The sequence below is a fragment of the Mesorhizobium sp. LSJC280B00 genome, from assembly GCF_000502835.1.
Lineage (GTDB): Bacteria > Pseudomonadota > Alphaproteobacteria > Rhizobiales > Rhizobiaceae > Mesorhizobium.
Window position 1 is genome coordinate 57,672 of sequence record NZ_AYVL01000006.1, and the last position, 112,247, is coordinate 169,918.

117 protein-coding genes and 3 pseudogenes (2 of these 120 cut by a window edge) are annotated in these 112,247 nt (G+C 62.9%); 72 read left to right on the plus strand and 48 right to left on the minus strand.

The features are described 5' to 3' along the window. The 7 genes from X773_RS50625 to X773_RS50655 all read left to right on the plus strand — a co-directional run. On the plus strand, positions 1-632 hold the final stretch of the coding sequence (locus X773_RS50625) for a trehalase family glycosidase (RefSeq protein WP_023676034.1). It extends 649 nt beyond the left edge of the window; the window shows 632 of its 1,281 coding nt (coding positions 650-1,281); the start codon falls outside the window, past its left edge; its stop codon occupies positions 630-632. Between the two features lie 192 nt (positions 633-824). Then, entirely contained in the window at positions 825-2,225 is a 1,401-nt protein-coding gene (locus X773_RS50630; RefSeq protein WP_023676035.1) for an SWIM zinc finger family protein, read from the plus strand. Between the two features lie 305 nt (positions 2,226-2,530). Beyond that, positions 2,531-3,655 carry a DUF5691 domain-containing protein gene (locus tag X773_RS50635; RefSeq protein WP_245274672.1) on the plus strand — a complete coding sequence of 375 codons (1,125 nt, stop codon included), beginning with the start codon at positions 2,531-2,533 and terminating at the stop codon, positions 3,653-3,655. A 20-nt stretch (positions 3,656-3,675) separates the two neighbouring features. After that, complete coding sequence (locus tag X773_RS50640; protein WP_023676037.1) at positions 3,676-4,755, plus strand: AAA family ATPase; 1,080 nt, start codon at positions 3,676-3,678, stop codon at positions 4,753-4,755. Between the two features lie 4 nt (positions 4,756-4,759). Continuing rightward, positions 4,760-7,018, plus strand: coding sequence for a DUF5682 family protein (locus tag X773_RS50645; protein WP_023676038.1), 2,259 nt, complete (start codon positions 4,760-4,762; stop codon positions 7,016-7,018). Further along, positions 7,011-8,267 carry a VWA domain-containing protein gene (locus X773_RS50650; protein ID WP_023676039.1) on the plus strand — a complete coding sequence of 419 codons (1,257 nt, stop codon included), beginning with the start codon at positions 7,011-7,013 and terminating at the stop codon, positions 8,265-8,267. Before X773_RS50645 ends, X773_RS50650 begins: the two co-directional genes overlap by 8 nt. Positions 8,268-8,580: 313 nt before the next feature. Further along, positions 8,581-9,927 carry an FAD-binding oxidoreductase gene (locus X773_RS50655; RefSeq protein ID WP_245274678.1) on the plus strand — a complete coding sequence of 449 codons (1,347 nt, stop codon included), beginning with the start codon at positions 8,581-8,583 and terminating at the stop codon, positions 9,925-9,927. Positions 9,928-9,962: 35 nt separating this feature from the next. On the opposite strand, the gene X773_RS50660 is transcribed toward X773_RS50655, so the two are convergent. From X773_RS50660 to X773_RS50670, 3 genes are all read right to left on the minus strand, one after another. After that, positions 9,963-10,892 carry a pseudouridine-5'-phosphate glycosidase gene (locus X773_RS50660; protein ID WP_023676041.1) on the minus strand — a complete coding sequence of 310 codons (930 nt, stop codon included), beginning with the start codon at positions 10,890-10,892 and terminating at the stop codon, positions 9,963-9,965. A 12-nt stretch (positions 10,893-10,904) separates the two neighbouring features. Further along, positions 10,905-12,014, minus strand: coding sequence for a carbohydrate kinase (locus tag X773_RS50665; RefSeq protein ID WP_023676042.1), 1,110 nt, complete (start codon positions 12,012-12,014; stop codon positions 10,905-10,907). Between the two features lie 242 nt (positions 12,015-12,256). Further along, the gene (locus X773_RS50670) at positions 12,257-13,105 is read right to left on the minus strand and encodes a MurR/RpiR family transcriptional regulator (protein ID WP_023676043.1); all 849 of its coding nucleotides are present in this window, start codon (positions 13,103-13,105) and stop codon (positions 12,257-12,259) included. A gap of 186 nt (positions 13,106-13,291) precedes the next feature. Between X773_RS50670 and murA the strand changes: the two genes are divergently transcribed. From murA to X773_RS50715, 9 genes are all read left to right on the plus strand, one after another. Further along, positions 13,292-14,548: a UDP-N-acetylglucosamine 1-carboxyvinyltransferase gene (gene murA, locus X773_RS50675; RefSeq protein ID WP_023676044.1), complete on the plus strand. Its 1,257-nt coding sequence runs from the start codon at positions 13,292-13,294 to the stop codon at positions 14,546-14,548. Beyond that, a complete protein-coding gene (locus X773_RS50680) occupies positions 14,545-15,435 on the plus strand; it encodes an N-acetylglucosamine kinase (protein ID WP_023676045.1) in 891 nt (296 codons plus the stop codon). Before murA ends, X773_RS50680 begins: the two co-directional genes overlap by 4 nt. A 185-nt stretch (positions 15,436-15,620) precedes the next feature. After that, positions 15,621-16,544 (plus strand): N-acetylmuramic acid 6-phosphate etherase, encoded by a 924-nt coding sequence (murQ, locus tag X773_RS50685; RefSeq protein WP_023676046.1) that lies wholly within the window; start codon positions 15,621-15,623, stop codon positions 16,542-16,544. A gap of 99 nt (positions 16,545-16,643) precedes the next feature. Then, positions 16,644-18,164 carry an ABC transporter substrate-binding protein gene (locus X773_RS50690; RefSeq protein ID WP_023676047.1) on the plus strand — a complete coding sequence of 507 codons (1,521 nt, stop codon included), beginning with the start codon at positions 16,644-16,646 and terminating at the stop codon, positions 18,162-18,164. Positions 18,165-18,198: 34 nt separating this feature from the next. Beyond that, on the plus strand, positions 18,199-19,158 hold the full coding sequence (locus tag X773_RS50695; RefSeq protein WP_023676048.1) for an ABC transporter permease: 960 nt from the start codon (positions 18,199-18,201) through the stop codon (positions 19,156-19,158). Next, positions 19,158-19,997 carry an ABC transporter permease gene (locus X773_RS50700; RefSeq protein ID WP_023676049.1) on the plus strand — a complete coding sequence of 280 codons (840 nt, stop codon included), beginning with the start codon at positions 19,158-19,160 and terminating at the stop codon, positions 19,995-19,997. The genes X773_RS50695 and X773_RS50700 overlap by 1 nt, the downstream gene beginning before the upstream one ends. Continuing rightward, on the plus strand, positions 19,994-21,742 hold the full coding sequence (locus X773_RS50705) for an ABC transporter ATP-binding protein (protein WP_023676050.1): 1,749 nt from the start codon (positions 19,994-19,996) through the stop codon (positions 21,740-21,742). The genes X773_RS50700 and X773_RS50705 overlap by 4 nt, the downstream gene beginning before the upstream one ends. A 69-nt stretch (positions 21,743-21,811) precedes the next feature. Then, positions 21,812-22,813 carry a serine hydrolase gene (locus tag X773_RS50710; RefSeq protein ID WP_023676051.1) on the plus strand — a complete coding sequence of 334 codons (1,002 nt, stop codon included), beginning with the start codon at positions 21,812-21,814 and terminating at the stop codon, positions 22,811-22,813. 5 nt (positions 22,814-22,818) lie between these two features. Further along, on the plus strand, positions 22,819-23,949 hold the full coding sequence (locus tag X773_RS50715) for an anhydro-N-acetylmuramic acid kinase (protein WP_031211590.1): 1,131 nt from the start codon (positions 22,819-22,821) through the stop codon (positions 23,947-23,949). Here X773_RS50715 and X773_RS50720 read toward each other — a convergent pair whose 3' ends face one another. Further along, positions 23,950-24,378, minus strand: coding sequence for a GNAT family N-acetyltransferase (locus X773_RS50720; protein ID WP_023676053.1), 429 nt, complete (start codon positions 24,376-24,378; stop codon positions 23,950-23,952). 49 nt (positions 24,379-24,427) lie between these two features. Continuing rightward, positions 24,428-25,609 carry an MFS transporter gene (locus X773_RS50725; protein ID WP_023676054.1) on the minus strand — a complete coding sequence of 394 codons (1,182 nt, stop codon included), beginning with the start codon at positions 25,607-25,609 and terminating at the stop codon, positions 24,428-24,430. A gap of 48 nt (positions 25,610-25,657) precedes the next feature. Between X773_RS50725 and X773_RS50730 the strand changes: the two genes are divergently transcribed. The 3 genes from X773_RS50730 to X773_RS50740 all read left to right on the plus strand — a co-directional run bounded on the left by X773_RS50730 (position 25,658) and on the right by X773_RS50740 (position 27,804). Next, positions 25,658-26,197 carry an Lrp/AsnC family transcriptional regulator gene (locus X773_RS50730; protein WP_023676055.1) on the plus strand — a complete coding sequence of 180 codons (540 nt, stop codon included), beginning with the start codon at positions 25,658-25,660 and terminating at the stop codon, positions 26,195-26,197. Positions 26,198-26,336: 139 nt separating this feature from the next. Then, positions 26,337-26,876, plus strand: coding sequence for a dihydrofolate reductase family protein (locus X773_RS50735; RefSeq protein ID WP_023676056.1), 540 nt, complete (start codon positions 26,337-26,339; stop codon positions 26,874-26,876). A gap of 10 nt (positions 26,877-26,886) precedes the next feature. After that, positions 26,887-27,804 carry a sigma-70 family RNA polymerase sigma factor gene (locus tag X773_RS50740; RefSeq protein ID WP_036238331.1) on the plus strand — a complete coding sequence of 306 codons (918 nt, stop codon included), beginning with the start codon at positions 26,887-26,889 and terminating at the stop codon, positions 27,802-27,804. Between the two features lie 75 nt (positions 27,805-27,879). Here X773_RS50740 and X773_RS50745 read toward each other — a convergent pair whose 3' ends face one another. From X773_RS50745 to X773_RS50770, 6 genes are read right to left on the minus strand one after another with little or no spacing between them, the layout of a single operon-like run. Then, positions 27,880-29,139, minus strand: a complete 1,260-nt coding sequence (locus tag X773_RS50745; RefSeq protein ID WP_023676058.1) for an ABC transporter substrate-binding protein — start codon at positions 29,137-29,139, stop codon at positions 27,880-27,882. A gap of 48 nt (positions 29,140-29,187) precedes the next feature. Next, complete coding sequence (locus X773_RS50750) at positions 29,188-29,616, minus strand: DUF4440 domain-containing protein (RefSeq protein WP_023676059.1); 429 nt, start codon at positions 29,614-29,616, stop codon at positions 29,188-29,190. A gap of 8 nt (positions 29,617-29,624) precedes the next feature. After that, positions 29,625-30,680 (minus strand): aldo/keto reductase, encoded by a 1,056-nt coding sequence (locus X773_RS50755; RefSeq protein ID WP_023676060.1) that lies wholly within the window; start codon positions 30,678-30,680, stop codon positions 29,625-29,627. Beyond that, positions 30,677-31,036 carry a TIGR04076 family protein gene (locus tag X773_RS50760; RefSeq protein WP_023676061.1) on the minus strand — a complete coding sequence of 120 codons (360 nt, stop codon included), beginning with the start codon at positions 31,034-31,036 and terminating at the stop codon, positions 30,677-30,679. The genes X773_RS50755 and X773_RS50760 overlap by 4 nt, the downstream gene beginning before the upstream one ends. Then, on the minus strand, positions 31,037-31,525 hold the full coding sequence (locus X773_RS50765) for a DUF3830 family protein (RefSeq protein ID WP_031211593.1): 489 nt from the start codon (positions 31,523-31,525) through the stop codon (positions 31,037-31,039). It abuts the gene before it with no gap. A 5-nt stretch (positions 31,526-31,530) separates the two neighbouring features. Beyond that, positions 31,531-32,259, minus strand: a complete 729-nt coding sequence (locus X773_RS50770) for a GntR family transcriptional regulator (protein ID WP_023676063.1) — start codon at positions 32,257-32,259, stop codon at positions 31,531-31,533. Between the two features lie 126 nt (positions 32,260-32,385). On the opposite strand from X773_RS50770, the gene X773_RS50775 reads away from it, so the two are divergent. The 6 genes from X773_RS50775 to X773_RS74385 all read left to right on the plus strand — a co-directional run bounded on the left by X773_RS50775 (position 32,386) and on the right by X773_RS74385 (position 37,362). After that, the gene (locus X773_RS50775) at positions 32,386-33,183 is read left to right on the plus strand and encodes an ABC transporter ATP-binding protein (protein ID WP_023676064.1); all 798 of its coding nucleotides are present in this window, start codon (positions 32,386-32,388) and stop codon (positions 33,181-33,183) included. Further along, on the plus strand, positions 33,180-33,929 hold the full coding sequence (locus tag X773_RS50780) for an ABC transporter ATP-binding protein (RefSeq protein ID WP_023676065.1): 750 nt from the start codon (positions 33,180-33,182) through the stop codon (positions 33,927-33,929). The genes X773_RS50775 and X773_RS50780 overlap by 4 nt, the downstream gene beginning before the upstream one ends. Beyond that, the gene (locus X773_RS50785) at positions 33,926-34,834 is read left to right on the plus strand and encodes a branched-chain amino acid ABC transporter permease (RefSeq protein ID WP_023676066.1); all 909 of its coding nucleotides are present in this window, start codon (positions 33,926-33,928) and stop codon (positions 34,832-34,834) included. The genes X773_RS50780 and X773_RS50785 overlap by 4 nt, the downstream gene beginning before the upstream one ends. After that, positions 34,831-35,808 (plus strand): branched-chain amino acid ABC transporter permease, encoded by a 978-nt coding sequence (locus tag X773_RS50790; protein WP_023676067.1) that lies wholly within the window; start codon positions 34,831-34,833, stop codon positions 35,806-35,808. Before X773_RS50785 ends, X773_RS50790 begins: the two co-directional genes overlap by 4 nt. Then, the gene (locus X773_RS50795) at positions 35,805-37,103 is read left to right on the plus strand and encodes an FAD-binding oxidoreductase (protein WP_023676068.1); all 1,299 of its coding nucleotides are present in this window, start codon (positions 35,805-35,807) and stop codon (positions 37,101-37,103) included. Before X773_RS50790 ends, X773_RS50795 begins: the two co-directional genes overlap by 4 nt. 112 nt (positions 37,104-37,215) lie before the next feature. After that, the gene (locus X773_RS74385; RefSeq protein WP_023676069.1) at positions 37,216-37,362 is read left to right on the plus strand and encodes a hypothetical protein; all 147 of its coding nucleotides are present in this window, start codon (positions 37,216-37,218) and stop codon (positions 37,360-37,362) included. A 51-nt stretch (positions 37,363-37,413) separates the two neighbouring features. Here X773_RS74385 and X773_RS50805 read toward each other — a convergent pair whose 3' ends face one another. The 6 genes from X773_RS50805 to X773_RS50830 form a co-directional block, all read right to left on the minus strand. Continuing rightward, positions 37,414-38,250 (minus strand): GNAT family N-acetyltransferase, encoded by an 837-nt coding sequence (locus X773_RS50805; RefSeq protein ID WP_023676070.1) that lies wholly within the window; start codon positions 38,248-38,250, stop codon positions 37,414-37,416. Between the two features lie 5 nt (positions 38,251-38,255). Then, positions 38,256-38,996 carry an aspartate/glutamate racemase family protein gene (locus X773_RS50810; RefSeq protein ID WP_023676071.1) on the minus strand — a complete coding sequence of 247 codons (741 nt, stop codon included), beginning with the start codon at positions 38,994-38,996 and terminating at the stop codon, positions 38,256-38,258. A 2-nt stretch (positions 38,997-38,998) separates the two neighbouring features. Continuing rightward, the gene (locus X773_RS50815) at positions 38,999-39,817 is read right to left on the minus strand and encodes an ABC transporter permease (RefSeq protein WP_023676072.1); all 819 of its coding nucleotides are present in this window, start codon (positions 39,815-39,817) and stop codon (positions 38,999-39,001) included. A gap of 4 nt (positions 39,818-39,821) precedes the next feature. Next, positions 39,822-40,733, minus strand: coding sequence for an ABC transporter permease (locus tag X773_RS50820; protein ID WP_023676073.1), 912 nt, complete (start codon positions 40,731-40,733; stop codon positions 39,822-39,824). 203 nt (positions 40,734-40,936) lie between these two features. Continuing rightward, positions 40,937-42,226, minus strand: coding sequence for a PotD/PotF family extracellular solute-binding protein (locus X773_RS50825; protein WP_023676074.1), 1,290 nt, complete (start codon positions 42,224-42,226; stop codon positions 40,937-40,939). A 36-nt stretch (positions 42,227-42,262) separates the two neighbouring features. After that, entirely contained in the window at positions 42,263-43,351 is a 1,089-nt protein-coding gene (locus tag X773_RS50830) for an ABC transporter ATP-binding protein (protein ID WP_023676075.1), read from the minus strand. A 258-nt stretch (positions 43,352-43,609) separates the two neighbouring features. Between X773_RS50830 and X773_RS50835 the strand changes: the two genes are divergently transcribed. After that, positions 43,610-44,323, plus strand: a complete 714-nt coding sequence (locus tag X773_RS50835; protein WP_023676076.1) for a GntR family transcriptional regulator — start codon at positions 43,610-43,612, stop codon at positions 44,321-44,323. Positions 44,324-44,330: 7 nt separating this feature from the next. Here X773_RS50835 and X773_RS50840 read toward each other — a convergent pair whose 3' ends face one another. Beyond that, positions 44,331-45,428, minus strand: coding sequence for a lactonase family protein (locus X773_RS50840; protein WP_023676077.1), 1,098 nt, complete (start codon positions 45,426-45,428; stop codon positions 44,331-44,333). Positions 45,429-45,617: 189 nt separating this feature from the next. Here X773_RS50840 and X773_RS50845 point away from each other — a divergent pair, with 189 nt between their 5' ends. The 8 genes from X773_RS50845 to X773_RS50880 are packed head-to-tail and all read left to right on the plus strand — an operon-like array spanning position 45,618 to position 53,153. Then, positions 45,618-46,169, plus strand: a complete 552-nt coding sequence (locus X773_RS50845) for a MaoC family dehydratase (RefSeq protein WP_023676078.1) — start codon at positions 45,618-45,620, stop codon at positions 46,167-46,169. Positions 46,170-46,172: 3 nt separating this feature from the next. Further along, positions 46,173-47,333: a CaiB/BaiF CoA-transferase family protein gene (locus tag X773_RS50850; protein ID WP_023676079.1), complete on the plus strand. Its 1,161-nt coding sequence runs from the start codon at positions 46,173-46,175 to the stop codon at positions 47,331-47,333. A 20-nt stretch (positions 47,334-47,353) separates the two neighbouring features. Beyond that, on the plus strand, positions 47,354-48,496 hold the full coding sequence (locus X773_RS50855; protein WP_198023551.1) for an ABC transporter substrate-binding protein: 1,143 nt from the start codon (positions 47,354-47,356) through the stop codon (positions 48,494-48,496). 20 nt (positions 48,497-48,516) lie between these two features. Continuing rightward, the gene (locus X773_RS50860; RefSeq protein WP_023676081.1) at positions 48,517-49,704 is read left to right on the plus strand and encodes an ABC transporter substrate-binding protein; all 1,188 of its coding nucleotides are present in this window, start codon (positions 48,517-48,519) and stop codon (positions 49,702-49,704) included. Between the two features lie 57 nt (positions 49,705-49,761). Further along, positions 49,762-50,499 (plus strand): ATP-binding cassette domain-containing protein, encoded by a 738-nt coding sequence (locus X773_RS50865; protein WP_023676082.1) that lies wholly within the window; start codon positions 49,762-49,764, stop codon positions 50,497-50,499. Beyond that, on the plus strand, positions 50,492-51,235 hold the full coding sequence (locus tag X773_RS50870) for an ATP-binding cassette domain-containing protein (RefSeq protein WP_023676083.1): 744 nt from the start codon (positions 50,492-50,494) through the stop codon (positions 51,233-51,235). Before X773_RS50865 ends, X773_RS50870 begins: the two co-directional genes overlap by 8 nt. Then, positions 51,232-52,182: an ABC transporter permease gene (locus tag X773_RS50875; protein WP_023676084.1), complete on the plus strand. Its 951-nt coding sequence runs from the start codon at positions 51,232-51,234 to the stop codon at positions 52,180-52,182. The genes X773_RS50870 and X773_RS50875 overlap by 4 nt, the downstream gene beginning before the upstream one ends. Before the next feature lie 5 nt (positions 52,183-52,187). Beyond that, complete coding sequence (locus X773_RS50880) at positions 52,188-53,153, plus strand: ABC transporter permease (protein WP_023676085.1); 966 nt, start codon at positions 52,188-52,190, stop codon at positions 53,151-53,153. A 65-nt stretch (positions 53,154-53,218) separates the two neighbouring features. Here X773_RS50880 and X773_RS50885 read toward each other — a convergent pair whose 3' ends face one another. Then, positions 53,219-54,055, minus strand: coding sequence for an amidohydrolase (locus X773_RS50885; RefSeq protein ID WP_023676086.1), 837 nt, complete (start codon positions 54,053-54,055; stop codon positions 53,219-53,221). A gap of 67 nt (positions 54,056-54,122) precedes the next feature. Beyond that, entirely contained in the window at positions 54,123-54,911 is a 789-nt protein-coding gene (locus tag X773_RS50890) for an IclR family transcriptional regulator (RefSeq protein WP_023676087.1), read from the minus strand. Positions 54,912-55,070: 159 nt separating this feature from the next. Here X773_RS50890 and X773_RS50895 point away from each other — a divergent pair, with 159 nt between their 5' ends. From X773_RS50895 to X773_RS50930, 8 genes are all read left to right on the plus strand, one after another. Beyond that, positions 55,071-56,387 carry a sugar ABC transporter substrate-binding protein gene (locus tag X773_RS50895; protein WP_023676088.1) on the plus strand — a complete coding sequence of 439 codons (1,317 nt, stop codon included), beginning with the start codon at positions 55,071-55,073 and terminating at the stop codon, positions 56,385-56,387. Between the two features lie 142 nt (positions 56,388-56,529). Then, the gene (locus X773_RS50900; RefSeq protein ID WP_023676089.1) at positions 56,530-57,426 is read left to right on the plus strand and encodes a sugar ABC transporter permease; all 897 of its coding nucleotides are present in this window, start codon (positions 56,530-56,532) and stop codon (positions 57,424-57,426) included. Positions 57,427-57,428: 2 nt separating this feature from the next. Then, a complete protein-coding gene (locus tag X773_RS50905; RefSeq protein ID WP_023676090.1) occupies positions 57,429-58,295 on the plus strand; it encodes a carbohydrate ABC transporter permease in 867 nt (288 codons plus the stop codon). Position 58,296: 1 nt separating this feature from the next. Next, entirely contained in the window at positions 58,297-59,394 is a 1,098-nt protein-coding gene (gene ugpC / locus X773_RS50910) for a sn-glycerol-3-phosphate ABC transporter ATP-binding protein UgpC (RefSeq protein WP_023676091.1), read from the plus strand. A 4-nt stretch (positions 59,395-59,398) separates the two neighbouring features. Then, positions 59,399-60,511: a mandelate racemase/muconate lactonizing enzyme family protein gene (locus X773_RS50915; protein ID WP_023676092.1), complete on the plus strand. Its 1,113-nt coding sequence runs from the start codon at positions 59,399-59,401 to the stop codon at positions 60,509-60,511. Between the two features lie 9 nt (positions 60,512-60,520). Next, positions 60,521-60,850, plus strand: a complete 330-nt coding sequence (locus X773_RS50920; protein WP_023676093.1) for an L-rhamnose mutarotase — start codon at positions 60,521-60,523, stop codon at positions 60,848-60,850. Continuing rightward, the gene (locus X773_RS50925) at positions 60,843-61,919 is read left to right on the plus strand and encodes a Gfo/Idh/MocA family oxidoreductase (protein ID WP_023676094.1); all 1,077 of its coding nucleotides are present in this window, start codon (positions 60,843-60,845) and stop codon (positions 61,917-61,919) included. Before X773_RS50920 ends, X773_RS50925 begins: the two co-directional genes overlap by 8 nt. Before the next feature lies 1 nt (position 61,920). After that, on the plus strand, positions 61,921-62,400 hold the full coding sequence (locus tag X773_RS50930; protein WP_023676095.1) for a MaoC/PaaZ C-terminal domain-containing protein: 480 nt from the start codon (positions 61,921-61,923) through the stop codon (positions 62,398-62,400). 214 nt (positions 62,401-62,614) lie between these two features. On the opposite strand, the gene X773_RS50935 is transcribed toward X773_RS50930, so the two are convergent. The 9 genes from X773_RS50935 to X773_RS50975 all read right to left on the minus strand — a co-directional run bounded on the left by X773_RS50935 (position 62,615) and on the right by X773_RS50975 (position 70,427). Continuing rightward, a complete protein-coding gene (locus X773_RS50935; RefSeq protein WP_023676096.1) occupies positions 62,615-63,571 on the minus strand; it encodes a C-terminal binding protein in 957 nt (318 codons plus the stop codon). Between the two features lie 12 nt (positions 63,572-63,583). Then, positions 63,584-64,342, minus strand: coding sequence for an aldolase/citrate lyase family protein (locus X773_RS50940; RefSeq protein WP_023676097.1), 759 nt, complete (start codon positions 64,340-64,342; stop codon positions 63,584-63,586). A gap of 42 nt (positions 64,343-64,384) precedes the next feature. Continuing rightward, positions 64,385-65,104, minus strand: coding sequence for a hypothetical protein (locus X773_RS50945; RefSeq protein WP_023676098.1), 720 nt, complete (start codon positions 65,102-65,104; stop codon positions 64,385-64,387). Positions 65,105-65,130: 26 nt separating this feature from the next. Next, complete coding sequence (locus tag X773_RS50950) at positions 65,131-66,441, minus strand: TRAP transporter large permease subunit (RefSeq protein WP_023676099.1); 1,311 nt, start codon at positions 66,439-66,441, stop codon at positions 65,131-65,133. 3 nt (positions 66,442-66,444) lie between these two features. Then, positions 66,445-66,957: a TRAP transporter small permease gene (locus X773_RS50955; RefSeq protein ID WP_023676100.1), complete on the minus strand. Its 513-nt coding sequence runs from the start codon at positions 66,955-66,957 to the stop codon at positions 66,445-66,447. A gap of 57 nt (positions 66,958-67,014) precedes the next feature. Further along, positions 67,015-67,992, minus strand: a complete 978-nt coding sequence (gene dctP / locus X773_RS50960; RefSeq protein WP_023676101.1) for a TRAP transporter substrate-binding protein DctP — start codon at positions 67,990-67,992, stop codon at positions 67,015-67,017. Between the two features lie 79 nt (positions 67,993-68,071). Continuing rightward, the gene (locus X773_RS50965) at positions 68,072-68,617 is read right to left on the minus strand and encodes a flavin reductase family protein (RefSeq protein ID WP_023676102.1); all 546 of its coding nucleotides are present in this window, start codon (positions 68,615-68,617) and stop codon (positions 68,072-68,074) included. After that, entirely contained in the window at positions 68,617-69,711 is a 1,095-nt protein-coding gene (locus tag X773_RS50970) for an LLM class flavin-dependent oxidoreductase (RefSeq protein ID WP_023676103.1), read from the minus strand. The genes X773_RS50965 and X773_RS50970 overlap by 1 nt, the downstream gene beginning before the upstream one ends. Next, positions 69,711-70,427 carry a GntR family transcriptional regulator gene (locus X773_RS50975; RefSeq protein ID WP_023676104.1) on the minus strand — a complete coding sequence of 239 codons (717 nt, stop codon included), beginning with the start codon at positions 70,425-70,427 and terminating at the stop codon, positions 69,711-69,713. The genes X773_RS50970 and X773_RS50975 overlap by 1 nt, the downstream gene beginning before the upstream one ends. A gap of 447 nt (positions 70,428-70,874) precedes the next feature. Here X773_RS50975 and X773_RS50980 point away from each other — a divergent pair, with 447 nt between their 5' ends. Beyond that, positions 70,875-71,135 carry a hypothetical protein gene (locus X773_RS50980; RefSeq protein WP_023676105.1) on the plus strand — a complete coding sequence of 87 codons (261 nt, stop codon included), beginning with the start codon at positions 70,875-70,877 and terminating at the stop codon, positions 71,133-71,135. 43 nt (positions 71,136-71,178) lie between these two features. Here the strand turns inward: X773_RS50980 and X773_RS50985 are convergent, their stop codons facing one another. From X773_RS50985 to X773_RS51005, 5 genes are all read right to left on the minus strand, one after another. Further along, on the minus strand, positions 71,179-71,397 hold the full coding sequence (locus X773_RS50985; protein ID WP_023676106.1) for a hypothetical protein: 219 nt from the start codon (positions 71,395-71,397) through the stop codon (positions 71,179-71,181). 3 nt (positions 71,398-71,400) lie between these two features. Continuing rightward, positions 71,401-71,580 (minus strand): hypothetical protein, encoded by a 180-nt coding sequence (locus X773_RS50990; protein ID WP_023676107.1) that lies wholly within the window; start codon positions 71,578-71,580, stop codon positions 71,401-71,403. Positions 71,581-71,707: 127 nt separating this feature from the next. Beyond that, a complete protein-coding gene (locus tag X773_RS50995) occupies positions 71,708-71,920 on the minus strand; it encodes a hypothetical protein (RefSeq protein ID WP_036238316.1) in 213 nt (70 codons plus the stop codon). Between the two features lie 93 nt (positions 71,921-72,013). Beyond that, the gene (locus X773_RS51000; RefSeq protein ID WP_023676109.1) at positions 72,014-72,451 is read right to left on the minus strand and encodes a GFA family protein; all 438 of its coding nucleotides are present in this window, start codon (positions 72,449-72,451) and stop codon (positions 72,014-72,016) included. Between the two features lie 34 nt (positions 72,452-72,485). Further along, positions 72,486-72,704 carry a hypothetical protein gene (locus X773_RS51005; RefSeq protein WP_023676110.1) on the minus strand — a complete coding sequence of 73 codons (219 nt, stop codon included), beginning with the start codon at positions 72,702-72,704 and terminating at the stop codon, positions 72,486-72,488. Positions 72,705-72,849: 145 nt separating this feature from the next. Between X773_RS51005 and X773_RS51010 the strand changes: the two genes are divergently transcribed. Beyond that, complete coding sequence (locus tag X773_RS51010; RefSeq protein ID WP_023676111.1) at positions 72,850-75,150, plus strand: FdhF/YdeP family oxidoreductase; 2,301 nt, start codon at positions 72,850-72,852, stop codon at positions 75,148-75,150. A 67-nt stretch (positions 75,151-75,217) separates the two neighbouring features. On the opposite strand, the gene X773_RS51015 is transcribed toward X773_RS51010, so the two are convergent. Both X773_RS51015 and X773_RS51020 read right to left on the minus strand, forming a co-directional pair. Next, the gene (locus X773_RS51015) at positions 75,218-75,559 is read right to left on the minus strand and encodes a response regulator (protein WP_245274673.1); all 342 of its coding nucleotides are present in this window, start codon (positions 75,557-75,559) and stop codon (positions 75,218-75,220) included. A gap of 14 nt (positions 75,560-75,573) precedes the next feature. After that, positions 75,574-77,355: a chemotaxis protein CheB gene (locus X773_RS51020; RefSeq protein ID WP_023676113.1), complete on the minus strand. Its 1,782-nt coding sequence runs from the start codon at positions 77,353-77,355 to the stop codon at positions 75,574-75,576. 251 nt (positions 77,356-77,606) lie between these two features. Here X773_RS51020 and X773_RS76320 point away from each other — a divergent pair, with 251 nt between their 5' ends. From X773_RS76320 to X773_RS0137625, 3 genes and pseudogenes are all read left to right on the plus strand, one after another. Then, positions 77,607-77,804, plus strand: coding sequence for a hypothetical protein (locus tag X773_RS76320; protein WP_156937318.1), 198 nt, complete (start codon positions 77,607-77,609; stop codon positions 77,802-77,804). 1 nt (position 77,805) lies between these two features. Continuing rightward, positions 77,806-78,402 (plus strand): response regulator, encoded by a 597-nt coding sequence (locus X773_RS0137620; protein ID WP_036238319.1) that lies wholly within the window; start codon positions 77,806-77,808, stop codon positions 78,400-78,402. 116 nt (positions 78,403-78,518) lie between these two features. Then, positions 78,519-79,226, plus strand: a pseudogene (locus X773_RS0137625) (IS66 family transposase); the annotation flags it as partial. Between the two features lie 117 nt (positions 79,227-79,343). On the opposite strand, the gene X773_RS51025 reads toward X773_RS0137625, so the two are convergent. The 3 genes from X773_RS51025 to X773_RS0137630 all read right to left on the minus strand — a co-directional run bounded on the left by X773_RS51025 (position 79,344) and on the right by X773_RS0137630 (position 82,131). Beyond that, on the minus strand, positions 79,344-80,177 hold the full coding sequence (locus X773_RS51025) for an SDR family NAD(P)-dependent oxidoreductase (RefSeq protein ID WP_023676115.1): 834 nt from the start codon (positions 80,175-80,177) through the stop codon (positions 79,344-79,346). A gap of 63 nt (positions 80,178-80,240) precedes the next feature. Next, the gene (locus X773_RS51030; RefSeq protein WP_023676116.1) at positions 80,241-80,963 is read right to left on the minus strand and encodes an SDR family oxidoreductase; all 723 of its coding nucleotides are present in this window, start codon (positions 80,961-80,963) and stop codon (positions 80,241-80,243) included. Positions 80,964-81,105: 142 nt separating this feature from the next. Next, positions 81,106-82,131 carry an aldo/keto reductase gene (locus X773_RS0137630; RefSeq protein ID WP_051406112.1) on the minus strand — a complete coding sequence of 342 codons (1,026 nt, stop codon included), beginning with the start codon at positions 82,129-82,131 and terminating at the stop codon, positions 81,106-81,108. A 328-nt stretch (positions 82,132-82,459) separates the two neighbouring features. Here X773_RS0137630 and X773_RS51035 point away from each other — a divergent pair, with 328 nt between their 5' ends. Further along, entirely contained in the window at positions 82,460-83,356 is an 897-nt protein-coding gene (locus X773_RS51035) for a LysR substrate-binding domain-containing protein (protein ID WP_023676118.1), read from the plus strand. A gap of 204 nt (positions 83,357-83,560) precedes the next feature. On the opposite strand, the pseudogene X773_RS51040 reads toward X773_RS51035, so the two are convergent. Next, positions 83,561-84,243: pseudogene (locus X773_RS51040) on the minus strand (IS630 family transposase); the annotation flags it as partial. Positions 84,244-84,601: 358 nt separating this feature from the next. On the opposite strand from X773_RS51040, the gene nadE reads away from it, so the two are divergent. Further along, the gene (gene nadE / locus X773_RS51050; protein ID WP_023676120.1) at positions 84,602-85,435 is read left to right on the plus strand and encodes an ammonia-dependent NAD(+) synthetase; all 834 of its coding nucleotides are present in this window, start codon (positions 84,602-84,604) and stop codon (positions 85,433-85,435) included. A 210-nt stretch (positions 85,436-85,645) separates the two neighbouring features. Here the strand turns inward: nadE and X773_RS78050 are convergent, their stop codons facing one another. Next, positions 85,646-85,858: a hypothetical protein gene (locus X773_RS78050; protein ID WP_245274674.1), complete on the minus strand. Its 213-nt coding sequence runs from the start codon at positions 85,856-85,858 to the stop codon at positions 85,646-85,648. A 150-nt stretch (positions 85,859-86,008) separates the two neighbouring features. Beyond that, the gene (locus X773_RS51060) at positions 86,009-86,281 is read right to left on the minus strand and encodes a hypothetical protein (RefSeq protein ID WP_023676123.1); all 273 of its coding nucleotides are present in this window, start codon (positions 86,279-86,281) and stop codon (positions 86,009-86,011) included. 256 nt (positions 86,282-86,537) lie between these two features. On the opposite strand from X773_RS51060, the gene X773_RS51065 reads away from it, so the two are divergent. From X773_RS51065 to X773_RS77325, 9 genes are read left to right on the plus strand one after another with little or no spacing between them, the layout of a single operon-like run. Then, the gene (locus X773_RS51065) at positions 86,538-87,644 is read left to right on the plus strand and encodes an NAD-dependent epimerase/dehydratase family protein (RefSeq protein ID WP_023676124.1); all 1,107 of its coding nucleotides are present in this window, start codon (positions 86,538-86,540) and stop codon (positions 87,642-87,644) included. Continuing rightward, positions 87,641-88,720: an NAD-dependent epimerase/dehydratase family protein gene (locus X773_RS51070; protein WP_023676125.1), complete on the plus strand. Its 1,080-nt coding sequence runs from the start codon at positions 87,641-87,643 to the stop codon at positions 88,718-88,720. Before X773_RS51065 ends, X773_RS51070 begins: the two co-directional genes overlap by 4 nt. Continuing rightward, complete coding sequence (locus tag X773_RS51075; protein WP_023676126.1) at positions 88,717-90,009, plus strand: TIGR04295 family B12-binding domain-containing radical SAM protein; 1,293 nt, start codon at positions 88,717-88,719, stop codon at positions 90,007-90,009. Before X773_RS51070 ends, X773_RS51075 begins: the two co-directional genes overlap by 4 nt. After that, positions 89,994-91,097, plus strand: coding sequence for a glycosyltransferase family 4 protein (locus X773_RS51080; protein WP_023676127.1), 1,104 nt, complete (start codon positions 89,994-89,996; stop codon positions 91,095-91,097). Before X773_RS51075 ends, X773_RS51080 begins: the two co-directional genes overlap by 16 nt. 2 nt (positions 91,098-91,099) lie before the next feature. Further along, positions 91,100-92,230, plus strand: a complete 1,131-nt coding sequence (locus X773_RS51085) for a glycosyltransferase (protein ID WP_023676128.1) — start codon at positions 91,100-91,102, stop codon at positions 92,228-92,230. Then, positions 92,227-93,321 (plus strand): glycosyltransferase, encoded by a 1,095-nt coding sequence (locus tag X773_RS51090; protein WP_023676129.1) that lies wholly within the window; start codon positions 92,227-92,229, stop codon positions 93,319-93,321. The genes X773_RS51085 and X773_RS51090 overlap by 4 nt, the downstream gene beginning before the upstream one ends. Continuing rightward, positions 93,318-94,427, plus strand: coding sequence for a glycosyltransferase (locus tag X773_RS51095; RefSeq protein ID WP_023676130.1), 1,110 nt, complete (start codon positions 93,318-93,320; stop codon positions 94,425-94,427). Before X773_RS51090 ends, X773_RS51095 begins: the two co-directional genes overlap by 4 nt. Before the next feature lie 23 nt (positions 94,428-94,450). After that, positions 94,451-95,497, plus strand: coding sequence for a UDP-glucuronic acid decarboxylase family protein (locus tag X773_RS51100; RefSeq protein WP_023676131.1), 1,047 nt, complete (start codon positions 94,451-94,453; stop codon positions 95,495-95,497). Between the two features lie 24 nt (positions 95,498-95,521). Then, a complete protein-coding gene (locus tag X773_RS77325) occupies positions 95,522-95,815 on the plus strand; it encodes a hypothetical protein (protein WP_031211608.1) in 294 nt (97 codons plus the stop codon). Here X773_RS77325 and X773_RS51105 read toward each other — a convergent pair. After that, the gene (locus X773_RS51105) at positions 95,752-97,584 is read right to left on the minus strand and encodes a hypothetical protein (protein ID WP_023676133.1); all 1,833 of its coding nucleotides are present in this window, start codon (positions 97,582-97,584) and stop codon (positions 95,752-95,754) included. The two genes, X773_RS77325 and X773_RS51105, sit on opposite strands and share 64 nt — an antisense overlap. 152 nt (positions 97,585-97,736) lie before the next feature. Here X773_RS51105 and X773_RS51110 point away from each other — a divergent pair, with 152 nt between their 5' ends. From X773_RS51110 to X773_RS78060, 10 genes and pseudogenes are all read left to right on the plus strand, one after another. Continuing rightward, a complete protein-coding gene (locus X773_RS51110) occupies positions 97,737-98,840 on the plus strand; it encodes a myo-inositol-1-phosphate synthase (protein WP_023676134.1) in 1,104 nt (367 codons plus the stop codon). Continuing rightward, positions 98,837-99,433: a histidine phosphatase family protein gene (locus tag X773_RS51115; protein ID WP_023676135.1), complete on the plus strand. Its 597-nt coding sequence runs from the start codon at positions 98,837-98,839 to the stop codon at positions 99,431-99,433. The genes X773_RS51110 and X773_RS51115 overlap by 4 nt, the downstream gene beginning before the upstream one ends. Positions 99,434-99,447: 14 nt before the next feature. Next, on the plus strand, positions 99,448-100,551 hold the full coding sequence (locus X773_RS51120; protein WP_023676136.1) for a glycosyltransferase: 1,104 nt from the start codon (positions 99,448-99,450) through the stop codon (positions 100,549-100,551). Then, the gene (locus X773_RS51125) at positions 100,551-101,351 is read left to right on the plus strand and encodes a nucleotidyltransferase family protein (protein WP_023676137.1); all 801 of its coding nucleotides are present in this window, start codon (positions 100,551-100,553) and stop codon (positions 101,349-101,351) included. The genes X773_RS51120 and X773_RS51125 overlap by 1 nt, the downstream gene beginning before the upstream one ends. Positions 101,352-101,353: 2 nt before the next feature. Continuing rightward, positions 101,354-102,115: a TIGR04290 family methyltransferase gene (locus X773_RS51130; RefSeq protein WP_023676138.1), complete on the plus strand. Its 762-nt coding sequence runs from the start codon at positions 101,354-101,356 to the stop codon at positions 102,113-102,115. Continuing rightward, a complete protein-coding gene (locus X773_RS51135) occupies positions 102,108-103,040 on the plus strand; it encodes a beta-xylosidase (protein WP_023676139.1) in 933 nt (310 codons plus the stop codon). Before X773_RS51130 ends, X773_RS51135 begins: the two co-directional genes overlap by 8 nt. A gap of 20 nt (positions 103,041-103,060) precedes the next feature. Further along, positions 103,061-104,125, plus strand: a complete 1,065-nt coding sequence (locus tag X773_RS51140; protein WP_023676140.1) for a glycosyltransferase family 4 protein — start codon at positions 103,061-103,063, stop codon at positions 104,123-104,125. A 7-nt stretch (positions 104,126-104,132) separates the two neighbouring features. Next, a complete protein-coding gene (locus tag X773_RS51145; RefSeq protein WP_031211613.1) occupies positions 104,133-105,122 on the plus strand; it encodes a GNAT family N-acetyltransferase in 990 nt (329 codons plus the stop codon). Between the two features lie 59 nt (positions 105,123-105,181). After that, positions 105,182-105,880: pseudogene (locus X773_RS78055) on the plus strand (class I SAM-dependent methyltransferase); the annotation flags it as partial. Positions 105,881-106,108: 228 nt separating this feature from the next. Further along, the gene (locus tag X773_RS78060; RefSeq protein ID WP_023676213.1) at positions 106,109-106,327 is read left to right on the plus strand and encodes a hypothetical protein; all 219 of its coding nucleotides are present in this window, start codon (positions 106,109-106,111) and stop codon (positions 106,325-106,327) included. A gap of 189 nt (positions 106,328-106,516) precedes the next feature. Here X773_RS78060 and X773_RS79000 read toward each other — a convergent pair whose 3' ends face one another. Together X773_RS79000 and X773_RS51155 are read right to left on the minus strand one after the other, a co-directional pair. After that, a complete protein-coding gene (locus X773_RS79000; RefSeq protein WP_280952093.1) occupies positions 106,517-106,645 on the minus strand; it encodes a hypothetical protein in 129 nt (42 codons plus the stop codon). 50 nt (positions 106,646-106,695) lie between these two features. Then, positions 106,696-107,259 carry a sigma-70 family RNA polymerase sigma factor gene (locus X773_RS51155; RefSeq protein WP_023676143.1) on the minus strand — a complete coding sequence of 188 codons (564 nt, stop codon included), beginning with the start codon at positions 107,257-107,259 and terminating at the stop codon, positions 106,696-106,698. A gap of 312 nt (positions 107,260-107,571) precedes the next feature. Between X773_RS51155 and X773_RS51160 the strand changes: the two genes are divergently transcribed. From X773_RS51160 to X773_RS51170, 3 genes are all read left to right on the plus strand, one after another. After that, positions 107,572-107,775, plus strand: a complete 204-nt coding sequence (locus X773_RS51160; RefSeq protein WP_023676144.1) for a hypothetical protein — start codon at positions 107,572-107,574, stop codon at positions 107,773-107,775. Between the two features lie 124 nt (positions 107,776-107,899). After that, positions 107,900-108,193 (plus strand): DUF982 domain-containing protein, encoded by a 294-nt coding sequence (locus tag X773_RS51165; RefSeq protein ID WP_023676145.1) that lies wholly within the window; start codon positions 107,900-107,902, stop codon positions 108,191-108,193. A gap of 70 nt (positions 108,194-108,263) precedes the next feature. Continuing rightward, positions 108,264-108,563: a DUF982 domain-containing protein gene (locus X773_RS51170; RefSeq protein ID WP_023676146.1), complete on the plus strand. Its 300-nt coding sequence runs from the start codon at positions 108,264-108,266 to the stop codon at positions 108,561-108,563. Between the two features lie 32 nt (positions 108,564-108,595). On the opposite strand, the gene X773_RS51175 is transcribed toward X773_RS51170, so the two are convergent. The 3 genes from X773_RS51175 to X773_RS51185 all read right to left on the minus strand — a co-directional run bounded on the left by X773_RS51175 (position 108,596) and on the right by X773_RS51185 (position 110,278). Further along, the gene (locus tag X773_RS51175) at positions 108,596-109,090 is read right to left on the minus strand and encodes a hypothetical protein (protein ID WP_023676147.1); all 495 of its coding nucleotides are present in this window, start codon (positions 109,088-109,090) and stop codon (positions 108,596-108,598) included. Positions 109,091-109,172: 82 nt separating this feature from the next. Then, a complete protein-coding gene (locus X773_RS51180; RefSeq protein WP_156937320.1) occupies positions 109,173-109,463 on the minus strand; it encodes a hypothetical protein in 291 nt (96 codons plus the stop codon). A 62-nt stretch (positions 109,464-109,525) separates the two neighbouring features. Beyond that, complete coding sequence (locus tag X773_RS51185) at positions 109,526-110,278, minus strand: SIR2 family protein (RefSeq protein WP_348625923.1); 753 nt, start codon at positions 110,276-110,278, stop codon at positions 109,526-109,528. Between the two features lie 409 nt (positions 110,279-110,687). On the opposite strand from X773_RS51185, the gene X773_RS51190 reads away from it, so the two are divergent. Further along, positions 110,688-112,247, plus strand: partial view of a methanol/ethanol family PQQ-dependent dehydrogenase gene (locus X773_RS51190; protein ID WP_156937325.1) — the 5' portion only. Its footprint extends 234 nt past the window's final position; only the first 1,560 of its 1,794 coding nucleotides appear in the window; its start codon is at positions 110,688-110,690; its stop codon lies off the right edge, out of view.

The window sequence follows — 112,247 nt, forward strand, 5'->3', positions numbered from 1 at the left end:
GCGGGCTTGGCTGGGATAATGCCCGGCTGCACGATGCCTCGCCATTCCAGGTCGTCGATCCCGGCTTCAACGCCATCCTGATCCGTTCCGCCGCCGACCTTGCCGATCTCGCCGAGGCACTTGGCGAAACCGAAATCGCAGAAGCCAATCGCGCCCGTGCCGAAAAGGGGCTTTCGGCAATGGAACGGCTGTGGAGCGACGCGCATGGCCAGTACATTTGTTTCGACCGAGTGGCCGGAAAGCATGTTGACAGCGCGTCGGTCGGCGGCATTCTGTCGGTATTTTCGGCCATCCCGGAAAGCCGGGCAGCGACCATCGCTGCAACGATCGAGCGCATCGCCGGCAAAGCGCGTTACATCGTCCCGTCGCACGATCCTGAGGATGGGCGCTTCGACCCAAAGCGCTACTGGCGCGGCCCGGTCTGGCTGGTGGTCAACTACATGATCGCCGACGGCCTTGCCGCCGCCGGCCACAGCCAAATCGCACAACGGATCACGCAATCCAGTCTCGAGCTGATCGCCGAGAGCGGTTTTGCCGAATATTACGATCCCCTCAGCGGCGAGCCGCTCGGCGGCAATCGCTTCACCTGGACCGCGGCAATGGTGATCGAGTTCCTGAAGGGCAGAGCCTGAACGCTTCCGCCTAGGCCGCCGGCTACCAAAGCCCGTTCTGTCTGCCGAATAACAGTCGACCCCATTTGCGTCTGAGGCATGTCCCGGCCCATCAAAACAGGGCCAAGGCATGCCAATCTTCACCATGCCAGAGCTATAGTAATTCTTCACAAACCGCTATCTATACTGCGTCGGGGCGGGGAGAAGCGCGGCTTGGAATTCGATCTGAAAACCATTGAGGCGCTTGCTCCCGATCAGGCGTCGCTGAGCGCCGCCTCCAAGCTCACCAAACGAACGAACTGGCCGCGGCTCGAAAAGCATGAGCAGCAGGCGCTCATCTGGGGCGAATGCCAGGGCTCCGGCTCCAATCCTTATCGAGTGGTGGTCGACACGGGTGATCACGGCTACAAATGCACCTGCCCTTCGCGCAAATTCCCATGCAAGCACACTCTGGCCCTGATGTGGATTGCCGCCACCGCGCCAGCCAGTTTTGCCGCTGCCAATACCACGCCGGAATGGGTGAATGACTGGCTTGGCCGACGCAGGAAGACAACGCCACAGCCGGCGCAACCGGTACCCGGTGCGGAAGCCAAGCGCATCGGCGAAGCCTCACAAGCCGACGAGAGCACCGCCATTGAAGACATCGCGGCGCTGGAGCGTCGCGAGGCGGCGCAGCGCAAGCGGGCGGAAAGCACACGAGAAGCAGTGTCGGCTGGGCTCGATGAGCTTGACCAGTGGATTGCCGACCAGTTACGGCTCGGTCTGTCCGGGTTTGTCGACGCCAGCAGCGACCGTTGCCGGCGGATTGCTGCGCGGCTGGTCGATATGAAGGCAGCCGCGCTCGCCGGCCGTATCGACGAGATTCCGTCGCGGCTGATGGCGCTGCGCAGCGAGGAACGGTCTGATGCGGCAATCCGCGAGCTCGGCAAGCTCGTGCTGCTGGCCAAGGCGTGGCGGTCGGAGCCCGACGACCCCGAGCTGAAGCGCCTCGTATCAACGTCGGAACCCCGCGAACAGGTTCTCAGCAGTCCGGATGCAAGACAGGTTGAAAGCCTCTGGGAAGTTCTCGGCGAGAAGATCGAGAGCCGCCGCGATGGTCTGGTCAGCCATTCGACCTGGCTGCTCGATTTGAAAAGCGCCACCCCGCAATTTGCCGTGCTGCTCGACTTTTTCCCGGCTTCGGCCGGGCGCCGGTCCAACGCTTTTGCACCAGGCGACCGTTTCAATGCCCGACTGGTGTTTTATCCATCACGCCTGCCGCTCCGCGCCCTCGTGGTGGAGCGCATGGGGGAGGTTGTGCCCGGCGCGTGGCCCGATTTTGCTTTTGGCACCGCGAAGGATCCGCTCGCCACGCATGCTTCCCATCAGGACGCCGCGCCCTGGATCGCCGATTGTCCCCTCATGCTGCCGCCCGGTGCTATCCTGCTCGACGATCGGGGCACGGCATGGTGGCAGGCGGAGGATGAACCGCAGGGGATCGCCTTGCCGATCGCCGGCGCGGTAGATCAAACCTTGCTCGGCCTCGACCTTGCAGCCACGGCAGCGCTCTGGAACGGCGCCCGGCTTGAGCTTCTGGCGGCGCAAAGCGAGTTCGGGAGGCTTGATCTGGCGTGAACGAAAGCGAGCAAACAGGCCTGGCGGCAATGCGCGATTGCTGGATCACCGGCGGTGCTACGTTCGATCTGGCTCCGGCCGGATGGAAGGCAATCGCCGGCGGTGCAAGTCCCGACGAACAGGAGCGCCGGCTCCTGGCAATCGCAGCACAAGCGCTCGACGTCGCGCTGCGGCCGGCCGCGCCGACGACACTCAAGCGTCGTCCGCCGCTGCCCAGACTTGCCCTGCCCATTCTGCCGGCACGATTTCGGCCGTTGTTGAGAGCCGCTCTGAAGCACGCCGCCGACGCGAGGCGAAAGGCACGCGTGGCGGCGCTCGTCGCCAGCCGCGGCTTTGTGCTCCATCCCATGGACTGGATGCCCTCGGATCAGAACAGCCCGGACGTCTACGCACCATGGGTAGACTGGCAAGCAAGCATGAACGGGGAAAGGCTTGCCCCACAAGAGAAACTGACTGCGGAAAACTGGGATGAGTTCTATCCCGCCGCGCGACGCTTGGTCCTTGCCGATATGCGCCGTACCGACCCGACATCGGCTCGAATGTTGATCGAAGCCAAGGCGTCGGGCGAACCGGCGGAAGTCAGGCTTGCGCTGGTCGAGCTTATGCGCTTCGGCCTGAGTGCCGAGGACGTGCCTTTCCTGAAAAGCCTTTCCGCCGACAGGTCCGGCAAGGTGCGCGAACTGGCTGGCCGGCTGCTGGCAAGATTAGGAGAGCACGTTCGCCCGAGCGACGGTGGACCGGACGATCCCGTAGCCGAACTCGCCGCCTTTATCACTGAAGGCAGATCGGGCTTCATCCGCCGCCGGACGATCTACACTCCAGCAAAACTAAAATCCCAAGTGCAGGAGCAACGCCGCGCCGAACTGTTCGAGATATGCAACCTCGTCGACGTTACCGAACGGTTCAACACTACGGAAGCCGAATTCATAGGAGGCTGGCAATTTGGTGCCGACAATAAAGCCGACATCCTGATCGCACGAATGGTCGCCGCCTCAGGGAGCGAAGCCGCCCTTACGCAGATGGCGGATACGCTTATCGCCGAAGGCGGCAAACCGGCGCTGTTCGTGCTTCACCTCATGCCGCGCCTGGACAGCCGCAGAAAGCGTGTCCTCATCAGGCTGATCCTCAAGGAGACAACTTATCTTGGCATGATCAACCTGGCGGAAGGCATCGATGTCGACTGGCTGGAATGGGACGACCTGACGAATGGACAGGCGCTCGCCGCACTGCGTTCCGCCGCCGGCGGAAAAGACGACGCCGCGCGGCGGGGTCTCGACGATGTACTGGAGACGATCGGCTTCCTTGCCACCGCGACCACGGCAGCGAAATTGATCGACGACATGGTCGCGGCGGGCGTGCCGCCCGCGGCTCCTTCACTCGGGCTTCTACGTCTCAATGCATCACTGGCGGGGCCTGGAAGCAACACATGACCAATCCGGAGAACAGCAAAATGAACGCAGCCATCCGCCTCCCGGTCGAGCAGGCCTACGCTTCGGAATTGCAGGCGCTGGCGCGCGATGACGACCGGCAGAGGCCTGCCGGCTGGAGCCTGTCGCCACAGGCTGTGCTGACCTATTTGCTAGGCGGGAAGGCCGGTGACGGCACCTTGGTAACGCCAAAATATGTCGGTCGCCGCCGGTTGATGGAAACCGCGGTAGCGACGCTCGCCACCGACCGTGCACTCTTGCTGCTCGGCGTTCCCGGAACCGCCAAGTCCTGGGTGTCTGAACATCTTGCCGCCGCCATCATGGGCGACTCGACGCTGATCGTGCAGTGCACGGCCGGCACCGACGAGAACCAGATCCGCTATGGCTGGAACTATGCGCAGCTACTGGCAAAGGGCCCGAGCCAGGAAGCGTTGGTGCCGACGCCGCTCTACCGAGCCATGCAGAACGGCAAGCTCTGCCGGCTGGAGGAACTGACCCGCATGGGCTCAGACGTGCAGGACACGCTGATCACCGTGCTTTCCGAAAAGATGATGCCTATCCCGGAATTGAACACCTCGATCTACGCCCAGCGCGGCTTCAACATTATCGCCACGGCAAACAACCGCGACAAAGGTGTCAACGAGCTCTCCTCGGCGCTCAAGCGTCGCTTCAATGTCGTGGTGCTGCCATTGCCGGAAGACATGGCCGAAGAGGTGGCGATCGTCTCCAAACGGGTCGACGAGATGGCTGGCGGACTCGACCTGCCGGTGCCGAAAAATGTCGGCGAGGAGATCGCCCGTGTGCTGACCATTTTCCGCGAATTGCGCTCCGGCGCGACTGCCGACGGCAAGGTGACGCTGAAGACGCCTTCCGGCTCGCTGTCGACCGCAGAAGCGATCGCCACGATGGTTGGCGGGCTCAGCCAGGCGGCGTGGTTCGACAGTGGCAAGCTCGGCGCCGAAGGTCTCGCCGCCAGCCTTGTCGGCGCGATCGTGAAGGATCCGGTACAGGACAAGGTGGTGCTGGAGGAATATCTGGAAACCGTGCTCAAGAAGCGGGCCGACTATGCCGGCTATTACGCGGCGCTGAACGCAGCGATCTGACGCCATGGGCCACGGCGACATTGCCTATTTCGGGATACGCCATCACGGGCCGGGTTCCGCCGACAGCCTGGTGCAGGCACTGAAGGATTTGAACCCGGTCGCCGTGCTGATCGAGGGGCCGATCGACGCCTCTGAGCTTCTGCCCATGCTGGCCCGCCCCGAAATGCAGCCGCCTGTGGCGCTCCTTTGCTATCCGGAGGACGATCCGGCTTCGACAAGCTTCTGGCCTTTTGCCGAGTTCTCGCCCGAATACCAGGCGGCGCTTTGGGCTGTGGGCAATAAGGCGACGTTGCAGTTTATCGACCTGCCGTCATCGGCACGGTTCACCACTGCTGCGATCGGTGGCGCGGAGGACACCGATGCGACCGAAGCTACCCAAGCCCCCGAGGATGGTGACGCGGCTCCGCTTCCGCGTGATCCGATAGCCATGCTGGCACACGCCGCCGGTTATGAGGACGGCGAAAGCTGGTGGTCGGACATCATTGAACAGAACCCGGAACCCGGCCCCATATTTGCGGCCATCGCCGATGCGATGACGACACTGCGGAATGGTGAGGGTCCGATCGCGCAGTTCGAAGCCAAGCGCGAGGCGCATATGCGGCTCGAAATCGCCAAGGCGCGTAAGCAGTTCGACGGGCCGATCGCCGTCGTCTGCGGGGCATGGCATGTGCCGGCGCTGCAGGCCACCCACACTCAGAAAAACGATCAGGTCCTGATCAAGGGAATTGCCCGGCGCAAGAGCACAATGACATGGGCACCGTGGACGGGACCGCGCCTGGCGCGGGGATACGGCTATGGCGCGGGCGTCGTCGCACCGGGCTGGTGCAAGCATCTCTGGCGCACGCGCGGCCGGCGCGATGCGGCGACCCTGTGGCTTGCGACGATCGCCGCCGTGCTGCGGGCGAAGGGTCACCTGATCTCGACCGCTTCGTTGATCGAAGCGGAGCGGCTCGCCCGGACGCTAGCCGCGATTCGCGAACGACCGAAACCCGGATTTGAGGAATTGCGCGACGCCGCGATCGCCGCCCTCTTCAACGGCGAAGCGTTGCTGTGGGGGCTGGTCGAGGCCGAGCTGCTTCTGGGTTCGGACGTCGGCGAAATTCCGCCCGACACACCGCTGGCGCCACTGATCGAGGATCTGCAGCGTAGCCAAAAGGCGGCGCGCCTAAAACCCGAGGCGCTGGAGCGGGAACTGTCGGTCGACCTGCGAAGCGAGAGCGGGCTGTTTCGCTCGACATTGCTGCATCGGCTGCACGTGCTTGGTGTGCATTGGGGCAGACTGACCGATGCCGGTCGCAGCCGTGGCACCTTCCGCGAGCGGTGGACCCTAGCGTGGGAACCGGAATATGCCGTTCGTCTGGTCGAGAACCTGATCTACGGGCCGACCATCGAAAAGGCTGCCAATGGCCGCCTGATCCAGATGATCGAAACGGCGGCGACGCTCGATACGCTTGCGGCACTGGTCCAGAGCGCCATCACTGCAGGCCTGTCGGAAGCATCGACTGCCGGCCTCACGGCGTTGGAGGCACGCGCGGCGCGCAGCAGTGAATGCCTGGAGATCCTGGCGTCGGTGCCGCCGCTCGCCGACATTGTCCGCTACGGCGAGGCCCGCAAAACGCAAACGGACCGGCTGTCCGGCCTCATGGAGCGGCTGATCGTCGAAGGTGCGATCGCGCTTCCCTACGCTGCGCGCGATCTGGATGAGCAGGCCGCCGCGACACTGGTTGGTGCGATGCGCAAGGCCGATGAGGCGATCAGGCTGGTCGAACCCGGCCAAGACGTGCTGGACGGATGGCGCAACGGGCTGGCGGCCGTACTGGAGGCGTCACGGTCGACGGCGCTGCTGGCCGGGTGCGCCGCACACCTGCTGTATGAAGCTGGTCGCCTGTCCGCCGAAGCCGCTGCCGGGCTGCTCGGGCGACGCCTGTCACCGGGGACGCCTGTCACTGACGCGGCCGGGTTCTTCGAAGGCTTCTTCAGCACAGCCGGTCAACGGCTGATTTATGACGAGGGTCTGCGCGGTGCGGTCGATGGGTGGCTCAGATCCCTGGACGAAGATGCTTTCATCGCGCACCTGCCGTTGCTGCGCCGCGTCTTTTCCAATCTGGATCGCATGGAACGCCGCCGGCTGATCGAAGCGGTCCTCGGCCGCGCCGCGCGCTTGCCGGCTGGCCTGACGCCGACGCCGGATGGCGGCGAGGCATGGCGCCAGCACCTGGGGCTGCTTGGACCATTGCTCAACGGAGAAACCGGCAATGGATGACGAGGCCGAAATGAACGAACCCGGCCCGCTCACTGCCGATGGCGGAAGGGAGCGCCGCTGGCGACTGGCGATCGGCGCCGATGACGAAACGTCTGGGGCACTTTCCAGCGACGACAAACGGCTTTCGGCGGCACTCGACGCTCTCTACGGCGACGGCATTAGCGCCGCTTCTGCCGACCCACGCAAGCGGCGTGGCGGCCTTGGCCGGTCGGCGCCGCGCGTTGCACAATGGATGAGCGACATCCGCTCCTTCTTTCCGGCGCAGGTCGTCCAGATCGTCCAGAAGGACGCCTTCGAACGGCTGGACCTGAAGCAGATGCTGATGGAACCGGAATTCCTCAAGGCGATCGAGGCGGACGTCAATCTCGTCGCCGACCTGATTTCGCTGCGCTCGGTCATGCCGGCCAAGACCAAGGACATTGCCCGGACGATCATTGCCGATATCGTCGGCAAGCTGATGCAGAAGCTGGAGCAGAAGACCGCCGAGGCGATACGCGGCGCTCTCGATCGATCGAGACGCACCAACCGCCCGCGTGCACGCGATATCGACTGGCAGCGCACTATTTCGGCGAACCTTCGCCACTATCAACCCGAGCATAGGACCATCGTGCCGGAGAAACTGGTCGGCTTCATGCGCAAGCAGCGCCGGCTTGTCGATCTGGATGAGGTCGTTCTCTGCGTCGACCAGTCCGGCTCGATGGCAAGCTCGGTGGTCTACGCCTCGATCTTCGCGGCTGTGATGGCCTCGCTGCCGGTTGTGCGCACCAAGCTTGTCTGCTTCGATACGGTGATCGTCGACCTGACCGAAGAGCTCAGCGATCCCGTCGAGGTGCTGTTCGGCGTGCAGCTTGGCGGCGGCACCGACATCAATCAGGCGGTCGCCTATTGCGCCGACCGTATCGAACGGCCCACCAAGTCGCATCTGGTGCTGATCACCGATCTCTATGAAGGCGGTAATGGCCAGGAACTGCTGCGGCGACTGGCAGCGCTGGTTCGATCCGGCGTAAATGTCGTCGTGCTTCTGGCGCTGACCGATCAAGGCCGGCCCGGCTACGATCCAACAATGGCAGGCTCGGTAGCAGCCCTTGGTATTCCCGTCTTCGCCTGCACGCCGGATCTGTTTCCGGACATGATGGCTGCGGCCTTACGCCGCGACGATATCGGAGCATGGGCGGCAGGCGCCGACATCAAGGTGGTCCGCGCCGAAACGCAGGCGTCGAGCCACCCATCACCAACTGCCACAGTTTGACAAAACGCGGTCCGCGCCTATGGTCGACCTGTTACAGGAGCGGTGCATGGCGACAGCAACCGACTGCATTTTTGGCGGGTTTTCCGCATGTTTTCTTTCCAGCGAAATTCGCGTCAAGCCGCTCCTGCAATCCTCAGCGGTCTTCGCGTGCGTTGCATCGATATCTGCGCGCCAATAGCATCCGTGAGCGCCCTCTCCTCGCGAACNCCTCAGCGGTCTTCGCGTGCGTTGCATCGATATCTGCGCGCCAATAGCATCCGTGAGCGCCCTCTCCTCGCGAACCGCCGAACTTCTGTCGCGACTTGAGGGTCGGCTGGATCGGTCGGCGATCGTCTCGGCAGATGAGGCCGGGCCGCGTTACAGGGAAGACCCCGACGGCAAGACCGGTGCGCGGCCGGAGGTCGTGCTGCGACCGCGCACTGCCGGCGAGGTGTCGGACATACTGCGCCTGTGCAATGAGGCGGGGCAGAGGCTTGTGGTCCAGGGGGGCCGGACCGGGCTTGCCAGCGGCGCTCGCATCCAACCCGGCGAAGCTGTGCTGTCGCTGGAGCGCATGACTTCCGTTGAAGCTCTCGACCGCGAGGCGGCGACCATCATCGCCGAGGCCGGCGCGCCGCTGCAAGCGGTGCAGGAAGCCGCCGATGCGGCCGGCTTGCTGTTCGGCGTCGACATCGGAGCGCGCGGCACGGCCACCGTCGGTGGCAATGTCGCCACCAATGCCGGCGGCATCCGTGTGCTGCGCTACGGCATGTACCGGGCGCAGGTGCTTGGGCTGGAAGCGGTGCTTGCCGACGGCAGTATTCTGACCTCGCTCAAGGGTTTGGCGAAGGACAACTCCGGCTACGATCTCAGCCAATTGTTCATCGGCAGCGAAGGCACGCTCGGCGTGGTCACACGCGCATGCCTGCGGCTGCATCCGAAGCCGGCCACCGAGATCAACGCCTTCTGCGCGCTTGCTTCGCTCGACGCGGCGATCACGTTGCTTGCGCTGCTCAGGCGGAAGCTCGGGCCCTTGCTGTCGGCCTATGAGGTGAATTTCGCACCGCTCTATGGCGCCATGATCGCCGGCATGGAGGCGCCGGCGCCGCTGCCCGCCGGCTCGCCCGTCTATGTGCTTGCCGAGATACAGGGCAGCGAGCCCGACCGCGACGGCGAACGTTTTGCCGCGGTGCTGATGCAGGCGGTTGAAGATGGCGTGATCGACGACGTGGTCGTCTCGCAATCGCCGCGCGAATTCCGGGCGCTCTGGGCGGTGCGAGAAGAGGCCAACCGTTTCCTGTTTTCGATGGCAGGCCTGATCGGCGTCGATATCAGCATCCCACTGGCGAGAATGGCGACTTTCCTGGGCGAAACAGAAGCCGCCATCAGGGCCGTCGACCCTGGCGCCGACATCTACGTCTTCGGCCATCTCGGCGATGGCAATCTGCATTATCAGGTCCGCACCGCGGATCCGGCGGCCGCATACGGCATCGTGTACCGCGGTGTTGCCACCGCCGGTGGTGGCGTTTCGGCCGAACATGGCATCGGCCTCGACAAGAAGGAATGGCTGCACCTTGTGCGCAGCGACGCCGAGATCGCGGCCATGCGCCGCCTGAAAGCAGCCTTCGACCCGAACAACATCCTCAATGCCGGGCGCATCTTCGACCTGGCGCCGGGCTGAAATCGAAGGCCGGTAGCGCTGGCCGGATACTGTCTCTATCTGGTCGCGCTCTTCAATTCCGCATGCGCAACCGCAATGCGGGCAGCAAGCGCGGCGTTGTTGCGGACCAGCGCGATGTTGGCCTTCAGGCTGCGGCCTTGCGAAAGCTCATTGATGCGTGCGAGCAGAAATGGCGTTAGTTCCTTGCGCCCGATGCCGCGCTTCTCGGCCTCAGCCACGGCCGCTGCGATCGTGCCGTCGATGAACGCCGGATCGAGCGCGTCCGCTTCGGGGATAGGGTTGGCGACGAGAATGCCGGTGCCGGATTCCATCTCGTCATGCAGCAGCATGGCTCGCGCGATCTCGTCGGGCGTGTCGAGGCGATGATCGGCCTTGAGCCCGCTGGAGCGGGTGTAGAAAGCCGGAAAATCATCGCTCCCATAGGCGATCACCGGCACGCGCTGAGTTTCCAGATATTCCAGCGTCTTCGCAATATCGAGGATCGACTTAACTCCGGCGCAGACGACGGTCGTGCCGGTTTGGCCGAGTTCGGTCAGGTCGGCGGAGATATCGAAAGTGGCTTCGGCGCCGCGATGCACGCCGCCGACACCGCCGGTCGCAAAAATGCCGATCCCGGCTAAAGCGGCGATCCGCATCGTCGCCGAGACGGTGGTTCCGGCCGAGCCGCCGCGCACCATGATGGCGGCGAGATCGCGCCCGGAAGCCTTGACCACGCCCTTTGCCGCTGCCAGCTCTTCCAGTTCACGGTCGTCGAGGCCAACCTTGATCTTGCCGGCGACCACTGCGATCGTGGCGGGCACGGCGCCGTTTTCACGCACTACGGTCTCGACACCACGGGCAGTTTCCAGATTGGCCGGATATGGCATGCCGTGGGTGATAATCGTCGATTCCAATGCCACCACCGCGCGGCCTTCATCAAGCGCAGCAGCGACTTCATCGTTCAGGTGGACAAGGAAAGGTTTCATATCATCTCGCTTTCAGGCAGGAATGCGGTACATGCCGGCGGCAAGGAAGCGCGGCGACAGATCGGGATGGACGCTGGATTCGCTCTCGGTGGTCAGTGTGGCAAGCAGTGCGCCGGTGCGCACGGCATGAGCGACCGGCTCACCCGAAAGCACCTTGTACAGAGTGCCGGCGATCATCGCGTCACCGGCGCCGGTGATGTCGACGGGCTGGGCCGGGACGGAGTGCATGTTCGTCACACCGCTCTCGGTCGCAACGGCAAATCCATGCGCGCCTACGGTCACGATCACCTCTCCGGCGCCGGCCGCGCGCAGCGCTGCCGCTGCTTCCTCCGGCGTCAGCCGCTTGTCGGCATCCGTCATGCCGAGCATCATATTGGCCTCGTCATGATTGGTGAATAGAAGATCGATGCCCGTCAGGTCCTTCGGCAGGCGCGCTGATTTCGGCGACGAGACCGCGTCGACGGCGAGCTTGAAGCGCGCGGCCTGCTTGCGCGAGATCAGTGCTGCGAGGGTCGCAGCCGGCAGATTGCAGTCGATGAACACCCATGTCGCCGAAGCCAGATGCGGCCAGAAGCGGTCGAGATAGGACGACGAAAACAGATCGAAGATCTCCATGTCGGCAATGCCGAGCACGAGGTCGTTGTTGCGGTCGAGGATGGCCGCGTATTCCGCCGTCGGCCGTTCCGCGGTGGTGATGACCTGGCTGACATCGGCGCCGAGGTCGCGCAGATGCCGCACCATTGAGCGGCCGGTTTCATCGTCGCCGACGATCGAGACGAAGCTTATGTCGACGCCGAGGCGGGCAAGGTTTTCGGCGACGTTGCGGGCAACCCCGCCGAAGCTGCGATAGCCGTCGACCGGGTTCGACGTCTCGAAAATCAGATCCTTCTTGGCGTGGTATTTGCGGTCGAGCACCGCGCCGCCGACGCAGACCATGCGCTTGGACGTCGGCAAGACGTAACCACGGCCGAGAATGTATCCCTTGTTGACGAGTTGCACGATGTGAGCCGCGACCGTCGAGCGGGCGATGCCGAGCACCGTTGCTATGTCCTGCTGGCCGGCGAATGGGTTCGCCGCAATGAGGTCGAGAACCGCTTGTTCCTGTGCTCCAAGGTCGTCCATTGTCTCACCCGGCCGTCAAATTCGAGGCTGAACGCTTTCGCAACAACAGATGACATTGTCAACATTTGTTTCGACCGGCGGCATTTGACCAATCGGCGCTCCCGCGACTCTCTGCCAGCCGGACGAAGAAAGCGGGTGAGCACATTGAAGAAAGCTATTTCACCAAGGAGGACGAAAGTTGCTCTTGTCGGCGTGCAGCGCCAGGGAGGAACTGAGGCCTTAACGCGAGACGGCGAAGAGCGCTAAGCCTTCAGCACCGAGACGGCCAATTCGCTGTTGTGGACGTATTCGTTGGCGTCAGGCTGCTTCTGCACGAGCAGGATGAACAGCAGGTCGGTCAGCGTCAGTTGTGCATCACGCGCAGTTATCGATGACGAGCGCGCGCGCTCTTCATCGGCGATCGTGTGGAGGCGAATGTCGGCAACCCGGCTCAGCGGATTGTCGCGAAGTCCGGTGACGGCGATAACGGTGGTGCCACGTTTGCGGGCAAGTTCAGCTATCCGCAGGGTTTCGATGCTCGCCCCGGAATAGGAGAGCGCGAACAGCACGTCACCTCGTCCAAGCGTCGAGACATTGGCCATTTGCACATGGCTGTCGCTGTCGTGCAGCACGTTGCGGCCGAGCTTCATCAGCTTGTAGGAAAAATCGCGCGCCACCAGCGAGGATGCGCCGACGCCGGCCAAATGAATGCGGCACGCACCGTTCAACGCTTCGAGGGCCTTGCCGATTTCCTGCTCGGTGTTGGCCGCGACGGTCTGTTGCATCGACAAGAGCTTGCTGCCGATCAGCTTGCGCAAGATGACCAGATAGCTGTCGTCGACCTCGATCGAACCGTGGATCATGCCGGCCGGCACGTGCCATTCCTGCGACTTGGCCTCACTGACGGCGAGCTTAAGCTCCTGATAGCTGGAATAGCCGAGCTTCTGGCTGAACTTGACGACGCTCGACTGGCTCCGGCCGATCTCGGCGGCAAGCGCCGCCGTCGACAGGCGGAGCATCTGGTCGGGATTATCGACGATATACCGACCGATCTCGCGGTCGCCGGGCGCCATGACTTCGAGCTTGGCCTCGATCTTCTTCAGGACGGACATGCGTTCCTCCATTGCCTGTCATCGACAATGCCAAGCCAAGGAATAAATTATTCCGTCTCTGATTGACAGCCAAGAATGAACCATCAAATCTCGACTGGTGCGGTTGCGGCCCAGCCTTCGGGCATGTCGACGATTCGGACATGAAAGATCGTAGACACGCCGACAGCTCGGGATTAGGTCAGAGCCATGGACAAATTGCGGATCGTCGGCGGGCACAGGCTTGAGGGCGCGGTGACGATCTCCGGCGCCAAGAACGCGGCCTTGCCGCAAATAGCGGCGGCGTTGCTCAGCCCCTATCCGCTGCAGCTGACCAACCTGCCTGAGGTGACGGATGTCGACAACATGCTTGGCGTCGTCGGCCTTCATGGGGCCGAAGTCACCAGATCGGCGCATGCCGCCACAATCGATACCAGTGCTGCCGCTTCCAGGGAGACAAGCTACGATACCGTCAGGCGCATGCGCGCGACGGTGCTGGTTCTCGGTCCACTGCTTGCCCGCTTCGGCCATGCCCGGGTCTCGCTGCCTGGCGGCTGCGCGATCGGCGCACGGCCGGTCGACATGCATGTCGCCGCACTTGCCGCACTTGGCGCCGATATCGCGATCGAAAACGGACTGATCGTCGCGTCTGCGCCGGGCAGACTGAAAGGCGCGCGCATCATTTTGAGCTCGCCATCGGTCGGCGCGACCGAAACGGCGATGATGGCGGCGACGACGGCAAACGGCGAGACCGAGATCCTCAACGCGGCCCGCGAGCCGGAGGTGGCCGATCTTGCCGCCTGCCTGAACGCCATGGGCGCGCGGATCGAGGGCGCCGGCACGCACCGCATCCTGATCGGGGGCAGCACAGACTGGCGCGCCGCCACGCACGACATCATCCCGGACCGGATAGAGGCCGGCACCTATGCCGTCGCAGCGGCCATCACCGGCGGTCAGCTCGAGCTGACCCACGCGCGGCTCGAGCACATGGCATCCGTCGTCCAGCTGCTCGAAGCAGCCGGTGTGAAAATATGGCCGGGCGACCGCGGGCTGATCGTATCGAGAGACGGGCCGCTCAAGGCGGTCGACGTGACGACGGAGCCCTATCCGGGCTTTCCGACCGATCTCCAGGCGCAGTTCATGGCGTTGATGTGCTGTGCCGAGGGCGCTTCGCTGTTGCGCGAGACGATCTTCGAGAACCGCTTCATGCATGTGCCTGAACTGATGCGGCTCGGCGCCAATATCAAGCTGCAAGGCACCATGGCGCTGGTGCGCGGAGGCGAGAAGCTGAAGGGCGCGCAAGTGATGGCGACCGACTTGCGCGCCTCCGTCTCGCTGGTGCTGGCAGCGCTGGTGTCGGAGGGCGAGACGACGATCAATCGCGTCTATCATCTCGACCGCGGGTACGAGCAGTTGGACCGCAAGCTCCGGCTGTGCGGCGCCCAGATCGAACGAATAAGGCAATGAGTGCCGGTGGGGCGTCTCCGCATTATTTCCTGGGCGTCGATGGCGGCGGAACCGGCTGCCGGGCGCGTATCGAAGACGAAGCAGGAACCGTGCTCGGGCAAGGCCTGTCGGGCCCGGCGACAACGCGACTCGGTATAGAGGTGGCCTGGGCCTCGATTGCCAAAGCCTTTGGCGCGGCGATCGAAGAGGCAGGGTTCGCGGCGGCGGAAATCGCCAGGATCCGCGCGGGTATCGGTGTTGCCGGCATCGGCCGTAAGGGTGCGCTCGAGGCGTTTCATGCCATCGAACAACCCTTTGCGAGCATCGACTTCGTCAGCGACGGCGTCGCGGCTTGCCTTGGCGCGCATTCCGGCCAGGACGGCGCCATCGTCATAGCCGGGACCGGTTCGATCGGGCTCGGCTTTGTCGAAGGGCGCGACCTGCGCGTCGGCGGCTACGGTTTTCCGATTTCCGACGAGGGCAGCGGCGCCGATCTCGGACTGAAGGCAGTGCAGTTCGCCTTGCGAGCCCATGACGGCCGGCATGAGCGGACGGCGCTGCTGGCCGAGGTGATGCAGCGCTTCAAGGACGATCCGTTCGAGGCGGTGGCCTGGATGGACCGCGCCAGCGCGACGGACTATGCCGCCATGGCGCCGATGGTGATCCGCCATGCCGACCAGGGCGATCCGGCCGGTCGGCGGATCGTGCAAGGCGCTGCCGAGCAGATCGACACCTTCGTGCGGGTGCTGTTCGAAAAAGGCGCGCCGCGGATTACGTTGCTCGGTGGGTTGTCCAGCCCGCTTGAGCCATGGCTCGCTCCCGACGTCCGCCGACGGCTGAAGCCGGCCGACGGCGATGCGGTTTCGGGAGCCATAATCCTGGCCAGACAATCCCTCTGCCGCCAGTGATGCCTTGCTCGGCAAGGAATATAATATTCCTACTTTCCGTTGACAGAGGGAATATCGAATTCTAAAAAGTTAACGAAACAGAACCGGCGCAGCCGGTACGGAGCCGACGGCCAGGTGCAGGCACTGGACGCCGCTTGCCGCGGGCATCACAGTCCTGCTCGCAGTCGCACTTGAAAGTAAGCGAAGTGGTCGAACAAGGGTTGATGTCGGAGCTGGAGCGGCTGATTTCCGAGGACCGGAACCCGAAAACCATGGACATCGATCTGTTGCCGACCCTCGAGGTGCTGCGCAAGATCAATGACGAGGACAAAGGCGTTGCGGCAGCCGTCGAGAAGGTCATCCCCGATATTGCTGCGGCCGTGGACCGGATCGTGAGCGCGTTCCAGAACGGTGCACGCCTTGTCTATATGGGGGCTGGCACCAGCGGCCGGCTCGGCGTCCTCGACGCCTCGGAATGTCCGCCGACCTTCGGCGTACCCGAGGACATGGTGGTGGGCCTGATCGCCGGCGGCGTCGACGCGCTGATGCACTCTGCGGAAGGCGCCGAGGACGATCCGAAACAGGGAATAAAGGCGCTGCAGGACATCAAGCTGACCGCTGGCGACGTGGTGGTCGGCATCGCTGTCAGCGGACGCACACCTTATGTCATCGGTGGCCTGACCTATGCCAAGGAAGTGGGAGCCACCACCGTGGCGTTGTCCTGCAATCCTCGATCGACCATTGCCGGCATTGCCGATATTGGCATCTCTCCGGTGGTTGGCCCGGAGGTCCTCACCGGCTCGACCCGGCTGAAATCGGGAACCGCGCAAAAGCTGGTGCTCAATATGCTGTCTACCGCCAGCATGATCCGCATCGGCAAGAGCTATCAGAACCTGATGGTTGACCTCAATCCAAGCAACAAGAAGCTTGTCGCAAGGGCGGTTAGGATCGTGATGCAGACGACCGGCTGCGCGGCACAGCAGGCACGACAGGCACTCGACCAGACCGGCAATGATGTAAAACTGGCAATCCTGGTGACGATCACCGGCATGGGTGTCGAAGAAGCACGTAAGGCGCTTGCCAACGCGGGAGGTTTCCTGCGCAAGGCGATAGGCGAAAAGACGGTGTAAGACCGCATGGATACTGGGCCGATGTTCCGGGGCGTGTGTCCCTTTGAAGCGGTCCGGGGAACTGCAAGGCATCTGGTTTAACAATAATGGGAGACGACAATGGTACGGCACATTGGCAAGAAACTGCTTACCGGCATGACGCTCGCGGCAATGGTTGCCATCGCCGCGCTACCGGTGCAGGCGAGTGCGGCGACGCTGCATATGGCGTGGTCGCAGGACGCCACCGGGCTTGATCCGCACAAGCAGACCGCATTCTCCTCACTGCGGCTGCTGGAGCTGATCTACGAACCGCTGGTGCGGCTCGACGCAAACCTGCAAATCACGCCCGCGATTGCCGATTCATGGCAGTTCTCGCCGGACGGCAAGGAGCTGAGCTTCAGGCTCAATCCGAAAGCAAAATTCCAGAACGGCGCCGCCGTGACCTCGGCCGACGTCAAGGCATCGTTCGAGCGCATACTCGACGAGAAGACGGGTGCTGCGGCGCGCGCCAACTTTCTCTCGATCGCCAGCATCGACACGCCCGATCCCGCCAACGTCGTGTTCCACCTCTCGCAGCCGGACGTGCCGATCCTGACGGCGATGAGCGACGTCAACGCGGCGATCGTCCCGGCAAGCGAAATCGCGGCCGGCTCGATCGGCACGACAACGATCGGCTCGGGTCCGTTCAAGCTCGAAAAATGGGATCCGAATTCCAAGGAAGTGCTTGTCGCCAACAAGGACTGGGCAGGCGGCGCGACCGGCGTCGACGGCATCGATATCAGCGTGCTGCCGGACGAGACGGCGATTCTGGCGGCGATGCGCACCAAGCAGATCGATTTTGCCCTGCTCAACGATCCGCTTGTCGCCACGCTGGTGCCCAAGGAAGCCAGCCTGCAGTTGAACCGCGTGCCGGTGCTTGCCTATCACGTGCTGCAGCTCAATCCCTCCCGCAAGCCGATGACCGAACTCAAGGTGCGTCAGGCGATTTCCTGCGCCATCGACCGGCAGGAAGTGCTGGACACCGCCTCGCTCGGCGAAGGCAAGGTCACCGGCCCGCTGACCATCCCGGCACTGGCGACCGATCCGAAGCAGTTGTTCTGCTATAAGCGCGACATTGAGAGGGCCAAGCAGTTGATGGCCCAAGCCGGCTATGCCGACGGCTTTTCGGCGACCGTGATCGGCGCCACCGGCGAGCCGCCGACGGCAGCGGCGGAAGCCCAGGTCATCCAGTCGCAACTCGCAGAAATCGGCGTCAAGCTCGACATCAAGATGATGGAGCTCAACGTCTATGTCGACGCCTGGCTGAAGGGCGATTTCGACATGGCCGTCGCGCTGAACGGCGGCAGGGCCGATCCCTACACTATGTACAACCGCTACTGGACCAAGACGGGCAATCTGCAGAAGGTGGCGAACTATATCGACGACACGCTGGACAGTCTTATGCAGAAGGGCCGCACCGAGACCGACCCGGCAGCGCGCAAAGCGATCTTCGCCGACTTCGAGAAGCACATCACTGAGATGTCGCCCTGGATCTGGCTCTACACGTCCTACAGCTACACGGCCCAGCAGAAGAATATCGCAGGATTCGAACCGGTGCCGACAGGTTCGCTGTTCAGCCTCGCCAAGGTGACGATCCAGTAGCTGCTTTGATGCCGGACGAGAGGATATTCTTCGCGTGAACTATCTGATGCGGCGACTGGCGACCTTCCCTCTCGTCCTGCTTGGCGTGTCCATCGTGGTGTTCCTGGCGATCCGGATGGTTCCGGGCGATTCGATCACGGCAATGCTGGGGACCGAAGCCGGCCTGCTGACGCCGCAGCAGCGCGATGCGCTTGCAGCTTATTTCGGCATCGACCAGCCCTGGTTCATCCAATACTGGCGCTGGCTGCTTGGTCTTTTCCAAGGTAATCTCGGCATTTCGTCCACCTATGGCAGGCCGGTGCTCGACGTCATCCTCGAGCATTTCCCGCTAACGTTGGAACTCGCCCTGCTGTCGATGGTCATCGCCCTGCTTGTCGGCATGCCGGCGGGGATCTTTGCCGCCACCCATAACGAAAAGCTGTCCGACCTCGGCGTGCGCGTTGTCGCAATGATCGGGCAGTCGACGCCGAACTTCGTCCTTGCCCTGCTGATCATCTACACGCTGTCGGCGGGGTTTGGCGTTTTGCCGGCGATGGGCGAGTTTTCGCCGCTGTGGCAGGATCCGCTGCGCAATCTCGGCCAGCTGTTGCTTCCTGCGATCACGCTTGGATTTGCCTTCGCGGCTTCGGTGACCCGCATATCGCGTTCGGCGATGCTCGATGTGCTCAGCGACGACTATGTCAGGACGGCGCGCAGCAAGGGCGTTTCGGCGCGCGGCGTCATCTGGCGGCATGCTTTGCCCAACGCGCTCATCCCGGTCGTGACGCTGAGCGGCATAGAGTTCGGCTACCTCCTGGGCGGAGCTGTCATCGTCGAGCAGATCTATGCGCTGCCCGGTCTCGGCCGCATGGTGCTGGATGCCATCCTGCAGCGCGACTACGCGCTGGTGCAGGGAAGCGTGCTGTTCATCGCCTTCAACTTCATGATCGTCAATCTCCTCGTCGACCTCGCCTATGTCGCGCTCGACCCGCGTATCCGGCTAAGCGAGCACTGATGGCGACATTGCGGGCTATATTTGCGCATCCCAGCGGCCGCATCGGCGGTGCGATCGTTGCGCTTTATCTGCTGCTTGCCGTGCTTGGCATGCTGGGGCTGACGCCGCACAATCCGCTGACGCAGCACCGGGTCGAACGGCTGCATGCGCCTGATAGCACCTACTGGATGGGCACGGACCTATTCGGCCGCGATGTCGCAAGCCGGCTGATGACCGGGATCGGCCAGTCCTTCATCGTGGCCTTCTTTTCGGTCGCCGTCGCGACACTGGCCGGCACCGTGCTCGGGCTGGCGGCAGCCTGGTTCGGGCGCCGCTGGGACGGCCTAGTGATGCGCATCATGGACGTTGTGCTGGCGTTCCCGGCGATCCTGCTGGCGCTGCTGATCGTCGCGGTTGCGGGACCGGGAACCTCGACCAGCGTCATTGCCATCGCCATCGTCTACACACCGATCTTCACGCGCGTCGTACGAGGTCCGGCTCTGTCGCTCAAGGCGCGCGAGTTCGTCGACGCGGCCCGCACGTTCGGCAGCAGTGCGGGCTATATCGTAACACGGCATCTGCTGCTCAATCTGGTGGCGCCACTGACGGTTCAGGTGACGCTGGCGCTGGCCTGGGCACTGCTGACCGAAGCCGGCTTAAGCTTCCTCGGGCTCGGCACGCAGCCGCCCGCCGCGTCGCTCGGCCTGATGCTGAGCGACAGCCGCAATCTGATGGAGACAGCTCCCTGGCTGATGATCTTCCCGGGCGTGGCGATCATGATCGGCATCCTCGGTTTCAACCTGCTCGGCGATGCGTTGCGCGATGTCCTCGACCCGAAGATGCGGAGATCGATCGCATGATCTCGCTGCTGTCCGTCAGCGGATTGCGCGTCGGCTTCGGTCGCAACCCGCAAGCCAATGAGGTCGTGCGCGGCGTCAGCTTCGATCTCGCCGACGGCGAAACGCTGGCCATCGTCGGCGAAAGCGGTTCGGGCAAATCGGTTACGGCGCTGTCGATCAATCGCCTTGTCGATTATGGCGGCGGCCGCATCACCGGCGGGTCGATCAAGCTGAGGCGGGCCGACGGCAGCACCTTCGACCTGACAGCCGCAGCCGAGCCGCAATTGACGAAGATCCGCGGGGGCGAAATCGGCATGATCTTCCAGGAGCCGATGACCTCGCTCAATCCGGTGCTGACCATTGGCTGGCAGATCGAGGAATCATTTCGCCTGCATCGCGGCCTGACCGGCCGGCGAGCGACGGCGGCGGCCAAGGACGCGCTCGACCGCGTGCGTATTCCGGACGCAGCGAGGCGGTTGAAATATACGCCCAACCAGCTGTCGGGCGGCATGCTGCAGCGGGTGATGATCGCCATGGCGATTGCGTGCAACCCGCGCCTGCTCATTGCCGACGAGCCAACGACGGCGCTGGATGTTACGGTGCAGGCGCAGATCATGGCGCTGCTCGCCGAGTTGAAGCAGGAAACCGGGATGTCGATGATCTTCATCACCCACGACATCGGTCTGGTTGCAGGCATCGCCGACAAGGTGATGGTGATGCAAGGCGGAGAAGCTGTCGAGCAGGGCGCATTGAACCAGATATTGGACGATCCGCAGCATCCCTATACGCGGCATCTGCTGCATGCGGTGCCGCATTTCGCCGGCGGCGGTGCGACACGCAGGGACGCGCAACGCGAAAAGCAAAAAGCTGCCGAGCCGGCGCTGAAGGTCGATGGCCTCGTGGTGCGATTTCCGGTCAAGGGTGGTTTTCTCAGCCGTACCAGCGGTGCCGTCCATGCCGTGGACGGTGTGGATTTCGAGCTAATGCCGGGCGAGACATTGGCGGTCGTCGGCGAGAGCGGTTCCGGAAAGTCCACCACCGCCCGCGCGATTCTGGGGCTGGTGCGCTCGACGCGCGGCACAATCTCGGCCAGCGCGCGCAAGGCCGCCGCCGGGCAGAGCGCCCTTCCCGTGCAGATGGTGTTCCAGAATCCCTATGGCTCGCTCAATCCCAGACTCACCGTCGAAAACCTCCTCGCAGAGCCGGTGATCGCTACCGGCGGACGGATAACTGCTGAAACGCGGGCGAAAATGGCAGCGCTGCTGAAACGCGTCGGCCTGCCGGAAAACAGCCTGCAGCGCTATCCGCACGAATTCTCCGGCGGCCAGCGGCAACGCCTGTGCATCGCTCGCGCGCTGATGCTCAATCCTTCGGTTATCGTCCTCGACGAAGCGGTTTCGGCGCTCGATGTGTCGGTGCAGGCCAGGGTGTTGAAGCTTTTGATCGAGCTGCAGCGTGAATTCGGGCTGGCCTATCTGTTCATCTCGCATGACATGGCTGTCGTCGAGCGGATCGCCCATCGCATCGCGGTCATCTATGCCGGCCAGATTGTCGAGATCGGCGATGCCAGATCGGTGCTCTCGGAGCCGAAGCACTCCTATACCAAACAGCTTATCGCGGCCGTTCCTACTATAGACCGGCGGCATGAACGTTTCGAGCTGGACACGCGCCAGGTCCCCTCGCTCGTGCGTCCGCTGGGGTTTGAGCCGGGCCCGGCCAATTGGCAGCAATTCGGGCCGGATCATAGAGCACGGGTGGAAGTGTGATGATTGTCGCCCAAGGATATGAAAGGCCGGAGGGACAGCCCCATCGCTGCCTTCCAAACGGAGGCGTAGTTGATCGACCATGATCTCTTCTCCCGCGCATTCGCCCCGCTCGAAGCGGCCGTGACCGCATCGCGCATTCCGGGCGGCGTGCTCGGCATAGTTGACGGGGACGGCGAACGCATCGTCCGGGCAATCGGCTCAGCCCAAGTCGTGCCCAAGATACGGCCGATGCATGTCGGGACATGGTTCGACCTGGCATCCCTGACCAAAGTCATCTTCACCACGTCGCGTATCCTGGCGCTGGCGGAAGAAGGCGTCGTCGACCTCGACGCGCCGCTGATTTCCGTCCTGCCCGACCTTCGCCAATATGACGAAAAAGCCTGGGAACGGAACGTAACGTTTCGCCAGTGTCTCGGCCATCAGACACCGTTTCCCGCCGTCGCGCCAATCTACACCTATGGGCGTGACCCCGAGCTGCTGCGCGCGTTCATCCTGCAGCGCGAATGGCAGGCTGGCGAGCCGGTCTATTCCGATATCAACTTCATCCTGCTCGGCTTCGTCCTGGAACGCCTGTCTGGCAAGACCATTCGCGACATAGATCCCGGTCCGGGCTTCGCGTTCTCCGCCGAACCGGATCAAGCGGCGGCGACCGAAGACTGCACATGGCGCCATCGCGTGCTCTGCGGCGAAGTCCACGACGACAATTGCTCGGCCTTGCAAGGTGCCGGTCACGCCGGCCTGTTCGGAACGGCGGCTTCGGTCCTCGACTTTGCGCAAGGGCTGCTGGACGGGACCGGCGCGTCGCAGCGTTCGATCGCGCTGATGCGCACGCCCTTGTCGGCAACCCGCACCCATGGCTGGGAGCGACCCTACGAAGGCTGGTCCGGCGGCCGGTTATGCAGCCCCGAAACCATCGGGCATACCGGCTTTACCGGTGTCGGGCTGTGGGTCGACTTCGACAAAGGCAGAGCCTGGACCTTGCTCACCAACCGGATCCATCCGACACGTCATTTCAACAGCGGGATCGCAGCGCTTCGCCAAGCGGTCGGCGATCTCGTCAACGGAGCCTGACAACCATGAATCCGAAAAATGGCGAACCCATGTGGGCCGTCGGCCTGATGACCGGCACCGTGCTGGACGGCAATATCGATGTCGCGCTGATCAAGACCGACGGCGAACGGATTGACGACTTCGGCATCTACACGCTGGCCCCCTACCCGCAGTCGATCCGGACCTTGCTGGAAGAGACGCTGCGGCAGGCAAGGAGCTGGAATTTCACAGGGCCGGAACCGGCAATCTTCCACGAGGCAGAGGAAGCGCTGACGCGCGCCCAGTCCGCGGCGGTCAAGGATCTTGTCGAAAGCCACGGGCTGACGATGGCCGATATAGGGGTCGTCGGCTTCCACGGCCAGACCGTGCTGCACCGTGCCCCGCAAGTGGGCCGACTGGGCCAGACCCGCCAGCTTGGCGACGGCGAGCTGATGCATGCCATCCTTGGCACCAGGGTCGCCTATGACTTCCGCTCGGCCGACATGCGCGCCGGCGGCCAGGGCGCGCCGCTGTCGGCCGCCTATCACGCCGCGCTGCTGCGCGAAGCCGACGCCACCGGCGACACGGCGGTGCTCAATCTCGGCGGCGTCGCCAACATCACCTGGTGGGACGGCACGGACAATGTTGTTGCCTTCGACACCGGGCCCGCCAACGCACCGCTGAACGATTTCATCAAATCGAAGGGGCTCGGCGAAATGGACCGCGACGGCGCCCTTGCCCGCGCCGGCACGGTCGACGAGGCACGGCTGGCCAAGCTCCTGCAGCATCCGTATTTGACCAAACCCTATCCGAAATCGCTGGACCGTTTCGATTTCGGCGCCTCGATGGCGGACGGAATGAACGCCGAGGATGGCGCAGCCCTGCTGACGGCCTTCACCGCGGCCGCCGTCGGCAAGGCGCTCGATCTTCTGCCGCGCCGGCCGAAGCGGCTGGTGGTCAGCGGTGGCGGTCGACACAACCCAACGATCATGGCCATGCTTGCCAGCCGCGCTGGCGTCGAAGCGGTTCCGGCCGAGGCGCTTGGCTGGAAGGGCGATGCGGTGGAGGCGGAGTGTTTTGCGTTCCTGGCAGTGCGCGTGCTCAGAGGCTTGCCGATCAGCTTCCCCAGTACGACCGGCGTGCCCCAGCCGATGCGCGGCGGACGCCTTGCCAGCTAACTAAGCCAACAATTTCTTCTGCAGGAAGATACGGCTGCGGCCAATGGGGAAATCGGCAAGCACGCCGAAGGGCAAATAGCCCTGGCGCTCATAGGCCTTGGCGGCCTTGGGATTGAACGTGTCGATCCAGGCGCCGTGACAGTCGCGCGCGATCGCCTCCCTCTCGGCCGCTTCGAGCATCCTGCCAGCCATGCGGTGACCGCGCAGTTTTTCATCGACCCAGAGCCATTGCACATAGAGCCAGCCCCAGGCTGTATATCCCGAGATGCCGGCGACAATAGCGCCGTGCTCATCGCGCACGAACACGGCCAATGCCTTCCTGCAGGAGGCGCCGACATCACTGTCGTTGAACGCCGCAAGCCGCTCTCCGAGAAAAGCCAGCTCGTGCGGCAAGGGATCGGCGGTTGTCTCGAGCGTTGTATTGTCCATCCACCAAGCATCTATCGAAGGACGGGACCGAGAAGCAAGCCTTGCTGCGCTATAGCTTCGGCGAACGCCACGCCGCTGCCGCAGCAGCGATTAGCATGAGCAAAGCTGCAATCACCGCCGATGCTGCAAAACCGAACGTGGAATAGAGCGGTCCGAACGCCGTGGTGCCGACGAACACCGCAAGATAGGTCACCGCGCTGTTCAAACCCATGATCGTGCCGCGACGCGCAGGGTCGAGCGCCGACAGGCGCATCACCAGGACGTTCAGCCCGAAATGATTGGCAAGGCCCCAGACGGCTATCACCGCTATGGTCAGATGAAAACTACTGCTTGCCGCGGCAATCACGACATAGACGACCGCGACAAGCAGATAGGCAAATGGCATGACACGCCGCGCGCCCAGGCGGTCGATAACGCCGTCAAGAAGTGCCGCCGCACCAAATCCGGCGCCATAAGCGAGCGCGGCCAGCCCGTTGGCGCTGACCGGCCGTCCCAAGCCATTGTGAAGGTGATCGCCAAGATAGCCATAGACACCGTAGAACGCGGTCATGAATGCGGCGCAGGCAACCAGAAGCGGCACTATGCCAGGGACGCTCAAGGCGCCCAGCGGCGTCGGCGCCGGGCCGCTCTTCCTGACATCGCTCAGCGACGTCAGCGCCAGGCTTGCCAATGCGAGTGCTGCGAGCACCGCGACCGCCGCGAAAACGGCGCGCCAATGCACCAGGTCGGCAAGTACGGCCGACAGCGAAACCCCGGCGACCATGCTCAGCGTCCAGCCGGTCAGCACGACGCCTATGGTGCCGCTTTCGCGGCCGGGCGGTGCAATCGCGGCTGAGCTGGCGTAGATTGCCGGCATGGCGACACCTGCAGCGATGCCGGCGAGAAGCTGGGCCGCGACCAGCGCCGTCACCGTCGGCGCAGCAGCGCTGGCGACGAGCGCTATCGCCAGCAGCAGCAACGCTCCTTGCAGCATGCGGCGGGCACCAAGCCGGTCGATATAGCGCGCCAGGAACAAGGCGCTTGCCGACGTCCCGAGCCCGAACGCGGCCGACGCGATCATAACCGCCGGCACGCTTGTGCCGAAGGACGCGGCCACCGCCGGCGCGATCGGACCGAGCACCAGCGAGTTCGAGCCGATCACGGCAATGCACCCCGTCAGCAGGTAAGCGAGTGCCGGGATTGGCGGCTTGGGGGCCGCTGCGAATGTAGCGACTTGATCAGTGTTCGACATATGGCAATAATGGCCGTATTAAATTCTGCATCAATCGGGAATTTTAATATGGATGAAGAAACAGATGGCATTCCGCAGAACAGGCCTGCCGCCCGCGATATCGATGCAACCGACCGAAAAATATTAGGCGTTCTGGTCGACGACGCCACGATCAGCTATGCCGAGCTCGGCGACCGCGTCGGCCTTTCACCGCCGGCAGCCCATGAACGCGTCAAGCGCCTCCGGCGCAGCGGCACCATCCGCAACACCGCGGCCATCATCGACCCCAAGGCGGTGCGCAAGCCGCTGCTCGCCTTCGTCCATATCGATACCAAGGGGTGGGGAAAGACGCCGGAGCTGATGGCGATCTCCGAGCACCCCGAAGTCGAGGAGATCCATTCGGTGGCCGGCGACACATGCATGCTGATCAAGGTCCGCACCGAGGACACGCGGGCACTCGAAGGCCTGCTGTCGCGCCTCTACGAAACGCCTGGCGTCACCTCGACCCGAAGCTATGTGGTCCTGTCGACCTATCTCGAGCGGCCAGTGCAGCCCGGGATAACGACGGAATGGCCGACCCCCCGGCATATGGCCAAGCCGCTTTATTAGCTCAAACGATTCTCACGCGTATCCAAAGTCGAACCGGAAACGTCTTAGGCACTGCATCCTGTGGTCATCCGTCGGGCCGGTTCGTTTGCGCCGGTTCTTGGATCCGACGGGATGCCTGTTGCGCAACCGGAGACACGCGATGAGAAAATTAATCGTAGGCAGCTTCATTTCGCTGGACGGCGTCATCGAAGCACCAATGGAATGGGCGTCACCGTTCTTCGACGAAGAGATGAAGGAACACTCCTATGAAAAGGCCGGCGAGGCGGATTTTTTCCTGCTCGGCCGCGTCACCTACGAAATGTTTTCGGCGCGTTGGCCGCAGGTCAAAGGCAGCAAGTACATGGATCGCATGAACGGGCTGAAGAAGCTCGTCGCGTCGCGCAGCCTCAAGGAAGTGAGCTGGAACGCGTCGCTGATCGAAGGCGACATCGCTGCCGAAATTGCCAGGATCAAGCAGCAGGCCGGCGGCAACATTTTGAAGTACGGAGTGAGCAATCTCGACCAGACGCTGCTCGCCAACAGGCTTGTCGACGAGTATCAGCTCTCGATCGTGCCGACCCGCGTCGGACATGGCAAACGCGCTTTCCAGGATGTCGACCCGTCCCTGGTCAGACTGGAGCTTATAGATACCCACCGTTTCAAGAACGGCGTCATTACGTTGACCTATGTCCCGCTATGATCCGTATGCCATGAAGATGCAGCCAAGACTTGACCCGACCGGGCTTTTCGACGTCCGCTACGCCGGTTTTCTGGAGACAGTCGCGCATTTGCGTGGACGGCTGCACCGCTACTGTGCACGCATGACCGGTTCAACGCTCGACGCCGAAGACGTGATGCAAGAGGCGCTGTTCGAGGCCTATCGGAAGATCGAGAAGCTGGACGATGCGAGTGCTCTTCGCCCCTGGCTTTTTCGCATTGCACATAATCGCTGCATCGATTTTCTGCGAAGCCGGCAGGTGCGTCAGCATGCGGAGGCCAATTTCGCCGAAGACGAGATCATCCTGCCGGTCGAGCCGGCGGGCCAGGGCGCGGATCGCGCGATCGAACGGCTGGTGATCCACCTGCCGCCCAAAGAACGCGCCTGCGTCCTGCTCAAGGACGTCTTCGACTATTCGCTGGAAGAGATCGCCGACCTCGTCGGCTCGACCGTGGGCGGCGTCAAGGCTGCGTTGAGCCGTGGCCGTTCGAAATTGGCCGCCTTGTCAGGCGACCCAATCGTCCGTTCGGAGCCCCAACGCGATCCGGAATTCCTGGAATTGCTCAGCCGCTATGTCGAACTGTTCAACCGCCGCGATTGGGATGGGGTACGGGCGTTGACCAGCGCCGACGCACAATTGCGTGTCGCGGATTGCTTCAAGGGCAGGCTGTCGGAATCACCTTACTTCGTTGAATATGAAAGAGCCTCGACGACCTGGAAAATGGCGGTTGGCGAGATCGATGGCCAGGCGGTGCTGCTAGTGCTCCACCATGGCGAAAACGGTTGGAAGCCGGCCCATCCGGTTCGGATCGAAGCCGCCGGCGGGACCATAAATCGCATCGCCGATTACTATGCCTGCCCTTGGATCATGCCGGCGGCAGGTGCGGTGGTCGTTTCCAGGCCGGCCTAACCAGCGGCAGGACATGCAAGTGGCCGGCATCAACCTCATTGAAATGGGATCGACGCCGGACAAGACATAGGCGGCTTACTGAAGCTTCGCCTGCAGGGCGTTGACGTCATCCGTCGTCATTTCGCCGTCGGTCGTCACCTTGCCATCGACGATCTTCCAGAGGCGGAACGGGCCGGTGATGTCGCCGTATTTGTCGAAGGCGACCGGGCCGATGACGCCTTTGTAGCGGATCGGCTTGCCATCCTTGATCAGGCCGAGCGCCTTGGCGAACTCGTCCTTGCCGGCATAGATCGGCGTGCCGGCCGGGTCGACCGCCTTGTACATCGCGTCCTTGATCTTGGCCGGATCCTCGGAGCCGGCAATGGCGATGGCCAAGCCGACGATGGCGCCGGCATCATACGACCGGTCGGCCGCCGGGTTCGACGGTTCGATGCCCGAAAATTCCTTGTAGTTCTTGGTGAAATACTCGGTCGATGCGGTCGGACTGGTGCCGGAGGAAGTGCCGTACGCATCCTTCAGGTAATCCGCGCCAACGGATTCGATGAAGTCCGGGCTGTTCATGCCGTCATTGAGCAGGAATTTCTGGACACCGCCCTGCGAAATCCAGGTGCGGGCGATGGTTGCGCCGTCGACAGGCGTGCTGACGAGATAAAGCCCGTCGGGCTCGCCAGCCATCGCCGCCGTCACTTCCGAGGCATAGCTCGACTGCTTTTCATTGTAGGGCGTGTCGGAGACAATGGTGCCGCCGAGTGCCTTATAGGCGCGCGAAAATTCCGCCACCATGTTGACGCCGAAGTCGTTGTTGACGTGGATGACCGACAGCTTCTTGAAGCCTTTGTCGATGGCATATTTGGCGGCAGCGACGCCCTGCAGCGCATCAGATGTGATGGTGCGGAAGAAGATGCCGTTGGTCTTGCCGTCGCGCCCGAGCGCCGTCAGCGTCGGCGACGAGGAAGCAGGCGACACCTGGACTATCTTGGCCGGAGCGGTGACCGAGGTCAGGATCGGGATCGACACCGAGGAGATGATGCCGCCGATGATCACCGGCACCTTCTTGACCTGCACGAGCTGCGTCGCGGCGTCGACCGCAATGTTGCCCTGGCTCTGGCTGTCGCGCGTGTCGGTCGCGAGATCGCAGCCGCGGACGCCGCCCGCATCGTTGATGTCGCGGAAGGCCATCTCGACCGATTTGGCGCCGGCCTGGCCGTACTCGCCGGCCGGGCCTGTCAGTTCCATGACGAGGCCGACGGTGATCTTGCAATCGGCGGCTTGCGCTGCGCCGGCCGCTGTCAGCAGTGCGAGCGCGGTGGTGATCTGAAGTATGGTCTTTTTCATTGTTGTTCCCCTTTCGTTACACGACTCTCATTGATGTCTTGAGCCTGTTCAGCCTTCCGGCATCTGCAGCCAGGTTTCATGCAGATGTCGCCATTCGACGCCGTTGGGCGCCGATGAACTGGTGGTGAAAACGGCACTCGAGCGGCGGCGGCTATGTTTGCCGGCGCGCTGCTGCGCTTCGATGTAGCTGACGACGATCGTGTCGCCTTGTTGCCAGCCGGCCCGGATTTCCTCGATCGAGATGGTGAAATCGCCGTCACAAGTGGCGCGGCTTGCCCTGACATGGTCGAGCACCGCGTCACGATCGAGGACCTGGCCATCCGGCACAACCATGCAGAAGCCTTCGCCCATGACGCGTTCGAAGCGCCTGAAATCTGCATTGTCCGCACTCGCCGCATTGAACCAGTCGACGAAGAAGCGGTGGAGATCGACCACCTCGGCGCTGGCGCGGGAAAGCAAGGAGGGCTTTTCGTCCATGGCCGCGTTCATTTCCTGCCTGCATTCAAATTGTAATGCATGATCGAGCCGTGGCGGCCGTGACGGTCGCGTTCCAATGTGTAGACGTCGCCCAGCGGCCCACGGCTTTGCGCGATCACGGCAGCGATCCTCGCCCGGTCGTCGGCATCGAGCGCGACGTCCATGATTCTGGCATTGGCAAGGGCGTGCGCCTGGTTGCGGGCGCCGACGATGACGGCCGCCACTTGCGGCTGCTCCAGCACCCAGGCGCTGGCGATGGTGGCGATATCGACGCCGTGGCGGTCGGCGACGGCCTTCAGTGTGCGAAGCAACTCCTGGAAAAGCTCCCAGCCACCAAAGTCGTCAATGATCAGCTTGTATTTGACCAGCGATCGGTTTTCGAGCGGCGTCTGCGGCTCGGCAGCGCTAAGCCATTTTTCGCTGAGGAAGCCGCCCGCCACCGAACCGTAGCAGAGGAAACTGACGCCGTGCCGGCTGGCGAGCGCTGCAAGTCTGTTGGCTGGCCGCTGGTCGAGCACCGAGTATTGCAATTGCTGGCTGACCAGCGGCACACCGGCGGCCAGGATCTCGGCCAACCGCGGCGTGTCGAAGTTCGTGGTGCCGATGTTGCGCACCTTGCCTTCCCTGCGGATTTCGTTGAGCCAGCCCATCGCTTCGACGTAGCCGGGCAGCGCATAGTCCCACCAGTGGAACTGCACGAGATCGAGCCGCTCGGTCTTCAGCCGCCGCAGCGACTGCTCGACGATGCCTCTGATGTAGTCGCGGCTGATATTGGAAAGCCTTTCCAGGTCAGGCACCAGCTTGGTGTGCACCTTCATTTTGGTGGCAGCGTCGAGGCCACGCTCATTGGCAAGGCGCAGGCGCGCCGCGCCGATCAGCTCTTCGACACCGGTATAGATATCGGCGCAATCATAGGTCCTGATGCCGGCGTCGAAGGTGGCGATCAGGTCAGTTACCGCCTGTTGGCGGTCGATCGCGCCGTGCCCGCCGGCAAGCTGCCAGCCGCCGCGAATAACGCGCGAGATCGTGTAGCCGGGGCTGAGCTCGAAAGCCTTGGCGGTCATCTCCGGTCATTCTCCTTCGGCAGCGGCACCGCCGTCGTTTCGGCATGGCTGAACCGCCGCTTGCCGGTCCTGACGATCCGGAGCCGGCTGGCACAATTGGGATCCGGACAAGCGATCTCGGCGTCCGACGTCATCCAGTCGTTCCTGTGGGTCGGGCGCTGCTTTGCGGCCAGAAGCGGCAACACTGCCGCAATGGAATAGATCGAGAAACCTTGCCCCGCCGGCATCGACAGCATCTCGCCGTTCAACTCGAAATAGTCGCCGGGCTTGGCGCCGCAATAGATCGGCTTGCCCTCGGGGATAACCGCCTCGACGCGAAGGTCGAAGAGTTCGAAACTGTCGTCGGTCTCAGCCATTCAGATCTCCACCCGGGTGAAGGTGATGTCGCAGGCACCGTTGCGGCGGATCACGCCACAAGCGGCTGCGAATTTATCGCGATCCTCAGGCACCACCTGCGCGACGACGCTTCCGGCAAGCCAGCCGATCGGGAACAGCAGGCGTGCACCCGCTCCGTAGAACAGGCCGACGTCAAAGATGGCATTCGGGTTGCCGCCCCACATGCGCGGCGGCACGTAGGACAACACGATGTCGCCCGGCTGCGGCGTCAGCGTTGCGTTCTCCGCTGGCAAGGGCCTGGCATAGGTTTGGCCCTCAAGTTCGGCTGATGGAACCGGGCAGGAGATTTCCGGCCCCGTCCACATAGCATGGATGCCGGCAACGACGCGCGGCTGCTCGAGATACGCCAGCAGGAAGGCAGCGTTGTCGGGCGCCTTTTCAGGCAACAGCAGCGCGGTCACGGAAAGCATCGAGTGTGGCTCGGTGATGTTGATGCCAGGCACCGTCATGCCCTCTATCCTTCTTTGCTTGTGGATTGGAGCTTGTCGCGCAGAAAGGCGAAGGGCCGGCTGATGTCGGCCACCAGCGCCTCGCGCGCCGCTTGCGCATCCTGCCTGGAAAGCGCTGCGACGATGCTGCGGTGGTAGTGGGCCGTATCGACCTCGCCGGCGTCGGAGAAGGCGTAAATGGCAACGCGGATGCAAGGCCCGGATTGCAACCACAGGCTCTCGATCATCGGGATCAGCACGGCGGAACCGCAGCAACGGTAGATCTCGAAATGGAAGCTCTGGTTGAGCGTGGCCTCGCGGTCGATATCCTTCTTGTGCTTCAGCGCCCGCATCTCGTCCCACTCGCCGAGCATGGCTTCGACCGAAGCGATCTGGCGCGGGTTCATGCGCGTGGCGGCCAGGGCGATCGCTTCGCCCTCGATCAGGGAGCGGGCCCGCAAGAGGTCGTCGATGCGCTCCAGCGTGATCGGCGGCACGCGCACTGAGCGGTTGGGAAGCGCCTCCAGCGCCTTCTCGGTGATCAGCCGTCCGAGCGCCTCGCGCACCGGCATGGTGCTGGTGACCAGCGCGTCGGCGAGGCCGCGGATGGTCAGAACCTGGCTCGGCTCGAAAAGACCGCCGATCAAGGCGCGGCGCAGCTCCGAATAGACGCGATCCTGCACGGTCTCGCGGCCGACCGGCGTAAGCTGGGCTGCGATCATCTCATTGTTCTTTTCGATGGCGGCCTTCTGCATAGGCAATCCCGGTCTTGGCCGTTTTCGGCTTGCGGAAGAAATTAAAGCCGAATAGCGTGATCAAAGCAAGCGTGATCACAAATCAAATCATAGGCGACGAAGATCGCTTTTCGGCCAGAGGAATTGATGAGCGACACGACGGAACGGCAGGAGGAGATCCGTACGCCGGTCCTCACGGCCAGGAACGTCCTCAGACGCTTCGGCGGCCTGGTCGCGGTCAACAATGTCTCGTTCGACGTCCGGCCGGGCGAAATACTTGGCCTTATCGGCCCGAACGGCGCCGGCAAGACCACGATGTTCGACCTGCTCGCCGGCAGCATTCTGCCGACCAGCGGCGAAATCCTCCTCAACGGCGTATCGGTGTCGGGGGAAGCTGCCCATCGCCGCATTGGCCGCGGCCTTGGCCGCACGTTCCAGATCCCCCGGCCCTTGCCTAACCTGACGCTGATCGAAAACGTTATGCTGGCCGCGCAAGGGCAGGCCGGAGAAAAACTGCTCGCCAATTTCCTGACGCCCCGGCGGGTCGCTGCCGAAGAAAGGGCTGCCGAGACAAGAGCCGTCGAACTGCTCGAGCTCGTCACGATCGCTCACCTCGCGCGCGAACCTGCGCGCGTGCTTTCAGGCGGCCAGCGCAAGCTGCTCGAACTGGCCCGCGTGATGATGGCCGACCCGGCGATCATCCTGCTCGACGAGCCGGCGGCCGGGGTCAACGCAACCCTGCTCGAGATCATTATCGACCGCATCCGCGACATCAATGCGCGCGGCATCACCTTCCTGCTGATCGAGCACAATATCGACATGGTGACGCGGCTTTGCCACCGCGTGCTGGTCATGGCGAGCGGGCAGCTTCTGTGCGAAGGCACCCCGGAGGAGGTGGCGCGCGACCCGCGCGTCATCGAGGCCTACCTCGGAGGCACGGCATGAGCCAAAAGGTACTCGATGTCCGCGATCTCGAAGCCGGCTACGAGCCTGGCGTTCCGATCGTGCGCGGCGCTTCGATCACCGTCGACCAGGGCGAGATCGTCGTCGTTCTCGGTCCCAACGGCGCCGGCAAGTCGAGCCTTATCAAGGCCATCGCCGGCCTTGTCCCGATCACCGGCGGCACGGTGCTGCTGGACGGCAAGAATATCACGGCGTCGCCCGCTCACATCATGGTCCGCCTTGGCCTTGCCTTCGTGCCACAGACAGAGAACATCTTCCCGCTGATGTCGGTCGAGGACAATCTCAGGGTCGCCTGCGGCATCCTGAGGCCGCGCGAGGTCCCAGCCCGCATCGAGGAAATGTATGCGGCCTTTCCCGATCTTGCCCGTCAGCGCAGAACGGCCGCGGGCAATCTGTCGGGTGGACAGCGGCAGATGCTGGCCGTCGCCCGGGCGTTGATCGTCCATCCCAAGGTGCTGGTGCTCGACGAGCCGTCGGCCGGCCTGTCGCCGAAATTCGTGGCGATGGTGCTCGAGATGCTGGCCGGCATCCGAAAGTCCGGCGTCACCATTCTGCTGGTCGAACAGAACGCCAAGGCAGCGCTTGCCATTGGAGACCGCGCCTATGTGCTGGTCGAGGGCAAGGAGCGGCACCAGGGCGTCGCCTCCGAGCTCTGGAACGACCCGGTCGTCGCTGAACTCTATCTTGGCCAGCGCCGCCTCGACCTTGGACAAGGAAGCGCGGCATGAACCTGCAATTCGTCGTCGACGGACTGCTGGCAGGGTCGATGATCGGCCTCGGCGCCATCGGCGTGACACTCACCTATTCGATCCTGCGCTTCTCGAACTTCGCCCATGGCGACTTCATGGCCTGGGGCGCCTATGCGACGCTCGCCGTGGTTGGCGCCATTGGCGCGATTTTCGGCAAGATCGCGCCGATCGCGCCCCTCTCCTTCGGTTGGCCGCTGATCGTCGCGCTCATCATCGGCATGGCGGCCACCGGCCTGCTGGCGCTGGCGCTCGACATGGTGCTGTTCGCGCGGCTGCGGGCCAAGGGCCAGGCGATCATCGTGGTGATGGCGAGCTTCGGCGCCTCGATGGCGCTGAGAAGCCTGCTCGAATTCATCTTCACCTCGCGTCCGACCTATTTCAGCCGGGCGATCCAGATCGCCATGCCGATAGGTTTCGGCATCCGCATCACCCCGGACCAGATCGCGCTGCTGCTGCTGACCGCCGTGCTGGTGCTCGGCGTGCATCTCCTGATGACGCGGACCCAGACCGGCCGCTCGATGCAGGCATTGAGCCAGAACGCGGCACTTGCCCGCATCGTCGGCATCGACGTCGCCAGGGTGGTGCGCGTCACCTGGATCATCGGCGGCGCGCTGGCCTGCGTCGCCGGCGTCATGATCGGCATTCTCATCCAGATCCGCCCGTTCATGGGTTTCGAGATGCTGCTGCCGATGTTCGCGGCCGCCATCCTCGGCGGCATCGGCAGCGTGCCCGGCGCCGTTCTCGGCGGCCTGATCATCGGCATGGCCGAAGCGGCTGCCGTGCAATTGATCGGCGCCGAATGGCGGGCAGCCGTCTCGTTCATCATCCTGATGGCGGTGCTGTTCGTGCGGCCCATCGGCCTTTTCGGAGTGAGGGAACGCTGATGGATCTGCTCGGCTACGGCGCCTTCTTCCTGACCACCGCGCTGATCTTTTCGCTCATCACGCTCGGGCTCAATCTGCAATGGGGGCTGACCGGGCTTTTCAATGTCGGGGTCGCCGGCTTCGTTGCCATCGGCGCCTACACCTCGGCGCTGCTGACCACGCCCGACGATGCCGCGCGCCTGGGCGGCTTCGACCTGCCGATCCTTATCGGCTGGCTTGGCGCCATGCTGTTGGGCGGCGTCGCCGCCGCCATCACCGGCATTGCCACGCTACGTCTGAGATCGGACTATCTGGCGATCACTACTTTCGGCGTCGCCGTCGTCGTGCAACTGGTAGCGCTCAACGCCCAGAAGCTGACCGGCGGGCCGTTCGGCATCGGCTTCATTCCGCGTCCGTTCGGCGGTCTTGCCGAAACGCCTTTGCTGTTCAACCTTTCGAACCTTGCGATCGTCTCGGTGGTGACGCTGATCGTCTATCTCGCGCTGGAGCATCTGTCGCGCAGCCCGTGGGGGCGCGTGTTGAAGGCGCTTCGCGAGGATGAGCGGGCCGCCATATCCCTAGGCAAAAGCGCACGGTTCTACCGCGTTCAGGCCTTTGCCGTCGGTGGCGCCATCATGGCGCTTGCCGGTGCGCTGCAGGCGCATTTCACCGGCTTCATCGCCCCGGACAATTATTTGCCGGCGCTGACTTTCCAGGTCTGGGTGATGCTGATCGTCGGTGGCTCGGGCAGCAACATCGGCGCCGTCATCGGCAGCATCCTGGTCTGGGCGATATGGGCCGGATCGGGAGCCTTGACCAGTATGTTGTTCTCGCCCGAACAACAGGCCCGCGCCGCTTCGCTGCAGATCGTCGCCATCGGCGTGATGCTGTGCGTCATCCTTCTGGTCAGGCCGAACGGCCTGTTTGGCGACAGGCCGCGGCGCCCAAGGTTCGGCAAGCGTGCACGCGTGGCCCCGAGCGAGAGCGGCTCATGAACGCTGTGACCCGGCCGCACGGCGTTTCCCTTTGGCATGCCGTCAGCCGCAGTCGCCGCCACCGGCCCGCCCTCGAAGGCGCACTCGATGTCGATCTGGCAATTGTCGGCGGCGGGTTTTCAGGCCTTTCCACCGCGCTGCACAGTGCCGAGAAAGGCATCTCGGTTGCCGTCCTCGAGGCGGAAATCATCGCCTGGGGGGCAACCGGCAGGAATGCCGGCTTCGTCGTGCCGAATTTCGCGAAAAGAGACCCCGACGATATCATTGCCCAGCTCGGGCCCGAACGCGGCGAACGCCTTGTCGATTTCGCCGCCGGCAGCGCCGACCTCGTCTTCGACCTGATCAGGCGGCATGCCATCGAATGCGATGCCGTCCAGAGCGGCTGGATACAACCAGCCCATTCACCGGCCGCTTTGCAAAAGACCAGATCGCGCGCCGAACAATGGGCACCACGCGGAAGGCCGGCCGTTGCGCTGGATAGACAGGCGGTCGAAGAGCTGACCGGCGTTCGCGGTTATCTCGGCGGCTGGATCGACAGATCGGGTGGCGTCCTCAATCCGGTCGAATATGCGCGCGGATTGGCCGACGCGGCGGAAAAGGCCGGAGCGCGCATCTTCGAGCATACGCGTGTCGCGTCGATCGATCACATAGGCGATGGTTGGGCTTTGAAGACGGCCTCCGGTTCGGTACGCGCAGGAAAGGTGCTGGTCGCCACCAACGCCTATGGCGGAGCGCTGGATCGCACGTTGCAGCGAACCTATTTCCCGCTGAAAATCTTCCAGATCGCGACAGCGCCGCTGCCGCGCGAAATACGCACTCGCCTGCTTCCTGGCGGGCAAGGCGTCGGCGACACAAGACGCAATCTCTTCACCTTCCGCTTCGACGGCGAAAACAGGCTGATCACCGGCGGCATGCATGTTTTTGGCCCCGGTGCCGACACGCGGGTGCCGCGGGCGATCTGGCGGCGGCTGGCGAAGCATCTCGATCTCCCGGACATCCCGCCGCTTGAATACAGCTGGTCGGGGATGGCTGCCGTCGAGCCCGACTTCCTGCCGCACCTCGTCGATCTCGGCCCCGGCCTGATTGCGGGCTTTGCCTGCAATGGGCGCGGCATCGCCATGACGACTGCCATGGGCAAGGTGCTTGCCGACTGGGCGAGCGGAACAAAGCCTCAGGATTTGCCGCTGCCGTTTGGACCGCCGTCGCCGATCCCGCTCCACAGTCTGATGCGGCATGCGCCAAACATGCTGCTCCCCTGGAGCATGCTGCGCGACCGGCTGGATGGGGTAGGCTAGCTCGCCCTCGCTGCGCGCGTAGGATACCAAGGCTGATCGACGGCGCGTGTCCGTCCGCCGTCCTGATACCGAACCGCTAGACTCGCTCAAATCATGTTGTTAACGACAGCGGATGAAGCAGAACTATCTTTATCTCATCATCGGCGCTTTGGCCGTCGCCGTTATTGCGTTGGGGATTTACGTTTATCGCGAGGAGACTAGGCCGAAAGGCGTGGAACTTCGCATCGACGATTCCGGCATTTCAGTTCAGGAAAGATAGACCGCGTAGTCCTGTTGCCCGGCTTTGCACTGGAAGTCGGCTTGTACCGCCTCACCCCAACTCCAACGTCGTTATCGCAAAAACTCCGGACTGCTTGAGCTGCGGCGCCTTTCCCTTGTACATCCGAGCCGTCTCGAAGCCCGGTTGAAGGCCTGCGGACGACAGCAAGTCTGCAAATTGCCGGCTGGTTTCGGGAACGTCGAGATGGACGTTTCCGGGACCGGACATGTGCGCGAGCGCGGCGAAGAGATGGCTTGCCGCGTCCAGGCTGTCGGCAAAGAGCGGGCCGATCTTGCAGCCGTCCCGGCATTGGCGCGCGACGCCGTATCCCGCAATGGCGCCGTGCTTGAGGATGGCAAGCGCCATATGCGGCGGGCGCAGCCAGTGTTCCAGGAAGGATCGCCTCGGGCCGGGAAAGAAGCAGCGGTCATAGTCCAGTATGTCCGGCACGAGTTCCGGCCCTATGGCGCGAATGTCGTTGCCGACGGCTGCCGGGACATTCGGTGACCCCATGAACCGGATCGTCCGGTAGGCCGGTGCAAAACCCATGCTGCGGTAGTTGGCCTGCTGTTCGACGACACCGTCGAGGCCGATCGTGCGCTTGCCGAGCCGCGCCGTGCCGGCATCCCAAACGACCTTGCCATGGCCTTGGCCACGCCTGTCCGGCCGGCAGATGTAGAGGCCGATGAAGCCGAAACCGTCGCCATAGGCGACGGCCGAAATGCCGGCCGCCATCTCGCCATCGATAAAGGCGCCGATGAAGCCCTGCGGGTCGGCTGCCTGAAACAGCGCGGCATCGTTAAGGCCGGGATTCCAGCCTTCCGCCGCCGCCCAATCGACAAAGGTTTGCACTTCTTCACGTGCGAGCGTTCGGATCGTTCGGGGCATTGCGATCACTCGGCGGCGCCAGGCGCGAAGGATTTCAACGCGCCATGATAGGACTTTGCCAACGGGCTTGCATAGGCGCCGCGCTTGGATGTCGTCAGGCCAAGGGCGATCAATGCCTCGGCCTGTTTCACGGCAGCGCCCACGCCGTCGATGACCGGAAGCCCGAATTCCCGCTGCAGCGCCGCCGCCAGATCGGCCATGCCGGCACAGCCGAGCACGATCGCCTCGGCGCGATCCTCGTCGATGGCGCGCGCAATCTCGTTGCGCAGCCTGAGCAGTGCGTCGGACGCCGGATCTTCGAGGGCAAGAACCGGGATGTCGGCGGCGCGCACACGCGCGCGCCCTGCCATGCCATAGCGCTGCACCAACCCTTCGACCGGCACGCGCGAACGTCCGGTGGTGGTGACGACGGTGAAGCGCTGGGCGATGAACGAGGCCGTGCTGAGCGATGCCTCGCAAATGCCGATGACCGGAATGTTGGCCATGGCGCGCGCGGCATCGAGGCCGGTGTCGTCGAAACAGGCAATGATCGCGGCTTGCGCGCCCGAGCGTTCGCCGGCGGCGATCTCGACCAGCAGGCCGGGCACGGCAAGTGCTTCATCGTAATAGCCTTCGATCGATACAGGTCCCATCGACGAGGTGACGGCAACGATCTTCGTCGATTGAGCAGCGACCGATCGGGCGGCGACCGCGATAGTATCGGTCATGCTGGCGGTGGTGTTTGGATTGACGACGAGGATCTGCACTGTCAGGCACGCTCGCGGCGGCGGCCGACATAGACGATTGCGCCGAGCGTCAGCAGGATCACCAGGAAGGAAAACACGGTCGTCACGGTGCCCAGCGCATAGAGCACCGGCGTCGTGACATTCGTCGTCATGCCGTATATTTCGAGCGGCAACGTGTTGAACGTGCCCGAGGTCATCAGCGTGCGGGCGAACTCGTCATATGACAGAGTAAAACCGAACAGGCCGACGCCGATCAGGCTGGGCGCGATCATCGGCAGCACGACATGGGCAAAGGTCTGCCACGACGACGCTCCGAGATCGCGCGCGGCTTCCTCATAGGCTGGCGAGAACCGGTTGAAGACAGCAAACATAATCAGCACGCCGAAAGGCAAGGTCCAGGTCAGATGGGCGCCGAAAGCGGAGGTGTACCAGGCGGGGCGGAAGCCGATCTGCTGGAAGACGACGCCGATGCCGAGACTGATGATGATCGACGGCACGACCAGGCTGGCGACGGCCAGATAGAACAGTGCGGTTGCGCAGCGAAATTTCTGCCGGAAGGCCAGGCCGGCGAGCAGCGACACGGCGACAGTGACGACCATCACCATCAGGCCAAGGACGAGCGAGCGTTTGAAGCTGCCGCCGAAGTCGCCGACCGCCTGGCGCTCGAACAAATTGGCGAACCAGTGCAGCGACACGCCGTTCAGCGGAAATGTCAGACCGCCGTTCTCGCCCTGGAAAGAGAGGATCAGGATCGCCGAAAGCGGGCCGTAGAGGAACAACACGAAAAGACCGAAGAACGCCGCCAACACATAGAATTCGAGGGTGCGCTTGTCCTGGCTCATCGCCTCACAGCTCCTTGCGGATGTCGACGATGCGCAGGATGCCCGCGACCATCAGCAGCACCAGCACCAAGAGCACGACGGCGTTGGCGGCGGCTGCCGGATATTGCAGCAGCGACATCTGGTTCTTCATCATCAGCGCGACGGAGGCGCTCTGCCCGCCGGACATCACCTGCACCGTCGAGAAGTCGGCCATCACCAGGGTGACGACGAAAATGGTGCCGATCGCCATGCCGGGCTTGGCGAGCGGAATGACGACGTTCCACAGAACCTGCCAGCCGGAAGCGCCGGCGTCGCGCGCGGCTTCTATCAACGACTTGTCGATGCGCATCAGCGTATTGAAGATCGGCGTCACCATGAACAGCGTATAGAGATGCACCATGGCCAGCACCACGGCGAATTCGGAATAGAGCAGCCATTCGATCGGCTTCGGGATCAGCCCCATTTGCACCAGCGTCGAGTTGACCAGGCCATTGCGGCCAAGCACCGGAATCCACGAGATCATGCGGATGATGTTGGAGGTCAGGAACGGCACCGTGCAGACAAGGAACAGCACCATCTGCATGGCCGTGGTCCTGATATGGAAGGCAAGGAAATAGGCGACCCAGAAACCGATGAACAGCGTCAGCGCCCAGACGATGGCGGCGTATTTCAGCGTATTCAGGTAGGTTTTCCAGGTGACCCAGGAGCCGAGCGTGTCGGAATAATTGGTGGTCAGGAAATCCGGATACATCGCTGCGAAATCGTAATCCCAGAATGAGACCACGGCGATCATCAGAATTGGCAGCAGGAGGAACGCGCCGAGGATCAGGGCAAGTGGTGTTGCCTGGAGATAGGGGACGAGGGCGCCGATCGAGAGCCGGCGGCGTCTGGCGGGTTTGGCGGCGGCGGTGGCGGGGCGTTCGAGCGCGGCTGTCATGAACATCTCGGTATAAGTCAGCGATGCGGCGAAGCCGCCTTTCCTTCTCCCCCTTGTGGGAGAAGGTGGCCGAGCGAAGCTCGGTCGGATGAGGGGTGTTCCAGCTTGGCACCAACAGCGCTCCGGCCGGCACCCCTCAACCGTCTTGGCGCTGCGCGCCAATCCACCTTCTCCCACAAGGGGAGAAGGGGAAGACGTTGTACCTACGCAGCGATGAACTCGTTCCAGCGCTTCACCATGTAGCGGTCTTCGTCCATGACCGAGTTCCAGCAGGCGACCTTGCCCATGCGCTCTTCGAAAGAGCCGCCGTCACGCACGGCGCCAGCCTTTTCCATGACCTTGCCGTCCGGCGACAGGATATCGCCCTTTGCCGGCTTGCCTTCGATCCAGTAGCCCCACTCGTCCTCGGACATGAACTTCTTGGCCGACACCATGTTGGCCGAGTAATAGCCCTGGCGGTTGAGATAGCCGCCAACCCAGCCGGACGTGTACCAGTTGATGTATTCATAGGCGGCATCGAGTTCGGCGCCGGAGAGATGGGCTGCCAGGCCAAGCCCGCCACCCCAGGACCGGTAGCCTTCCTTGAGCGGCTGGAACCGGCACGCGATGCCCTTGGAGCGGACTGCGGCCACGGCCGGCGACCACATTGACTGGATCACCACTTCGCCTGAAGCCATCAGGTTGACGCTCTCGTCGAAGGATTTCCAGAAGGCGCGGAACTGGCCGGCTTGCTTGGCCTTGATCAGGAAGTCGATCGTCTTGTCGATCTCCTCCTTGGTCATGTTGCCCTTGTCGGCGTATTTGATGTTGCCGGTGGCTTCCATGATCATCGCCGCATCCATGATGCCGATCGACGGGATGTTGAGGATGGCGGTCTTGCCCTTGAAGGCCGGATCCATGATGTCGGCCCAGGTGGTGATATCGCGGCCGACGAGGTCGGGGCGGATGCCGAGCGTATCGGCATTGTAGATCGTCGGCACCATGGTGAACCAGTTGGTCGGCGCCTTGGCGAAGACCTTGCTGTCCTGCGCCTCGACGTAACCGACCGTGTGCGGCGCGGTGCCCTGGGCGATAACGCTGTCCGGCGCCAGCTTGCCGGTTTTGAACAGCGGCACCAGCTCGTCGTAATATTTCAGCTTGGTGACATCCATCGGCTGCAGGACGCCTGTCGGGAACACCTTCTTGCAGATCCAGTATTCGATGTCGGCGATGTCGTAGCTGTCGGGCTGCGTCACGGCGCGCTGTGCGGCGGCGTCGGAATCGGTTGCTGTCATCTCCAGCGTGATGCCGAGATCGGCCTTGCACTTGTCGGCGATGGCATTGAGGTTGGATACGCCGGTGCCGAACTGGCGCAGCGTGATGTTCGATTGCGCCCAGATGGTCGGAAAGCCAGATATGGCGCCGGAACCGGCGGCGAAACCGACGGCGGCGGCACCTGTCTTGAGCAGCGAACGTCGCGATATTCCAGTCTTCTTGTCGGTGGTGTTGGTCATGTTCAGTTCCCCTGTTTCGATTGGTTATGCTGGATTTCAGGAATCGAGACGACCAAGGACGATCGCGTCCTCGGCGTCCCAGGCGATCGGCACTGCGTCGCCGACGGCAACCGGGCTGGCGAAGAAGCTGGTGTCGTCGACGATCACCGTGAACTCCTCGATGCCGGCGCCATTGACCGAGAGCTTCACGGTCGAACCGCGGTACTCGACGTTTGCAATAATGCCGGTGAAGCCGAGCCCGGCTGCCGGCGGCTCGCCGATGCGCACGTGGTCGGTGCGAATGGCGATGTCGATGGGTTCCCCGGTCTCCCTGCCCTGCCCGCTGGCCGCGAGCGTGACGCCGCCGGGCACATCGAAAACGACCATGCCGTCGCGACTGCCGGCGACGCGCCCGGAGATGACATTGTGGTCGCCCATGAAACGAGCGACGAAGGCCGTGGCCGGCCGCTCGAACACCGTGCGAGGGTGCGCCGCCTGCTCGATACGGCCGTCGTTCATCACCACGATCAGGTCGGCCAGCGCCATCGCCTCTTCCTGGCTGTGGGTGACGTGGACGAAAGTGATGCCGAGCGACGTCTGCAGCTTCTTCAGTTCGGCTCGCATGCGGATCTTCAGGAAAGGATCGAGCGCCGAAAGCGGTTCGTCGAGCAACAGCGCCTCGGGATCGGTGATCAATGCGCGCGCAAGAGCAACGCGCTGCTGCTGCCCGCCGGAAAGCTGCGCCGGGCGGCGGCTGGCATAGGCCTCCATCTGCATCAGCTTCAGCATGTCGAGTGCCTTGACGCGGCGTTCCTCCTTGCCGACGCCTTTCATCTTCAGGCTGAAGGCGACATTGTCGATCAGGTCGAGATGCGGAAACAGTGCGTAGGACTGGAACATCATGGCAGTGCCGCGCCTGGCCGGCGGCAGGTCGGTGACCACTGTGTTGCCGAGACGCACGTCGCCACTCGATATGCTCTCGTGCCCGGCGATCATGCGCAGCGTCGAGGTCTTGCCACAGCCGGACGGACCGAGCAGGCAGCAATAGGTTCCCGCAGGGATTTTCAGGCTGATGCCTTCGACGGCAGTCGTCGCGCCATAGACTTTCGAAACGGACACAATGTCGATTTCGGCGGCTTTGGACATCCAGCTTCCCCTTTGGTCGGATTAGCCAAAGCATCATGCGTGCCAGTTGCGCGCCGCCGCACCAACCGACTGAATCCTCGAAGAAATCAGGGCCGCCTCTATTTAGCTGCCGATACGTCGCCCTTGTGCAATGCACAAATTATAGGCGATTGCCGCCGATCTTCGCAAAGATCGTATGCAATCTTTTTCATCTCTGTATTCACTTTGTCTCTCGTCCAAGCGATGCGATTCAGGGTAGAAGAACGCAGGACCACTGCCATGAACATTGCCGACCAGACCTTCCCTGCTATCGAGGCCGCCAACGAGGATCGCGCGCAGGCGATCCGCGACCAGTTGCGCGACGCGATCGTCGATCGCCGGCTGGCGCCGGGAACAAAGCTTTCCGAAGGCGAAGTCGGCACGCTGTTCGATGTCAGCCGCACCGTGGCGCGTGCGGCACTGCAGATGCTTTCCTTCGAGGGATTGGTGCGCACCGAGCGCAATCGCGGCGCCTTCGTCGCCAATCCGTCGCCGGAGGAAGCGCGGCAGGTTTTTGCTTCGCGCCGGCTCATCGAACCAGGCATCGCGATTGCCGCCGCCGGACGGATGACGCCGGCGCATGTCGCCGCGTTCAAGGCCCAGCTCGACGAAGAAGGCCGTTTCATCGCCGAACGCGGACCGAACGCAAGGCGATCGGAGATCAAGGCGTCGGGGGATTTTCACCTGCTTCTGGCGTCGGTCGCGGGAAACGTCATCCTGCAGCGCTTCATGGAGGAATTGGTCGCTCGTTCATCGCTGGTGATCGCACTCTATGGCCGCTCGGGCATCTCGAGCTGCGGCCACAACGAACACACGCAGATCCTCGAGGCGCTGGAAAATGGCAATGCCGAACGCGCCAGCGCGCTGATGCTGCACCACATCGACCATATCGAGGCCGACCTCGATCTGCGCGTCAGGAGCGGCCCGGCACTCAGGCAGGCGCTCGAGTTCTGAGATCGCGTCAACGCACGATCCTCACACACATCGGCGTGCCAATATCGATGGATCGGCCGGCGTCGGTCAGCCGGCCGGTTGCGACATCACGGGCGAAAATCGAGATGCGGTCGGCATTCTGGTTGGCCGAGAACAGATGGCCGCCCGAGGGCGTCAGTGCCAGATTGCGCGGCGTGGCGCCGCCGCAAGGCGTATAGCCGACAAGGGCAAGCCTGCCGGTTTGCTGGTCGATCGAAAACACCACGATGCTGTCATGGCCGCGGTTGGAGCCGTAGAGAAAGCGGCCGTCAGGCGAGATCTGGATGTCGGCGCAGTGATTGCCGTCGCGCGCCTCGGGCGGCACGGCCGGCTTGCTGTCGATCACCGGAAGCTTGCCTGATGCTTCGTCCAGCGCCAGCGAGACAACCGTCGAATCCAGCTCGTTCATGACGAACACGAAGCGACCGCCCGGATGCAGTGCGAGATGGCGCGGACCCGCGCCTGGCGCAAGCGCCGACTCGGCGAGCTTCGTCAGGCTGCCGTCTGAGCCGATGCGATAGGACACCAGCCGGTCGATGCCGAGGTCAGCGACGATCGCCATGCCGCCGGCAACCGTCTCGGTTACGCTATGGGCATGCGGCCGCTCCTGGCGGGCAGGATCTGGTCCGGTCCCGCTATGGGCAACGCTCGACAACGGCGCTGTCAGGCCGCCATTCTCACCCAACCCATAGACCACGACCGAGCGATCGGGGCCGCCCTCGCCCATGCCGTAATTGGCGACCAGCAGCTTCGTCCGGTCGCGCGTGATGGCGTTGTGCGCCGTGATGCTGCCCAGCGTCGGCTGCTTGTTGATGTAGGACGGCGTGGCGGTCTGCCTGTCGAAACGGTAGGCCGAGACCACCCCTTCGCGCCAGGTGAACACTTCTGAGTTGGCATAGATGTGGGAGCCGTCCGGCGTCACCGACAGGAAGGTGGGATTGTCGATGTCTCCCGTCTCGGCCAGTTTCTTCGTCCGCAGCGTCCCTTCGTCGAAACTGTAGACACCCAGCCCGATGCCGCGCGCGCCCTGAAAATACGGGGCGTCGCGATTGAGGCTGCCGACGAAAACCAGACAGGCATTCTGCATCACTTCCTCCCTTGTCCGCCGGCATTGGCCCCGACGGAGCAGGCAAAATTTCGCCTGTTCACGCTTGCAACACAACCCCATATGTGAAAATACTATTCACAAAAGAAGATTGACGGGAGGATCGATCATGCATTTCGCTGGTCTGCGGCGCGCCCTGATGGACGATTCCCGCTCCCAGAGGAAGTCGTCATGAGCGGTTTCGCGCCAACCGTGGGCGTGGCATCGACACACCCCGCCAACATGCCTAGGAATCACGCCGACCTTCCCGTCTGGAACGCGGAGAACTGGTTCTACGAAGACTGGCCGGTCGGCCAGAAGATCCGCTCGCTGCGCCGGACCATTGCCGAGGGCGACAGCCATCTCTTCAACACGCTGGTGCTCGACATCCATCCATACGTGCAGGACCAGATGTTCGCCGAGACGCAAGGCATTTTCGGCAAGCGGCTGGTGGCAGGGGCCTTCGTGTTCTCAGCCGGGCTCGGTCTCGTCGCCACCAATTGCATCAACGCCTTTTCGTATGGCTACGACAAATTGCGCTTCATCAAGCCGGTGTTCATAGGCGACACGATCTATTCGATCCGCTCCAACCTCGACAAGAAGCCAAAATACAAGGAAATGGGGCTGATCCGCGCCAGCTATGAAGTCTTCAAGGGTGAAGGCGAGCTCGTGCTTTATTGCGAGCACCTGCAGACGGTGAAGTACCGCAATCCGGCCGATTTCGCCGGCAAGACGGAGAAATAGGCAATGGCTGCCATTGCCGAACTGCCGCTGACCGGGCTCATCGTTGTCGATATGAGCCAGTTCTTGTCCGGGCCCTACTGCTCGCTCAGACTGCTCGACCTCGGCGCTCGCGTCATCAAGATCGAACGGCCGGATGGCGGCGACCTGTCGCGCCGGCTTTATCTCAGCGACACCGAGATCGGCGGCGATTCCACCATTTTCCATGCGATCAACCGCGCCAAGGAAAGCCTTTCCATCGACTTGAAGGACGAGGCCGACCTTGCGGCGCTGCGCGGCCTGCTGGCCAAGGCCGACGTGCTGATCCAGAATTTCAGGCCCGGCGTCATCGAACGCCTGGGCTTCGATTACGAGGCGGTGCGCAAGATCAATCCGCACCTGGTCTATGCCTCGATCAGCGGCTATGGCGACGAAGGCCCGTGGGTCAAGCGGCCCGGGCAGGATCTGCTGGCGCAGGCCCGCTCCGGCGTGATGTGGCTGAACGGCGACGAGGACCAAGGGCCGGTGCCCTTCGGCCTGGCGATCGCCGACATGCTGGCGGGTTCCGCCGCCGCGCAAGGCATCCTCGCCGCACTGGTGCGGCGCGGCGTGACCGGCAAGGGCAGCCATGTCGAGACCAGCCTGCTCGAAGCGCTGGTCGACTTCCAGTTCGAGGTGCTGACCACGCACCTCAATGACGGGCGCCGGCTGCCGCGGCGGTCGAGCTTCCGCAGCGCGCACGCCTATCTCTCGGCGCCCTACGGCGTCTATCCGGCCAAGGACGGCTATCTGGCGATCGCCATGACGCCGATCTCGAAACTCGCCGATCTCCTCGGGCTCGAGGAGCTTGCGCCCTATCGCGACCAGCCGTCGACCTGGTTCACCGCCCGCGACGAGATCAAGGCGATCATCGCGCAAAAGATCGCAACGAAGACGGTCGACGAATGGCTTGCCATTCTCGAGCCTGCCGACATCTGGTGCGCCAAGGTTTTGACCTGGCCGGAGATGATGGCCAGCGAAGGCTTCCAGGTCCTCGACATGCTGCAGACGGTGACGCGCGAGGATGACGTTTCGATCCTCACCACGCGCTCGCCGCTCAGGGTAGACGGCATCCGCGCGAAGGTCGAGCGGGCCGCGCCACGCATCGGCGAGCACAGCGCAAAAATCCGCGCGGAGTTCGGGCTGTGAGCGACGTCACGCTCAAAGGCATGACCTGGAGCCATCCGCGCGGCTATGACCCGATGGTCGCCTGTTCGAGACTGTGGAAGCAACAAACTGGCATCGCCGTTGAATGGGACAAGCGCTCGCTGCAGGATTTCGAATCCTTCCCGGTCGAGGAACTGGCCCGTGCCTACGACCTGATCGTCGTCGACCATCCGCATGTCGGCCAGATCACCGCCGAGAACTGCCTGACGCCGCTCGATGTCGCCGGCCGGGAAGGCGAGCGTGCAGCACTTGCGGCGGGCAGCGTCGGCCGGTCCTTTCCGAGCTACAACTGGCAAGGCCGGCAGTGGGCGTTTCCGATCGACGCGGCCAGCCAGGTGCAGGCATGGCGGCCCGACATGCTTTCGGCTGCGCCGGCGAGCTGGGCCGATGCCCTCGATCTGGCCCGGCAAGGCCACGTGCTGTTGCCGCTCAGGCCGCCGCATTCGCTGATGGTGTTCTACACGCTTGCCGGCAATCTCGGCCGACCCGCCGGTGAAGGCCCTGGCGACCATGTGGATCCGGCAGCGGGCAAGCAGGTCTTCGAGATGATGCGCGAGATCGCAGCCCTCGTCGACCCGGCCTGTCTTGGCATGGATCCGATCGCGGTTCTGGAGCAAATGGCCGGATCCGGCTCGCGGATCGCCTGCGCGCCGCTGATCTATGGCTATGTCTCCTATGCCATCGCCGGGTTTCGACCCAACCGCCTGGCTTTCGCGGATATTCCGGCCGCTGGCAATGCCGGCCCCAAAGGCTCGGCGCTCGGCGGCACCGGCATCGCCGTGTCGGCCTTCTCGAAGGCCGGACAGGAAGCAATCGACTTCGCCTACTGGATCGCCAGCGGTGACGTGCAGCGCGGCCCTTACGCCTCGGCCGGCGGCCAGCCCGGCCATGCGGCAGCCTGGGCGGATGCCGCCGTCAACGCCGCCGCCGGCAATTTCTACAAGGACACGCGGGCCACGCTCGAAGGTGCCTGGGTCAGGCCGCGGCACGACGGCTACATGGCGTTCCAGCAGGCGGCGTCCGATCGCATCAATCTCGGCCTGAGCGAAAGGCACAATGCCGCTCGCGTCGTTGCCGATCTCAATCGCCTGTTTCGGGAGAGCCTTTCGACGCAGGTGTCCGGCGTTGCCGGCGGAGGAGCCTGAACAACCGAACGGAGGAGAACATGAACAGCCTGATCCGCGGCCTTATGGCCGCAACCGCACTTGCATCGGTCACGACCATAGCCTGCGCTCAAGACGTTTCGGGCGTGATTGCTGGATTGCCGACCGAACTGAAGGCGCAATATGACGGCGCGCCGCAAAAGGTGCTGCCGTCGGCCTGGGATAATTTCACGCCGCCGCCAAAGCCATGGAAATGGTGCCACTCCGAGTCCTACCAGGGCAATCCGTGGCGCGTCACCGTCACCAAGGAGTTGAAGCGGCTGGTCGACGGCCTGATCGCCGACGGCACCGTGGCGAGCTTCGAGGTGTCGGATTCCAACAACGACGCCAGTCAGCAGATCAACCAGATCCGCGCCTTCATCGACAAGAAATGCTCGATCATCACCTCGATCCCCGGCTCGGCGACGGCGCTGGACGATGCCATCGATGCCGCAGCCAAAGCCGGCATCCCCTTCATCACGGCAGCTGGGTCGGTGACCAGCCCGAATGCGATCAATGTCGATTCCAACTATGCGCGCTGGGGCTATGACATGATGACGGCGATCGGCAAAGCAATGCCGGACGGCGGCAGCGTGCTTCTGGTCGAAGGCATTGCCGGTCACCCGATCGTCGTGCAGGAGCGCCAGGGTGCCGACAAGGCGCTGGCCGAAAATTCAAAGCTCAAGGTCTCGCGCAGCGTCAACGGCAATTGGACGGCCAACGTTACCAAGACGGCGGTGCTGCAGGCAATCGCCACCAATCCGGCGCCGATCGATGCAGTGTGGACGACGGGCAGCGAAAGCCGCGTCGTCGCCGAGGCCTTTGCCGAGGCCGGCCGCCCTGCCCCGCTGATCACCGGCTCGATCACCGGCGATGCGCTCGGCTACTGGAAGGCCAATCCCGACAAATACCGCTTCGAAGGCCATGCGGTTCTGCCGCACTGGACGGCCGAGACGCTGTTTCGTGTCGGGGCGCGCATGCTGGATGGGCAGAAGCCCAAGCTCAACACGCTGCTGATCCCGATTCCGCCGGTGCACAATGCCGACCTCGGCGCCTGGTACAAGGACTGCATGACGCCGGACGCCGTCTCGATCTTCCCGGTCCCGCCGAAGGATCCGATGCCGGAGGAATGGCTCGATGCCTATTTCGCCAATCCGGCACCGACCAAGGGCTGGGACTATTCGAAGGTGCCGGACGCCTGCGCCAAGTAGCATTTATGAGGGCCGGCTCCGCACCAGCGGTGCCGGCTTTCTACATCAGGATTGCTCATGCTGGAAGTCCAGGCCATCTCGAAACGCTACGGCGAAACGATTGCGCTGGCCAATGCCTCCATCGCATTCCGCGCCGGCACGATCCACACCATCCTGGGCGAGAACGGTTCGGGCAAGAGCACCCTGGTCAAGCTGCTGTCGGGGATCGTGCAGCAGGACAGCGGCGCGATCCTGCTCGACGGAGCGCCCTTTACCGGCCTCTCGCCGGCGGCGTTCCAGACCGCCGGGTTGGCCACCGTGTTCCAGGAAGTGCTGATCGCGCCTGACCGTTCGGTGACGGACAACATCCTGCTCGGCCTCGACGGCCTGCTGACGCGCACCGTGCCGCGCGCCGAGCGGCGGCAACGCGCGCAAGCGGTGCTGAAGCGCTTCGCGGTGACCGAGATCCCGCTCGACCAGTTGGCCGGGCAAGTGCCGCTTGCGGTTCAGCAATTGGTAGTGCTCGCCCGCGCCGTGGTGCGCAGCCCGCGCATTCTCATCCTTGACGAGGTTACAGCGGCGCTCGACTTTGCCGATCGCGAGGCGGTCTTTGCCATGATGCGCAAGCTTGCCTCCGAAGGCTGCCTGATCCTGTTCATCACCCATCGCATGGACGAGGTGATGTCGCTTTCGGACCGGATTTCCGTGCTGCGCGGCGGCAGCGTGGTGACGACTGAGGAACGCGGCACGTCCACCGCATCCGAACTTCTCAGAGCGATGGCGCCACGCACGGCGGCGGAGCTGGCGCATGGCTGATCGCGCCAGCCTTTCGGTGCGTGGCCTGGTGATCGCGCCGGGCGCAAGCCCCATGACGCAAACCATTGCGCCGGGCGAGATCGTCGGCCTTGCCGGCCTCGACGGCCACGGACAGGAGCGGTTCCTGAAAGTGCTGGCCGGCCTGGAACGCCCGGCCGGCGGCGAGGTGACCGTCGAGGCGCCAACCGGAGCGCGCGCGATCACCAATTTCCGCAAGGCGGTCGCCGGCGGCATCGCCTATTTGCCGCGCGACCGGCGCACCACCGGCATTTTTCCGACCCAATCGGTGCTCGACAATTTTGCCGTCTCGACGCTGTCGCGCGATATGCGTTTCGGCCTGCTCAGCTTCGCCGCGCGGCGGCAGCGCTATGAGAGCTACCGGGACAGACTGTCGATCATCGCGCCACGGCCGGACGCCCCGATCACCACGCTTTCCGGCGGCAACCAGCAGAAGGTGCTGCTGGCCCGCGCATTGGCGCTGGAACCGGCGATCCTGCTCCTCAATGATCCGACGCGCGGTGTCGACGTGGCGACGCGCCATGTCCTCTACGATGTGTTTCGTGGACTGGCGGCGGACGGCATGGCTCTGGTCATCCTGTCGAGCGAGATCGAGGAGATCCTGCTGCTTTGCCATCGCGTGCTGGTATTTCGCGAACAGCAGGTCGCGGCCGAAATCACCGGAGACGCGATGAAAAGCGATACGGTGATCGCCGCCATGTTCGGACGCGCCGCATGAGCGGGTTGCGGCGCATGGCGGCGCGATGGCGCGGCGCTGGCTTTGCGGCAGTGCTGCTGGCCATCCTGATCGCGGTCAATCTGCTGCTCAATCCGGCGCGCTTCCATCCTGCCGCCTGGGGCGCGCTGATCGGGCTCGCCGCGCCGCTGATCGGCGCAGCGGTCGCCTCGGCTCCGGTGATCCTCGCCGGGCGCGGCGGCATCGACATTTCCGTCGGGCCGCTGATGGGCTTCGTCAATGCGATGGTGATCCAGGTGCTGTTTCTCAGGCTTGGCATGTCTTCGCCGCTGTTCATCGTGCCGGCGGCGCTTCTGATCGGCGCGATCGTCGGCGCCGCCAACGGCTTTCTGGCGACCATCGTCCGCATCCAGCCGATCGTCGCAACGCTCGGCACCTATCTGATCCTCACCGGCATGACGCTGACCATCCTGCCGGCGCCGATCGGGCCGGCGCCGGGCTGGCTGAAGGCAATGGCCGGACCCTGGTCGGCGCTGCCGCTGGCGCTGATCTTCCTGTTCTGGTGGCTGGTGCGGCAGACGCCTTATTACGACCAGCTGATGGCGGTGGGCAGCGACGATCGCGCCGCCTACACGGCCGGCGTTCCAGTCACCAAAGTCCGTTTCATCGCCTATGTCATGACCGGCATACTTGCCGCCTGTGCCGGCCTGATGCTGACCGCGCTGATCGGTTCGGCCGACCCTAATATCGGGCCAAGCTACACGCTGATCGCGATTGCCGCGGTGGCGCTCGGCGGCGTCAGCCTTGCCGGCGGGCGCGGCGGGCTCGCCGGGGCCGCGATCGGCGCTGTCGACATCTTCCTGCTGCAGAGCGTGCTGACCGCCTTCAACGTCTCCACCTATGTGCTGCAGATCGCCTATGGCGCGATCCTGGTTGTGGCCGTGATCATGACGGCGCTGCAGGAGCGGCTATCAGGGCGGAAAGGCTGAGAAGCATGAGCCGGAACTGGTTCCAATCCACCAATGCCCGCGTCGCCGGTGCCTTTGCCGTCGCTGTCGCCTTGCATGTCCTTGGCACCTTGCTCATCCCGGGCTACTCCCAGCCCTTCGCCATCCGGGCGCTGCTGGTGATCGCCTCGCTGCTGGCGGTGGCATCGATCGGCCAGACCCTCGTCGTCATTCTCGGCGGTATCGATCTGTCGATCCCCTTCATCATCGGCTTTGCCAATGTCGTTGCCGCACAGCTCTACGGCGACGGCTGGAATTTTGTTTTTGTCTGCGCGGCCGTCGTCGCGCTCGCCATACTGATCGGGGCGCTGAACGGCCTGATCTCGCGCGGGCTCGACATCCACCCGCTGATCGTCACGCTCGGCACCGGCATGATCGTGCAAGGTGCCGTCCTGTTGTGGACCGGTGGCTTTCCGTCCGGATCGGCGCCTGCAGCGGTTTCCGCCTTCGTTTCGATCGGCGGTTCGGTCGGACCGCTGCCGGTGCCGGGGCTGGTGCCATGCGTCGCGGTGCTGACCTTGCTGGTGGCGCTGGTGCTGGCGCGCACGCCCTACGGCCGCCGCCTCTATGCCCTCGGCAGCAATCCAGGTGCTGCGCCGCTGGCGCTGATCGATCCGGTCCGCATGTGGACCGTGACCTATGCCGCGAGCGCCTTCTTCGCCGCCGCGGCCGGCGTGCTGCTGCTCGGCTTCACCGGTTCGGCCTATGGCGATGTCGGCCAGCCCTATCTGTTCCAGACGATCGCAGCCGTGGTGGTCGGCGGCGCCGCCCTTGTCGGCGGCCGCGGCAGCTATTTCGGCACCATTGCCGGCGTCCTGGTGCTGACGGAAATCAACACGCTGCTGATCGGGCTCGGCTTCCGGCCCTCGACCGTGCAGGCGGCACTTGGCCTGGTCATCGTGCTCCTGGTTTCGCTCTACGGTCGCGAGCGGCACGTGTCGGCGACGATCTGAGGCCACCTATTCGTTTGAGCCGCATTTGTGCGACGCCAAGGGATTCCACTTGGCTGCAAAATGCTCTACAAACTCCACAGCCGCTTGGCGTTGCCGGACAGCAGTTGTTGCCGTTCATCGGCGCTGGTGCCGGCAAGCAGCGCGTGCGTTGCCGCAATCCAGGTCGCAAGCCCGCCGCCGAGCGTGCAGACCGGCCAGTCGCTGCCCCAGACGACGCGGTCCCAGCCGAAGCATTCGATGGTGTGCTCGACATAGGGAAGCAGCGTTTCGACAGTCCAGGATCCGGCATCCGCATATGCGACCACACCGGAAATTTTGCCGACGACGTTCGGGCGCCGCGCGATTTCCGCCATGTGCTCGCGCCAAGGGTGCTCGGCACCCCCCTTGATGTCCGGCACGCCGCAATGGTCGAGCACGAACTGCATGTCCGGCGCCAGGTCGGCGAGTGCCGTCGCCTTGGGGATCTGGTGCGGCAGAACGACAAGGTCGAAGGTCAGGCCGCTGCCGCCTAGCCGCTTGATGTTTTCACGAAACAGCGCGCCCTCCGAAAGCTCGTCCGGCATGACGTGCAGCACGCGGCGAAAGCCCTTGACGAAAGGATCGGCGCGCTGGCGCTCGAGATAGGCGGCAAAGCCTGGCTCTTCCGGACGGCAGGAGGCAATCGCTCCCCTCAGCAAACTGCCCTTTTGCTGCGAGAGCGCTTTGACATGGCCGGTTTCGGCCTCGATGTCGGCTGGATCGACATCGACTTCCATGTGCAACGCGCCCTCGATGCCAGCCCGGCGCGCCTGGAGTGCATATTCGTCGTAGGAGAAATCGCGGTTGAGTGCCGGCACGCCGGCCAGCCAGGGATAGCGTAGCGCGGACTGGTCGATCAGGTGCAGATGGGTGTCGAAGATCATGGTGGCGCGCTCCTCCTTGGCGACTTCGAGATCATCTCACGGAGAAAATCTTCATTCAAATAAGAATTCATCGCGATTGCTTGACGGTCGACCCCGCCAGTTGCGACAGCTTTTCGGTCGCTGCCAGCAGCAGCTCTATCGTCCTGGTGATGTCGGGCGCCTTGGGTGCGTTGACCAGGGTTATGTAGGGGATCGACAGTGCGGCGATCGCCTTGCCGTCCGAGCCGAGAACGGGTGTCGACAGGTTGAACACGCCTGCCGTCTGCATCGACGCCATCATCTCGTAGCCGCGTTCCCGGATCTGGTCGAGGCGGGCGAAGAATTCCGGCGATTGCGGTGGCTTGTCGGTGCTGCGCAGATGTTCTGAGATCATCATCTGGCGCTCGTCCGGCGGGCGGAACGCCAGCAACACATGGCCGGAGCCGGTGTCGAACAGGCTGATATGCGAGCCGACGCGGATGGAGATGCCCCAGTAATCCGGCGCCTCCTGCTGTGCGATCACCACCGCGGAACCGCGGTCGAAGACGACGAGCTGATTTGCCTGCTGTGTGGTTTCGGCCAGTTCGCGCATCAGCGGCGTCGCATAGGAAACCAGCCGGCGCACCGGCGCGTGCAGCTGCGCCAGGCCAAACAGCTTGAGCGTCAGCGAATAACGGTCGCCATCCGGCCGCGTGACATAGCCGCGCCGCACCAGCCGGTCCAGCATGCGGTAGAACTCGTTCGGGCTGCGGTCGAGCTTCTTGGCGATTTCCGCCTGCGTCAGGCCGCCGTCGACGCCGGCCAGCAGCTCGAGAATGTCGAGCCCCTTGTCCAACGCCGGGGCTCGATAGCGGTCATCTTCCTCGTCCTCTGCCATTGGGCTTCTCCAGTGAATTTCACCTTTCATATACGCATAACGGCATTGCTTCCGGAAGAACTTTCGGCTTGACGATCCTATAAATGTTTTGTTTGTATATGAATGAAGCTGCCGATCCGCCCTCGCTATGGATCGACGCAGACTCTTGGGAGGATACCAATGACGAAACTGTTTTGCGGCCTGTCGGCCGGCGTAACGCTGCTCGCACTGGGTGCGAGTGCCCTTGCTGCCGACCTGCCCGGCAAATTCGACGGCGTCACCATCGACGCCAAGCTGATCGGCGGCCAGCAATATGAAGGGCTGTACGCACGCATCGGCGAATGGGAAAAACTGACCGGCGCCAAGGTCAACGTGATCTCGAAGAAAAACCACTTCGAGCTCGACAAGGAAATCAAGTCGGACATCGCCTCCGGCAGCATCAACTGGTGCGTTGGGTCGAACCATTCGTCCTTCGCGCCGCAATATCCTGATATCTACACCGACCTCAACAAGCTGCTGCCGAAGGAGGAGATCGACGCCTTCGTGCCGTCGACGATCAAGGCCTCGACGCTCGACGACAAGCTGGTGATGCTGCCGCGCGCGCAGTTCGACGTCTCGGCGCTCTACTACCAGAAGAGCCTCTACCAGGACGAAGCCAAGAAGGCCGCCTACAAGGCCAAGTACGGCAAGGAACTGACACCGCCCGACACCTGGGACGAGGTCGCCCAGCAGGCGGAATTCTTCGCCAGCCCGCCCGATTTCTACGGTACCCAGTTCGCCGGCAAGGAAGAGGCGATCAACGGCCGCTTTTACGAGATGCTCATCGCCGACGGCGGCGAATACCTCGACAAGGATGGCAAGCCGGCCTTCAACTCGGAAGCCGGCGTGCACGCGCTCGACTGGTTCGTCAATCTCTACAAGGCCAAGGCGGTGCCGGCCGGCACCACCAACTATCTGTGGGACGATCTCGGCCAGGGCTTTGCCTCGGGCACCGTCGCCATCAACCTCGACTGGCCGGGCTGGGCAGGCTTCTTCAACGATCCGAAGTCGTCGAAGGTCGCCGGCAATGTCGGCGTGAAGGTGGCGCCGAAGGGATCGGCAGGCATTCGCACCGGCTGGTCGGGGCACCACGGATTTTCGGTCACCGAAAACTGCGCCAGCAAGGAAGCCGCGGCGTCGCTGGTCTGGTTCCTGACCAATGAGGACAGCCAGAAGCTCGAGGCGACAAGCGGCCCACTGCCGACCCGCACGGCGGTGTGGGACTGGGACATCCAGCAGGCGGCCAACGATCCTTACAAGAAGGAAGTGCTGGCGGCTTTCCAGGAAGAGGCAAAGCACGCTTTTGCCGTGCCGCAGACACCTGAATGGATCGAAATCTCCAACGCCGTCTATCCCGAATTGCAGGCCGCCATCCTTGGCGACAAGACCTCCAAGCAGGCGCTGGACGACGCTGCCGCCAAGGCCACGCAAATCCTCGAGGACGCCGGCAAGCTTTGACCATTCTCCCAAGGGGGCGCCGCGCTCATCGAAGAGCGGCGTCCCCGAACTTTTTACGAACCATGCGCAACACGCTTTGTCTTGATCCCAGCTCGCCGATGGCGGCCTTCGGTGTCCGGGCACCAACCAGAACCGGATCGCCATGAAAGGCTGGAGACCTTCGCCGCCATTGCTGCTCCTGCTGCCGGCGGTGATCGTTCTGGCGGCGGTGGTGGTGGTGCCGCTGCTGCTTTCGCTCTATTCCAGCTTCACGCCGTTCCGGCTGACCAGGCCGGAGACGTTCTGGGTCTTCATCGGCGCGCGCAACTACGTCACCATCCTGACCAGCCGCGCTTTCTGGGTCGCCTTTGCCCGCACCGTGGTGCTGCTGACGGTGGCGCTCAACCTGGAAATGCTGATCGGGCTCGGGCTGGCCCTGCTGGTGGAGAAGGCATCGCGCGGCCAGCGGATCCTGCGCACCATCATGATGTTTCCGATGATGTTTTCGCCGATCCTCGTCGGCTTCCAGTTCAAATTCATGTTCAATGACAATATCGGCCTGGTGAACAATGCCCTGCAGGGGCTCGGCCTGACCGATCGCGCCATCCCGTGGCTGATCGACGGCAATCTCGCCTTCATCGCCATCCTGATCGCCGAGATCTGGTCGTCGACCTCGGTGTTCGCGATCCTGATCCTGGCCGGGCTGCTGGCGATGCCGCGCGAACCGGTCGAGGCGGCCCGCGTCGACGGCTGCACGCCGTGGCAGACATTCCGCTATGTCACCTGGCCGTTCATCATGCCGTTTGCCTTTATCGCCATGACCATCCGCTCACTCGACGTCGCGCGCGCCTATGACATCGTAAAGATCATGACCGACGGCGGCCCCGCCGGCCGCACCGAACTGGTCTGGACGCTGGTCGCCCGCACCGCCTACAGCGACGCCAGGATGGGAATGGCCAATGCCATGGCCTATTTCTCGATCCTGCTGTCGATCCTGTTCACCGTCTATTTCTACCGCAAGCTCGCCGCAGCGCGCACGCAGATCGCGGCGGAGTGGTGAGGATGGACCAGAACAGCCTGCATCGCGTCGGCAACAAAGCGCTCGGAATCGTTCACGGCATCGGACTGTTCCTGGCCATGCTGGTCATCTGCCTGCCCGGCATCTGGATCGTGCTGTCTTCGCTGCGGCCGACCGTCGAAATCATGGCCAAGCCGCCGGTGTGGATCCCGCAGCAACTCTCGCTCGACGCCTACGTCGCCATGTTCAGCGGCGTCGGCCAGGGCGGCATTCCGGTGCTCGATTACTTCCGCAATTCGCTGATCATCTCGGTGACCTCGACGGTGATCGCCATCGTCATCGGCATGGCCGGCGGCTACGCCTTTGCGCGCTACCGCTTTCGCGCCAAGTCGGCGATGTTCCTCGGCCTGATGCTGACGCGCACGGTGCCCGGCATCGCGCTGTCGCTGCCGCTGTTCTTTGTCTTTGCGCGGCTCGGCATCATCGACACGCATTTCGGGCTGATCCTGGTCTATGTCGCGCTCAACGTGCCGTTCACCGTCTGGCTGATCGACGGCTTTTTCCGCCAGGTGCCGAAAGATCTCGCCGAAGCCGCGCAGATCGACGGCTGCACGCGCTGGCAGGCCTTCTGGCAGGTCGAGTTTCCACTCGCCGGGCCCGGCATCGCCTCGGCCGGCATCTTTGCCTTCCTCACCTCCTGGAACGAGTTCGCGCTCGCCTCGCAGCTGACGCGCTCGATCAACTCCAAGACCCTGCCGGTCGGCCTGCTCGACTATACGGCCGAATTCACCATCGACTGGCGCGGCATGTGCGCGCTCGCCGTGGTCATGGTCATACCGGCGCTCACGCTTACCTTCATCGTCCAGAAACACCTCGTCGGCGGCCTCACTTCCGGCGCGGTGAAAGGCTGACATGGCAACCGTATCGCTCAAGAACCTCACCAAAAGCTACGGCCCGGTGGCGGTGGTGCACGGCATCGACCTCGAGGTCGCCGACCGCGAGTTCATCGCGCTGGTCGGGCCGTCCGGTTGCGGCAAGTCGACAACCCTGCGCATGATCGCCGGCCTCGAGGCGATCAGCGACGGGATCATCGAGATCGGCGGCCGCATGGTCAACGACCTGCCGCCGCGCTCGCGCAACATCTCGATGGTGTTCCAGTCCTATGCGCTCTATCCGCATATGACCGTGCGCGAAAACCTCGGCTTCTCGCTCAAGATAGCCGGCGCCGCGAAGGAAGAAATGGACCGTCGCGTCGCCGAAGCGTCCGGCATTCTCGGCCTCGACCAATTGCTCGACCGCCGGCCGTCGCAGCTGTCCGGCGGACAGCGCCAGCGCGTCGCCATGGGCCGCGCCATCGTGCGCGATCCCGACGTCTTCCTGTTCGACGAGCCGCTTTCCAATCTCGACGCCAAGCTTCGGACGCAGATGCGCACCGAGATCAAGAAACTGCATGCCAAGGTCCGGTCGACGGTGATCTACGTCACCCATGACCAGGTCGAAGCGATGACATTGGCGGACCGTATCGTCATCATGCGTGACGGTTTCATCGAGCAGGTCGGCACACCCGACGAGGTCTTCCGCCGGCCGCAGACACGCTTCGTCGCCGGCTTCATCGGCTCGCCGCCGATGAACCTGCATGAGGCGGTTGTCGACGACGGACAGTTGCTGTTCGCCAGCGGCGAGAGATTGCCTCTGCCCAGCCAGTTCAAGGCCAATGTCGGAACCGGCGACAAAGTCGTGTTCGGCCTCAGGCCCGACGACATCTATCCGACCGGGCATGGCATCAGCTCCGGCGAAGACGTCGACGTCCACCAGGTGGAGTTGCCGGTGACCGTCACCGAGCCGCTCGGCAACGAGACGCTGGTGTTCGCCGAATTCAACGGCAGCGACTGGGTATCGCGGATGCTCAATCCAAAGCCGCTGAAAGCCGGCGACCGGGTCAAGATGAGCCTGGACCTGTCGCAGGCCCATCTGTTTTCCGCCGAAACAGGCAGGACATTGCGAGGTTAAAATCATGGCAAAGATCGAGAAAATCGAACTGCGGATGGTCGACCTGGTGCCGAAGGTCAAGCGCACCGATGCCATCCAGAGTTTTGTCAGCCAGGAAACACCGATCGTCACCATCACCGACGCCGACGGCGCGGTCGGCACCGGCTACAGCTATACGATCGGCACGGGCGGCTCTTCGGTGATGCGGCTGCTGGCCGACCACCTTGCGCCGCGGCTGATCGGCCGCGATGCCGACATGATCGAGGCGATCTGGCACGAGCTGGAGTTCGCCACCCATGCCACGACGATCGGCGCGATCACGGCAATCGCGCTGGCGGCCATCGACACTGCCCTTTGGGACCTGCGGGCCAAGAAACAGAGGCTGCCGCTGTGGAAGCTGGCCGGCGGCGCCAAGGACCGCTGCCCGCTCTACACGACCGAAGGCGGTTGGCTGCATATCGAAACCGAGGCGCTGGTCGCGGATGCGCTGGCCGCCAAGGGCAAGGGCTTTCGCGGCTCGAAGGTCAAGATCGGCAAGCCGCACGGCTCCGAGGATCTTGTCCGGCTGACGGCGGTGCGCCGGGCGGTTGGAGACTCCTACGAAATCATGACCGACTGCAACCAGGGCTTCTCGGTCGACGAGGCAGTCCGCCGGGCCGAGCGCTTGCGTGAACTCGATCTCGCCTGGATCGAGGAACCGTTGCCGGCCGACGACATAGACGGCCATATCCGCCTGTCGAATGCGACGTCGACGCCGATCGCCGTCGGCGAGTCGCTCTACTCGATCCGGCATTTCCGCGAATATATGCAGAAGGGCGCGTGCTCGATCGTGCAGGTCGATGTCGGCCGCATCGGCGGCATCACGCCGTGGCTGAAGGTGGCGCATGCAGCCGAGGCGTTCGACATACCGGTCTGCCCGCATTTCCTGATGGAACTGCATGTCAGCCTGACATGCGCCGTTCAGAACGGCAGATATGTCGAGTATATTCCCCAGCTCGACCAGCTGACCGGCAAGAAAATGCGTATCGAGGACGGGCACGCATTGGCACCGGACGAACCCGGCATCGGCATCGACTGGGACTGGGATGCGATCAAGGCGAAGAGCATCGCGGAATTCACCATGGCGATAGAAAAATAGGAGGCGGACATGCAGCGAATGGGAATGGTGCTCGGCCTCAAGCCGGAGAAAGTCGCCGAGTATGTGCGGCTTCACGCTGCTGTGTGGCCGGACGTCCTCAAGATGATTTCCGCCTGCAACATCAAGAATTATTCGATTTATCTGAGGGAGCCGGAGCACCTTTTGTTCAGCACCTTCGAGTACCACGGCACCGACTATGCCGCCGACATGGCGAAGATGGCCGCCGATCCCACGACGCAGGAATGGTGGGCGCTCTGCATGCCGTGCCAGGAGCCGCTGCCGACCCGCAAGGAGGGCGAGTGGTGGGCGTCGATGGACGAAGTCTTCCATTATGACTGATGACATTTTCGATCCTGCCTCGCTCTCCCAGGCCTGGGCACAGCCGTCAAAGCCCAGGCCGATCGTGATCTTCGGCGCCGGCTCGATCGTCGGCGATGCGCATTTCCCGGCCTATGGGAAAGCCGGTTTCCCGGTTGCCGGGCTTTTCGACCCCGACCTGGCCAAGGCGGAAAGACTGGCGCAGAAATGGGGCGTCACCGCTTACCGGTCGGTCGAGGAAGCTGCGTCAATCAAGGACGCCGTCTTCGATCTGGCGACGCCGCCGGCCTATCATGCCGGGGTGCTCAGGGCGCTGCCCGATGGTGCGGTGGCGCTGATCCAGAAGCCGATGGGCAGCAATCTCATCGAGGCGACCGACATCCTCGAAATCTGCCGCTCCAAAGGCCTGAAGGCGGCGGTGAATTTCCAGCTGCGCTTCGCGCCGATGATGCTGGCGCTCAGGGATGCGATCGCCAAGGGCTGGCTCGGCGACGTGGTCGATTTCGACGCATGGCTGGCGCTGGCGACACCCTGGCAGCTCTGGGAATTCCTGTTGCAGGCGCCGCGCGTCGAGATCACCATGCATTCCATCCATTATCTCGACCTGATCCGGCAATTGCTCGGCGACCCCAAGGGGGTTCATGCCAAGACACTCGGCCACCCCGGCCATAAGGTTGCGCAAACGCGCACCAGCGCGATCCTCGACTATGGCGACACCGTGCGCTGTGCACTGTCGATCAATCACGATCACAAATTCGGTCGAAAACATCAGGCCTGCGAATTCCGCATCTGCGGCACCGAAGGCGCCGCTTACCTCAAACTGGGCGTCAACCTCGACTATCCGCGCGGCGAGCCGGACATTCTCGAAATCTACCCCAAAGGCGGCACGGACTGGGTTGCGGTTCCACTCGTCGGCGCATGGTTTCCGGACGCCTTTGCCGGCCGCATGGCCAATGTCCAGCGCTACGCGTCGGGCGAGGACGCCGAGCTTGTCAGTTCCGTCGAAGACGGCTGGAACACGATGGCGCTGGTCGAAGCCGCCTACCGATCGAGCGCGGCGCCGGCAACACCGATCGCGGCGAGGCCCTGACATGGAGCAGACTGTCTATTTCGAGGACTACCGGATCGGCTCGTCGCGCATGACCAGCGGGCGCACCATCACCGAGACCGATTTCGTCGTCCATGCCGGCCATACCGGCGATTTCTTTCCCCACCACATGGACGCCGAGTTCATGAAGACGACGCCGTTCGGCCAGCGCATCGCCCACGGCACGCTGGTGTTTTCGGTCGGCGTCGGGCTGACGGCCAGCGTCGTCAACCCGGTTGCCTTCTCCTATGGCTACGACCGGCTGCGCTTCATCAAGCCGGTGTTCATCGGCGATACGATCAGGACCCGCACCACCATCTCGGCTAGGGAAGACGACCCGAAGCGACCCGATTCAGGCCGGGTCGTCGAGCGCTGCGAGGTGATCAACCAGCATGGCGACGTGGTGCTGGTCGCCGATCACATCTACATCGTCGAGCGTCGCGACAAGCCGAGCAGAGCCTCGACGGATGGCGCTGAAACCTAAAGACAAAAAAACCGCCTTGCGGCGGGTCCTCGGTGCGAATCAGCACCATACGCAAATTAGTAGCATAGCTGCCGGCACAAAGCAAGAACAAAATGTGGCAAACCGGACAACCGCGACAGGTTGCGCTGCCCCTTATCGCCCTGCGAACGCCGACTTGCAGGACTTGGGTTCCGCGGAGCAGGCGGATAGAGGTGGTGCAGACATCGGGAATTGGTCATATCCGGTTGACCGGATATACCGGCTTGCCGCCGCGCAGGACCGATGCGACATCGGCAAACACCTTGTTGCGAACCTCCGCGTAAGACTGGGTCGAGTAGTGCGCCGCGTGTGGACTGACCAGGACGGTGTCCAGCGCCAGCAGCGGATTGTCGGGCGAAGGCGGCTCCCGCTCGAACGTGTCGATGCCGGCGCCTGCCAGATGGCTGCGCCGGATCGCGTCCGCCAATGCGACCTCGTCGACCAGGCCGCCGCGGGCCACGTTGATGAGTATCGCCCCTTCCTTCATCCGCGACAGGGCTTGCGCCGACATGATGTTTCTGGTCTCCGGTGTCGCTGGAACGTGCAGCGAGACGATATCGGCCCTGGCCAGCAGATCGTCGAAGCCGACCGGTTCGGCACCACTGGCCGCGATGCGCTCGGCCGGCATATGCGGGTCGTAGGCGATGATGTGGTAGCCGAAGACCCGCGCCCGCTCGGCAGTCAGCCGCCCGATCTGGCCGAAGCCGATCAGGCCGAGGATCTGCCTGTCGGGCCGCGTGATGCCGGCGCCGTCGGTCATTGCAGCCCAGCGGCCGGCGCGCACCGCGCTGTCGAACTGTTTCAGCCTGCGCGTCAAGGCCAGGATCAGGGCTATGGCGTGGGTGCTGACTTCAACCAGATTGGCGTCCGGCACGTAGGTTACCTGAACACCGGCACGGCTGGCGGCCTCGACGTCGATCGAATCGAGCCCTACGCCGAACCGCCCGATGACCTTGAGCCTCTTCAGTTCCGCCAAAACGCGAGCCGTGATCGGCTCCCGCAATACCATCAATGCGTCGGCGTCGCGGCAGTGTTCGATCAGGGCATCTTCCGTGAGCAGCGTCTTTTCGACAAACTCGGCGCTCAAGCCGTCGAGGTAGCGCAGCTGCTCTTCCTCGACTGACAACACGCCGTCGGTCTTGATGATCTTCATGGCAAACTCTTGCTATGAGGCGCTGCGCGCCGAGGCGACGCCGGCGGCAAGGCCGGCCCCGAGAAACATCGTATCGCTGGCCAGCATGTAGAAGCTGATGCCGTGCCGCGACCATTTGCCGACATCATCCGCCGAAGGGCGAAAGATGCCGACGGCCTTGCGCGCCGTGCGCGCCGCGGCCGCGATCCTCATAATCGCGGCATTGAGCTTGTCCTGGCCGGCCGGCCCCATCGCGTCGATCGAGACCGACAGGTCGCCGGGGCCAATGAAGACCACGTCGACGCCGTCGACCTGGACGATGTCGTCGATGTTGGCGAGCCCTTCGGCCGTCTCGACCTGGATGGCGACCGTCAGGACCTCGTTGGCCGATTTGAGGTAGTCCGGAATCCTGTAGCCATAACCGGCGGCGCGGCCCGGGCCGACACCGCGGGCGCCGACCGGCGGGTACCGGCAGGCCATGACCGCCATGCGCGCTTGCTCGGCCGTGGAGACGCGGGGTACCAGGACACCCGACGCGCCGGCGTCGAGCGCGGCCGCCATCCACTCCGGCGTGTGGCCGGGAACGCGCACCATCGCGGGAATCCTGTGGACATCGGCGGCGCGGATCAGATCCTCGAGCCGTTCGCGGCCGATCTGCGAATGCTCCCAGTCGATGCACAGGAAATCGACCCCGCTGGCGGCGGCCACTTCGACCGCCACAGGGTGCGGGATGGCACAGAAGGTACCGATGAGGCGATCGAGAGAGACACATTTCTTGCGAAAGTCGTACATGAAATCTCCAGAAATTTTCGGCGTCGGCGAAAACTGTTCGCGCTAGGTTGCGGTGGTCCGCGACAAAGGAGGCATGGCTTCCGTCGACATCGGGAAATGCCGGCTGCCGCCTGAAAACGGCGGGAAGGTCTTGTAGTCGGCGCGCATCTCCAGCCGCGCCGGCGATTGCAGCGCGTGCGTCAATGCCGCGGGACTGTCGAACATGACCCGATTGCGCTGCATATGGTCGACCCGCGGCCAGGGAAGCGAACCGCACCAATCCAGTCGCGACAGAACCTCGATGTGGCGAATACCGGGGAAGCCCCGCATCAATTGCGGATGATGCGTCACATAGTGGTAGAGCCAGGCATTCATGTCTTCGGCCGGCCCGGGATAGTGGACAAGATAGCTGCAGGGGAGCCCGGATGTCTTGACGCCAGCGTCGTCGACGGGAAACGGACGCACGCACATTGCCTGTTGCGTCGGCCTCGAACCGGCGATGCTCGACAGCATACCAGGTGCGGCAAGCGTCTGCAGATGGCCGGACGGCGCCAGCGCCGCCTCCATGTCCGCCAGTTCGTCGAAATAGAGCTGGAAGCCAAAGACCGGCGGTGGACCATCGTTGTTGAACATGTCCGTCGCCACTTCGGGTAGATAGATGTTTGCAAGCGCAAGGCCCGGCGTTGAAGCAATCACACGCCGCACGGCGTCAACATCTTCGCCGGCGATGGCCAAATTTGCCTCGCGGTCATCATGGAAGAAAGCAAGATAGGCAAAGCGCATGTGGACACCTGCTGGATCGAGTTCGACTAGATCAAATTCGGAAGAAAGAGAGCGATCTGCGGAAAGAGGACAATCAGCAGGATCAGCAGAAGCGTCAGCGCGATGTAAGGCGCCGCAGCCATGGCAACCGTCTTGAGCGATGTGCCTTTCGGCGCAACGCCGATCATGATGAACAGCAGCAGACCAAACGGCGGCGTGGTGAAGCCGACCTCGTAGGCGAGCAGCAGGATCAGCCCGAACCATACCGGCTCGTAGCCGAATTGCTGGGCGATCGGTAGGAAGATCGGCAGCGTGATCAGCATCATCGAGACCTGATCCATGAACATGCCGAGCAACAGGATGACGAGCACCATCATGAGCAGCATGGGATACGGTCCAAGATCGTAGCCGACGATGAACTGGATAAAGCCGTTGGAGGCGCCGGAGAAGGCGAATATCTGCGAGAACGTCGTCGAAGCCGAGATGATCAGGAAGGTCATGCCGGTGACCTTCATCGCATCGTCCAGCGACTTCCAGACAACCGACCAGCTGAACCGTCGGTAGACAAACAACAAGGCGAAGACGGCGGCACAGCCGAGTCCGGCCGATTCCGTCGGCGTCGCTATCCCAAGGATGATCGTGCCGACCACCATGAACACGATGACGCTCATCGGAATGATGTTGACGGCGACCGCCCTCACCTTCTCGGCCGCGGGAACGGCGGGTACCGGATAGTGCGGAGCGGCGTCCGGATCGATCTTCGTCTGCGCGAAGATCAGGGCCGCGTACATGACAACGAGCAGCAGTCCAGGCAGAGCCCCCGCTATGAGCAGCGCGCCGACGTCGATCTGGGCAAGCGAGCCGAGCAAGACGGCCAGCGAGGATGGCGGGATGATGACGGCAAGGCTTCCGGCGCCAAGCACCGGGCCGTAGGCCATATGAGGCTTGTAGCCTCGCTTCAGCATCTCGGGCACCATCAGCGAGCCCATCATGCCGGTATTGGCGAGGCTGGAACCTGACAGCGCGGAAAAGATCGTGCCGGCGGCGAGGACGACATAAGCGAGGCGTCCGCGCAGATTGCCGATGCACAGGTCGAGCGCGTAGATGACCTTCTCGCCGAGGCCGGAGCGGAAAAACAGGCTGCCCATGACGAGAAACATCGGCAGCGGAGCAAGCGCATAGGTCGAGACAGCGTCGGAGAAGTTGGCGACCATCTGCGTCACGCCGATCGAACCGCCGAAGAACAGGTACAGCCCGATCACATTGGTGACGAAGAACGCGAAGGCGACCGGCAGCCCAAGCCCCATCAACACTAGGATGGTGCCGACGAGCACGGCGAATGGAAACAGCCAGGCCACCGGTCAGAGCCCTTCCATTTCCAGCGGATCGAGCGTGTACAGCGTGTCACGGCCGAGCAGATATCTGAGCCATTCCAGCGCCGAGAGATAGAAGGCGAGCATGATGGGCAGAAAGACCAGCCATTTCGGCATATCGAAACTGCGCGTTTCGTATTCGCCGCCCGCCACAGCACTTGTCAGCGAAGACAGAGCGACGCTGCCAAGGTAGAGGCTGACGGCAATGCAGGCGAGATAGACCAGCTTTTCAAGCACCGCCCGTGCCCGCACCGGCAGCGCCTGGCGCAGGAACTCGACGAAGACATGGCCCTTGCTGTGGACCAGCCAGGGCATCGGCAGAAATGCCGCATAGAGCAGACCGTATTCCGTCGCCGATACTGCCCAGGCAAGCGGCCTCAGGCCCAGATTGCGGACGCACACATCAGCAACCACCGCGACGATGATGAGGCCAAGCACCACTTTTGCCGCCGCCGCCAACGCAAGGCTCAGCTTCCCAATCGCTGCAAACGATCTGTCCATTCCCGACGACCCTCATGTCCACCTTGATGAAGGGCGCACCAGCGCCCTCCGCTCGGGCTACTGGAAGAATTTCTTCAACTGATCGATGTTGGTAGGATCGCGTTTGGCCATTCTCGCCCAGCTCGCCTGCGTGGCAGCCGCCAGGAATTTGTCGCGGCCGGCGCCGGTCAAGCTGATCACCTTCTGCCCGCCGCCGATCATTGCCTGTGCCTGCTTTTCGGACTCGGCGAGATTGGCGTCATAGCTCACGCGCTCGTATTCGACGGCCGTGTCGGCAAGCAGCTTCTGCGCCTCGGGTGACAGCGTGTCCCATTTCGCCTTGTTGATCGAGATCAGCACATCGGTTTTGAAGAATTGCGGGTCGACACGGTATTTGGTGAATTTGTCCCAGCCGAACGACGCATAGCCAAACACGGTATACGCGTTGGCATTAACGACGCCGCGCTCGAGCGAGGTGTAGACATCCCCCGGCGCTTGGACGATGACCGTTGCGCCCAAGGATTCAAGGAAATCGCGGTAGAGCGGCGACGAGCGCATCTTCAGACTGCTCCACTCGATGCTGCCTTCATCGTTGAGCTTAGGTTCGTCGACGGTGAAGACGTTGAAGCCCGAACCCGCGTCGACATGCGCCAGCAGATGGGCATTGGCCTTCTTCTCGAAAATTCCGTTGATGAAATCCCAGCCGCCATTGTCGCGGACCTCCCACGGCGTCTTCGTCGATGCGGAGAAAACTTCGCCTTCGGGCACGAGCTCCAGGAACTGCCCTGCCGGTGTGTCGATCACGTCGATCAGGCCGCTCCTGAGCGCCGCGCCCTGCTGGATCGGCGGAATGACCTCCGGCCCGCCACGCACGTTGATCTGGACCACGCCCTTGCCCTTTTCGTTCACCTTCTGAACGAATTTCAAGAAGCTCTGGGCGTAGCCGTTCTGCGTCGGCGTAAAATGCACGGCGTTGAGGACGACCTCTTCGGCCGTGGCGCTACCCGCCAAGCCCGACATGAGTGCAGCCAGAACAAGGGATTTCCAAATGCGCATTGCCGTACTCCCTCTGATAGTTCGCCCATGATCGGGTCGATCTAAAATTGCAATCGCTGCGCCGCCGCGTGAACGGCGATTAGTTGGCATCATCTCCTACTGTCAGGAACCGCCCATGCGCGTAGAAGACCGGCGATCGGTCAGCGCGATCCAGCGCGACGCCTGAGACGATGCCGATAACGATCATGTGCGACGCCCGCACAATGATTTCGGCCACCCGGCATTCGAACATTGCCCGCGCGCCGACAAGCAAGGGCGCGCCGGTTTCGCCACGCACCCATGATCCGGACGAGAACCGCGCGGCGCCCTTGGCTTTGGTCATGCCGCCAAAGGCACGCACAACGTTCTCTTGGTCGCCGGCGGGAAGATTGACCGAAAACGGCAAGTCTTCGCGAATGGCCGAGGCAAAGGTGCTGCCGCGGTTGACGCAGGCCAGCAGCGACGGCGGCTCGGCGCTGAACGAGCAGAGAGCCGTCGCCGTGATGCCGCAAAAGCCGATCTCGTGATGTTCCGAGGCAAGGATGGCGACCGAGCCCGCCACCGCCCGCATCGCCTGCTTGAAGGCGCGCGGATTGATGGCGTCGTGCCCATCCACCCACGGGGTCGGAATGGCGGCCGCCGGCATCAATTGACTCGAAGCCCGGCCTGGCGCATCAGCGGCAGCACGCGGTCGCAGAAGAAGGGCAATTCGTAGGTGTAGTTGACGAATGTAAGGGCGGCGCCGGAATAGCCCTGGTCCATGATCTCAGTGAGATCGTCGACGATCTTTTCCGGCGTGCCGATGAGCGGGAACGTTCCGGCACCGCCGGCGAACCTTTGCCGATATTCGGTGAAAGCCTTCGCGTCGTGCGAGTTCGCGAATTCCTTCTTCTTGCGCATGTGCTCGTCGACCGCACCCTCGTCCGCGCATTCCAGCGCGTAATGCCGGTAGTAGTCCTCGGCTTCCTGCTGGGTCTCCCGGCAGACGACGTGACAGACCGTATAGACGCCGACTTCGCGTCCGACTTCGGCCGCTCGGTTGGTGATGTCGACCACATGCGCACGGCCGTCGGCGATTTCGGAAAAAGTCGAAAACAAATAGTCGCAGTGGCGCGCTGCATAGTTGCGCCCTGGCGCGCCGAAGGCGGCGTTCATGGTCACCGGTCGTGGCGCCTGCAGACTTGGTGGGCGGCTGACGACCCCCTTCAGATCATAGAACTCGCCGCCGAAATCGAACGGCTCCCTCGATTGATAGGCACGCACGATGATGTTGATCCATTCCTCGGCTTGATCGTAGGTTCGATCGCCGACCGTCTGCCCGAACATGGCGAACTCGTCGGGGTTCCAGCCGCAGACAATGTTCAAGCCGGCCCGCCCATTGGAGATGTGGTCGACCGTCGCCAGCGCTTTTGCAGCCTGCAGCGGATGAACCAGCGGCACATGCACCGTCATGAACAGGCCGATGTTTTCCGTGGCGACAGCAAGGCCCGCCGCCCAGGTGAAAGTCTCGAACGACCATTCCCGCACATGCGTCAAACCGCCGAAGCCGCGCCAGCGGGCGATCGGCAGCAGAAACTCGAGGCCGGCGCGATCGGCGATGCAGGCGGAGTTGAGGTTGTCTTCCCAGCGGGCATGCCAGCGCTCGAGAACGGTGGTCATTGCCAGGCCGCCATCGGCGTTCATGGAAAAGACGCCGAGCTTGAACCTGTTCGGCCCTTTCAGCGGGTGCTGCTTCCTGATCATGCTTTCCCCTGCCGCGACATGCCCTCACCTTCACCGTTGGAGTCTTGAAACGGTGGGCTAAGCTTCATGAAACGCTCCTCGGCGTTCTGAATGAAGCGGGTCATGCGGTCGTAAGCGGCGACGGCGTCGCGCTTGACGAATGCCTCATAGATTGCGCGCATGCCGGCAACGATAACGGCCTGCGTCGGCTGGTGCGACAGCGTCCTTAAGCGGACGACGAGCACGTGGTCGGCGAACCTTGCAATCGTTTGGGAAAGGCGCTCGTTCTCGACGGCGCCGAGCCAACAATTCCTGAATGCCGAATTGGCCTGGAAAAAGCGGTCGGCATCGCCGGCGGCGGCCGCAGCCTCGGCCTCCCGAAGCGCGGCTGCCAGGGTCTTGAGGCCAGCGGCGTCAAGTGTCCGTGCGGCGTGCGCGGCGGCCCGTGGCTCAAGCAGGCGGCGGACCTCGAAGATGTCGGCGACATCCGTCGCGGTAAGCGTGGGCAGGGTGAAGCCGCGTGTGGTGCCGACGAGATAGCCCTCATGCACCAACTGCATCAAGGCGTCGCGGACAGGCATTCTGGAAATGCCGAGCTGGGCGGCAATATCGACGTCGACGAGCTTCTGGCCAGGCGCCAATTCGCCATGCTGTATCGTCAGCCGGATTTGTTGATAGACCTGGGCACGCAGATTGCCATCGCCAACCCGTTTGAGCTCTATCGTTTCCGTCATCCACGCCTTCCCATGCGAAGATTTCGTATATCGTTTGAGGCTGTGTTCTCGCAGTCGTGCCGTTTGAAATGCAGCCACGTGTCGGCAGAAATCGACCTATCAGCCATGTTCCCGGCTCAAGTGGAGCATAGGCTGGATCACCTGGCAAGATGTTTTAAGTTTATAATGTATACTGTTTGAGTTCGCTGTCCGGAGGGCAATGGATCGCGCCATCCGTGCTGCCGCGCCGCGCGACGGCGGGGACAGCTAACGATCCGCGCGGTTCGGTAAAAAACGTACAGACGTTTTTCCGTGACACATCGAAGTTGACGGATTTAACTAAAATTACTTGCGATCTGCGCGCGCCGGCACGCCCACCCCGATCCCCTCGCCGGTACGCATTACTGGATCGCCCGCCGTATCGAAAGGTGCGGCGGGCTTTTCGTTTCGTTTGGCGGGGAGGCGCTTATGCGAGACTTGCCCAGGAATATCGACGCCGACGTCGTGATCGAAATCAGCAAGCTGCTCGACGACCGGGCGAAGTCCGTGCCGGTGCCGGTGCACAAGCTGGCGGCGATGATCCGGCTGGGCGTCGAGACCCGTCTGACCGATCACTCGATCGAGGAGCTGATCGTGGAAATGGCCGCGACGCGGGGGCTTCCGATGCTGTTCGACTTGCCGGTGGTCGACAACGTCGTGCCGTTTGCCTTGGCGCGCCGTTCCCGCTGACACTTCGCTCGAACCTCACCGATCGTCGCGTCGCCGCCCGATTTCACTTGTCCTGATGCGCGGGCCGAGTGTCGCCTTTCTTTTCGGGGTCGTGGGTATGGTGGCTGTCGCGTTCGCCGCCGCCGCCGGAGACTTTGCTGTGGCTGCGACGGTCGGAGTCGGCCGGCGGCTTTTCGACGCTCAGCGGCTTCTTGGCGTTTTCGTGCGCGGCGCCGGGACCGCCCTGGCGGATGCTGGCAGGAGTCTTCTTCGACGTGGACATGACCTAGCGATCCTGGACGTTGCCTTGATGGGTGGTGTTGACCTTCGTATTGCCTTGCTGGCCCTGCTTGTCGGGATCCGGAACGGCTGATTGCGGTCCCTGTTCGGCTGCTACCGATTTTTTGTCACCGGCGCCCTTTGGGCTCAGATTCTTCGGCGGCACAGGGGGAGGTTTTGTGCTCATGGCGTTTCTCCTTCCGCCACCCAAACAAGCGGCTCGGGAGAAAGGTTCCCGAGGGTCCGACATTAACGGTGATTGCCGCAACGAGCCGGGTCCACAGGCCGTGGCTTGGGGCCGGCGGGATCCAGGATTATTTCTTGATAATGTTTCCGTTGTTCAGATCGAAGGCCTGGGCACCGAACGCCTGCCTGAAGAAATCCTCCTGCAGATCGCCCCATTCGCCGAGATAGGCGCCGCAATTGCTGCAATGGATCGGCGTCGAATCCTTCGGATTGTCGGGAATCTCCATCAGGATCGTCCCGCACGCCTTGCAATCGAGCTTGTCATCCAAACGGCGGCCCATTGGCACATGATCGCGCGTTTTCAGCCGTGCGCCAATTGTCGTTTTCGTACGGGGCTGCGAACGGTACGTTTCCACCTGCAGGCGGGCAGTAGGCTATCGGTCTGCCGGATTTCCGAACGCCGGATCGCGCCGCCTCGAATACGTCCCCACCCGCGGCAGCTCGTCTGGAAAGTCGACCCAGGGAAGCCTCATGTCCCAATATGCGTGGGCCCGCGGCGGAAACCGTTCGGGATGATCGAGGAAGCCGATCGCCAGATAGAGTTCGTCGGGCAGGCCCTGGTCGACATAGCTGATCGATGTTCCACAATCCGCACAGAAGGACCGGAGCACGCCTGGGGTTTTCGAAAATATCTTCGGTGTGCCGGTGAGCAATGTGAATTCGGAAGGCCGATAACCGACCCACACCGACAGAGGGCTTCCTATCGCCTTGCGGCAGTCGTCATCGTGATCGGAGCAAATCCAGAAAGGCTCGCCGCGCATCTCCGCCGTTATGGCGCCGCAAAAACAGGAACCCGTTTCAGTTCGTGGCATTGCCTTGCTGCTGAATTTCATTGCTGGCCCTACGTCATTGCTGGCCTGGCATTTCGGTATTTTCCTTGGGGTTCTTCTTGATGCCGGCGGCAGGCGAGGTATCGGCCGGAGCATTGCCACCCTGGTTCTGTTCAGGGGCTCTTTTGAGCGGCGAAGTCTGCCAGCCCATATCGCCGTACAAAAAGCCTATGAGAAGGCCGACGATGATGATGGCCGAAATCACCATCGCAATTAATGCATTACGTCGCTCCATTTTGCGCGGCTCCTTTCTTCGAGCCGAACAAACGATGGCGGAAATGGTTCCGGTTAGACGGACGGCGTGACGGTACGGACCCAGCCCGGAACATTCAGCCTCACCGCGGGTTCGTATGAGCGCTCTTCCACAGGGAGTGGCTTGCATGAGACCCGCCGTAACCGATCGCATCGAAACCAAGAAATACGACCACCCGACAGGCGGCTGGGGATCGCTGAGATCCTTGGTCCGCAAGGCGCGAGGCGAAGGCCTGCTATTGTCCGGGATATGGAGCACGCTGCTCAAGCAGAACAAGGCCGACGGCTATATGTGCATGTCTTGCTCATGGGCAAAGCCAGCCCAGCCGAGGCCTTTCGAATTCTGTGAAAACGGCGCCAAGGCGACGATGTGGGACCAGACCAAGCTGCGCTGCGAACCCGCTTTCTTCGCCGAGCATTCGGTGACGGAACTGCTCGATTGGCCGGACCACGATCTGGAGAAACAGGGCAGGCTAACAGAGCCCATGCGCTACAGTGCCGCCACCGACCGTTACGAGCCGGTCTCCTGGGACGATGCGTTCCGCGACATAGCTGCCGAACTGCGGCGGCTCGATCCCAAATCGGTAGTGTTCTACACGTCTGGCCGGGCCTCGCTCGAAGCCTCGTTCATGTACCAGCTTTTTGCACGAATCTATGGGTCTTCGAACCTGCCCGATTCGTCCAACATGTGTCATGAATCGACCTCGGTCGGCTTGCCGGAATCGATCGGCTCGCCGGTCGGGACCGTGCAGCTCGAAGACTTTGCGAAATGCGACATGATGTTCTTCTTCGGGCACAACACCGGGGTGACGGCGCCGCGCCTGCTGCATCCGCTGCAGGAGGCACGTCAACGCAACGTGCCCGTCTTCACCTTCAATCCCTTGCCCGAGCGGGGACTGAAACGCTTCAAGAACCCGCAAAACCCTGTCGACATGCTGTCGCCCGGGCCTGGCACCAAAATGTCCAGCGACTTCTTCCAGGTTCGTTCCGGCGGCGACATTGCTGCGATAACGGGCATCGCCAAAGCGTTGCAGGCGCTCGACGATGCCGCCCGCGAAAGCGGCAGGACGCGTGTCCTCGACACGGCTTTCATCGCCGAGCACACGCATGGCTTCGCCGAGTTCGAAGCCTTCCTGCGCAAAACCCAGTGGAGCGATATCGTCGCGCGATCCGGCATTGCGCAGACCGACCTGGAACATGTCGCCGAGGTCTACAGCCATGCCAACGCGGTGATCGGCAATTACGGCATGGGCCTGACCCAGCATCGGCACGGCACCGAGAACGTCCAGATGCTGTGCAACCTTTTGATGCTGCGCGGCAATATCGGAAAAGCCGGCGCCGGCATTTCGCCGCTGCGCGGGCATTCCAATGTCCAGGGGCAGCGCACCGTCGGCATATCGGAAAAACCCGAGCTCGTCCCGCTCGACAAGTTCGCCGAATTCTATGCCTTTGAACCGCCGCGCGAGAAAGGTCGCGATACGGTCGAAACCTGCGAAGGCGTCATCGACGGATCGGTCAAGGGCTTCGTCGGACTGGGCGGCAATTTCGTGCGGGCCGTTCCGGAAACCGGCCTGGTCGAAAAGGCCTGGCGTGGGCTCGACCTGCATGTCGAGATCGCGACCAAACTCAACCGCAGCCACCTGATCGCCGGGCGGACAACCTATTTGCTGCCTTGCCTGTCACGGCTGGAAAGAGATCATCAGGCAAGCGGCGACCAAAGGGTGTCGGTAGAGGATTCCACCGCCTGTATCCACGGCTCGTTCGGATCGCGACCTCCGGCTTCGCCGCATCTGCTTTCCGAGCCCAGGATCGTTGCCGAGCTTGCCAAGGCGACAGTGCCGGGCAGAAGTTCGATCCCATGGGACGAGTGGGTTGGGGATTATTCCCGCATCCGCGACGAAATCGAGCGCTGCTACCCCCAACATTTCCGCGACTTCAACGAGCGTTTCCTGACGCCCGGCGGCTTCCATCGCGACATCAAGGCGAGCAAGCGGGTGTGGGAGACGCCGAACAAGAAGGCCAACTTCAAGCTGCCAAGTGGCCTTGAAACCGATCCCGACATCGATGTCGCCGGCCGTGATGTGCTGACACTGATCACGGTGCGCTCCAACGACCAGTTCAACACGACCGTCTACGGCTACAACGACCGGCTGCGCGGCATAAGCGGCACACGCATGGTGCTGTTGATGAACGAGAAGGATATCCAGCGCCTCGGTTTGAGCGCCGGACAGGAAGTCGATCTCGAAGCCAATGCGCAGGACGGTGTGGAGCGCCGCGTGCACGGGCTGCGCGTTACACCTTACTCGGTGCCGGAGGGAAATTGCGCCGGTTACTACCCCGAGCTCAACCCGCTGGTTCCTTTGTGGCACAGAGCCGAGAAGGCTCATGTTCCGGCGGTCAAATCGGTACCGGTGCGGATATTGCCATAGGCGTTCGTCGTTCGCGGCAGGCACGCACCACGCCGATGTGCCCTGGCGCGACTTTCAAATCGCGACCTCAGCCGGCTCGCGCGAGTTCATCCACGGCATTCAGGATCGCACTCTGGCTCGCCGGCTTCTGCACGATCCTGCAAGCGCGGAACCCGGCCGGAATTTCGCGTTCACCAAAGCCTGAGAGGAAGGCGAACGGAACACCACGCGTCCGCAACGCTTCCGCAATCGGATAGCTGGTTTCGTCGTTCAACTGGATATCCAGTAACGCCGCGTCGACGCCGCCTTCGCCAACGAGCCGGAGTGCCGCCGTCACCGACGAAACAGGTCCAACCACCTGATGGCCGGCTTTGCGCAGGTAAGCCGCCGCATCGTCGGCGATCAGCCATTCATCCTCGACGATCAGCACACGCACCTTTCCGGTCACGACGAGCCCTCGCGGGTCAGAGGAAATGCGATTTCCGCCTCCAAACCATTTGAGCGGAAACTTGTTTCAACTTTTCCGCCCAGCCTATAGCCGATTTCTCCGCGCAGAAGGGTAAGGCCGAAGCCGCTGTCGGTTGGCTCCTTGATGCGGGGGCCGCCCTTCTCGCGCCAGACGAGCTTGAAGGTTCCGTCGGCCACCGACCATTTGACAACTATCCGCCCGGCAGGCCTCGACAGTGCGCCATACTTGGCGGCATTCGTCGCCAGTTCGTGGATGGCCATGCCGAAGGAAAGCCCTTGTGCCGGCTTGAGATTTACCCTCTTGCCATCGAGCTCAAACCGTTCGGGGCCGAAGGGATCGAGTTCCTGACGCAGCAGTTCCTCGACGGAGGCTTCCGTCCAGCTCTCGCGCGAGAGCAGACTATAGGCTCGTGACATGGCATGCAGGCGCCCGATCAAGGCTTCGGCGAACTCCTCTTTCGATGCCGAGTTTTCACGGGTCCGGTTGGTGATGCTGGCCACGACCGCCAGCATGTTCTTGACGCGATGGTTCAGCTCGGAGATGAGCACCTGCTGACGCTCTTCCGCCTGCGCCAGCGTCGTCACGTCGATCAGGGTCACGACGACGCCCTGGATGCTGCCGCTCTTGTCCCGGTACGGGTTGATGCGAACCAGGTAGAACCGGCCCTTGTCGTCGCGCGCAAGGTGATGGTTCAGGATCTCTCCCGTCTCGAGCACTGCCTCGATGTGAGGCCTCAGCTCGGGATAGTCGAGCTGGCTTGAAAGGTCGGTCAGCGGCCGTCCGACATCGGATGGGCGCAGATTGAAGAAGGCCGATGCAGCGGGGGTAAAGGTCCGCACCACAAGGTTGCGGTCGAGGAATATGGTTGCGATCTCTGTGCTTTCGAACAGGTTTCTGAGATCGCTGTTGGCGCGGTCGAGCTCCTCAATCTTGCTGGTCAGCTCTGCGTTGATGGTGCTGAGCTCTTCGTTGAGCGACTGCTTCTCCTCCTTCGAGGCCTCAAGCTCCTCATTAGTCGACTGCGCCTCTTCATTGGCGGAGAACGTCTTCGTCTTATAGCTGGAAAAGTCGTGACCGGAATGGCCGCGCAGAGTGGGGTCGATTTCATCGGCGGCCCGATCCACGTCAGCTTTGTGCTCGCCACCCCCCTCGGCCAGCCCGTTCAGCACATTGAAGCCGCGGCCAAACGCCTGAAGCTTTGCGCCGATCTCCTCGGCGGGCGCTGCGATATCGATCAGGCCGCTCGAAATCGCGCTTTGCGGCATGTCCGGGTTGCGCGCGCCGGAACCGTTGGAGGCTTGGGCAATCGTCAACCCGCCATGTTCCTTGATCGCCCGGGCGCCCAGCGTGCCGTCCGAATCGCCCCCCGACAGGATGATGCCTACGGCGTACTCCCCTTGGTCCTCGGCCAGTGCACGGAAGAAGATGTCGATCGGTTTGCGCTCGCGGTTAAGCGTGTTCGGCCGGCGTAGCGAAAGCGCGCCCTTACGGATGGTGAGGACGACGTTTTGCGGCATCACATAGACTTGGTCGGGTTGGACCGCCATGCCCTCCTCGGCGACGATGACCGGCATTCCGGTGTAACGTGCGATAACGTCATGCAGCAGGCTTTCGCGTTCTGGGCTCAGATTAGTGACGACGACGAACGCCATGCCGGTGCCGCCGGTCAGTCCTTTGAACAGGCCCTCCATCGCGGGAATGCCGCCGGCCGATGCGCCGACGCCGACAATGGGAAATCTTCCGTTCTGGAATACCATGCCACGCCTCGGTAACAGCCGCGGCTGCGAAACCGCCAAATCGGACCTCAGACTAATGCATGTCGCGCAAAAGTGTGCAGCGGTTTTGCGATAACGAGATGAATAAAAACAACAGCCTAAAGCGCGTCGCATGAGGCCGGCAAAACGCGACGTGCTTTAGGACCGGACCGAGCCTCAGGCCAGTAAATCGTCCTCGAACGGAACAAAGCACCGCCGGTGGGCATTAACATCCGGTTTTCGAGGCGGTTCCAATGGCAAAACGACCACCTGAGATAAAGCCGGCAAAACAAATCTCGTTACGTTCGCCGGATCTGGCCAAGGTCCCGGTATCCGAAGAAATCCCGCCTCGTCTGCTCGCGCGCGCGGAACGGTTGCAAGAGGCCTTGTCCCGTCATTTTGTACAAGTCCGCGCCGACAGCCGTGACTCCCGCAGAAAGAAGGAACAATGAGGTGCGCGACCTGCAAGGCTTGCATATCCTGATCGTCGAGGACGAATGGATGCTGGCGGGCGATCTTGCACGTTATTTCAGCAAGATGGGCGCCGTCGTGCTTGGCCCCGTGGCGACAGTCGAACAGGCGTCGAAGCATACCGATGAGGCGGAAGCCGCAATCCTGGACGTCAATCTCAACGGAAGACGGGTATTCCCGATCGCGGACGAACTGATGCGCCGCGGCGTGCCGTTCGTGTTTTTCAGCGGCGACGAAGACATCGTTATTCCTGAGCGCCTTCGGTATGCCAGCAGCCTCAGAAAATCCTCGGACGGCCAGGCTGTTTTCGATGCTCTCTTCCCCTCCGAGCCCAAAGCATCAAGCGGAAATCTGGCGACCGAGCCGTCAGACGACGTATTTTCCCTGCTGCCTAAGCTCAGGCTCGCAGCGCGTCTGCTGCTGGGAGACGTTGACGCTTCCGACCGGCTGGTCGAGCGGACGCTCGAGCAGGCGATCGGCGAGATCGACAGGAGACGATCCGGTTCCTCCACCGAGGACTGGCTTAACGGCATCATGCGAAACATCGTCAAGGCACGCGGAGCAAACCTGCTGCACTGACCATGCCCGCCGGCAACTAGCATCTCTGCACATGGATTATGACTCTTTGGCGGTTGGCTTTGGATAGGCCTTGGCCAATTTGAGGCGCGCCTGTTCGGTCGAGAACATCCAGTTGCGGCGGTGCTCCGCCTGGTGTGGCCTTCACCTACGCTCGGGGCATTCATGCCGAGCGGATATTGCAGGGCTTCTCCGGCATCCTGCAGGTCGATGGCTATGCCGGATACAACAGACTGATCGCACCTGACCGTGTCGGCTCGGACATCCGGCTTGCCTATTGTTGGGCACACGCTCGCCGCAAGCTGGTGGAGATAACCCGCAACGGAGCAGCACCTATCGCCGAAGAGGGCGTCAAGCGGATCAGCGAACTGGGTCGGATCGAGGCCGAACTGCGTGGCCTTGATCCGGAGGCTCGCCTCGCCGGACGACAGGAACGATCAACGCCACTGGTCACCGACATGCAGACCTGGCTCGTCCATCACCGGGCCCGTGTCGCGACCAAGTCTCCACTCGGCGAGGCCTTGGCGTACATCGCCAAATATTGGGATGGTTTGAAGCTCTTCCTGACCGACGGCCGCATCGAGATCGACAACAACAGCGTCGAGCGAACCATCCGGCCGATAGCCCTCAATCGCAAGAATGCACTCTTTGCGGGGCACGACGCTGGAGCCGAGAACTGGGCCACCATCGCATCGCTCATCGAGACCAGCAAACTCAACGCTGTCGATCCGCAGGCCTACCTGATCAATACGCTCACCGCCATCGTCAACGGTCACAAGCAGAGCCGGATCGATGAGCTGCTGCCTTGGGCTTACAAGGGGAAGTAATGTGGCCCCGAAGACTACAGTCGGCCCAAAGCGGACTTCGGAAGGTACGCAGATAGAGGATCGGCGAATGCCCCAAAGCCCGCACGCAGGGTGTGGACTCAGGGCGTTCCAGCGTCCTCAGTCTATGGCGAGAGAACTCGACAGTTCTCGGTACGCTTCGATCTGCTGCTGCAAGAGAGCAATCTTCTGCTCCGCCACCTGGATAGCGTCAGAGCCAGCGAGGAAGCGCCGTGGCAGTTCGTCCTGCTCAGCGAGCGTGATTAGAGCGCGTGCCAGCTTAGCGGGGTCACCGCCCTGCTTGCCGTTCTGGGACTTCCAGAAGGCAATCTGTGCCGTGCGTCGCTCGTGATAATCTTCGATCGCGATTTCCGCGTAACTGGTGGACTCCTCCGTCAGAAGCTCCGTGCGGAAAAAGCCTGGGTTGACGATCATCGTCTCGATGCCGAACGGACCGACTTCAGTCTGCAGCGCTTCCATCCAGCCATCGAGGCCAAACTTCGAAGCAGAGTAGGCTGTGCAGAATTCAAAGCCCATCAGACCTGCCGTCGAGGAGATCGAGACGATCTGGCCGGAGCGCTGCTTGCGCATGACCGGAAGGAACGCCCGCGTCACGATCATCGGACCGTCAAGGCTCGTGCTTAGCTGCAACTGCATCTGCTTGGGAGACAGTTCCTCGAAATACCCGGCGTAGAAGCTGGCCGCGTTGTTGACCAGCACGTCGATCCGTCCGAACCGCTCAAGGGTCGCCTGCGCGGCGGCGTCGGCGTCAGCGGCCCTGGTGACATCGAGTTTCACGACAAGAAGGTCGTCGGAAGCACCTAGAGCGTTCGCCACCTTGTCTGGATTACGGCCAGTCGCGACCACCTTGTGGCCGGCTGCCAGGGCCGCCTTGGCAATGTCCAGGCCGAGGCCACGTCCTGCCCCGGTGATGAACCACACTTTGTTACTCATCTCATGTGTCCTTTCATGTTGTCAGCCCTTCACCGATCTTGCGGCGGGCTGTAAGACAGTTGTTCACATCGCCTGCACGGTCGGGCGGACCAGGATCTCGTTGAGGGACGTCCGCTTCGGCCGGCTGAGAGCAAAGGCTATGATTTCGGCGATGTCCTGAGCCGGAATTGCAACGTTGTCGCGGTAGTCCTGAGCAGACTTTTTGCTTTCCTCGTGGGTGATGTGGTCGGATAATTCTGTCGCCACCGCACCAGGCTCGATGACTATCACGCGGATGTCTGGCTGGAGTTCGACGCGAAGCGCCTCGGACCAGCCGTTGATCCCCCATTTGGTTGCCGAATAGGCAGCGAACCCGGCTGGAGCTACGCGACCTGCCACAGAAGAGATGTTCACCAGATCTCCCTTCTTGGCGCGGAGTTGGTCAAGGAAAACCTCAGTCACAGTCATGGCACCCAGGAGATTGGTTTCGACCATCTGCCGATGCTCGGATCGCTTGTCCGATCCAAACGGCGCTGTGAGCATCACGCCTGCGTTATTGACTAGAACATCGGCGCCGCCGAACTCCTGGACGCGCGCGGCGGCTCCAGCGATGGAGTCCCGGTCGGTCACGTCAGCCTGGATCGCGATAGCGCCTTCGCCGAGTTCGTCTGCGAGTGCCGCGACACGCTCGAGGCGCCGCCCTAGAAGGGCTACGCGATATCCTTCTGAAAGAAGCTCACGTGCCAGCGCCTCACCGATTCCGGAGGATGCACCAGTGATTACAGCGACCCGATTGTTGTTATTCATGGTAGTCTCCTTCGTTGTGCTCTCTGGCTGGCCCTACCGATCCGGAAAGACCGGAGCGAGGACCACAGAGGTGGCAGCGCCTCGGACAAGAAGCGCCGCAGGTACCCGGCTAGACTTCAGCCCGTCGGTTCTTGTGGGTTGGTCACCTGACCGGTGACATGCCGGTTCCGCCCTTGGAACTCGTTCCAAGTTTTGCGCCGGTATCGATCATCGCGAGCATTGGTGGGCTCAGACGCGCGCCCTGGACCGTGATCCGGGCAAAGCCGTCATCGATCTCCTTGACATCGGCCGCACTCAACTGGACCTGCAGCGCGTCCATGTTCTGGTCCATCTGGTCCTCCGTTATCGGGCCGGGAATGGGCACGATCCACGGCTTGCGGGCGAGCAACCAGGCAAGGGCGACCTGGCCGGGCGCAGCCTGACGACGTGCGCCTACGCGCTGTAGCAGTTCGACCACCGGCCAGTTGGCGCGGCGGGCTTCAGGCGTGAAGCGCGGCAGGTTGGCCCGTAGGTCGGCAGGGCCATGCACGAACATGGGGGTGACTGTACCGGTCAGGTATCCCATGCCGAGCGGGCTCCATGGCACGAACCCGATGCCAAGCTCCTCGCAGGTCGCCAGAACCTCCACCTCCGGATCGCGGGTCCAGACAGAGTATTCATTCTGCACCGCCGTGACTGGCTGCACTTTGTGGGCGCGGCGGATGGTCGCTTCGCCTGCAGCGGACAGGCCGAAGTGGCGGACCTTGCCTTCACGGATCAATTCCTGCACCGCTCCGGCCACGTCTTCGACGGGCACGGTCGGATCGACACGGTGTTGGTATTGAAGATCAATGTAGTCCGTCTTCAAGCGGCGGAGCTGTTGCTCGGTCACCCGCTTGATATTGTCAGGGCGGCTGTTGACGCCTGTGACCCGGCCTTCGGGCGTGATGTCGAAGCCGAACTTGGTCGCGATGATCACCTGGTCGCGGATCGGCGAAAGCGCTTCGCCAACAATATCCTCGCCCAGGAAGGGTCCATAGACTTCAGCGACGTCGAAAAAGGTCACGCCCCGGTCATGCGCCGCCCGGATGATCCGCACCGCCTCCTGCCTGTTCGTGGGCGGGCTGTACATCCCGGCAAAGTTTTGGCAGCCCATCCCCATGGCAGAGACTTCCAGCGAGCCGAGCATGCGACGCTGAAGGTTCGATGACCTTGCACCTGTGGCTGCGGCACCCGATGTTGCCGTTTGAGCTCTCGACTCGGAAAGAGGCAGCAGCGACGCTGCGGCGATGCCTAGCCCAGCGGCGAACAATTTACGGCGGCTTGGCATCTCGGGAGCGCCTGTTTCGAAATCGTCTGCATAGTTCTTCATGGTGCTGCACCTCCACTGGGTTTGATCAACCTCCGAAACACATCAGCGTTTGCGGCTGTGTCTTCGTGAGTGAGCGCAGAATACGATGGCCGTTCCTTTCAAAAAATGGCATTCGAGTTGATGCGACATTAACCAGAGGTTCATAATGGACAAGGATCAGCTTGATGGGCTTGTGGCGTTTGCGCTTGTCGCCGAGAAGCGGAACTTCACGGCGGCGGCAGAAGCACTCAGGGTTTCGCCACCTGCGATAAGCAAGATGATCAGACACCTCGAAACTCGCCTGGGCGTCACCCTGCTTACAAGAACGACACGAGCTACGAGCTTGACCGAAGCCGGGGAGAAATTCCTGCAACAGGCGGGACCGGCGCTGGATGCGATCCTTTCCGCTATGAAGGACGCGGGAAGCGCAGCGGACAAGCCTGCCGGTCGTCTGCGCTTGAATGTCCCGCAGACCGTCTATCCGAACTTCCTTAGGCCGCTGATCGCGACCTTTATCGAAAAGTACCCGGATGTGACGGTTGAGATCTTCTTCGAGAACGCGGCCACCAACATATTCGAGCGCGGGTTTGATGCAGGAATACGGGTGTCAGACATCCTTGCCAAAGATGTCGTGGCGCTCAAACTCTTCGGTCCCGTCCGATGGGTTGTGGCTGCTGCACCGGCCTACCTTGACAAGCATGGGCACCCTGAACATCCAAAAGACCTGTTGGCCCATCCTTGCATCTGCGCGGGAGCTGGCAATCGTGTGTACGATCGGTGGGAGTTCGAGAGCGACGGCAAGGAATTTGAGGTTCAGGTAAAGGGGCCGCTGATCCTCAATGATGTTCTGCTGGCGATCGATGCGGCCGTCGACGGCTTAGGGGTCGTTTACAGCCCTGAAGAAGCGATCAGCGACAAGTTGACGAGCGGCAAGCTCGAAGTCGTTCTGGACCACTTCACCGGGACAAGCTCGGGTGTGTACCTCTACTACCCGCAGCGGTCTCAAGTTCACCCCAAACTGCGGGCCTTCATCGAACATCTCAAAGGCCTGGAGAAGAGGTAGCGCGAGCTTCCTATTGGACGCAGCTTTCGCTTCCCACAGAACCGCTGTCAACGCGAAGAATATTGACGGCCTTCGTCACCTTGGTGCTGCGGATCGCAATCCAACAACGTCCGCTGTTGGCGCATTGTTGCCATCTCCGTCACAGCGGCAGTCTTCGAAACGGCACAACGGCGTCGTGGTCAAGGTGCGAGGCAAACAGCGCTTACGATGCGCGTCGAGGAAGACGAACAGGTTTGCGGTGCGGTTGCGTTTGTACTCGCAGTCGTAGCGCTCCAGCCTTCCCGGCGCGGCCGGGATTGGCTGACGCACCTCGCCGATGAGTTGGGTCGGGCTTTCGTCGAAGCACACCACCGGCCGCTTCGGGTCCGGTGCCTCGGCATGGAGGTCGAGCACATCCTCCATGCGCGCGACATACTCCGCGTCAACCTTTGGAATGCACCACATGTCCTTGCGCCACGGCTTGAGATCGTTCTCGGCTAGGCGCCGGCGCACCGTCTCGCGCGACAGCTGTTCGTGCTCGGTCGGCTTGACGAACGCATCGGCCAGCAGATCCAGTGTCCAACGGGCCCGACCCGGTGGCGGACTGGAGCAGGCGGTGGCTACCAGCAGGGCTTCTTCCTTGCCCGTCAGCTTGCGTTGCGCGCCTGCGCGTGGCTCTTCGCTGAGCGCCGCCTCCAGGCCCATCTCCACGAAGCGGCGCTTGGTGCGGTAGACAATGGAGCCGCCGACCGCCACCGTTGTGGCAACGGTCTCGTCACTGCGGCCGGCATCGGCAGCAAGCAGGATCTGCGCCCGCTTGAGCTTGCGCGCCGGATGCTCCGCCTGCCAGCATGGCTGTGAGTCCGTCGTTCGGGTTGGTCGAGATCGACGCGATAGCGTACATTCATCCGGAAGGCCTCCTTCGGTTGCGGAGGTTCCGGAAGAATCAGAAAATGAATCAATTAGTTGGCGGACGGCCGCCGGACCGACCCTGCTTCACCTAAAAGCAGGGCCAGTACCTCGCCTTCATCTGGACCTACGGCCTGCTCAACGGTCGCGCGCCGGCCGAACGCGACATGCAGCGCTTCTTCGGCGTCACCGCACCTTCCGTCCATCAGATGGTGCTCGCCCTTGAGCGCGCTGGATTGATCCGCAGGCAACCCAGCCTCGCGCACAGCATTGAACTGCTCGTCAAACCCGATATCCTACCCAGGCTACAACCCATCGAACCCGTCATTGCTGTGATATCAGGAGCACCCACTGCCAATGACCGAACAGGAAATGATTATCAACGCGTTGGGTGTCGCTCCCAGTGTTGACGTCGCGCTGGAGGCACGCCGGCGTATCGACTTTCTCGGCACGTATCTGCGTGCATCGGGGCTCAGCACCTATGTGCTGGGGATCAGCGGCGGGGTGGATTCACTTGCCGCGGCCCTTCTGGCTCAACGGGCCGTTGAGGAACTGCGAACGGCTGGATACGACGCCAAATTCCTGGCCGTTCGGCTCCCGTATGGCAACCAGGCCGACGAGAGCGACGCCCAGCGGGCTTTGGACACCATAGGGGCGGACGAAGTGCATCGGGTCGACATCAAGCCGGCTGCCGACGCAATGCTAGATTCGATCAAGCGGGCTGGTGTCGAGTTCGGCGACGCAGGCCGCGAGGATTTCTTGCTTGGCAACATCAAGGCGCGTCAGCGCATGATTGCCCAGTTCGCGCTCGCCGGCGCCAGCCGAGGACTGGTCATCGGCACCGACCATGCGGCCGAGGCACTGATGGGCTTCTTCACCAAGTTCGGCGACGGCGCCGCCGATATCCTTCCTCTTTCGGGGCTAAACAAACGCAGGGTGCGAGCCTTGGCCGCGCATCTGGGCGCTCCGCCCGAACTCGTCGACAAGATCCCGACCGCCGACCTGGAGAACCTTGTCCCGCTTCGTCCTGACGAAGATGCCCATGGCGTCACGTATGAACAGATCGACGATTTCCTCGAAGGCAAGGAAATCGACGAGGCCGCGCGGACGCGGATTCTTCATGTGCATTCCAGCACGGCACATAAGCGCGCGCTTCCGGTGACAGCGATTGCGCTAACACTCTCGCCATGACGGCATTGGCAATAGTTCCATGATACCGTTTCGTGGTCAGCACCTCGTGGAGATTGCTTCCGCCATGTTGGCAACCGCATCGATGAGCACTTTGACGGCATGAACAGCCGGACCCTCGATAACATTCCGCACTCGGGTTTGCTACCTTCGAGCGCCTGAGCAGGTTGGCCGATCCGACGTAGGCGGCGACGCCATCTGCAAGCACGATCCTCACGTGAAGGGGTTCTTGCGTGAGTCGCCGCCGCCATAGTCGATGATGCGCGTCGTCGCCTTTTCCAGGCGAAGTCTAGCCTCGGCGCACCCCGAGAGTTGGGAGGCATCCCTTATGACGAGGACGCGCTCGATCGCTTCCGTCGTCTCGAATAGTTCTGCGGCCAACGCGACATGCAGCGCTTCTTCAGCGTCACCGCGCCTTCCGTCCATCAGATGGTGCTCACCCTCGAGCGGGCCGGATTGATCCGCAGGCAACCGGGCCTCGGCGCAGCATTTGAACTGCTCGTCAAACCCGATATCCTACCCAGGCTACAACCCATCGAACCCGTCGAATCCTCTGTGCAGGGGTACTAGACGATGTTAGCCTTTCCGGCTGCGCTCGACGAACTTGTTGAAGCGGCTAGTCTTTCCGCCGCTGGTCTCATCCTGGTAGAGGAACGCCAGTTCGTTCTCATCGAAGATCCTGAAGAACTCGTCCCATTCGACGGGCTCGAACGTCTCTTCAGGCTCGCCGAAGTCGATGCGCAGTATGCCGCCCTCGCCCTTGGTGCGCACCACCGCCGGCCGCCCGTCGCGATCCTCGGCCCAACGGCGGATTTCGTCGTGATCGGTGGTCGTCTTCGATTCAGACATCGCAATCTCCCTTCGATTCCACCGCAGACCGCGAGACCCCGCGCTGCCGGTCTGCCTCCACACAACCAGCAGATGCATCGCTGCCCGGCATGTGCGCGCGGTTGGTCGAACATGGCTCCTAACACCAAGCAGCCTTCGATGTTCCCACGCCTGGTTGAACCTACCCCGGCGAGCCTCCTGAACTTTGTTGAAGCAAGGGAACAAACCTTTCGCCCGGAAGTTTGGGGCGGCAAAGCCATTCGTATGAGGAGTTGTCGTGAAACGTATACTGGTCACGGGAGGCTGCGGTTTTATCGGCCGCCACGTCGCCCAGGAACTCGTTGAACATGGCTATGGGGTTTCAATTCTCGATGCGCTGCTGGATCAGGTGCATGGCGGCGAGGCAATCAGCCTGCCGCCAGGCGCCAAGCTGATCAAAGGCGACGTTCGCGATCGCGACGCCGTCACAGAGGCGGTCGAAGATGTCGACGCGATCATTCACCTGGCGGCTGAAGTGGGCGTCGGCCAGTCCATGTACGAGATCGCCCGCTATGTCGGCGCCAACGACCTCGGCACCGCCACGTTGCTGGAAGTGCTGATCAAACGCCCGATCGAACGTATCGTCGTTGCTTCGTCGATGAGCGTCTATGGCGAGGGTCTCTATGCCACGCCGGACGGCCAGCGCATCGACAATGCAAGACGGCAGCCGGACGACATCCGCAGCGGCCAATGGAATCCCCTCTCGCCGGAAGGAGAAGTCCTGTTGCCGCTGCCGACCGACGAGCAGAAACCGGTCGACCTCGCCTCGATCTACGCGTTGACGAAATACGCCCAGGAACGAGCCGTGCTGATCTTCGGCGAAGCCTATGGCGTCGATGCGGTGGCGCTGCGCCTGTTCAATGTCTTCGGTGCCGGACAGGCACTCTCCAACCCGTATACCGGCGTGTTGGCGAACTTCGCCTCGCGCATCGCCAATGGCCAGCGGCCGCTGATTTTCGAAGACGGCGAACAGCAGCGCGACTTCGTTCATGTACGCGATGTCGCCCTCGCCTTCCGGCTGGCGCTGGAACAGCCGCAGGCGCGCAGCCACGTCATCAACATCGGAAGCGGCCGGGCCTACCCGGTCAGCGAGGTCGCCCGGCTGCTCGCCGAAGCGATGGGCGTGCCTGGCCGCCAGCCGGAAATCCTCGGCAAGGCACGCTCCGGCGATATCCGCAACTGCTTTGCCGACATCTCCAAGGCGCGCGAACTGCTCGGCTTCCAGCCGCAGCACCGGCTGGAGCATTCGCTCGGCGATTTCGTCGCCTGGGTGCGTAACACGGTCGCCATCGATCGCAGCGCCGAGATGAAGCGGGAACTCGAAGCGCGAGGGCTGGTATCATGAGACCGGATTCACGCAATTTTCGCGAAGCCCCCGTCGCCATTATCGGCGGCAGCGGCTTCATCGGCTCGAACCTCGCCGACAGCCTGTTGTCGGACGGCGAGCCGGTGCTGGTCATCGACAATCTGAGCCGTCCCGGCGTCGAACAGAACCTGGAATGGCTGACGCAAAAGCACGGCAACCGCCTCGCTGTCGAAATCGCCGATGTCCGTGACGCCGAGGCGCTCACGCCGTTGGTGGCAGGCTCGAGGGCGGTTTTCCACTTTGCCGCGCAGACCGCCGTCACCACGAGCCTGGTTCGGCCGGACGAGGATTTCGACATCAACCTGCGCGGGACGTTCAACGTCCTGGAAGCCGCTCGCCGCAGCGGCAAGCGCATCCCCGTCGTTTTCGCCAGCACCAACAAGGTCTATGGCCGCCTCGCCGACCTTGCTATGCGCGAAGAAGACGGCAGATACGCGCCTCGCGACGCGGGCGTCCGAGCGCACGGCGTCGACGAGACGCGCGGCCTCGATTTCTGCACGCCCTATGGCTGCTCCAAGGGCGCGGCGGACCAGTATGTCCTCGACTACGCCAAGTCATACGACCTGCCGACGGCGGTGCTGCGCATGAGCTGCATCTATGGACCGCGCCAGTTCGGGACGGAGGATCAGGGTTGGGTCGCCCATTTCCTGCTTAACGCGTTCTCCGACCGGCCGATCACCATCTACGGTGATGGCAAGCAGGTGCGCGACATCCTCCATGTTGCCGACGCGGTCGCGGCTTATCGCGCCGTGCTCGACCGCATCGAGGCGATCAAGGGCCAAGCATTCAATCTCGGCGGCGGACCGGAAAACGCCGTCAGCCTGCGCATGCTGCTGAAGGAGATTCGCGACATAACGAAACGGGACGTTCCGATTCGTTACGACCGCGAACGCACCGGCGACCAACCGTTCTTCGTCGCCGACACGCGCGCGATCGAGGCGGCGCTGGGGTGGAAAGCGCACGTCCCGTGGCAAAACGGCATCCGCGACCTCGCCGACTGGCTGCAGCGTCATCGCCTCGACCCGCATCCCGAACCGGCGAGGTACGTGGCATGAGGGTCGCTCTGGTCAATCCGTCCTGGACGTACCAGGACAGCATCTATTTCGGCTGCCGCCAGCCGCATCTGCCGCTCGAACTCGGCTATTCGAAAGCGCTGCTCGAAGCAGCCCGCCACGAGGTGCTGATGCTGGACGGGCAGATCCAGAAGCTCGACAACGCCGCGCTCGCCGATCGCGTCGCCGCATTCGAGCCTGACATGACCATCGTCAGCACCGCGCCGACCTACCTGTTCTGGCGCTGCGCACCGCCCGAGTTGCGCGTGCCGGCCGATTTCCTCAACCATCTTGCCGGGCGCGGCGGTCGCACCGTCGCCGTCGGGCCGCATGGCTCGGCGACGCCGACGCCGACTTTGCGCAAGCTTGGCGTCGACATCGTCGTGCGCGGCGAATGCGAGGAAGTGGTCGCGGAACTTGCCCGCCGCGACGACTGGAGTGCGGTGCCGTCCACCGCCCACTTCGAGGATGGAGAACTGGTCTCGAACGGCGGCGTGCATGCGAGCTCGTTCATCGATCACCCAGCGCTCGAATGGCCATCAGACTGGATTGCCGCCCATTCGCACCATCATCACCGCTTCGACGACGACCAGGTCGGCTTTGGAGCGGAGGTCGAGGCGTCGCGCGGCTGCCCGTATAATTGCAGTTTCTGCGCCAAGATCGATTTCCGCGATGCCTATCGCCGCCGGAACCACGAAGCAGTGATCGCCGAGATCGACCGGCTGATCGCACAGGGCGTCGGCTACATCTATTTCATCGACGAGATCTTCCTGCCGCAAAAGGCATTGCTGGAGGCGCTGGTCGATCGTGATGTGAAGTTCGGCGTGCAGACCCGTATCGACCTCTGGAAGCCGGAATTGCTGAAGCTGCTCGGTGCCGCCGGCTGCGTCTCGATCGAGGCGGGCCTCGAAAGCCTGACGGTGGAAGGCCGCGCCATGCTGGCAAAACGCTGCCGTTTGGGCACCGAGGAGCTGGCCGCGTTGCTGGTCGACGCAAGGCGCCACGTGCCGTTCGTGCAGGCCAATCTGATCGGCGTGGTCGAGGACGATCCCGCGCTCGTCGATTATTGGCGGAAGCACCTGATCGACAACGGCGTTTGGGCCAACGAACCGGTGCCGCTCTATCCTTATCCGAGTTCGCCGAGCTACCGCGAACTTTGGGGCGAGCCGGACGATCTCGCCTGGGAGCGCGCGCATGAACATTATCTCGCATCCTTCCGAACGTTCAGCGACATCCAGGAGAAGCGGCCGCGTCCGCTGGCCGAATTGGAGGCCACATGTTGCGGACACTGAGCCCGCGGCCGCGGCGTATCCTGATGACTGTCGATGCGGTTGGCGGCGTCTGGCGCTATGCGCTCGATCTGGCCAGGCAACTGGTCGCCGGCGGCGACAGCGTCGTGCTTGCCGGGCTTGGTCCGGAACCGTCCAGGCAGCAGGCCGAGGAGGCCCAGTCATTCGCAACGCTGACATGGCTCAACACGCCGCCCGACTGGATGACCCGCAACGAGCACGACCTCGACACATTGCAGCAGGAGCTGCACCCGCTCATACGTGACTACGCCGTCGAAATCGTCCATCTCAACGCGCCGACGCAGGCCGCGGGGCTCGACGTGCCCTGCCCCGTCGTGGCGGTGTCGCATTCCTGCGTGGTGACATGGTTCCACGCCGTCAAGGGACAGGCGGCGGACGGCGAATGGGCTTGGCAGAAGGACCGCAACCGGCGCGGTCTCGACAAAGCAGGAATGGTCGTTGCGCCCAGCCGCAGCCATGCCGACATGCTCGAAACCTGCTACGGGCCGATCGCGCGCCTGAGCGTCGTCGGCAACGGGGCGCGGCCCGGCGCGAAGAGCGAAAGACGGGAATCGGTCGTTTTCGCCGCCGCGCGCTGGTGGGACGAAGGAAAGAATGCGGCGGTGCTGGACCAGGCCGCCTCCCTGACGCAATGGCCGGTCTTCGTCGCCGGCTCGCAGCAAGGGCCGGACGGCCAGCATGTTGGCTTCAGTGGCGCCGTTCCCCTCGGGCCGGTGCCACATGAGGAAGTGCGCTCGCTGATGGCTCGGGCCGGTATCTTCGTATCGCCGTCGCTCTACGAACCGTTCGGCCTGGCCACGCTGGAAGCCGCAATGTCGGCAACGCCCTTGGTGCTCGCCGATATCGCGACCTACCGGGAACTGTGGGACGGCGCGGCCCTGTTCTACGACGTGCGCGATCCGGGCGATCTCGCCAGCTGCATCAATGGCCTTTGCAATGACGCGCAGCGCCGGCGAGAACTCGGTGAGGCGGCGGCGCGCCGAAGCCGCAGATTTTCACTGGCAAGGCAGGCGACCGCCATGCGCGGCGTCTACGACAAGGCGGCCCTGGCCACCATGGCGGATAATTGATTATGCGATTTTTATTCTACACCCATTCGATCGTTTCCGACTGGAACCACGGCAACGCACATTTCCTGCGCGGCATCATGCGCGAGCTGGTCGCGCGCGGGCACCAGGCGATCGCGCTGGAACCCGCCGACGGCTGGAGCCGGTCGAACCTGGTAGCCGAGAAAGGGTCCTTCGCGATCGAGCGATTCCGGAAGGATTTCCCCGAGTTGATGCCGGTGACCTACGATGCCGCTTTCGACCACGAAGCCTGGATATCCGATGCCGATGTGGTGATCGTGCATGAGTGGACCGAGCCGGACCTTGTTGCGCGGCTGGGCAAGGCGAAAGCAACTGGCGGCCGTTTCACGCTGCTGTTCCACGACACGCACCATCGCGCCATCTCGGCCACGCAAGCGATTTCTGCCTTGCAGCTTGAACATTACGACGGCGTGCTCGCCTTCGGCGAGGCGCTGCGGGAAAGCTATCTTCGCGCCGGATGGGGCAAGCGGGTCTTTACCTGGCACGAGGCAGCCGATGACCATCTGTTCGAGCCCCATCCTGAAATCGAGCGCTGCGCCGACCTGATCTGGATCGGCAATTGGGGCGACGACGAGCGCAGCGCCGAAATCAGGGAATTCCTGGTCGAGCCGGTGCGTGAGCTCGGATTGAGCGGCACTGTCCACGGCGTTCGCTATCCACGGCAAGCGCTCGCCGACCTTGCGGCCGCCGGCCTGCGCTACGAAGGTTGGATCGCCAACGCCGACGTGCCGAAGGCGTTTGCAGCAAACCGCATCACAGTGCACATCCCCAGGCGTCCATACCGCGAAAGCCTGCCCGGCATCCCGACCATCCGCATGTTCGAGGCGCTCGCCTGCGGCATCCCGCTCGTTTCGGCGCCGTGGTCCGATGTCGAACGCCTGTTCAGGCCCGGCGTAGATTTTCTGTTTGCAAACAACGGTTCCGAGATGCGGCGTCATCTTCGCGCCGTGCTGCACGACGCGGATCTCGCCGCTTCTCTGGCGACATCGGGCCTCGAGACCATCCGCTTGCGGCACACATGCCGGCACCGGGCGGATCAATTGTTCGGCGTGCTCGCCGAATGCGGGCGCCGCCAAGCCGCGGACACGATTCTTGCAACGGAGGCCGCCGAATGAAGATTGCATTTTACGGGTCAAGCCTGCTGTCGTCCTACTGGAACGGCGCGGCCACCTATTACCGCGGGCTGCTCAAGGCTCTGGCCAGGCTCGGCTATGACATCACCTTCTATGAGCCCGATGTCTACGATCGCCAGAAGAACCGCGACATCGAGGCGCCGGACTGGTGTGCCGTCGTCGTCTATGAGGCGACCCCACAGGCGCTGATGCAGGTGGCGGCGCGGGCGGCGGAGGCAGATATCGTCGTCAAGGCGAGCGGCGTCGGTTTCGCCGACGACGCGCTGTTGCGGGCGGTGCTCGATCACGCCCGTGCCGGTGCGCTCACCGTATTCTGGGATGTCGATGCGCCGGCGACGCTTGGCCAGTTGCGCGACGAGCCCGACCATCCGCTGCATCGCGCGCTGCAGGAAATCGACCTCGTGCTGACCTATGGCGGCGGCGACCCGGTGGTCTGGGCCTATCGGGCAATGGGGGCGGCCGAATGCGTGCCGATCTACAATGCGCTCGATCCGGAAACGCATCATCCGGTCGGCAAGGACATGCGCTTTGCCTGCGATCTCGCCTTTCTCGGCAACCGGCTGCCGGACCGCGAGGCGCGCGTCGAAGCCTTCTTCCTCGACCCGGCCGGCCGCTCCGCCGATCAGCGCTTCCTGCTCGGCGGATCGGGCTGGGGCGACAAGCAGATGCCCGCCAATGTCCGATGGCTCGGCCATGTCGGCACGCGCGACCACAATGCATTGAACGTCACGGCCAAGGCGGTGCTGAACATCAGCCGCGACAGCATGGCGGCCAATGGCTTTTCACCTGCGACGCGCGTTTTTGAGGCGGCGGGCGCCGGCGCATGCCTCATCACCGACGCCTGGCTCGGCGTGGACCTGTTCCTGAAACCCGGCGAGGAAATCCTGGTCGCGCGCGATGGCGAGGACGTCGCCGAGATCATGCAAAGCCTTAGTGCCGAACGGGCTAAGGCGATCGGGACATCGGCGCTTCGGCGCGTGCTTGGCGAACATACCTACACGACACGTGCCGTTTTAGCCGACGCCATCTTCAGGCGCCATTTCGAGCGTCCGACCGTGGAGGCGGCCGAATGACAAAGCCGCTCGACATCGTCTTTCTTGGCCTGTCGCTCTCCTCATCCTGGGGAAACGGCCACGCCACCACCTTTCGGGGGCTGCTTAAAGGTCTCCACGAACTCGGCCACCGCGTCACTTTTCTCGAACGCGACGTGCCGTGGTACGCAAGTCACCGGGATCTGCGCGATCCCGATTTCTGCGCCTTGCGCTACTATGAAACGATCGATGATCTTCGCCGCAATTTTGCGCGCTGTCTGCGCGATGCCGATATCGTGGTCGTCGGCTCCTTCGTTCCCGAAGGCCCTGAAATCATCGACGTCGTGGCATCGCTGTGCACGGGTCAGTTCTGCTTCTACGACATCGACACGCCGATCACGCTGGCAAAGCTTTCGACCGATGATTGCGAGTACATTGCCAGGCGGCAGGTCCCGTATTTCGACGTCTACTTCTCCTTCACCGGCGGGCCGACGCTTGCCCGTCTGACGGCGGAATTCGGCGCGAGGCGGGCCGAGCCGCTCTACTGCTCCGTCGACCCGGAACGGCATCACGGAACCGGTGATCCAATCCGCTGGGATCTCGGCTATCTCGGCACCTACAGCCCCGACCGCCAGGCGACGCTAGAGGCCCTGCTGTTCGAACCGGCGCGTCGCATGCCGGAGCGCCGCTTCGTCGTGGCAGGCTCGCAATATCCGCGCGAAATCGCCTGGCCGGACAATGTGGATCGCATCGAACACCTGCCGCCGGCAGATCACGCCGCCTTTTACAGCCGCCAACGCTACACGTTGAACGTCACGCGCAGTTCCATGATCGCGGCCGGATGGTCGCCCAGCGTGCGCCTCTTCGAGGCAGCCGCCTGCGGCACGGCGATCATCAGCGATAGCTGGGCCGGACTGGACAGCCTGTTTCCAGAGCGGACGATCCACACGGCGCGCAGGACCGAGGACGTAATCGGTATCCTGTCTGGGGAATCCGACGGCGCCCGGCTTGCCATGGCCAGGCAGGCGCGCGTGCTCATCCTCGCAGCTCACACAAGCATCGCAAGAGCCCGCGAATTCGTTTCGCTGCTGGCGCAGGCCAAATCGCCACGTTCTGTTCTCGATCTGGACGTCGAGAGCGCAGCATGACCCGCAGACGGGAGAAGATAGAGATGCAGCTATCAAGAAAGGCGCAACGGACCAAGACCGTGCTTGTCGCCGGCGGCGCAGGTTTCCTCGGTTCGCATCTTTGCGAGACAATGCTCCAGGCCGGCTGGCGCGTGATCTGCGTCGACAATTTCCTTACCGGCCGCATGGAGAACATAGCATCGATCGCCGATCGTCCGGATTTTCGGCTGATCAAGCAAGACATTTGCCGACCGTTGGAGCTTGGCGAACCGGTTGACCGCATCTTCAACATGGCGTGCGCGGCCTCGCCGCCGCGTTACCAGGCCGACCCGGTCCATACGACGCGGACTTGCGTCATCGGAACGCTCAATCTGCTGGAGCTCGCCGCCCGCAATGGCGCCCGGTTCCTGCAGGCGTCCACCAGCGAAATTTATGGCGATCCCGAACAGCATCCGCAGAAGGAAGACTATGTCGGCCACGTGAACTGCATCGGCCCCCGCGCCTGCTATGACGAAGGCAAGCGCACCGCCGAAACCTTGTGCTTCGATTATTTGAGAATGGGAAAAACCGATATCCGTGTAGCGCGCATCTTCAACACCTATGGTCCCAGGATGGATCCTGCGGATGGACGGATCGTTTCCAATCTGATCATGCAGGCACTCGAGAGACGGCCGCTGACGATATTCGGCGACGGGCTGCAGACCAGGTCGTTCTGCTACGTTTCCGATCTGGTCGACGGCTTGATCCGGTTGATGGAGGTCGATCCCAATCCGAGCCAGCCCGTCAATCTGGGCAATCCGGGGGAGTTCACCATCCTGCAACTGGCGAGCCTGGTGAGAGGCATGACCGCAACCAAATCGGGCTTGAAATTCCTGCCGCTGCCGCAAGACGATCCTCGTCGTCGGCAACCCGACATTTCCCGCGCAAGGAAGCTTCTCGGCTGGTCGCCAAAAGTGCCGCTCAGGCAGGGTTTGGTGCGCACAATCGGCTATTTTGCCGAGCTTGAGACGGCGCAGATGATCGACGGAAGACGTCGAATTGCCGCCACCGTGCGTTCTGCATCAGGCCGGCTGCAAAATCTGCCGGCCTGAAGGCGGGGAGCGTCTGGCCGCTGCTTGGTCACGACGGAAAGCGCCGTCGTCTCGGATTTGGTCACTTTTTCTCGTCGCGGGAACAACCCGTCCAGCTTCTGGTTCTGCCAAGGTACCGGCATGGAGACGATTGTGCATCCGAAGCGATCCGCCAAAGACATCGAACAAATGGCCGCAAAGGAGACGGCTGCCTTCCTGCGGCGCGCCTCCATCACCTATCTGGAATGTTGTGTGAGCCTGATGATGACGCATCTTCAGCGCGAGGAGGTAGCGGCCATCCTCGAAAAGGAAGCGGATATGCTTCGCCGGCTGGACTGATCCCGCTCGAGCGGCGGCAGGTCGCCTTGGCTTTCCAGGAAACGAAGCAGCGCGGCAGCGTAACGTCTTGCCGCGGCCGCCAGCCGGATCTGTTCCCGATCATCGCCCGATCGCTCAGCCATGCTCCACAAGCCAAGCTGGAAGGCGAGATAGCAGGGCTCGTAGTAGTGGACCAGATTGGCATCGACGGGACGAGACGTAGTCGCCTCGACAGCTTTGCACAGTGCCGCAGTCGCTGCGTCGGAGAGGCTGTACTCGACACGGGCGCCGGCAATGTCCCAGGCGATGTCCTGGCAGCCGATCAGATCGTGCGATCGGCAATGGTCGAGGGCGTCCGTCTTGACCAGCCTTCCACCGCGCGAAAGGATGAACTCCCACGGATGAAGCCGCCCGTCGATCTCGACCCGCTGCATGGTCTTGGGCGGAGCCTGTTTCGAGAACCAGGTCTGCAGCTCCGCCGCGCGGCTTTCGCCCAGCGCCTCACTTGTATTCCGCACGGCCATGTCGGCAAGCGCCTCCAGCGAGGCGCCCTGTTCGGAGGCGGGCAGATTGGCTGCGCGCCAGGACAGATAGCGCGCGAGATGAGCGACCATTTTTTCTTTCGAATGCCTTGCCCGGTCCAGCGTTGTACCGTCGATCCAGCGTTCAACGAGGAAGCCATGGCACAGCCCGGCGATGTCCGGGCCAAAGCCTGCGTCATTCAGCCTCCTGGCAGTCTCGGCCTTGTGCATTCCGATTTCACCGAGGCCGACGAATTTGACCGACCATTTTTCCCGGCCCGCAGAAGCAAGAAACTTTCGCCGCTCGAAGCCGCGGTGGACGGGGGGCCAATGATCCAGCGAGCCATAGTGCAAGCGACGCCACTCTCCGCCAGATATTTCGGTCAAGCTGACCGCTGTGCGGCCGATCGTCCTGGCCACCCAATCCCGCAACGTCGGGACAGCGGATCCAGCGGGGAAAGTCCGTTCGAAATCCGCGGTGTGTTTTTGGCAAACCGTCCATGCCTCCCGACTGTTCGTCGATGCCTCGGGGCCCGGGCCAGCCGAATGGCTTGGGAACAGATGGATGCGCCTGGGATCGATGCCCAGCCTTTGCAGCCATGCGACGACTGCGTGAAACGAGCTGCCGGACAGGCCGGGGCCCTCATCGACGACAGCGAAATGGGCCGATGGCCTTGTCCTCCAGCCGCCGATCAGTTCCGGATCGGCGGCAAGCCGCCTGCGAAACGGATGACCGGTCGGACGGACGCTGACGGGCGCCGGCGCGCCGATGGCTGCCGCCACCATCGCTGCCAATCCCAGGCCGATGCTGCGGATGCCGATTACGCATGTGTTCGCATCGAGACCCGACTGCCGTGCGGCGACGAAATAGCTCTCCGGATAGAGCGCGTAATGGGCGTAGCCCTCGGCCGTGCCGATGAGGATTTCGCCATCGCAATCGAGTTCGGCCAGCATTCGCGGCACTTCGGCATCGACCGGGCCGTCGATGGCGAATCCGGCCGCCCACGATCTGCCCACGTCCCGGGCCAAGCCGACCAGGAGATTTGCGCCCGCGATCCGCTGTCGGGAATTCCTGTCCATGCCGTTGGCCTCGAATTCAGCATCGGCAAGGCCCTGGACCAATTCCGAGATCTTGATGAACAGGCCGACCAGGGCTGCGTGCCGTCCGATCCCGCTTGGCATATCCGCAATGTGCCCGGCCGCTTCGCAGGCCGAGCCGCGAACATGTCGCGCGCTCTCAATTCGCTTGTGGTCGCCATAGACGATCATTGTCCCGTCCCGGTTGGCCTCACTGCACAACTCGGCGAGCGCTACTTTGATCCACCATCGGTTGCACGATTTTTGCAGCCGGCAAGGAACAATCAGCGAGGCAGGTGGTTTGGCACGAAGAACTTACCTTCAACAGCATAGGCAGCGGTTTCGTGGGATCGAAGAAAGTTCGGATCGGAATAGTCGGCGTCGGCAACTGCGCCTCCTCCCTTGTTCAGGGCATCACCTATTACCGTGACGCAAGAAGCAATGAGCCCATCCCCGGGCTGATGCATGCCGATCTTGGCGGCTACCATGTCAAGGACATCGAGGTGGTCTGCGCTTTCGATGTCGCCAAGGGCAAAGTCGGACGCGATGTGGCAGACGCGATCTACAGCGCGCCGAACAATACTTTCCGCTTTGCCGATGTGGCGGCTACCGGCGTTCGCGTCGAACGCGGGCCGACACTGGACGGCATCGGCAAATATCTGCGCGACGAGATCCAGGAGGCCGACGAACCCGTCGCCAACATCAGCAAGATCCTCGCCGAAAGCGGCGCCGAAATCCTGGTGTCCTATCTGCCTGTCGGTTCGGAGGAGGCAACGCGCTTTTATGCCGAGTGCGCGCTCGAGGCCGGCTGTGCCTTCGTCAACTGCATACCGGTCTTCATCGCCTCGCGGCCGGAGTGGCGCCGGCGCTTCGAGCAGCACGGCCTGCCGCTGATCGGCGACGACATCAAGAGCCAGGTCGGTGCGACGATCGTCCACCGGCTGCTCGCCAACCTGTTCCGCGAGCGCGGCGTGCGCATCGATCGCACCTACCAGCTCAATTTCGGCGGCAACACCGACTTCCTCAATATGCTGGAACGCGAGCGGCTGGAATCGAAGAAGATCTCAAAGACGCAATCCGTCACCAGCCAGATCGACGTTCCCCTGGAGCCCGGCAACATTCACGTCGGGCCGAGCGACCATGTCCCGTGGCTGACCGATCGCAAGTGGGCCTATATCCGGGTCGAAGGCACGACCTTCGGCGGTGTGCCGCTGAATGCCGAGCTCAAGCTGGAAGTGTGGGATTCGCCCAATTCGGCCGGCGTCGTCATCGATGCGGTGCGTTGCGCCAAGCTGGCGCTCGACCGCGGTATCGCGGGCGCGCTGACCGGTCCCTGCAGCTATTTCATGAAATCGCCGCCCGAGCAGTTCACCGACGCGGAAGCCCGCCAGCGCACGCTCTCTTTCATCGCCGGCAAGGACGAGCCGATGCTCGATGCCGCGGAATGACGACGACGTTCTTTCTGGTGCGCCACGCCGCGCACGACAATGTCGGCTGTTATCTTGCCGGACGGATGGCCGGCGTTTGCCTCGGCGAAGCCGGCAAGGCACAGGCCTCGCATCTGGCAGACCGCATGGCACGCGAGGCGATAGCGGCAATCTTCTGCAGCCCGCGCGAACGCACGCAGGAGACCGCCAATCCGATCGCGCTCGCCTGCAATGCCGGTGAAATCGTGATCCGCGAGGAACTCGATGAGATCGACTTCGGCACCTGGTCGGGAAAGACCTTCGAAGAGCTGAACCAGGATGCCGACTGGCGGGTGTGGAACGACCAGCGTCAGCAGGCGAGAACACCGAGCGGCGAGACCATGCTGGACGTGCAGCAACGCGTCGTCTCATTGATCGAGCAGGTCCGCGGCACCTACCAGAACCAGGGCGTCGCACTGGTCAGCCATGCCGACGTCATCAAGGCCGCCGTGTGCAAGGTGCTCGGCCTGTCGCTGGGAAACTGCTTTCGCTTCGATATCGACCCAGCGTCGATCACCACGGTTGTTTGGGGGGACTGGGGGTCGAACCTGATCAGACTCAACGAAGCTGCCTGACGAGGAATTGCCGGATGCGCATGGTCATTTTCGGTCTTACCGTGACATCGTCGTGGGGCAATGGGCACGCCACGCTGTGGCGCGGATTGATCCGGGCGATGGCCGGGCTGGGCTGGTCTATCACCTTCTTCGAACGCAACACTCCCTATTATGCCGGGACGCGCGACCTCGACCAGTTGGATGGCGGCAACCTCGTCCTTTATCAGGATTGGGAGGACATCCAGCGCGTTGCCGAGCAGGCGATGAATGAGGCCGATGTGGTCATCGTCACCTCCTATTGCCCCGATGCCGTGAGCGCGTCGCGCCTTGCCCACCAGGCCTGTCGCGGGCTGAAGGTGTTCTACGATCTGGATACGCCGGTGACGCTGGCGCGGATCGAACAAGGTGATCCTCCGGCCTATTTCGGGCCGGAAGGGCTTCGCGATTTCGATCTCGTGCTGAGCTACACGGGAGGAACCGCGATCGACGCATTGAGGTCGATGCTGGGTGCGCGTCGCGTCATGCCGCTCTACGGCCATGTCGATCCAGAGCGACACCGGCCCGCCCCGCCCAGGCCGGAGTTTGCCGGCGACCTTTCCTATCTTGGAACCTATGCGGCAGACCGCCAGGCCGGGGTCGAGAGGCTGCTGGTCAGTCCGGCTGCGCGCCTGCCGGAGCGCCGCTTCATCATTGGCGGCGCACAATATCCGCAGGAATTCCCGTGGAGCGACAATATTTTCTTCGTCCGGCATCTGCCGCCGGCCGACCACCCCGCCTTCTTTTCATCATCACGGCTGACCCTGAACGTGACCCGCGAGGCGATGGCCGAAAGGGGCTGGTGTCCTTCCGGCCGGCTGTTCGAAGCCGCCGCTTGCGGTGCCGCGATGGTGAGCGACACATGGCCGGGACTGGAGGCCTTTTTCCGGCCCGGCGAAGAGATCGTCGTGGCGAACAGCACCGACGACGTGGTCGCCGCGCTCGACCTGTCCGACGCCGAGCTTGACGCTATCCGCAGCCGAGCGCGCGAGCGGGTGCTGGACGAACACACCTCGGCGCGGCGCGCGAAGGAATTCGACCGCATCCTGTCTGATGCACTGCACGGCTCCACGCATGGCGAGCCGTTGAAGGAGGCAGTTTGATGTTGGGCATCGTGCCCGCAGCCGGACGGGGAAGCCGCATCCAGCCGCTCGGCTTTTCGAAGGAGCTTCTGCCGGTCGGCAGCCGCATCGACGGCAACACCGAGCGGCCTTGCGCGGTCAGCGAATACCTGGTGCGCCGCATGGTGCGCGGGGGGGCCGACAAGATCTGCTTCGTCATCGGCTCGGGTAAGTCGGATATCCTCGAATATTATTCTGCCGGCTATGCCGACGCGACTGCGCTGTTTGTGGTGCAGCCCTCTCCGGTCGGCCTTTGCGACGCCATCTTCCGTGCCGCACCGCTCGTCACAGCCGATGAGACCGTTCTGGTCGGGTTGCCCGATACGATCTGGTTTCCCGAAGACGGCTTCCTGGCCCTCCCGGACGACGGCCTGTCCTTCCTGCTGTTTCCGGTGGACCAGCCGGAGTTCTTCGACGCCGTCGTTGTCGACCAGGACGACCGGGTGAAGCAAATCCAGGTCAAGCAGCAGAATGCCCAATCGAACTGGATCTGGGGTGCGTTCAAGATGCCCGGCCGCACCCTTCACCAGCTCGCCGCGCTGTGGCGGGAACGGGACCGGTGCGACGAATATATCGGCACGCTGGTCAATGCCTATCTCGCCGCCGGAGGCGATGCCTATGGCATCAAGGCTGGCACCGCCTATGTCGACGTCGGCACCTTCAACGGCTACCGCACCGCACTTCGCCTGCTTGAAAGCGCCGCCGGTACCAAGGACGACCAAGTCGCCATTACGCTGCCCGGCCACCAGCACGTCCCTGTCCTCGCAGGCGAAGGAGGCTAGCCATGCTGCATTCCGATGCCGAAATCCGCCGCCGTATCGATGCGCTCGGCCCATGGTTCCACAATATGGAACTGGCCGGCATCGAAACCGCTCCCGACCATTTCCTTGGCAACTATCCGCTGATCAAATGGCGCAAATTCGCCGACGCGATTCCCGCCGATCTTTCCGGCAAGGCGGTGCTCGACATAGGCTGCAATGCGGGTTTCTATTCGATCGAGATGAAACGCCGCGGCGCCGGCCGCGTGCTTGGCATCGATTTCGATGAGGCTTACCTGGCGCAGGCGCGCTTTGCCGCTGAGGTAGCAGACTGCGACATCGAATTCCGGCAGCTCTCGGTCTACGACGTTGGCGCCCTGCATGAGCGGTTCGACATCGTGCTGTTCATGGGCGTGCTCTACCATTTGCGCCATCCCTTGCTCGCACTCGATCTGATCCGGGAGCACGTCGCCCGGGACCTGATGATCTTCCAGTCGATGCAGCGCGGCAGCACCAACGTGCCGGCGCTCGAGCAGAATTATCATTTCTGGACCCACGACCTGTTCGACCGGCCGGATTTCCCAAAGCTGCATTTCATCGAGCATCGTTACGCCGACGACCCGACCAACTGGTGGATTCCCAATCGCGCCTGCACCGAAGCCATGCTGCGCAGCGCCGGCTTCGAGATCGTCCTGCAACCGGAGCAGGAGGTCTATTTCTGCCGCACCGCCGACGTGCCGGCCGGTGGCGGCGTCGTCTACCCGTCGAAAGGACAAATAAATGATTGAAGCCGCGATGATCTGGAACGAGCCCAACAACAAATCCCACTGGGATCCCGAGCTCGACCCCGACTGGAGCCGCTTCGCCAACATGGCAACCCTGGTCGCCGACGCGATCGCGTCGGAGAATCCGGCCTTGACCAAGGTCCTTGGCGGCATCTCGCCGATCGATGCCGGTTTCATGACACGGATGAAGGAGTTCGACGTGCTCGATCATGTCGATGCTGTCGCCGTGCACGGTTTCCCGCTCGACTGGAACCTCTGGCAGATCCACGAATGGCCGCAGAAGATCGGCGAGATTTCGGCTGTCACCGATCTTCCGGTATGGGTCAGTGAGGTCGGCGTGTCGACCTTCGGCGCCGAGGAGGTGCAGGTCTGGGGCCTGCGCCGGACCGCGGAACTGCTGATCGGCAACGCACCGCGCATCCAATGGTATAGCCTCTACGACCTGCCGCGCGAGTGGGAAGCGACGACGCGCCATCGCGAGGCGGAAGGCTCGTCTTACTACCGCCATTTCTACATGGGCCTGCTCCGCCAGGACGGCACGCCAAAGCCCGCGCTCGAGGAGTTCCTGCACCACACGCCGGCAATGGGACTGGTGCAGTGGTTCCATTTCGAAGATCACCGGCTGGACGACGCCGTTGCCTGGATGAAACGGCTCGGCGTCACCAATCTGCGCACCGGGCTTTCCTGGGCCGACAGCTTCAGGCCGAACGCACTTGACTGGTTCGACCGGCAGATGGAGGCTTTGGCCGACTTCGACGTGACGGTTACTTTCTGCTTCACGCCGGAACACCGCGGAATGATGCCGCACCACAGCAGTCCGCCGCTGGTGCCGGAGGAATTCGCCGACTTCTGCGCGGCAATGACGCGCCGATATGCCGGCAGCATCGCTGCCCCTTCGGTCGGCAGGCTGCGCGCCTCCGCAGCGTGAGGAGCTTCGGCTCTCCAGTCATGACGCTCACCGTCCTCAACGTCGCCTATCCCCTCGCCCCGGTCGGGCCGGATGCGGTCGGTGGTGCCGAGCAGGTGCTGTCGGTGCTCGACCAGGCGCTCGTACAGGCCGGACACCGCTCGATCGTGATCGGCTGCCAGGGCTCGAGCGCTGCGGGTGTCCTCATCGAGACGCCGGCCGAACCGGGCGTGCTCGATGAAGCGGCGAAGCGCCGGGCGCAGCGTGTTCATTGCGCCGCAATTGCTACCGCACGCGCTCGCTGGCCAATCGACGTGGTCCATTTGCACGGTATCGATTTCGATGCCTATCTGCCGGGCGACGGGCCGACATTGGTGACCCTGCATTTGCCGCTCGACTGGTATCCGGCCGACGCTCTCAATCCGGCGCGGGAGGATCTGTGGCTGCATGCGGTATCGGCGGCTCAGCAAAGAACCGCGCCGCCGGGAGCCAGGCTGATCGGGCCGATTCCCAACGGAGTGGACGTCGACGCGCTGAGCGAACCGCAGGCCAAACACGACTTTGCGCTCGTGCTCGGCCGCGTCTGCCCGGAAAAGGGCATCCATCTGGCGCTGGACGCAGCCAAGAAGGCCAGCGTGCCGCTGGTCATCGGTGGCAAGGTCTACCCCTATGAAACGCACACAGCGTATTTTCGCGACGAGGTCGAACCCCGGCTGGACGACCGGCGCCGCTTCCTTGGTCCGCTCGGCTTTGTCGCCAAGCGGCGCCTGCTGAATACAGCCCGCTGCCTAGTCATCCCGAGCCTTGCCGCGGAAACCAGTTCGCTCGTCGCCATGGAGGCGCTCGCCTGCGGCACCCCCGTGGTGGCCTTCCCGAATGGCGCACTGCCGGATGTGGTCGAGCACGGCAAGACCGGGTATCTGGTCGGGGATGTCGACGAGATGGCCGAAGCCATCGCTGCCGCACCCAGCCTGGACCCCGAGACCTGCCGGGCCGAGGCGCGGCGGCGCTTTTCACTCGACCGCATGGTTTCCTCCTACATGGACGCCTATCGGGCGCTGGCACGGCTCGGCACAGACAGCGGGCAGCTCGCGACGGCAAAGTGAGCGCGACATGCTCCGCAGTGAGATCATAGACGATCCGGCGGACCTCGAAGCCCTCGAGCCGCACTGGTGGGAACTTTGGTCGCGCAGTCCCTCGGCGACGCCGTTCCAGTCTCCCGCATGGTTGCTGCCATGGTGGCGGACATTTGCTCCCGGCGAGCTAGCGACGGTCGCCATCTGGCGTGGCGACGATCTGGTCGGCCTGGCGCCACTCTATCTGGAACGCCACGACGCCGGCGCGCGATTGCTTCCGCTCGGCATTTCGTTGAGCGACTATCTGGATGTCCTTTGTCTTCCCGAGATCGCCGAACCGGTCGGCGCAGTCATCGGTGGCGCCGTTCTTTCCGTCGGCTGGTCACAGTGGATCTTGCAGGACCTGCCTCCCGGCGGCGCCGGCCTTGCCATCAGGCATGCCGCGCTCGAATCGTGCCAAGCCGTCGGTCACGCCGCTTGCCCGGTGCTCGCCCTCGCCGGCGACCAGACGCTTCAAGGCTGCGTTCCGGCGCGGCGGAGGCGCCAATTGCGCCGCGCCCACAGGGCCGCGTCGAGACGCGGCAGTGTCTCCATCGAACCCGCTTTGTCCGATCCGCAGACATTCCTCGACCACCTGATCCGCCTTCACCGCGCGCGCTGGGCCGGACACGGCGACGGCGTTCTGTCCGATTCCCGCGTGGAAGCATTCCACCGTCAGGCGCTGCCGCAGCTGGTCGCACAGGTGCTTGCCCGATGCTGGCTTATCACGATCGGTAACGCGATCGTGGGCGCCTATTACGGGTTCCATCATCGGGGCCGCGCTTGCGCTTACCTCGGTGGCTTCGATCCGGCCTATGCCGAGGAAAGTCCCGGCGCGCTGCTCATCGGCCAAGCGATAAGGCAGGCGATCTGCGAAGGCGCGGAAGAGTTCGATTTTCTGCGCGGACAAGAGGCCTACAAGTACAGCTGGGGCGCCGTAGACCGGTGGACGATGCGCAAGATCTGGACGCGGAGCAAAGGGCGATGAGCGCGACCCAGCCGGAATCTCGGCGGTCGACATCAGCAAGGCGGGTGCTGGAGGATTGCATGGCAGACGGTGCCGGCGTCGAAGCCGTCATCGCAAGGCTGGCTCTCCGTTTCGAGACAGGAATCGATGCTGCAGAATTGGCGAAGATTGCGCAAAACACGCACTCGGCTGACCCGCGAAACACGGCAAAACTGCAACGGATTGCCGACCTGCTGCGGCGCAGGCCCGAGATATTCGCCACGCTGCGCAAAACAGGTGGTGCCGTTCGGCACGAGCGTGGCGAGGACGAGACCGACGATGCGGTCGTCAAGCGGCTGGCGGCCGGGTTTGACGCGGCGGCGGCGATCTCCCCGGCGGCGAGCGTCCAGCTGTCATCGCTGGGCAATGAGGAAAAGCTCTCTGCCGCTACGGCTGAGATCGTTGCATGGCTGGAGAGGCGAGGCTTTACCGGCACTGACCGCGACATACTGGATATCGGCTGTGGTATCGGTCGGTTCGAACAGGCGCTCTCCGCTCTGTCGCGCCGGATCGTCGGCAGCGATATATCCCCAGCGATGATCTCGATCGCCCGCCGGCGATGCGCCGGGCTCGGCAATGTAGAATTCCGCCCTACGCGCGGTTTCGATCTTGCCGATTTTTGCGATGCCAGCTTCGACCGCGTGCTGGCCGTCGACAGCTTTCCCTATCTGGTGCTGGCCGGCCTTGCGGAGCGACATTTCGTGGAAATCGCGCGCGTGCTGAAGAGGCCGGGCATGGCCGCGCTTTTGAATTATTCATATCGCGGATCGCCGGCGCTGGATCGCGCCGATGTCCATAACTTCGCCAACGCAAATGGCATGCAAGTCCTCGTCGACGGCGAAAAGCCTTTCCGGCACTGGGACGGCGATGCCTTCCTGCTTACGATTTCCATCGGAACATTGCGGCCCAACGCTGGTTCGGATGCCGAACGGGAAAAGCCGCTATTCGACAGTATGAAGGAGAACAAGATGGCGTCCGGCAGCAAGAAGCACATCGGTCGCGGCAGTCACGGCAAAGGCGCTGGCGCTGGCGCGATGACCGATCTTCCCAAGGACAAGATCGGAGAGAACGCCGTTCTGTCCAACAGAGACAAGAAGCAGCACACCAAGGAGCGTGGGCTCGACGGCAATCGGGTCAAGTCCGAGCAGTACCAGGATCATTCAGCGGATCGGCGGCCTGAAGACTGATCGTTGCGGCAGCATGCGAGCTTGCAGCCGGTGAGCAATTGAAAGGCGGCGAGAGCCCAACCGCTGACGAAGCTGTGCAAGGACCGATGCCGGTCGCATGGACGCCCTGCAAATTCTTGCAAACTCGCACTGTTGCCACCAGAGTGAAGTGAAGGGACCAACATTTGCCAAGAGAACGCGATGTCTCGCTCAAGGGAAGATTCCGTCAGCACGCGTGCCGATCTGACGATAGACCGGGAAATCGCTTCCTTGCTTGCGGCCATCGAACAGGAAAGGGTTCCTGACAGGCTGACCAAACTTGCGATCGAGTTGCAGCATGCGCTTATCGAAAGGCGCTTGCGCGAAACCAGTAACTAACGTGACGTGTATTAGCGGCGCCTCTCGGCTTCGAAGTCCAGTTGTCCTTCGGACAGATAGCTGCGCCTTTCCATCAGGGTTTGCGAGGAACTTTCGCCAAGGTATTCCAGCACGCCGGCGCGTGCCCTGTTGAGCCGGCTCTTCACGGTTCCCACCGCGCAACCGCATATTTCGGCCGTTTCCTCATAGCTGATGCCCAGAACGCCTATCAACATCAGAACCTCGCGCTGGTGCTCAGGAAGGCTTTGGATGGCCTGGTGGACTTCCTTGCCCTGTACGGACCATTCCTGCGTCGCTTCCGAGATCGGCCGCAGCGAAGCGCAGTCGAGCAGGCCGGGCGCTTCCCTCACCGCGGCCCTGACACGCGTGTAGTAGGTGTTGCGCATGATCGTGAAGAGCCATGACTTCATGCGCGTTCCAGCTTCGAACTTGTCAATGTTGGCCAAGCCCTTGGTCAGCGTCTCCTGGACCAGGTCGTCGGCATCATCGGGAGTGCGGCAGAAGGTGCGGGCGAAAGCCCTCAAAGCGGGTATGAGGTCGACGATGGAAACTTCTTCGGTTTCGCGAGTCGCCAAGGCGTAGGCTGTAGGTGGCAATGGTCCAGCTCCCGTCCAGAATGAGTTCGTGAGCGCAGACCAGTTAAATGCATTGGGCGAAAGATCGTTCCGGCTGGCGAAAATCACCCGGATCGGGAACCGGAGCGGCTTGGCTGGGCAACCCAGCCGGCGGTGATATTTTTGACGGAACAACCACCGGTATCGCGGAGTTGGAATCCAGGCCGTCCGAAAATCCGGGGCGCCGCCATTGGCGTGTCGAAACGCGATTTTCGCAGCGAGCCTGGGCCGCCACCTCAAGGACAGTCCGCCACCTCAAAACAGGAGGAACCCATGACAGGAAACAAGCACGCCAAAGGCAAAACGCCGGCCGATAGCGACCTTGCCAACGATCCCGGCATCGGCAGTTCCAAGGGCACGATCAAGGAGGGCGACCGGCTCGATCAGGGCGACAACACGTTCGAAGGCGATGTCGAGAACGACACCACGCCTCAAGGCGGTATCAATCCCCGGCAAAAGATGCGGACCAACAAATGACGCCAGCATCGGCCGGCGCACGATCGAACAACCCGCTGCAACCCGTGCAGCAATCCCGCGTTAAAGAGCATGGGCCTCGCGTCCGCCCAGCGTTGATGCGACAGGCTCTTTCGCGGAGACACAGATGACAAAAAAATCGTTTGGCCGCCCCGTTCCAATTCTCGTCGGCCTTGGTTTCCCTCGCCATGTCGAAAATATCTGGCAGGCCTATGACGTCTTGAACGAATGGCCGAGTCGCGGCCCGGCGCACAAGGCGGCGTTCGACGCCTGTCGCGCCGGGCTGGCTGACGAGGTCGATGCCGAGACCGTGCGCGCGGCGTTCGAAGCATTCGCCCGCAAGGCGGGCATTCTGGCGCACGATGTCGCCGCCGAAATACCAGCAGGCACCAATCCCACTGCGGTTCGCGACGTCGGCTAAAATGCCCAGCAGGCCATGTGACCTGCTGAGGCTAATTTATATCAAGGGTGGTTAAATCGGGAGGACCGCCATGCTGGAGATAAAGTTCGATGCTCCGGTTTGCATCTACTTCGGCAAGCCGGGACGATCGCGAATGGTCAGCTCCGTTTTCGAGGCTTCTTACTGCCTCAAAAGCGAGAAATGGCCTGCCCGCAATGCCCCGTTGTCGCTGATGGCGGGAGATGCATTGGATGGCGCCCAGATCGGCCAGATTACGGCAGCGGAAGCCCGCGAAGCATTTATCGACGCGGCTTTGGAAGCGAAGATTCTTGTCGAAGGCGAGCCGCATGACACACATGCCCGGACGGCCTTCATGCCGGACGGCGGGTGAACCGGCAGGCTGCTTCCCCGCAGAGCCGTTTATCACGAATGGCTGGCTTCCTCGGCCTTTTTCTCCCGCTGCTGCCTGAGGACCTCGTCGGTTCCGACCAGCTTCTTCGATCCGCCGGGGATCGCGGTGGAAACAACAGCCGGCGGGTCGCTTGCGGGGAAAGAATCCTCCAGACCCGCCTGCAGCTGGTCTTCCAGCGTCTGCGGCTCTTCCGAGCGGCCAGGGGTCCTTCGGGTGTCTACATTCTCCAGCGGCTGTGTCATGTCCGGTGAAGACCTGACTTCTCGAATCCAGCCATAGAGCTGTTCGATGGCAAATTCCTTCATTGTGTCGAAATCGGCCTTTTCGTCACGCGATGCCTCGATTTGGTCAACCATGGTCTTCTCGAACCGTTCGAGGCTCTCGCTTCCACACGCTCGGCAGAGACGCACCAGCGCCTCGCGCAGTATGAGCGGCGCAAAGTGCGCTGTCGCCTCGAGCCTGAGCTGCTGCAAACGCTCCGGGGTAGCGGCTTGGAACTTCGACATGCTCGACCTCTTCGCCTAGTGGAGCATGTCAACGAAAATTGTCGGCGGATGTTCCATCGGCGGCCGCTGCATCGCTCGATCCTCAGCGGTGCGCTCCACCACCGACTGCCATGCGGATACCGAGACAGACGACGAAGCAGCTGTGCCGGATGACCGTCCGGCCGCCCGCTATGTAGAACCCATGCGGCCACTTCGGCCCGGGTTCGCCAGATGCCTTGGTGCCATCGTTGGACCTGCCGGCATTTCGCATCATCTTGAGTGCTTCGTCCCTGGTCAGGCCGCACCTGCGGGCAAAACAATCGATCTCATAGGCCAACTCGGCCGACAGGTCGTGTTTGGCATGCATTTTTCGCTGGTGTTTGCGTGCGCCCATTCAGGCTCGGTCCCGGATCAGCCGGTTCCCAGCGCCTGGCCAATCCGTTTCCGCAAGTTTTCTCACGCGCCGTCTGGCCGGCCCACCCTGTCCTTGAGTTCGTTCAGGAATGCGAGCAGCGCGTCCTCAGGATCGTCGGCCGCTTCGGTCAGCATATCGATGCCCCAGCGGCCGAGGACAGCCTCCTGGACGATGCTCGGCTGGGACATGAAGATGAAGGATTTCGGGCGATTCTTCTCATAGCCGGAGCGGCGCCAGGTCTGCCAAAGCCGGTGCAGCAGCAGACGGATGTTCATGTCGGACATGCTGTAGCCGATGAACAGGATGGTGCGCCCGAGCGCGTCAGCGCGAAACTTCACGTCGAGCGGCGAATCGAACGAAAGCCGCTCAAAATAATCGGTCTCCGCCAGAACCAGCGATTTGTCGTCGTCGAAATCGCCGTGGAATTTTATGATCTGCGTCACCTCGCCGGTGGCCTTTGGCAAGTCCTTTGCATTGGCGACTTTGACAAAGGGCCGGCTATGGATCTCGAAGGCAACCTCGAGATTGCGATCATAATTGGTGGTGTAGATGATCGGAAAATCGAGCGATACGATGAGCTTGTGGATTGCCGACCGCTGCACTTCTTCGCGCGATACGCTCCATTCGCGATCCATCCAGCTGCGCAAAGGGCCGAGGCTCCCCTGCTTCAGCCGGTAGTATTCGGCAAGGGCCTGATAGCTGGCCTCCGGTGCGCCGATCATGTCCTCGTGAAGGCCGAGTTCGCTTTGCATGTGCTCGATGAGCTTTTGCCAGGACGGCAAGCCGACGCTCATCGACACCCCGGCTCCAACGAACAAGATAGCTCGTCGCTCTTTCACCGATTGAGCCAGTTGCTCGACTGCAGACAGCATTCGACACAACTGCGATAGGCGCCGCTCCGTTCCAGCCGAGCCCGGACCGCCGCCGGAATAGATTTACTTCCGACGTGAGTGCGAACACTCGGATCGGCTGTTCCGAGCGCCCGGCCGCCGACTTTGGCCAACCGAACCCGACATTTATTTCGTTGCATTTGGCACTTCTGCGCCGCTCACGCGTTGGAGAGTGTTCAACAAACACGGCGCAGCTGCAGCTAATGGAGCTCTGCGCCAACGTCGGCAAACTCGACAGCCAATGAGGCAAGCGCGACTGGTGGCGGCGAAAAATAGGGTGCCTGGCAAAAGGGGAAAGAGGCCATTGGCTGCGATGCTGGGATGGACGCTGCTGGCAAGCTTCGCGCTGACTACCGCGGCGGTTGCTCAGTCAACGTCAAGCTTTGCGATAAATCCGCCTGCCGCAGCTGCTCCGCCCGACGACGGCCAATGGGCGATGCCGGCAAAGAACTACGCCTCGACTCGCTACAGCGAACTTGCGGAGATCACCGAAGACAACGTCAAAAACCTGCAGGTGGCCTTCACCTTCTCGACCGGCGTCAACAAGGGTCAGGAGGCTGCGCCCCTGGTGGTCGGCAACACGATGTACATCGTGACACCGTTTCCCAACATTCTCTACGCGCTTGACCTTACCAAGCCCGGCGCGCCGATGAAGTGGAAGTTCGAGCCCAATCCCGAGCCTGCGGCGCAGGGCGTTGCCTGTTGCGACGTGGTCAACCGCGGTGCAGCCTTCTTCGAAGGGCGCATCTATTTCAACACGCTCGATGGCCACACGATCGCCGTCGATGCGGCCACCGGCAAACCGGTCTGGAACACCCACATCGGCAACATCAACATCGGCGAGACCATCACCATGGCGCCGCTGGTGGTGAAGGGCAAAGTGCTGGTCGGCAATTCCGGCGGCGAAATGGGCGTACGCGGCTGGATCAAGGCGCTCGACGCCGGCGACGGGCACGTCGTCTGGACGGCCTACAATACCGGACCGGACGCCGAGGTGCTGATCGGCCCCGATTTCAAGCCGCATTACGACATGGACAAGGGCAAGGATCTCGGCGTGACGTCGTGGCCGCCCGACGCCTGGAAGATCGGCGGCGGCAATGTGTGGGGCTGGATCTCCTATGACCCGGACCTAAACCTGATCTTCCATGGCACCGGAAATCCCGGTCCGTGGAATCCGGATCTGCGGCCCGGCGACAACAAATGGACCGCCGGAATCTTTGCCCGCGATCCCGACACCGGCGCAGCCAAATGGTTCTATCAATGGACCCCGCACGATCTGCACGACTACGACGGCATCAACGAACAGGTGCTGCTCGACATGACCTGGCAGGGCAAGCCCCGCAAGGTGCTGGTCCGACCGGAACGCAACGGCTACGTCTATCTGTTGGATCGCACCACAGGCGAGGTCCTGTCGGCAGTCCCCTTCGGGCCAGTCAATTCCAGCACGGGCGTCGACCTCAAGACCGGCCGGCTGATTGTAAATCCGGACAAGAAGACCGGCACCGGCAAGGTCGTGCGCGACATCTGCCCGACCGCATCGGGCCTCAAGGACTGGCAGCCTTCGGCATTCTCGCCCAAGACCGGTCTGCTCTACATCCCGCACAACAATCTCTGCATGGACGAAGAGGGCGTCGACGTGAATTACATCGCCGGCACGCCCTATGTCGGCATGAACGTGCGCATGATCCCCGGGCCGGGCGGCAATCGCGGTGCTTTCACCGCCTGGGATGTCGCCGCCGCCAAGCCGGCGTGGAGCCTGAAGGAGAACTTTCCGGTGTGGAGCGGCGCCGTCGCCACCGCCGGCAACGTCGTGTTCTATGGCACTATGGAAGGCTGGTTCAAGGCGGTCAGCGCCAGGACCGGCGAACTGCTT

Bases quoted from the DNA above. Each gene is read 5' to 3' on its own strand.
- X773_RS50640 (WP_023676037.1), top strand. From the start codon at position 3,676: ATGAACGCAGCCATCCGCCTCCCGGTCGAGCAGGCCTACGCTTCGGAA.
- X773_RS50645 (WP_023676038.1), top strand. From the start codon at position 4,760: ATGGGCCACGGCGACATTGCCTATTTCGGGATACGCCATCACGGGCCG.
- X773_RS50650 (WP_023676039.1), top strand. From the start codon at position 7,011: ATGGATGACGAGGCCGAAATGAACGAACCCGGCCCGCTCACTGCCGAT.
- X773_RS50660 (WP_023676041.1), bottom strand. From the start codon at position 10,892: ATGAAACCTTTCCTTGTCCACCTGAACGATGAAGTCGCTGCTGCGCTT.
- X773_RS50665 (WP_023676042.1), bottom strand. From the start codon at position 12,014: ATGGACGACCTTGGAGCACAGGAACAAGCGGTTCTCGACCTCATTGCG.
- X773_RS50670 (WP_023676043.1), bottom strand. From the start codon at position 13,105: ATGTCCGTCCTGAAGAAGATCGAGGCCAAGCTCGAAGTCATGGCGCCC.
- murA (WP_023676044.1), top strand. From the start codon at position 13,292: ATGGACAAATTGCGGATCGTCGGCGGGCACAGGCTTGAGGGCGCGGTG.
- X773_RS50680 (WP_023676045.1), top strand. From the start codon at position 14,545: ATGAGTGCCGGTGGGGCGTCTCCGCATTATTTCCTGGGCGTCGATGGC.
- X773_RS50690 (WP_023676047.1), top strand. From the start codon at position 16,644: ATGGTACGGCACATTGGCAAGAAACTGCTTACCGGCATGACGCTCGCG.
- X773_RS50700 (WP_023676049.1), top strand. From the start codon at position 19,158: ATGGCGACATTGCGGGCTATATTTGCGCATCCCAGCGGCCGCATCGGC.
- X773_RS50705 (WP_023676050.1), top strand. From the start codon at position 19,994: ATGATCTCGCTGCTGTCCGTCAGCGGATTGCGCGTCGGCTTCGGTCGC.
- X773_RS50715 (WP_031211590.1), top strand. From the start codon at position 22,819: ATGAATCCGAAAAATGGCGAACCCATGTGGGCCGTCGGCCTGATGACC.
- X773_RS50720 (WP_023676053.1), bottom strand. From the start codon at position 24,378: ATGGACAATACAACGCTCGAGACAACCGCCGATCCCTTGCCGCACGAG.
- X773_RS50725 (WP_023676054.1), bottom strand. From the start codon at position 25,609: ATGTCGAACACTGATCAAGTCGCTACATTCGCAGCGGCCCCCAAGCCG.
- X773_RS50730 (WP_023676055.1), top strand. From the start codon at position 25,658: ATGGATGAAGAAACAGATGGCATTCCGCAGAACAGGCCTGCCGCCCGC.
- X773_RS50735 (WP_023676056.1), top strand. From the start codon at position 26,337: ATGAGAAAATTAATCGTAGGCAGCTTCATTTCGCTGGACGGCGTCATC.
- X773_RS50740 (WP_036238331.1), top strand. From the start codon at position 26,887: ATGAAGATGCAGCCAAGACTTGACCCGACCGGGCTTTTCGACGTCCGC.
- X773_RS50745 (WP_023676058.1), bottom strand. From the start codon at position 29,139: ATGAAAAAGACCATACTTCAGATCACCACCGCGCTCGCACTGCTGACA.
- X773_RS50750 (WP_023676059.1), bottom strand. From the start codon at position 29,616: ATGGACGAAAAGCCCTCCTTGCTTTCCCGCGCCAGCGCCGAGGTGGTC.
- X773_RS50755 (WP_023676060.1), bottom strand. From the start codon at position 30,680: ATGACCGCCAAGGCTTTCGAGCTCAGCCCCGGCTACACGATCTCGCGC.
- X773_RS50760 (WP_023676061.1), bottom strand. From the start codon at position 31,036: ATGGCTGAGACCGACGACAGTTTCGAACTCTTCGACCTTCGCGTCGAG.
- X773_RS50765 (WP_031211593.1), bottom strand. From the start codon at position 31,525: ATGACGGTGCCTGGCATCAACATCACCGAGCCACACTCGATGCTTTCC.
- X773_RS50770 (WP_023676063.1), bottom strand. From the start codon at position 32,259: ATGCAGAAGGCCGCCATCGAAAAGAACAATGAGATGATCGCAGCCCAG.
- X773_RS50775 (WP_023676064.1), top strand. From the start codon at position 32,386: ATGAGCGACACGACGGAACGGCAGGAGGAGATCCGTACGCCGGTCCTC.
- X773_RS50780 (WP_023676065.1), top strand. From the start codon at position 33,180: ATGAGCCAAAAGGTACTCGATGTCCGCGATCTCGAAGCCGGCTACGAG.
- X773_RS50785 (WP_023676066.1), top strand. From the start codon at position 33,926: ATGAACCTGCAATTCGTCGTCGACGGACTGCTGGCAGGGTCGATGATC.
- X773_RS50795 (WP_023676068.1), top strand. From the start codon at position 35,805: ATGAACGCTGTGACCCGGCCGCACGGCGTTTCCCTTTGGCATGCCGTC.
- X773_RS74385 (WP_023676069.1), top strand. From the start codon at position 37,216: ATGAAGCAGAACTATCTTTATCTCATCATCGGCGCTTTGGCCGTCGCC.
- X773_RS50805 (WP_023676070.1), bottom strand. From the start codon at position 38,250: ATGCCCCGAACGATCCGAACGCTCGCACGTGAAGAAGTGCAAACCTTT.
- X773_RS50815 (WP_023676072.1), bottom strand. From the start codon at position 39,817: ATGAGCCAGGACAAGCGCACCCTCGAATTCTATGTGTTGGCGGCGTTC.
- X773_RS50820 (WP_023676073.1), bottom strand. From the start codon at position 40,733: ATGACAGCCGCGCTCGAACGCCCCGCCACCGCCGCCGCCAAACCCGCC.
- X773_RS50825 (WP_023676074.1), bottom strand. From the start codon at position 42,226: ATGACCAACACCACCGACAAGAAGACTGGAATATCGCGACGTTCGCTG.
- X773_RS50830 (WP_023676075.1), bottom strand. From the start codon at position 43,351: ATGTCCAAAGCCGCCGAAATCGACATTGTGTCCGTTTCGAAAGTCTAT.
- X773_RS50835 (WP_023676076.1), top strand. From the start codon at position 43,610: ATGAACATTGCCGACCAGACCTTCCCTGCTATCGAGGCCGCCAACGAG.
- X773_RS50840 (WP_023676077.1), bottom strand. From the start codon at position 45,428: ATGCAGAATGCCTGTCTGGTTTTCGTCGGCAGCCTCAATCGCGACGCC.
- X773_RS50845 (WP_023676078.1), top strand. From the start codon at position 45,618: ATGAGCGGTTTCGCGCCAACCGTGGGCGTGGCATCGACACACCCCGCC.
- X773_RS50850 (WP_023676079.1), top strand. From the start codon at position 46,173: ATGGCTGCCATTGCCGAACTGCCGCTGACCGGGCTCATCGTTGTCGAT.
- X773_RS50855 (WP_198023551.1), top strand. From the start codon at position 47,354: ATGACCTGGAGCCATCCGCGCGGCTATGACCCGATGGTCGCCTGTTCG.
- X773_RS50860 (WP_023676081.1), top strand. From the start codon at position 48,517: ATGAACAGCCTGATCCGCGGCCTTATGGCCGCAACCGCACTTGCATCG.
- X773_RS50865 (WP_023676082.1), top strand. From the start codon at position 49,762: ATGCTGGAAGTCCAGGCCATCTCGAAACGCTACGGCGAAACGATTGCG.
- X773_RS50870 (WP_023676083.1), top strand. From the start codon at position 50,492: ATGGCTGATCGCGCCAGCCTTTCGGTGCGTGGCCTGGTGATCGCGCCG.
- X773_RS50875 (WP_023676084.1), top strand. From the start codon at position 51,232: ATGAGCGGGTTGCGGCGCATGGCGGCGCGATGGCGCGGCGCTGGCTTT.
- X773_RS50880 (WP_023676085.1), top strand. From the start codon at position 52,188: ATGAGCCGGAACTGGTTCCAATCCACCAATGCCCGCGTCGCCGGTGCC.
- X773_RS50885 (WP_023676086.1), bottom strand. From the start codon at position 54,055: ATGATCTTCGACACCCATCTGCACCTGATCGACCAGTCCGCGCTACGC.
- X773_RS50890 (WP_023676087.1), bottom strand. From the start codon at position 54,911: ATGGCAGAGGACGAGGAAGATGACCGCTATCGAGCCCCGGCGTTGGAC.
- X773_RS50895 (WP_023676088.1), top strand. From the start codon at position 55,071: ATGACGAAACTGTTTTGCGGCCTGTCGGCCGGCGTAACGCTGCTCGCA.
- X773_RS50900 (WP_023676089.1), top strand. From the start codon at position 56,530: ATGAAAGGCTGGAGACCTTCGCCGCCATTGCTGCTCCTGCTGCCGGCG.
- X773_RS50905 (WP_023676090.1), top strand. From the start codon at position 57,429: ATGGACCAGAACAGCCTGCATCGCGTCGGCAACAAAGCGCTCGGAATC.
- ugpC (WP_023676091.1), top strand. From the start codon at position 58,297: ATGGCAACCGTATCGCTCAAGAACCTCACCAAAAGCTACGGCCCGGTG.
- X773_RS50915 (WP_023676092.1), top strand. From the start codon at position 59,399: ATGGCAAAGATCGAGAAAATCGAACTGCGGATGGTCGACCTGGTGCCG.
- X773_RS50920 (WP_023676093.1), top strand. From the start codon at position 60,521: ATGCAGCGAATGGGAATGGTGCTCGGCCTCAAGCCGGAGAAAGTCGCC.
- X773_RS50925 (WP_023676094.1), top strand. From the start codon at position 60,843: ATGACTGATGACATTTTCGATCCTGCCTCGCTCTCCCAGGCCTGGGCA.
- X773_RS50930 (WP_023676095.1), top strand. From the start codon at position 61,921: ATGGAGCAGACTGTCTATTTCGAGGACTACCGGATCGGCTCGTCGCGC.
- X773_RS50935 (WP_023676096.1), bottom strand. From the start codon at position 63,571: ATGAAGATCATCAAGACCGACGGCGTGTTGTCAGTCGAGGAAGAGCAG.
- X773_RS50940 (WP_023676097.1), bottom strand. From the start codon at position 64,342: ATGTACGACTTTCGCAAGAAATGTGTCTCTCTCGATCGCCTCATCGGT.
- X773_RS50945 (WP_023676098.1), bottom strand. From the start codon at position 65,104: ATGCGCTTTGCCTATCTTGCTTTCTTCCATGATGACCGCGAGGCAAAT.
- X773_RS50955 (WP_023676100.1), bottom strand. From the start codon at position 66,957: ATGGACAGATCGTTTGCAGCGATTGGGAAGCTGAGCCTTGCGTTGGCG.
- dctP (WP_023676101.1), bottom strand. From the start codon at position 67,992: ATGCGCATTTGGAAATCCCTTGTTCTGGCTGCACTCATGTCGGGCTTG.
- X773_RS50965 (WP_023676102.1), bottom strand. From the start codon at position 68,617: ATGCCGGCGGCCGCCATTCCGACCCCGTGGGTGGATGGGCACGACGCC.
- X773_RS50975 (WP_023676104.1), bottom strand. From the start codon at position 70,427: ATGACGGAAACGATAGAGCTCAAACGGGTTGGCGATGGCAATCTGCGT.
- X773_RS50980 (WP_023676105.1), top strand. From the start codon at position 70,875: ATGCGAGACTTGCCCAGGAATATCGACGCCGACGTCGTGATCGAAATC.
- X773_RS50985 (WP_023676106.1), bottom strand. From the start codon at position 71,397: ATGTCCACGTCGAAGAAGACTCCTGCCAGCATCCGCCAGGGCGGTCCC.
- X773_RS50990 (WP_023676107.1), bottom strand. From the start codon at position 71,580: ATGAGCACAAAACCTCCCCCTGTGCCGCCGAAGAATCTGAGCCCAAAG.
- X773_RS50995 (WP_036238316.1), bottom strand. From the start codon at position 71,920: ATGGGCCGCCGTTTGGATGACAAGCTCGATTGCAAGGCGTGCGGGACG.
- X773_RS51000 (WP_023676109.1), bottom strand. From the start codon at position 72,451: ATGCCACGAACTGAAACGGGTTCCTGTTTTTGCGGCGCCATAACGGCG.
- X773_RS51005 (WP_023676110.1), bottom strand. From the start codon at position 72,704: ATGGAGCGACGTAATGCATTAATTGCGATGGTGATTTCGGCCATCATC.
- X773_RS51010 (WP_023676111.1), top strand. From the start codon at position 72,850: ATGAGACCCGCCGTAACCGATCGCATCGAAACCAAGAAATACGACCAC.
- X773_RS51020 (WP_023676113.1), bottom strand. From the start codon at position 77,355: ATGGTATTCCAGAACGGAAGATTTCCCATTGTCGGCGTCGGCGCATCG.
- X773_RS76320 (WP_156937318.1), top strand. From the start codon at position 77,607: ATGGCAAAACGACCACCTGAGATAAAGCCGGCAAAACAAATCTCGTTA.
- X773_RS51025 (WP_023676115.1), bottom strand. From the start codon at position 80,177: ATGAGTAACAAAGTGTGGTTCATCACCGGGGCAGGACGTGGCCTCGGC.
- X773_RS51030 (WP_023676116.1), bottom strand. From the start codon at position 80,963: ATGAATAACAACAATCGGGTCGCTGTAATCACTGGTGCATCCTCCGGA.
- X773_RS0137630 (WP_051406112.1), bottom strand. From the start codon at position 82,131: ATGCTCGGCTCGCTGGAAGTCTCTGCCATGGGGATGGGCTGCCAAAAC.
- X773_RS51035 (WP_023676118.1), top strand. From the start codon at position 82,460: ATGGACAAGGATCAGCTTGATGGGCTTGTGGCGTTTGCGCTTGTCGCC.
- nadE (WP_023676120.1), top strand. From the start codon at position 84,602: ATGACCGAACAGGAAATGATTATCAACGCGTTGGGTGTCGCTCCCAGT.
- X773_RS78050 (WP_245274674.1), bottom strand. From the start codon at position 85,858: ATGGACGGAAGGCGCGGTGACGCTGAAGAAGCGCTGCATGTCGCGTTG.
- X773_RS51060 (WP_023676123.1), bottom strand. From the start codon at position 86,281: ATGTCTGAATCGAAGACGACCACCGATCACGACGAAATCCGCCGTTGG.
- X773_RS51070 (WP_023676125.1), top strand. From the start codon at position 87,641: ATGAGACCGGATTCACGCAATTTTCGCGAAGCCCCCGTCGCCATTATC.
- X773_RS51075 (WP_023676126.1), top strand. From the start codon at position 88,717: ATGAGGGTCGCTCTGGTCAATCCGTCCTGGACGTACCAGGACAGCATC.
- X773_RS51080 (WP_023676127.1), top strand. From the start codon at position 89,994: ATGTTGCGGACACTGAGCCCGCGGCCGCGGCGTATCCTGATGACTGTC.
- X773_RS51085 (WP_023676128.1), top strand. From the start codon at position 91,100: ATGCGATTTTTATTCTACACCCATTCGATCGTTTCCGACTGGAACCAC.
- X773_RS51090 (WP_023676129.1), top strand. From the start codon at position 92,227: ATGAAGATTGCATTTTACGGGTCAAGCCTGCTGTCGTCCTACTGGAAC.
- X773_RS51095 (WP_023676130.1), top strand. From the start codon at position 93,318: ATGACAAAGCCGCTCGACATCGTCTTTCTTGGCCTGTCGCTCTCCTCA.
- X773_RS51100 (WP_023676131.1), top strand. From the start codon at position 94,451: ATGCAGCTATCAAGAAAGGCGCAACGGACCAAGACCGTGCTTGTCGCC.
- X773_RS51105 (WP_023676133.1), bottom strand. From the start codon at position 97,584: ATGATCGTCTATGGCGACCACAAGCGAATTGAGAGCGCGCGACATGTT.
- X773_RS51115 (WP_023676135.1), top strand. From the start codon at position 98,837: ATGACGACGACGTTCTTTCTGGTGCGCCACGCCGCGCACGACAATGTC.
- X773_RS51120 (WP_023676136.1), top strand. From the start codon at position 99,448: ATGCGCATGGTCATTTTCGGTCTTACCGTGACATCGTCGTGGGGCAAT.
- X773_RS51125 (WP_023676137.1), top strand. From the start codon at position 100,551: ATGTTGGGCATCGTGCCCGCAGCCGGACGGGGAAGCCGCATCCAGCCG.
- X773_RS51130 (WP_023676138.1), top strand. From the start codon at position 101,354: ATGCTGCATTCCGATGCCGAAATCCGCCGCCGTATCGATGCGCTCGGC.
- X773_RS51135 (WP_023676139.1), top strand. From the start codon at position 102,108: ATGATTGAAGCCGCGATGATCTGGAACGAGCCCAACAACAAATCCCAC.
- X773_RS51140 (WP_023676140.1), top strand. From the start codon at position 103,061: ATGACGCTCACCGTCCTCAACGTCGCCTATCCCCTCGCCCCGGTCGGG.
- X773_RS51145 (WP_031211613.1), top strand. From the start codon at position 104,133: ATGCTCCGCAGTGAGATCATAGACGATCCGGCGGACCTCGAAGCCCTC.
- X773_RS78060 (WP_023676213.1), top strand. From the start codon at position 106,109: ATGGCGTCCGGCAGCAAGAAGCACATCGGTCGCGGCAGTCACGGCAAA.
- X773_RS79000 (WP_280952093.1), bottom strand. From the start codon at position 106,645: ATGCTGCAACTCGATCGCAAGTTTGGTCAGCCTGTCAGGAACCCTTTC.
- X773_RS51160 (WP_023676144.1), top strand. From the start codon at position 107,572: ATGACAGGAAACAAGCACGCCAAAGGCAAAACGCCGGCCGATAGCGAC.
- X773_RS51165 (WP_023676145.1), top strand. From the start codon at position 107,900: ATGACAAAAAAATCGTTTGGCCGCCCCGTTCCAATTCTCGTCGGCCTT.
- X773_RS51170 (WP_023676146.1), top strand. From the start codon at position 108,264: ATGCTGGAGATAAAGTTCGATGCTCCGGTTTGCATCTACTTCGGCAAG.
- X773_RS51175 (WP_023676147.1), bottom strand. From the start codon at position 109,090: ATGTCGAAGTTCCAAGCCGCTACCCCGGAGCGTTTGCAGCAGCTCAGG.
- X773_RS51180 (WP_156937320.1), bottom strand. From the start codon at position 109,463: ATGGGCGCACGCAAACACCAGCGAAAAATGCATGCCAAACACGACCTG.
- X773_RS51185 (WP_348625923.1), bottom strand. From the start codon at position 110,278: ATGAGCGTCGGCTTGCCGTCCTGGCAAAAGCTCATCGAGCACATGCAA.